Source organism: Nitrosomonas sp. (assembly GCF_019635155.1).
Classification (GTDB): domain Bacteria; phylum Pseudomonadota; class Gammaproteobacteria; order Burkholderiales; family Nitrosomonadaceae; genus Nitrosomonas.
Genome location: NZ_JAHBZY010000012.1, coordinates 1 through 100,134, shown reverse-complemented (window position 1 = coordinate 100,134; position 100,134 = coordinate 1). Strand labels below are relative to the sequence as shown.

General features: G+C 49.3%; 80 protein-coding genes and 1 pseudogene. 40 read left to right on the top strand and 41 right to left on the bottom strand.

Annotation, left to right across the window (positions count from 1 at the left end; genetic code table 11):
* Window positions 1–132: 132 nt before the first annotated feature.
* From KF839_RS09745 to KF839_RS09725, 5 genes are all read right to left on the bottom strand, one after another.
* Window positions 133–885, bottom strand: coding sequence for a hypothetical protein (locus KF839_RS09745; protein ID WP_292917650.1), 753 nt, complete (start codon window positions 883–885; stop codon window positions 133–135).
* A 147-nt stretch (window positions 886–1,032) separates the two neighbouring features.
* A complete protein-coding gene (gene glcF / locus KF839_RS09740; RefSeq protein WP_292917649.1) occupies window positions 1,033–2,274 on the bottom strand; it encodes a glycolate oxidase subunit GlcF in 1,242 nt (413 codons plus the stop codon).
* Complete coding sequence (gene glcE / locus KF839_RS09735; protein WP_292917648.1) at window positions 2,275–3,348, bottom strand: glycolate oxidase subunit GlcE; 1,074 nt, start codon at window positions 3,346–3,348, stop codon at window positions 2,275–2,277.
* Between the two features lie 5 nt (window positions 3,349–3,353).
* A complete protein-coding gene (locus KF839_RS09730) occupies window positions 3,354–4,808 on the bottom strand; it encodes an FAD-linked oxidase C-terminal domain-containing protein (protein ID WP_292917647.1) in 1,455 nt (484 codons plus the stop codon).
* Between the two features lie 4 nt (window positions 4,809–4,812).
* On the bottom strand, window positions 4,813–5,718 hold the full coding sequence (locus KF839_RS09725) for a 2-hydroxy-3-oxopropionate reductase (protein WP_292917646.1): 906 nt from the start codon (window positions 5,716–5,718) through the stop codon (window positions 4,813–4,815).
* Window positions 5,719–6,074: 356 nt separating this feature from the next.
* On the opposite strand from KF839_RS09725, the gene KF839_RS09720 reads away from it, so the two are divergent.
* Entirely contained in the window at window positions 6,075–7,244 is a 1,170-nt protein-coding gene (locus KF839_RS09720) for a L,D-transpeptidase family protein (RefSeq protein WP_292917645.1), read from the top strand.
* A 19-nt stretch (window positions 7,245–7,263) separates the two neighbouring features.
* Here KF839_RS09720 and KF839_RS09715 read toward each other — a convergent pair whose 3' ends face one another.
* The 5 genes from KF839_RS09715 to KF839_RS09695 all read right to left on the bottom strand — a co-directional run bounded on the left by KF839_RS09715 (window position 7,264) and on the right by KF839_RS09695 (window position 11,130).
* Entirely contained in the window at window positions 7,264–8,127 is an 864-nt protein-coding gene (locus KF839_RS09715; protein ID WP_292917644.1) for a sulfite exporter TauE/SafE family protein, read from the bottom strand.
* The gene (locus tag KF839_RS09710; protein WP_292917643.1) at window positions 8,102–9,712 is read right to left on the bottom strand and encodes a bifunctional protein tyrosine phosphatase family protein/NAD(P)/FAD-dependent oxidoreductase; all 1,611 of its coding nucleotides are present in this window, start codon (window positions 9,710–9,712) and stop codon (window positions 8,102–8,104) included. The genes KF839_RS09715 and KF839_RS09710 overlap by 26 nt, the downstream gene beginning before the upstream one ends.
* Window positions 9,713–9,808: 96 nt before the next feature.
* Window positions 9,809–10,144, bottom strand: a complete 336-nt coding sequence (locus KF839_RS09705) for an ArsR/SmtB family transcription factor (protein ID WP_292917642.1) — start codon at window positions 10,142–10,144, stop codon at window positions 9,809–9,811.
* 104 nt (window positions 10,145–10,248) lie between these two features.
* A complete protein-coding gene (locus KF839_RS09700; protein ID WP_292917641.1) occupies window positions 10,249–10,665 on the bottom strand; it encodes a DUF6691 family protein in 417 nt (138 codons plus the stop codon).
* Window positions 10,666–10,698: 33 nt separating this feature from the next.
* Window positions 10,699–11,130, bottom strand: coding sequence for a YeeE/YedE family protein (locus KF839_RS09695; RefSeq protein WP_292917640.1), 432 nt, complete (start codon window positions 11,128–11,130; stop codon window positions 10,699–10,701).
* A gap of 134 nt (window positions 11,131–11,264) precedes the next feature.
* Between KF839_RS09695 and KF839_RS09690 the strand changes: the two genes are divergently transcribed.
* Complete coding sequence (locus KF839_RS09690) at window positions 11,265–12,125, top strand: MBL fold metallo-hydrolase (protein ID WP_292917639.1); 861 nt, start codon at window positions 11,265–11,267, stop codon at window positions 12,123–12,125.
* A 52-nt stretch (window positions 12,126–12,177) separates the two neighbouring features.
* Here KF839_RS09690 and KF839_RS09685 read toward each other — a convergent pair whose 3' ends face one another.
* The gene (locus tag KF839_RS09685) at window positions 12,178–13,197 is read right to left on the bottom strand and encodes a molecular chaperone DnaJ (RefSeq protein WP_292917638.1); all 1,020 of its coding nucleotides are present in this window, start codon (window positions 13,195–13,197) and stop codon (window positions 12,178–12,180) included.
* Window positions 13,198–13,530: 333 nt separating this feature from the next.
* On the opposite strand from KF839_RS09685, the gene KF839_RS09680 reads away from it, so the two are divergent.
* Window positions 13,531–13,749, top strand: a complete 219-nt coding sequence (locus tag KF839_RS09680; protein WP_292917637.1) for a hypothetical protein — start codon at window positions 13,531–13,533, stop codon at window positions 13,747–13,749.
* 14 nt (window positions 13,750–13,763) lie between these two features.
* Here KF839_RS09680 and KF839_RS09675 read toward each other — a convergent pair whose 3' ends face one another.
* On the bottom strand, window positions 13,764–15,503 hold the full coding sequence (locus tag KF839_RS09675; RefSeq protein WP_292917636.1) for a diguanylate cyclase: 1,740 nt from the start codon (window positions 15,501–15,503) through the stop codon (window positions 13,764–13,766).
* 196 nt (window positions 15,504–15,699) lie between these two features.
* Between KF839_RS09675 and KF839_RS09670 the strand changes: the two genes are divergently transcribed.
* The 7 genes from KF839_RS09670 to KF839_RS09640 all read left to right on the top strand — a co-directional run bounded on the left by KF839_RS09670 (window position 15,700) and on the right by KF839_RS09640 (window position 22,518).
* Window positions 15,700–16,491: a DUF1499 domain-containing protein gene (locus tag KF839_RS09670; RefSeq protein WP_292917635.1), complete on the top strand. Its 792-nt coding sequence runs from the start codon at window positions 15,700–15,702 to the stop codon at window positions 16,489–16,491.
* Between the two features lie 256 nt (window positions 16,492–16,747).
* Entirely contained in the window at window positions 16,748–19,552 is a 2,805-nt protein-coding gene (locus tag KF839_RS09665) for a monovalent cation/H+ antiporter subunit A (RefSeq protein ID WP_292917634.1), read from the top strand.
* Entirely contained in the window at window positions 19,552–19,881 is a 330-nt protein-coding gene (locus KF839_RS09660) for a Na+/H+ antiporter subunit C (RefSeq protein ID WP_292917633.1), read from the top strand. The genes KF839_RS09665 and KF839_RS09660 overlap by 1 nt, the downstream gene beginning before the upstream one ends.
* Window positions 19,878–21,413 carry a monovalent cation/H+ antiporter subunit D gene (locus KF839_RS09655; protein WP_292917632.1) on the top strand — a complete coding sequence of 512 codons (1,536 nt, stop codon included), beginning with the start codon at window positions 19,878–19,880 and terminating at the stop codon, window positions 21,411–21,413. The genes KF839_RS09660 and KF839_RS09655 overlap by 4 nt, the downstream gene beginning before the upstream one ends.
* Window positions 21,410–21,910, top strand: a complete 501-nt coding sequence (locus tag KF839_RS09650) for a Na+/H+ antiporter subunit E (protein WP_292917631.1) — start codon at window positions 21,410–21,412, stop codon at window positions 21,908–21,910. The genes KF839_RS09655 and KF839_RS09650 overlap by 4 nt, the downstream gene beginning before the upstream one ends.
* A complete protein-coding gene (locus tag KF839_RS09645; RefSeq protein ID WP_292917630.1) occupies window positions 21,904–22,173 on the top strand; it encodes a K+/H+ antiporter subunit F in 270 nt (89 codons plus the stop codon). Before KF839_RS09650 ends, KF839_RS09645 begins: the two co-directional genes overlap by 7 nt.
* Before the next feature lie 3 nt (window positions 22,174–22,176).
* Entirely contained in the window at window positions 22,177–22,518 is a 342-nt protein-coding gene (locus KF839_RS09640; RefSeq protein ID WP_292917629.1) for a Na+/H+ antiporter subunit G, read from the top strand.
* Between the two features lie 170 nt (window positions 22,519–22,688).
* Here the strand turns inward: KF839_RS09640 and KF839_RS09635 are convergent, their stop codons facing one another.
* The 3 genes from KF839_RS09635 to KF839_RS09625 are packed head-to-tail and all read right to left on the bottom strand — an operon-like array spanning window position 22,689 to window position 28,335.
* Window positions 22,689–25,841 (bottom strand): efflux RND transporter permease subunit, encoded by a 3,153-nt coding sequence (locus tag KF839_RS09635; protein WP_292917628.1) that lies wholly within the window; start codon window positions 25,839–25,841, stop codon window positions 22,689–22,691.
* 5 nt (window positions 25,842–25,846) lie between these two features.
* Window positions 25,847–27,001 (bottom strand): efflux RND transporter periplasmic adaptor subunit, encoded by a 1,155-nt coding sequence (locus tag KF839_RS09630; RefSeq protein WP_292917627.1) that lies wholly within the window; start codon window positions 26,999–27,001, stop codon window positions 25,847–25,849.
* Window positions 26,998–28,335: a TolC family protein gene (locus tag KF839_RS09625; RefSeq protein WP_292917626.1), complete on the bottom strand. Its 1,338-nt coding sequence runs from the start codon at window positions 28,333–28,335 to the stop codon at window positions 26,998–27,000. Before KF839_RS09625 ends, KF839_RS09630 begins: the two co-directional genes overlap by 4 nt.
* A gap of 291 nt (window positions 28,336–28,626) precedes the next feature.
* Between KF839_RS09625 and KF839_RS09620 the strand changes: the two genes are divergently transcribed.
* Window positions 28,627–30,696 (top strand): di-heme-cytochrome C peroxidase, encoded by a 2,070-nt coding sequence (locus KF839_RS09620; RefSeq protein WP_292917625.1) that lies wholly within the window; start codon window positions 28,627–28,629, stop codon window positions 30,694–30,696.
* Window positions 30,697–30,735: 39 nt separating this feature from the next.
* Here KF839_RS09620 and KF839_RS09615 read toward each other — a convergent pair whose 3' ends face one another.
* Window positions 30,736–31,140 carry a DUF3579 domain-containing protein gene (locus KF839_RS09615; RefSeq protein ID WP_292917624.1) on the bottom strand — a complete coding sequence of 135 codons (405 nt, stop codon included), beginning with the start codon at window positions 31,138–31,140 and terminating at the stop codon, window positions 30,736–30,738.
* 276 nt (window positions 31,141–31,416) lie between these two features.
* Here KF839_RS09615 and KF839_RS09610 point away from each other — a divergent pair, with 276 nt between their 5' ends.
* The 4 genes from KF839_RS09610 (at window position 31,417) to KF839_RS09595 (ending at window position 37,693) form a co-directional block, all read left to right on the top strand.
* On the top strand, window positions 31,417–32,514 hold the full coding sequence (locus tag KF839_RS09610) for an aminopeptidase (RefSeq protein WP_292917623.1): 1,098 nt from the start codon (window positions 31,417–31,419) through the stop codon (window positions 32,512–32,514).
* Between the two features lie 59 nt (window positions 32,515–32,573).
* Entirely contained in the window at window positions 32,574–33,932 is a 1,359-nt protein-coding gene (chrA, locus tag KF839_RS09605) for a chromate efflux transporter (protein WP_292917622.1), read from the top strand.
* 197 nt (window positions 33,933–34,129) lie between these two features.
* Window positions 34,130–35,851 (top strand): flagellinolysin, encoded by a 1,722-nt coding sequence (locus tag KF839_RS09600; RefSeq protein ID WP_292917621.1) that lies wholly within the window; start codon window positions 34,130–34,132, stop codon window positions 35,849–35,851.
* 222 nt (window positions 35,852–36,073) lie between these two features.
* The gene (locus tag KF839_RS09595) at window positions 36,074–37,693 is read left to right on the top strand and encodes a multicopper oxidase family protein (RefSeq protein WP_292917620.1); all 1,620 of its coding nucleotides are present in this window, start codon (window positions 36,074–36,076) and stop codon (window positions 37,691–37,693) included.
* Between the two features lie 20 nt (window positions 37,694–37,713).
* Here KF839_RS09595 and KF839_RS09590 read toward each other — a convergent pair whose 3' ends face one another.
* The 5 genes from KF839_RS09590 to KF839_RS09570 all read right to left on the bottom strand — a co-directional run bounded on the left by KF839_RS09590 (window position 37,714) and on the right by KF839_RS09570 (window position 42,162).
* On the bottom strand, window positions 37,714–39,354 hold the full coding sequence (locus KF839_RS09590) for a response regulator (protein WP_292917619.1): 1,641 nt from the start codon (window positions 39,352–39,354) through the stop codon (window positions 37,714–37,716).
* Window positions 39,355–39,375: 21 nt separating this feature from the next.
* Window positions 39,376–40,098 (bottom strand): sensor histidine kinase, encoded by a 723-nt coding sequence (locus KF839_RS09585; protein ID WP_292917618.1) that lies wholly within the window; start codon window positions 40,096–40,098, stop codon window positions 39,376–39,378.
* Between the two features lie 101 nt (window positions 40,099–40,199).
* The gene (locus KF839_RS09580) at window positions 40,200–40,985 is read right to left on the bottom strand and encodes an HvfC family RiPP maturation protein (protein WP_292917617.1); all 786 of its coding nucleotides are present in this window, start codon (window positions 40,983–40,985) and stop codon (window positions 40,200–40,202) included.
* A complete protein-coding gene (locus KF839_RS09575; RefSeq protein ID WP_292917616.1) occupies window positions 40,954–41,811 on the bottom strand; it encodes an HvfB family MNIO-type RiPP peptide maturase in 858 nt (285 codons plus the stop codon). The genes KF839_RS09580 and KF839_RS09575 overlap by 32 nt, the downstream gene beginning before the upstream one ends.
* Before the next feature lie 12 nt (window positions 41,812–41,823).
* A complete protein-coding gene (locus KF839_RS09570; protein WP_292917615.1) occupies window positions 41,824–42,162 on the bottom strand; it encodes an HvfA family oxazolone/thioamide-modified RiPP metallophore in 339 nt (112 codons plus the stop codon).
* 278 nt (window positions 42,163–42,440) lie between these two features.
* Between KF839_RS09570 and KF839_RS09565 the strand changes: the two genes are divergently transcribed.
* From KF839_RS09565 to KF839_RS09545, 5 genes and pseudogenes are all read left to right on the top strand, one after another.
* Window positions 42,441–43,163 carry a hypothetical protein gene (locus KF839_RS09565; RefSeq protein ID WP_292917614.1) on the top strand — a complete coding sequence of 241 codons (723 nt, stop codon included), beginning with the start codon at window positions 42,441–42,443 and terminating at the stop codon, window positions 43,161–43,163.
* Window positions 43,164–43,286: 123 nt separating this feature from the next.
* Window positions 43,287–44,825 (top strand): murein biosynthesis integral membrane protein MurJ, encoded by a 1,539-nt coding sequence (murJ, locus tag KF839_RS09560; protein WP_292917613.1) that lies wholly within the window; start codon window positions 43,287–43,289, stop codon window positions 44,823–44,825.
* A gap of 801 nt (window positions 44,826–45,626) precedes the next feature.
* Window positions 45,627–46,535: pseudogene (locus KF839_RS09555) on the top strand (IS5 family transposase); the annotation flags it as partial.
* An 87-nt stretch (window positions 46,536–46,622) separates the two neighbouring features.
* Window positions 46,623–47,312: a transposase gene (locus KF839_RS09550; protein WP_476739069.1), complete on the top strand. Its 690-nt coding sequence runs from the start codon at window positions 46,623–46,625 to the stop codon at window positions 47,310–47,312.
* Window positions 47,313–47,396: 84 nt separating this feature from the next.
* Window positions 47,397–47,648, top strand: a complete 252-nt coding sequence (locus tag KF839_RS09545) for a transposase (protein ID WP_323802060.1) — start codon at window positions 47,397–47,399, stop codon at window positions 47,646–47,648.
* Between the two features lie 186 nt (window positions 47,649–47,834).
* Here KF839_RS09545 and KF839_RS09540 read toward each other — a convergent pair whose 3' ends face one another.
* Entirely contained in the window at window positions 47,835–48,650 is an 816-nt protein-coding gene (locus tag KF839_RS09540; protein WP_292917609.1) for an SDR family NAD(P)-dependent oxidoreductase, read from the bottom strand.
* A gap of 94 nt (window positions 48,651–48,744) precedes the next feature.
* Here KF839_RS09540 and KF839_RS09535 point away from each other — a divergent pair, with 94 nt between their 5' ends.
* Window positions 48,745–49,053 (top strand): cupin domain-containing protein, encoded by a 309-nt coding sequence (locus KF839_RS09535; RefSeq protein ID WP_292917608.1) that lies wholly within the window; start codon window positions 48,745–48,747, stop codon window positions 49,051–49,053.
* A 57-nt stretch (window positions 49,054–49,110) separates the two neighbouring features.
* Here the strand turns inward: KF839_RS09535 and rpmE are convergent, their stop codons facing one another.
* From rpmE to KF839_RS09490, 9 genes are all read right to left on the bottom strand, one after another.
* Window positions 49,111–49,320, bottom strand: a complete 210-nt coding sequence (gene rpmE / locus KF839_RS09530) for a 50S ribosomal protein L31 (RefSeq protein ID WP_292917607.1) — start codon at window positions 49,318–49,320, stop codon at window positions 49,111–49,113.
* 97 nt (window positions 49,321–49,417) lie between these two features.
* On the bottom strand, window positions 49,418–50,677 hold the full coding sequence (gene rho, locus KF839_RS09525; protein ID WP_292917606.1) for a transcription termination factor Rho: 1,260 nt from the start codon (window positions 50,675–50,677) through the stop codon (window positions 49,418–49,420).
* 143 nt (window positions 50,678–50,820) lie between these two features.
* The gene (gene trxA / locus KF839_RS09520; RefSeq protein ID WP_292917605.1) at window positions 50,821–51,147 is read right to left on the bottom strand and encodes a thioredoxin TrxA; all 327 of its coding nucleotides are present in this window, start codon (window positions 51,145–51,147) and stop codon (window positions 50,821–50,823) included.
* Between the two features lie 226 nt (window positions 51,148–51,373).
* Entirely contained in the window at window positions 51,374–52,429 is a 1,056-nt protein-coding gene (locus tag KF839_RS09515) for an ABC transporter ATP-binding protein (RefSeq protein WP_292917604.1), read from the bottom strand.
* 4 nt (window positions 52,430–52,433) lie between these two features.
* Entirely contained in the window at window positions 52,434–54,056 is a 1,623-nt protein-coding gene (locus tag KF839_RS09510) for an ABC transporter permease (protein ID WP_416362362.1), read from the bottom strand.
* 80 nt (window positions 54,057–54,136) lie between these two features.
* The gene (locus KF839_RS09505; RefSeq protein WP_292917603.1) at window positions 54,137–55,150 is read right to left on the bottom strand and encodes a Fe(3+) ABC transporter substrate-binding protein; all 1,014 of its coding nucleotides are present in this window, start codon (window positions 55,148–55,150) and stop codon (window positions 54,137–54,139) included.
* 77 nt (window positions 55,151–55,227) lie between these two features.
* Window positions 55,228–55,989, bottom strand: coding sequence for a DUF3750 domain-containing protein (locus KF839_RS09500; protein ID WP_292917602.1), 762 nt, complete (start codon window positions 55,987–55,989; stop codon window positions 55,228–55,230).
* A 20-nt stretch (window positions 55,990–56,009) separates the two neighbouring features.
* On the bottom strand, window positions 56,010–57,575 hold the full coding sequence (locus KF839_RS09495; protein ID WP_292917601.1) for a GTPase family protein: 1,566 nt from the start codon (window positions 57,573–57,575) through the stop codon (window positions 56,010–56,012).
* Complete coding sequence (locus KF839_RS09490) at window positions 57,576–58,805, bottom strand: YcjF family protein (RefSeq protein WP_292917600.1); 1,230 nt, start codon at window positions 58,803–58,805, stop codon at window positions 57,576–57,578.
* Window positions 58,806–58,967: 162 nt separating this feature from the next.
* Here KF839_RS09490 and KF839_RS09485 point away from each other — a divergent pair, with 162 nt between their 5' ends.
* The 3 genes from KF839_RS09485 to KF839_RS09475 all read left to right on the top strand — a co-directional run bounded on the left by KF839_RS09485 (window position 58,968) and on the right by KF839_RS09475 (window position 66,935).
* Window positions 58,968–59,693, top strand: a complete 726-nt coding sequence (locus KF839_RS09485) for a phage tail protein (RefSeq protein ID WP_292917599.1) — start codon at window positions 58,968–58,970, stop codon at window positions 59,691–59,693.
* Window positions 59,694–59,799: 106 nt separating this feature from the next.
* Window positions 59,800–60,780, top strand: a complete 981-nt coding sequence (locus KF839_RS09480; RefSeq protein ID WP_292917598.1) for a tetratricopeptide repeat protein — start codon at window positions 59,800–59,802, stop codon at window positions 60,778–60,780.
* Window positions 60,781–60,893: 113 nt separating this feature from the next.
* On the top strand, window positions 60,894–66,935 hold the full coding sequence (locus tag KF839_RS09475; RefSeq protein ID WP_292917597.1) for a DUF4214 domain-containing protein: 6,042 nt from the start codon (window positions 60,894–60,896) through the stop codon (window positions 66,933–66,935).
* A 69-nt stretch (window positions 66,936–67,004) separates the two neighbouring features.
* Here the strand turns inward: KF839_RS09475 and KF839_RS09470 are convergent, their stop codons facing one another.
* The 3 genes from KF839_RS09470 to KF839_RS09460 all read right to left on the bottom strand — a co-directional run bounded on the left by KF839_RS09470 (window position 67,005) and on the right by KF839_RS09460 (window position 72,617).
* On the bottom strand, window positions 67,005–68,564 hold the full coding sequence (locus KF839_RS09470; RefSeq protein WP_292917596.1) for a hypothetical protein: 1,560 nt from the start codon (window positions 68,562–68,564) through the stop codon (window positions 67,005–67,007).
* On the bottom strand, window positions 68,486–71,305 hold the full coding sequence (locus KF839_RS09465) for a hypothetical protein (RefSeq protein ID WP_292917595.1): 2,820 nt from the start codon (window positions 71,303–71,305) through the stop codon (window positions 68,486–68,488). The genes KF839_RS09470 and KF839_RS09465 overlap by 79 nt, the downstream gene beginning before the upstream one ends.
* Window positions 71,306–71,480: 175 nt before the next feature.
* Window positions 71,481–72,617 (bottom strand): helix-turn-helix transcriptional regulator, encoded by a 1,137-nt coding sequence (locus KF839_RS09460; protein WP_292917594.1) that lies wholly within the window; start codon window positions 72,615–72,617, stop codon window positions 71,481–71,483.
* Window positions 72,618–72,807: 190 nt separating this feature from the next.
* Here KF839_RS09460 and KF839_RS09455 point away from each other — a divergent pair, with 190 nt between their 5' ends.
* From KF839_RS09455 to mepK, 5 genes are all read left to right on the top strand, one after another.
* Window positions 72,808–73,137 carry a hypothetical protein gene (locus KF839_RS09455; protein ID WP_292917593.1) on the top strand — a complete coding sequence of 110 codons (330 nt, stop codon included), beginning with the start codon at window positions 72,808–72,810 and terminating at the stop codon, window positions 73,135–73,137.
* A 117-nt stretch (window positions 73,138–73,254) separates the two neighbouring features.
* Window positions 73,255–74,625: a cell envelope integrity TolA family protein gene (locus KF839_RS09450; RefSeq protein WP_292917592.1), complete on the top strand. Its 1,371-nt coding sequence runs from the start codon at window positions 73,255–73,257 to the stop codon at window positions 74,623–74,625.
* Window positions 74,622–75,599 carry an alpha/beta hydrolase gene (locus KF839_RS09445; RefSeq protein WP_292917591.1) on the top strand — a complete coding sequence of 326 codons (978 nt, stop codon included), beginning with the start codon at window positions 74,622–74,624 and terminating at the stop codon, window positions 75,597–75,599. Before KF839_RS09450 ends, KF839_RS09445 begins: the two co-directional genes overlap by 4 nt.
* Window positions 75,600–75,982: 383 nt before the next feature.
* Window positions 75,983–77,647: a L,D-transpeptidase family protein gene (locus KF839_RS09440; RefSeq protein ID WP_292917590.1), complete on the top strand. Its 1,665-nt coding sequence runs from the start codon at window positions 75,983–75,985 to the stop codon at window positions 77,645–77,647.
* A 47-nt stretch (window positions 77,648–77,694) separates the two neighbouring features.
* Window positions 77,695–78,288: a peptidoglycan L,D-endopeptidase MepK gene (gene mepK / locus KF839_RS09435; RefSeq protein ID WP_292917589.1), complete on the top strand. Its 594-nt coding sequence runs from the start codon at window positions 77,695–77,697 to the stop codon at window positions 78,286–78,288.
* Window positions 78,289–78,411: 123 nt separating this feature from the next.
* Here mepK and KF839_RS09430 read toward each other — a convergent pair whose 3' ends face one another.
* The 4 genes from KF839_RS09430 to KF839_RS09415 all read right to left on the bottom strand — a co-directional run bounded on the left by KF839_RS09430 (window position 78,412) and on the right by KF839_RS09415 (window position 84,403).
* Window positions 78,412–81,225 (bottom strand): CHASE domain-containing protein, encoded by a 2,814-nt coding sequence (locus KF839_RS09430; protein WP_292917588.1) that lies wholly within the window; start codon window positions 81,223–81,225, stop codon window positions 78,412–78,414.
* 326 nt (window positions 81,226–81,551) lie between these two features.
* Window positions 81,552–82,019 (bottom strand): bacterioferritin, encoded by a 468-nt coding sequence (gene bfr / locus KF839_RS09425; RefSeq protein WP_292917587.1) that lies wholly within the window; start codon window positions 82,017–82,019, stop codon window positions 81,552–81,554.
* Window positions 82,020–82,204: 185 nt separating this feature from the next.
* Entirely contained in the window at window positions 82,205–83,434 is a 1,230-nt protein-coding gene (locus tag KF839_RS09420; RefSeq protein ID WP_292917586.1) for an aminotransferase class I/II-fold pyridoxal phosphate-dependent enzyme, read from the bottom strand.
* A 12-nt stretch (window positions 83,435–83,446) separates the two neighbouring features.
* Window positions 83,447–84,403 (bottom strand): NAD-dependent epimerase/dehydratase family protein, encoded by a 957-nt coding sequence (locus tag KF839_RS09415; protein WP_292917585.1) that lies wholly within the window; start codon window positions 84,401–84,403, stop codon window positions 83,447–83,449.
* Between the two features lie 170 nt (window positions 84,404–84,573).
* Between KF839_RS09415 and KF839_RS09410 the strand changes: the two genes are divergently transcribed.
* The 3 genes from KF839_RS09410 to KF839_RS09400 all read left to right on the top strand — a co-directional run bounded on the left by KF839_RS09410 (window position 84,574) and on the right by KF839_RS09400 (window position 90,737).
* The gene (locus KF839_RS09410; protein WP_292917584.1) at window positions 84,574–87,372 is read left to right on the top strand and encodes an nSTAND1 domain-containing NTPase; all 2,799 of its coding nucleotides are present in this window, start codon (window positions 84,574–84,576) and stop codon (window positions 87,370–87,372) included.
* Window positions 87,373–87,694: 322 nt separating this feature from the next.
* Complete coding sequence (locus tag KF839_RS09405; RefSeq protein ID WP_292917583.1) at window positions 87,695–90,490, top strand: nSTAND1 domain-containing NTPase; 2,796 nt, start codon at window positions 87,695–87,697, stop codon at window positions 90,488–90,490.
* Between the two features lie 25 nt (window positions 90,491–90,515).
* Window positions 90,516–90,737, top strand: coding sequence for a hypothetical protein (locus KF839_RS09400; RefSeq protein WP_292917582.1), 222 nt, complete (start codon window positions 90,516–90,518; stop codon window positions 90,735–90,737).
* Window positions 90,738–90,805: 68 nt separating this feature from the next.
* Here the strand turns inward: KF839_RS09400 and KF839_RS09395 are convergent, their stop codons facing one another.
* Window positions 90,806–91,684: an AraC family transcriptional regulator gene (locus tag KF839_RS09395; RefSeq protein WP_292917581.1), complete on the bottom strand. Its 879-nt coding sequence runs from the start codon at window positions 91,682–91,684 to the stop codon at window positions 90,806–90,808.
* Window positions 91,685–91,825: 141 nt separating this feature from the next.
* Between KF839_RS09395 and KF839_RS09390 the strand changes: the two genes are divergently transcribed.
* Window positions 91,826–92,446: a flavodoxin family protein gene (locus KF839_RS09390; protein WP_292917580.1), complete on the top strand. Its 621-nt coding sequence runs from the start codon at window positions 91,826–91,828 to the stop codon at window positions 92,444–92,446.
* Window positions 92,447–92,466: 20 nt separating this feature from the next.
* Window positions 92,467–93,438, top strand: coding sequence for an alpha/beta hydrolase family protein (locus tag KF839_RS09385; protein WP_292917579.1), 972 nt, complete (start codon window positions 92,467–92,469; stop codon window positions 93,436–93,438).
* A gap of 116 nt (window positions 93,439–93,554) precedes the next feature.
* On the opposite strand, the gene KF839_RS09380 is transcribed toward KF839_RS09385, so the two are convergent.
* The gene (locus tag KF839_RS09380; RefSeq protein WP_292917578.1) at window positions 93,555–93,725 is read right to left on the bottom strand and encodes a hypothetical protein; all 171 of its coding nucleotides are present in this window, start codon (window positions 93,723–93,725) and stop codon (window positions 93,555–93,557) included.
* Between the two features lie 196 nt (window positions 93,726–93,921).
* Here KF839_RS09380 and KF839_RS09375 point away from each other — a divergent pair, with 196 nt between their 5' ends.
* The 3 genes from KF839_RS09375 to KF839_RS09365 are packed head-to-tail and all read left to right on the top strand — an operon-like array spanning window position 93,922 to window position 99,035.
* Window positions 93,922–95,292 carry a toll/interleukin-1 receptor domain-containing protein gene (locus KF839_RS09375; RefSeq protein ID WP_292917577.1) on the top strand — a complete coding sequence of 457 codons (1,371 nt, stop codon included), beginning with the start codon at window positions 93,922–93,924 and terminating at the stop codon, window positions 95,290–95,292.
* Window positions 95,293–95,316: 24 nt separating this feature from the next.
* Window positions 95,317–96,294: an AAA family ATPase gene (locus KF839_RS09370; RefSeq protein WP_292917576.1), complete on the top strand. Its 978-nt coding sequence runs from the start codon at window positions 95,317–95,319 to the stop codon at window positions 96,292–96,294.
* Window positions 96,295–96,302: 8 nt separating this feature from the next.
* Window positions 96,303–99,035, top strand: coding sequence for a formylglycine-generating enzyme family protein (locus tag KF839_RS09365; protein WP_292917575.1), 2,733 nt, complete (start codon window positions 96,303–96,305; stop codon window positions 99,033–99,035).
* Here the strand turns inward: KF839_RS09365 and KF839_RS09360 are convergent.
* Complete coding sequence (locus KF839_RS09360) at window positions 99,012–99,332, bottom strand: hypothetical protein (protein ID WP_292917574.1); 321 nt, start codon at window positions 99,330–99,332, stop codon at window positions 99,012–99,014. The two genes, KF839_RS09365 and KF839_RS09360, sit on opposite strands and share 24 nt — an antisense overlap.
* A gap of 166 nt (window positions 99,333–99,498) precedes the next feature.
* Between KF839_RS09360 and KF839_RS09355 the strand changes: the two genes are divergently transcribed.
* From KF839_RS09355 to KF839_RS09345, 3 genes are all read left to right on the top strand, one after another.
* Window positions 99,499–99,747: a FitA-like ribbon-helix-helix domain-containing protein gene (locus tag KF839_RS09355; RefSeq protein WP_292917573.1), complete on the top strand. Its 249-nt coding sequence runs from the start codon at window positions 99,499–99,501 to the stop codon at window positions 99,745–99,747.
* The gene (locus tag KF839_RS09350; protein WP_292917572.1) at window positions 99,744–99,884 is read left to right on the top strand and encodes a PIN domain-containing protein; all 141 of its coding nucleotides are present in this window, start codon (window positions 99,744–99,746) and stop codon (window positions 99,882–99,884) included. Before KF839_RS09355 ends, KF839_RS09350 begins: the two co-directional genes overlap by 4 nt.
* Window positions 99,877–100,134 (top strand): PIN domain-containing protein (locus KF839_RS09345; protein WP_476739068.1); only part of this gene is annotated, 258 nt, incomplete at its 3' end. The genes KF839_RS09350 and KF839_RS09345, both read left to right, overlap by 8 nt.

Sequence of the window (100,134 nt, the reverse complement as noted above, 5' to 3'; positions counted from 1 at the left end):
ATTACGTGAATTACTCACAGAAAAGTGTATTTTAAATCTTCCTATTTGACTCAAAAGATTACATTCTTTATGAGAAGAAATCGCATTTACGTTAAAAAAAGACGATACTAAAAAGAAGTATATAAAAACGATCTAGGCTGCAGTTTCAGATGCTTTCTTGCGACTGTAAAAATAATATCCTGCACCACCACCGACAACAATTAGCAACACTAAAATTTCCATCATTCCCAAACCACCACCATGACCGGCATGCCCGCCGCCCATACCGACATTCAGCGGAATACTGACAACTGTTTTCATATTACCGGCGCCATCGTCCTCTTCCAACAGGATATTGTATCTTCCGCGTTCAGTCAGATTCGTCGCGATCACGATAATTCCGGATTTATGCGCCATTGGCGGCAAGTAATAATTGTCATGTTCCATGGCACCATGCGTTGGGTCAGCATGTTTGTCACCCACATGGGAGCCATGATCCATGCCTTCATGATCCGAATGATCCATTTCTTTTTCAGGCGCTTTTTGCTCAGCAGCCGTATGCTTTCCACCATGTCCGCCATGCCCCCCGTGCCCTTCCAGAACGACTCGAACCGCTAGAGGCGTATCGCGCGCACGTTGATCACGCGGCAATTCAATCGTTAAATTCACCTTGCCGGGGCTGGGCAAATTCTCGCAATAAGAATGCATCGGTGGAATGTTGCCTTCCGGGACTTCATATGCACTGAAAGTTACAGGAAATTCCCCGGTTTTAATTGTACAACCACCCGCGTCATGATGCCCTTCGTGCGCAAGCATCAATTGCGCATGAACCGGCAAGGCAAACAAAGAAACCAGCACCGCACCACCTAATTTTGCTACCCAACTTGCTTCAGAACCTGCCTTCATATTTTCTCCAAAAATTTAATAATCCACTATTAATCAATTCATTCTAGCATGCCCAGTTTTTCAGCCCGAACAATAAGCACAGGATTGTATAACAAATAATTCAGAATATTAAATGAAACGATCATTATTCAATCCGTAAAGCATCCGCTAAGCGGACAGCCATTGATCAATCAGTTCGATCCAATGCTTCACAGGTGTATCCGTACCATTTTGCAGGTGCATCAAACAACCGATATTCGCGGTTGCAATTTGATCCGGTTGACCGGATTCGAGCGCCTCCACTTTATTTTTTAGCAGTTGTTGCGAAAGCTCGGGTTGCAAAATGGAATAAGTTCCTGCTGATCCGCAGCAAAGATGCCCATTGGGTACGCTAGTCAAATCAAAACCGGCTGCAAACAGTATTTGCTCGACCACGCCGCGAATTTTCATGCCATGCTGCAACGTGCAGGGTGAATGAAATGCTAATTTCGTTTGATTGCGATTGATCATTGATTTGACTAATTCCTGCAGCCTGTCTTTTTCGGCGAACAATACTTCGCTAATGTCTTTGGTCATCGCCGATATTTTAGCGGCTTTCTCCGCATATTCCCGATCGTGATTTAACAAATGACCGTAATCCTTCACTGTAACCCCACAACCACTGGCAGTCATGACAATCGCCTCAACTTGCTGTTGCTCGACATAAGACCACCAGGCATCGATATTGCGCCGCATATAATCCAAGCCATCCGCTTGCGCATTCAAATGAAAAGTCACCGCGCCGCAGCATCCTGCTTTTTCAGCTTTGATCAGCGATATTCCCAGACGATCCAAAACCCGTGCGCAAGCCGCGTTGATATTCGGTGCCAAGGTTGGTTGTACGCATCCATCGAGCACCAGCATGGCGCGAGCATGTCGCGCCGCCGGCCAGGCTTGAGCAGCGCCAAGTTTTACCGGTATTTTTTTCTTCAGATTGGATGGCAACATGGGACGCACCAACTGCCCCGCCTTAAACAAGGTATTGAATAGCAATGCATTTGGCAGAATCTTGCGCAACGAATAGCGCACCACCTCTGCCTGCAGATTGCGTTTTACTTGTTTCTCGATGATGCCCCGGCCAATATCGACCAACGCACCATAACGCACACCCGACGGACAAGTGGTTTCGCACGCTCGGCAAGTCAGACAACGGTCCAAGTGCAATTGGGTTTTCTCGGTTACCGGTTGTCCTTCGAACAGTTGCTTCATCAAGTAGATGCGCCCGCGCGGACTATCCAATTCGTCGCCCAGCAGTTGGTACGTCGGGCATGTCGCTAAGCAGAAACCGCAGTGCACGCAACTGCGCAGAATTTCGTCGGCTTCCTGGCCTTCCGCAGAATATTTGATGAAATCGGCAAGCTTGGTTTGCATTTATAAATCCGGATAAAGTCTTCCACGGTTAAAAATTCCCGAGGGATCAAATTGTTGTTTCAACGAACGATGAATGGTCATCAGTGCGGAATCGAGTGGATGAAACACCGGCAGCGGCGATCCATGATTGCGAAACAATGTCGCATGTCCACCCACGTCTTTCGCCAATTGGCGAATCGTTTCCGCATCCAAACCGTCATCACCCGATAACCAACGCAAGCCGCCATTCCATTCGAATAATTGTTTCCCCGGCAACACCAATGGCGCGGCGGTAGATCGAACCGACAAACGCCACAGCGGCTGGCCGGGTTGAAAAAAACCATACGATTGCTCGCGTATCGATTGCCAAAATGCTTCGCTCTCCGGCAACACTTCACCACCCAGCTTGATTTGAGCGGTTCGAACCGTCGATTCCGCACCGGACAAGCGCACAAACAATTCACCGTCAACATAGCAGGTTGCGGAAACCGGCAACGGCTTACCGGCCCATTGATTCATTCGCTCGATAGCAACCGCTTCGTTCATTGAAAATTGCAGTGTCGTTTCAGCCGGCGGTTTCGGCAGCACTTTGAGTGACACTTCGAGTATCACGCCCAAAGTACCCAAAGCACCGGCCATCAGTCGCGAAACATCGTAGCCGGCTACATTCTTCATCACTTGTCCGCCAAACCGCAAGTCCTTGCCGGTTCCGTCGAGCAGGCGCAAACCCAGCACAAAATCGCGCACCGCTCCTGCAACTGCACGACGCGGACCCGACAAACCGGCGGCAATGCAACCACCCAAGGTCGCAGCCATACCGAAATGCGGTGGCTCGAATGCCAGCATTTGGCCATGCTCGGTCAATAACACTTCGACATCCGCTAATCGAGTACCGGCACGCGCAGTCATCACCAATTCGGTCGGTTCGTAATCGACAATGCCGTGGTATGCCGTGGTATCGAGGAACGCAGCCGGCTGTTCGGCTGGCGCGTTGCCATAAAAATGCTTGGTGCCACCGCCGCGTATTTGCAGCGGGGTTTTGTTGTCCGCTGCGGCACGAATAAGGGCTTGATACTGCTCAATGATCACTTGCATGATAGCTAGAATCGCGGCAAATCCGCGAATTTCAGCTCACCGTGGTGCACGTGCATCGCACCCAACTCTGCGCAACGATGCAAAGTCGGCACCGCCTTGCCGGGATTGAGCAACCCCAAAGGATCGAACGCCGCTTTCACCGCATGAAAAATTTGCAGCTCATCGGTTTTAAATTGAATGCACATTTGATTGATCTTTTCCATGCCGACGCCATGCTCGCCGGTAATCGTGCCACCGGCATGAATACACATTTCCAGGATTTTGCCGCCAAATTCTTCCGCCTTTTCCAGTTCACCGGGTCGGTTGGCGTCGTACAAAATCAGCGGATGCAAATTGCCATCGCCGGCATGAAACACATTCATGCACCGCAAACCATACTGCTGCGACAACTGATCAATGCCGTGCAACACCTCCGCCAGACGCTTGCGCGGAATCGTGCCGTCCATGCAGTAATAATCGGGTGACACCCGGCCCGCCGCGGGAAACGCTGCTTTGCGTCCGGCCCAGAGTTTGAGCCGCTCGGCTTCGTCGCGCGAGGTGCGGATGCCGGTCGCACCGCTTTGCTGCATGATGGCTTGAATGCGTTCGATTTCATCGGCGACTTCCTCGGCGCTGCCATCGGATTCGCACAGCAAAATCGCTGCCGCGTTCAGGTCGTAACCGGCGTGCAGAAATTCCTCGACCGCATGAATGGTGATTTTATCCATCATTTCCATGCCGGCGGGAATAATCCCGGCGGCAATGACATTCGCCACTGCGTTGCCCGCTTTCAGCACGTCGTCGAACGCCGTCATCACCAGTTGCGCCTTCTCCGGTTTCGGAAGCAGTTTCACGGTAATCTCGATGACGATGCCAAGCATGCCCTCAGAGCCGGTCATCAACGCCAGCAAATCGTAACCGGCGCTGTCCAGGCTATCGCCGCCGATTTCCAGGCATTCGCCTTCGATTGTCAATACGCGCAATTTGAGAATATTGTGCACCGTCAGTCCATATTTCAGGCAATGCACGCCGCCGGAATTTTCCGCAACGTTACCGCCGATCGAGCAAGCAATTTGCGACGAAGGATCGGGCGCATAATACAAGCCATAAAGCGCCGCCGCTTCGCTGATCGCCAGATTGCGCACACCGGGCTGCACCCGCGCAGTGCGCGCCAGCGGATCAATGGCGATAATTTTATTCAGCTTGGCGAGCGACATCAGCACGCCTTGCGCATGCGGCAATGCACCGCCCGATAAACCGGTACCCGCGCCGCGCGCTACCAGTGGCGTGCGGGTCGCGTGGCAAAGCTGCAAAATCTTGACGATCTGTTCCTCGGTTTGCGGCAACACCACCGCTCCCGGCAGTTGCCGGTACGCCGACAAACCGTCGCATTCGTACGGCCTCAGATCCTCGGCTTCGAATAATATTGCCTCGCGCGGTAGAAACGAGCGGAATTGATCAACCAAAGTTTGAACAGACATGCAATTATTCCGGATACTTGTGAATTTCGTGATTGGCTAGTTTTTCCAGCATTTTGACAATAGCGGAATTATCCCATGTTGCACCGCCGTGCGCGAGACAGGCGGAAAATAATTCGCGCACCGCCGCCGTAGTCGGCAAACTTACGCCCAATTCGGCAGCACTTTGCAGCGCGATATTCAAATCCTTATGGTGCAGTTCGATGCGAAAACCCGGCTCGAAACGCCGCTCGATCATGCGCTGCCCGTGCACTTCCAATGCTTTCGACGCAGCAAAACCGCCGAGCAATGCCTGCCGTACTTTGGACGGATCGACACCGGCCTTGGACGCGAACAACAATGCTTCGCCCACCGCTTCGATCGCTGACGACACTACGATCTGGTTGGCGACTTTGCACACCTGCCCGGCACCGATGTCGCCGATATGCGTCACACTTTTGCCCATCAACGCCAGGATCGGCTGAATCCGGTCAAACACCGCTTGACTGGCTCCGACCATGATCGTCAACGTCGCATCCCGCGCGCCGATATCGCCGCCCGACACCGGCGCATCGGCGTAATCGTGCCCGAGCGCGTTCAGTCGCGCAGCAAATTCGCGCGTCGCCAACGGCGAAATCGAACTCATGTCGACGATCACTTTGCGTCCGCCTGCTGAAGCGTGCAAACCGCTGACAACGCCATTGTCGCCGAACAATACCTTCTCCACATCCGGCGTATCCGGCAACATGGTGATAATAATATCCGCCCGATGTGCCACTTCCTCGGGCGAAGATGCAACGCTGCCACCCAATGCAACCAATTTATCCGGCACACCGCTACGCGTCTGCAACCACAAACGGTGCCCGCCCTTAATCAAATGCCCGGCCATGGGTTTACCCATAATGCCCAAGCCGATAAAACCGATATTTGCCATAAACTGTTTACTGTGAAACCGAAGAGTCGAATGATAAGTCGAGCGCGGTAATAACGAAAGAAAAAACTAGCATTGGGATGGCTGAATCCGCTCCGATATTCGGCAAGAAGGAGCACGCAAATAATAGAGCGCGGCGCTGCCCGCCTGGATGTGAAGAACGGGATGTTTTTCCAAAGCGCTCATGATACTGGCAATCGATTTTGCCGGTCAAAAAATGCGTGGTGATCTTTCAACTTTTACATCAACTAATGAGGAAAATGCCTTGATTTGTTTCAATGAATGGTTGTGTCATCGTTTAAAACCTTGTAAATTGATTGCCGTGGGTCACGCCACTTTTTTATAATCTTACTGATTTTATGGATAAAAATAAATTCTCATACTTGCGTGACGGCCTTGCATACGGTTTTTGCGCCAGTGTTTTTCTATTGAGCGGTTGCCAGACTTTCAACACCAATCCGGTACCACCGCCCGCTCCGCGAGTTCAATCGCTACCAATGCCGGTTGCCAGTCATGAATTCAGTTTCGATGCGGCGCGCGACGATGTCGTCGGCGCGTTGCAAATCGTCACCGCACAGCCGGACGATACGCTATCCGATATCGCGCGGCGTTTTAATGTCGGCTATGAGGAAATCGTCAGCGCCAATCCCGATGTCGATCCGTGGCTGCCAAAAGCCGGTACCCGCGTCGTGGTGCCGACGCAGTTCGTGCTGCCCGATGCGCCGCGTCAGGGGATTGTGATCAACCTCGCGGCGATGCGGCTGTTTTATTTCCCGAAAGCCAAGCCCGGCGAATTGCAGCGCGTGATTACGCATCCGGTCGGCATCGGCCGGGTGGAGTGGAAAACACCGGTGGGTGTAACTCGCATCGCGTCGAAAAAAGAAAATCCGGCGTGGATTCCGACACCTTCGATCCGCAGGGAACACGCCAAGAATGGCAATCCGTTACCCGCCATCGTACCGCCCGGACCGGATAATCCGATGGGTACGCATGTGTTGAAACTCGACTGGCCGAACTACGCCATCCACGGTACCGACAAACCGCCGAGCATCGGCTTGCGCGGCAGTCACGGTTGCGTACGCATGTATCCGGAAGATATCGTCGGTATTTTCAATAACGTGCCGGTCGGCACGCCGGTTCGCGTGGTGAATCAGCCACGCTTGCTCGGCTGGCGCGGCGAGGATTTGTACTTGCAAGCTTATCCGGTTCTGGAGGACGACAAGCGCGACCACGGTCAATTGCTAAAAAAATCACTGCGCGCCGTGCGCACGACCGCGAAAGCAAAACGTATCCCCCGGCCGCAAGCAAAAATCAATCAGGCTTTACTGACAGAAACCGCAACCAATCCGCGTGCTGTCGCAATGCCGATCACGCAACCTGAAATATCGATGCAAGCTTATCTCCGTCACGCCAAGCATGTGCAAAACACGCTGCCGTTTAACGCCACATGGGACGGCAATATGGAAGGACAGCTGACGGCAAGTCGGATATTGGAAATGGCCAACGAGGAGCCGCGGCAGATCCGCTGAATCCGCTGATATTGTCTGCTTATATCAAAGACAGGATCGCTTTACCCGCCATTCCAAGCGCTACCAGAATAGCGATCACTGCAAAGCCTTGCTGCAGCCGGGGCCCTTCTAAGCGTCTGGCAAACAGCCGCCCGGTCAGCATGCCGCCCAAAGCGCCTGCCGCAAACGGCAATGCCACCGGCCAATTCATCCCGCCCAGCGAACTGGCGGTGATCACGCCCATCGCCGAAACCAGCGCAATCACCGCCAGAGAAGTCGCAAGGATGGATTGCATCGGCAGGTTAGTGGCTTTTCGCAATGCCGGCACCACCACAAAACCACCCCCTACACCCAGCAATCCCGACAAGAAACCGGTAGTCGCGCCGAATAAAGCCAATATTCGCGCACACGGCCAGTTCCAAACCAATCGACCTTGGTCGTATTCCAAACGGCATGGCACCGAAACCGATTCGCAGGGTTGCTCTGCAGATGTATGGGGCGGCTGATTCGGGGCTTCACCGCGTAACAACATCCTGATCGCGACAAAAAACAGAACCGCGGCAAACAACATGGTGAGCGGCGTATTCGGCAAATGTTGCGCTCCCCAAATGCCGAGCGGCGCAGTGATGATACCGGTGACAGCGATAAACCCGGCAGCCCGGTAGCGCACTAACCGCTGGCGGTGCGCAATCAACGCACCAATCCCGGCAGACAAACTGACTGCAAGCAACGCAACCGGCGCCGCTTGCGCCACCGTGAAATGCAGACCGAAGATGAGCAATGGCACCGCGATGATGGTGCCCCCCGCGCCAGTCAGCGCCAGCACCAAACCGGTTAACGCGCCCAGAACAATACTGACGAGCGTAATAGTCACGGCTTCAACGGGGCCGGCTTGACCGGGCAAGCCATTCCTTGCCCTTTAACATGCCATTCCAATAAACCCATGGAAAAACAGTCTGCTTGAAAAACCAGTAAAGCTTGCTCGGTACGGTCGGATTCAATGGGAATGTGGGTAACAGCTTTCCACCAAAACCGAATTCAGCAAGGATTACCTTGCCGTTTTCCACCGTCAGCGGACATGCGCCATAACCATCGTAAAAGGCCGTAAATTCGCGATCTTCTTTTTCCGCCAGAAGATTCTCGGCTACCACTACAATTTGCTTTCTGGCAGCCGCTGCGGTTTTTGCATTGGGCGACGAGCAGGCATCTCCCAGCGAAAAGATATTCGGGTAATCGGTGTGCTGCAGCGTTTTTTCATTTACCTTGCAAAAACCGCCGACGTCCGCCAGAGCGCTGTTCCGCAGAAAATCCGGCGCCATCTGGGGCGGTGTCACATGCAGCATATCAAAAGGCTTTGCCGCGAGAGCCACGGTTCCATCAGTCCCCTTAATTTCAAAATAGGCGATTTTTTGCGCTCCATCCACTTTAACCAGATTGGAATTGAATACCAACTTTGCATGATAGCGTTTGACGTATTCCATCAAGGACGGAACAAAATCGGCTACGCCAAATAGCACGGCGCCCGCGGTGTCAAACTCAACTTCGATGTTATCCAAGCATTGCGAACGCATCCAGTGATCGCAGGAAAGATACATGGCTTTCTGTGGCGCACCGGCACATTTGATCGGCATCGGCGGCTGGGTAAAAATCGCTTTCCCGGTTTTGAGTCCTCGCACCAGTTCCCAGGTATAGGGCGCCAGATCGAACCGGTAATTGGAAGTAACGCCGTTTTTACCCAAGGTTTCTTCCAGTCCTTCGATCTTTTCCCATGCGGTCCGAATACCGGGACAAACGATCAGTTGCCGGTAACCTATTATGCGGCCATCTTCCAGACGCACCTTGTTGTGTTCCGGTTCAAATCCGGCTGCGGCTGCCTGAATCCACTGCGCATTTCCGGGAATCACCTCCGTCATCGGTTTCACGGTCTCGGCAATATCGTAAGCACCACCGCCCACCAGTGTCCAGGCCGGTTGATAATAATGTTTATCGCTGGGTTCGATAATTGCAATGCGCAGAGCTGGCCGCCGTTTGAGCAAACTGGCGGTGACGCCGATTCCGGCCGAGCCGCCGCCGATCACAACCACATCAAAAGCGTCCCCCCAATTACAAGCATCGACGACTGATTCCTGTGCTTTTGCTTCGCCGCTGGCACGCTGTTGGGTCATTTCATATAAAGCGGTCGCGCGTCTGCCGGAATTGCAAAACGCCAAAACCGGTTTCGGCAACTCCGCCAACAGCTTCTGAAAAGCCTCCACACGCTCGGCAGATATCACCCCCATATTGACCGGTAAATAAATGAACGTCACTCCCACCGATTTCGCCATCGCTTCCAGTTCTTCACTGGACGGCTGGCTCCCGCCGCCTTCGAAATCCGGGCGATTGCAAATAATGGATCGATAACCGGTTGCGGCAATTTCACCGATGTCATCGATACTGATTTGACCGCATACCGATAGCTTGTGATCCAACTTCGTAATGTTGACGGTCATACCCTCTCCCGATAGAAACGATCGTACGGTGACGCAACGTTAATCACTGTACGATTAATGTTGCACGATGATAGGGCGGAAAGCTGAATCTCCGGATCAGCTAGCCTCTTTACACGTTGAGTTACAGTACAGATCAACTAGAGTCTCCATGATCTTGATAGCTTCCTTACTCGCCAAACTGTAATAGATATATTTGCCTTTACGTTCTGTCGCCACCAAACTTTCTTCGCGTAACACGGTTAATTGCTGTGATAAAGTCGGCTGATGAATCTCCAATATCTCTTCCAGCTCCCCTACATTCCGGGTCCCTCGACTGAGTTCACATAAAATAAGCAATCGATCTTCATTAGCGAGAATTTTCAGCAAAGCACATGCATCCGAGGCTGACGCATGCAATGCCGCCATATCGTTTAATACCGGTTGTGTTTTCATATTGATTTATCATTATTGATGTAATTTTTAACGAGACCAAGAATCCTACAACGACTGCAAGGGTATTTATGCTAATTTATTTTGGAGTGATTGTCAGTAGAATCTTACCGATGTTTCTTCTCCGCAATTTCAAAAATACCCATCCCCAGTAGCATCGCCGCTAAAAAAACAAAAATTTCCGTTTCTCCGGAACCGGCCAGCACCAGCGCCGGGCCAGGACAAATACCGGCAATTCCCCAACCGATACCGAATAGGAAGCTACCTAATAACAAGCGCTTATCTATTTTTGTAGTAGTAGGCATCTGCATCGGTACCCCCAGAAAACTGACTTTCCGCCTCTTTGCCAAGGCGAACGCAATGGAGCCGATAGTAACAGCCCCCCCCATCACCCATAACAATGAAGAATCCCAATTACCCGCCACATCTAAAAAGGCCAAAACAATGGCCGGATTGACCATGCCGGACAAAATCAACCCCGCACCGAACACGAGACCTGCCAGCAATGCGATGATCATAATCATATCTGTTCTCCCCGGATTCAACCTTACCTCGTCTCAAATGCTCCATACGTGACGTATCAAATAAACCGTCACGAAACCCATGCCCATAAAAACGATAGTCGCCGCAATTGAGCGCGGCGATCGGCGCGACATCCCGCAAACACCATGCCCGCTGGTGCAACCCGAGCCAAGCCGCGTACCGTAGCCGACCAGCAGGCCTGCCAGCGCCAACATGCCGTAACTGGATTCGATTCTTATTTCCGGCAAAATCCAAAAGAATTTCCAAGCCGCTATAGACAAAATCAGTCCGGCTATAAAAGCAATCCGCCAACTGATATCGCCTTTTTGCATCCGAAACAATCCGCCTACAATTCCTGAGATACCGGCTATCCGGCCATTGAATAACAATAACACCGCCACTGCCAGGCCTATCACCGCGCCGCCGGCAGCGGCATGCCATGGCATCGATTCCAATGAAATATTCATAATCAGCCCTCAAATAATTTATAGTAAGTAATAATTTGTACCATTCTCATCAATTATAGTTGAGAATGATATATTAATAAATATATCATAAATTAGTAGTAATTTGATACTAACTACTTTAACAGGAGTCCCCTATGAAACCAAATATCCATGCAATCTTCGATCCCGCAACCTGGACCGTCAGTTACATTGTTTTCGATGAAGCCGGCGGAAACTGTGCCATTATTGATCCCGTACTCGATTATGATCCAAAAGCCAGCAGAACCCGCACACGCACAGCCGATCAATTGATCGAGTTTATCCGCACACAACGGTTGACCGTTCAATGGATACTCGAAACCCATGCGCATGCAGACCATTTATCAGCCGCCGAATACCTTAAAACCCAACTCGGGGGAAAAACAGCAATCGGCTTTAACATCCCGGCGGTGCAACAAACCTTCAAAAAAATCTTTAATCTCGGTGACGAATTCATTCCGGATGGCCGCCATTTCGATCATTTGTTTGCCGACAACGAAGTGTTTCAAGTTGGAAATCTAACAGCCAAAGCGATTTCAGTATCAGGTCACACACCCGCTGATATGGCTTACCAGTTTGACGATGCTATTTTTATAGGCGATACCCTGTTCATGCCGGATGTCGGTACGGCGCGTGCGGATTTTCCTGGCGGCGACGCTCATCAATTATTCCATTCCATTCAGAAATTATTATCTTTTCCACCAACGACACGATTGTTCATGTGCCACGATTATCCACCCGATAATCGCTCTCCCGCTTGGGAAAGCACCGTTGCTCAACAACGCGCCGAGAACATTCATGTGCATGAGGGTATTAGCAAAGAAGCTTTTGTAGCGATGCGCAACAAGCGGGATGCTACTCTGGAAATGCCTAATTTGTTGTTGCCGTCCATCCAGGTCAATATCAGAGCCGGCAGAATGCCTGAAGTCGAATCAAACGGCGTCGCTTATTTTAAACTTCCAGTTAACTTGATTTGAAACATGGCTACGCACTGAGGCCCGGAGAAATAATCATTTCAAAATATACAAATCAAACTTGCAGGGACACAAAATTACCGTGGCGTTGATCGAATTTTGCAGCTAAAAACCGTGTACCTATCGAAAACCCACCACCTTCTTGGCGGGTATGTGTGACTTCCGCCACCGCTTGGAAATTGGGTGCGTCGATTTTGATAATGTCGCTTCGATCCAGCATCACATTTGTCAAAAAACGAATACCGGCGGGGGATAAATCCTGGAAGATTCCTTGACATGGCCGCCCCGGCCAAAACAAATAATATGTCAATTGCCCGCGCACATTGATGCGGGTAAGCGTGCGAAAAGGAGATTCCAGATGACCTTGTTCGAAAGCCGCCAAAGGACTGCCGCACTCCAGGCAATTTTCATTTTGATAAAAACCAATCCGCGATACATACGGTGTTTTACAAAAAGAACAATAATGTGTAATGACAGCCCGATAGGGTTCGATTGAAGATCGTGCGGAACTGGCGATGGTTTCGAATAAAGCGGGAAATTGCTCTTTTTTGGCTCTCACATCTTCTTTAGCCGCTTGCCACAAGTCGCTAACCAATAAAGCATCATAATGCTTACGCGAGGCTGGATTGGATAAAATCCGGTAAGCTTCATCCAACAATGCGTGATTATTCGGAGAATTTTTTCTTAATGCCCAGTAGCTTGCCGTAATTGTCGTAATTGGCGCATCCGCTTGCACCTGCAAAATCCGGTAATAGTTGCGTTGCTTAAAATCCACGGCACCTTCGGCATGCTGATTATCCACGCCGGGGTTTACCGTAGGCGCACCCAGCGCGCCTTGGCTCAGTACTTTAATATGGTAGCGCTTCAATAATTCACGATCATATTCGATCCGCTTATAGGGATCCCGTAAGGTATTAAAAGCGAGATTCAATAGATCCGCATTCCAGTCCGCATTTTCCAATTCTGGATACGTTTTAAGTTTTTGCATCCAAATCCGGTAACTCTCGTCAATAACCGTCATTGGCGCATCGGGTTGAACATGCAGAATACGATAATAATTGCGCCGTTCAATCATGATCACTGGAAATAAAAGGTGCCTGGTTTATCCAAGAGTTGCTATTTTCATTCTATCTCAATGGCTTGCAATCATAATCGAAAGCTTGTTATCCGTACATAGGAATCGACGCTCTATTTATGAAATCAGCCTTCTTTTTTGCTTACAGAACAAGATCCAAACGAGTTCAAATCCGATAAGCCCCTGGAAAATTGGATTCTACAGGCTGTTGTAACACGCTTCCTTTCCTCAATATTTAAATACCGGCAAAAACCGTTGTTACTCCTTGATTTAGTTTGATTCCCGGCATGTTTTACTATAACCGTCACTACCCCTGAAGTAAGGAGATTTGTTATGTTCAGCAAAAAACTTTCTGCCGGAAAATCTGATGGTATCCACAGCAACAATAGCGATATTGACGATGAAGGTGTTTTAGCCGATGGCATGATCCCGGATAGCCGGATTATCAAATTAATCGATGAACTGGAAATTAACAACGATGACTTTGGTAGAAAAACAGCATCCGATGCCGTACAAGAAAACTTAAAACCGGATCCTCACAACGGAAAATAGCCTACTCAAAGCAACTACCTATCAAGCCCTTCACTCGCGCCACTGCCGCCAGCTGCTGAAAAATCCGAGCATACGCAATTACGGCCTTGTTTTTTAGCGCGATATAATTGCTGATCCGCACTCGCAATCAATTCGTCCAATGAAATATGATTGTTTTGATTGCTTACAACACCAAAACTAGCAGAAATTGTAAGTTTCTCACCTTTCTCGGACGACACTTGCAGCAAACTGATTTTATTACGCACTCTTTCCGCGATGGTTATTGCGTCTTGCAGCCGCGTTTCCGGTAAAAAAATTAAAAATTCCTCACCTCCCCAACGCGCCAGAATGTCACCGCTTCGCGCCTCTCTTTGTAATGTTTCCGCTAATTGCACTAAAACCTGATCGCCCAGCGCATGACCGTAATTGTCATTCAGCAACTTAAAGTTATCGAGGTCGAGCATGATTACAGAAGTGCTGCTTTTGCTTCGTAAGCTTATAGACCAGATCGGTTTTACATATTTATAAAAAGAGCGGCGATTATTCAAGTTTGTCAGTAAATCAATACCGGCCATTTTCTCGGCAGCCAATTTTTCCCTTTGATTCATTTCAAAGCGCGCGGCAAGCGCCAATGCCAGCAAGATCGCATCCAACGTCATGCCAATATCCACAGCGCGGTAAGTCAACCAGTTAAATGGAATAAAACCCCACACGGCATTGGCCGTGATGACGCCCCCGCATATCGTCAGGATTGACGCAATCAGAAAGTATTTCGCAAATTTATTCCCGATTTTCAGTGAAATAATTCCTAAAATCACAGCCGCCACATAGAAGCAGAAGATAAAAACAAACGATATCGCTAATGCAACGACCAGCTCATCCAGGAACATCGCCGCCAGCACTAGTGTACAAAAAAATAGGCAACCTAGAATGATGAAGCGATATACGCGCGGCCAGGTTTTTTTGACATCCAGGAACTGCAACGTGAATGCAAATCCGCTGGTAGTACCCGCCGCAATCAATACTGCGCTGGCCCAGCGCTGCCAATGGGGGGAATCCGGCCACAACCACTGATAACCGTGGCCCGTGTAAGCTAGATTTAATGCGATAAAGAACAACAAGAAGATGGAATACAACAGATAGGAACCGATCCGCAAACCGATATACAGGACCAAATTGTAAGCGACCAAGGCCACAATTGCACCATACATCAGACCGTAACTATAAGCATTCAGTAAATCCTTGCGCTCCAATTGTTCGGCATTCATGAAGTAAATGGGAAGAACCATGGCATCATCCGCTTCCACCCGAATTAGAATCAGCGTATCGCCGTGATTGAAAGTATGTTCAATTACAAAGAAACGATGATTGATCGGGCGTTGCGAGAATGGCAGACTATCCCCGGTATGAAAGCTGCTGACTAATTGGTTCTCTCGGAAAAAGAAAACATCGATTTTATCTAACCAAGCATTCTCCAGTAACAACTGACGTACAATCGGTTCATGATGCGCATTAGTGACATCCAAGGCTAACCACACCGGTTTTGCGCCGATACCGAAATTCATCACAGCGGACTGTGAGGGTGTGAATTTACCGCTTTTGAATGCCTGAAGCGCGTCATATACGCCCAAATCGCTGTTTTCAGCTCGCATGAACTGAAAATATTGACCAATCACCGCGGGATATTCTTCGGTCGCATGAATGGCAGCCCTAGCGTTCAAACTTGAAATAATTGACACGAGCACCAGGCTCAGCAGTATAAATGTACGTTTCATGAAAAAATTGAATAGCGCCGAAGCAATGAGAAACTATCAAATCGATGAGTCAACGGATACATCACACAAATTTACAGGGTAAAGCTCCGCAATAGATCATTCGAAAAACTATTCGAAAAAAATTTTCTAATACAATTGCACATCTTTACTAAGGCAAGTGAAAATTGCAACCATCATTCATTTTTTCTCATTCATTATGAAACCAACCACAAACAAAAGAAAAAGTATTCCCGCACAACCGGCTCCGGCCATCAACAAACAACGATCTGATTTTACCGCCCGGAGCATGAAAACGGCGGTATTTGCCGCCATCCTTGCTGCGCTAGCGATTATTTGTCACCGTCTGGTTTTGATCGATTACCGTATGGCTTTGTTAGGGCTCTTCCTAAGCGCCGTCAGCGGATTGCTCGCGATTTTTTTCGGAGCGGTCGGGACCTGGCGCGCCAGACAAGCCAAGGAACCGGAGCTTGCCGCTACGCTTGGCGGCTCGATACTTGCGCTGCTAATCGTCGTTCCGCTGTTCACAGCCGCACTGAGTGGCTTAGGGAAACCGCCTATTCACGATATAACAACCGACTTGCGGAATCCTCCCGACTTCATTGCCATTTCATCCATCCGATCGGTTACTGATAATCCGTTGAACCGGTCCGAACCGGAAGATCTAGCCAGTCTACAGCAAGAAAGTTATCCGGATTTGAGTTCATTAGTCATTGACCGGCCTTTCGAACAAGTTTTCGAGCAAGCGATCACGCTGGTAAAAAAACAAGACTGGGAAATCGCTTTGGCATCCGCCGCCAATGGCCGGATCGAGGCGACCGCTTCCACTTTCGTCATGGGTTTTAAAGATGATGTGGTCATTCGAATTCAAGCCGAAGGTCACCAAACCCGTGTCGATATGCGTTCAGTTTCCAGAGTCGGGAGAGGCGATCTTGGCGCTAATGCCCAACGTATCCGATCTTTCCTTTCAGCGCTGAAGCAACAACGATAATCTTGGATAGCGCCATGAATCAATAGAATAGCCGAATGCGCAATCGGTTTGAACAATAATGGTATCATTAGGCTTATTACGTTTCCGGTCTGGCTCGGTTGCAAATGACACCTGAAGAATTAATGCAATTCCGATCAAATACGCAATCAAAATAAGATTCAAACCGACTCATGCAGTCATCGTTAAATTGTAGCTATTGAATGAAATTTCATCTATTGAATAGACTTGCTTCCAGCAAGCCGATCTATCCGTTTTTATGAATTTACTGTTTGTCGCTCTGATACCCTTTGCCGGAGCCATTTTTGTAGCCTCCATCTCTCGCCTTGGCCGACTATATTCGGCATGGGGAGCCGGTACCGTCACTTTACTTGCACTGGCTTTCTTATATCCAACCATCGCTGATGTTTTTGCAGAACAAACGGTCATACAACGCCTGCGTTGGATACCCACGCTCGGACTGGATCTTACGTTTCGTCTGGATGGACTGGGTTTACTGTTTTCGTTGCTAATCCTCGGTATCGGCATACTGATTATTCTCTACGCGCGATATTATTTATCCGAGCGGGATGACATGGGCCGGTTTTATGCCTATCTGATGATGTTCATGGGCTCCATGCTGGGAATCGTTTTATCGGAAAACGTCATCCAACTGCTGATTTTCTGGGAGTTAACCAGCTTGTCGTCGTTCCTGCTTATCAGTTACTGGCAACAGCGGCATGAATCCCGTAGCGGCGCACGTATGGCGCTCGCTGTCACAGGCGGCGGCGGACTGGCATTGCTGGGTGGTTTTTTGTTGCTGGGTGAAATTTGCGGTAGTTATGACCTGTCCGTGATTCTGGCTTCCGGCGACATCATCTCTAATCATCCCTGGCATCTGCCGATGCTGTTATTGGTTCTATTAGGCGCATTCACCAAATCCGCGCAATTCCCGTTTCATTTCTGGTTGCCGAACGCGATGGCTGCTCCCACGCCGGTATCGGCTTACCTGCATTCAGCCACCATGGTAAAAGCCGGTGTATTTCTGCTGGCTCGCTTGTTTCCCGCTTTGTCGGGCACACCCGAATGGTTCTGGCTGGTTAGCATGACAGGCTTGGCAACCCTGCTCATTGCCGCCTACATTGCCATGTTCGAACACGACTTGAAAGGATTGCTCGCTTACTCGACGATCAGTCATTTGGGTTTAATTACTTTGCTATTTGGCATGGATACGCCTCTTGCAGCGGTTGCGGCGGTTTTTCATATTATCAATCATGCCATTTTCAAAGCATCTTTATTCATGGCGGCAGGGATTATCGATCACGAAGCAGGTACACGCGACATGCGCCGTCTGCGCGGGCTGTGGCAATTTATGCCGCATACGGCATCATTGGCGATGGTGGCCGCGGCTTCCATGGCTGGGGTTCCGCTATTCAACGGCTTTCTATCCAAAGAAATGTTTTTTGCTGAAACGTTGTACCACACCAATCAACCGTGGGGTTGGCTGATGCCCATTGCGGCTACCCTTGCCGGTGTTTTCGCCGTGGCTTATTCGTTACGCTTCATCCACACGGTCTTTTTCAATGGCAAGCCGGTCGATTTGCCCAAAACACCTCATGAGCCACCGCGTTGGATGAAAGTACCGGTGGAATTACTGGTTGCCTTATGCTTACTGGTCGGCATGCTGCCGACGCTTACCGTTGAACCCATCTTGAACATAGCGGCTATGGGTGTACTTCAAGGGCCGGTTCCCGATCATGATCTCGCAATCTGGCATGGATTTAACCCGGCATTATGGATGAGTATTATTGCCCTTACCGGTGGCATTATCGTCTATCTGGGGCGCAGGCCGCTATCCGTATTGCATGATCAAATAGGAAATCTTTTTGAATTCAAGTCGCTCTACAATAACCTCATTGATTTTTTGTTCCGAACCGCCAGTCAATTAACCCGGTTACTCAATGCCAACTCTTTGCAGCGAATGGTACTGGTATTCATGCTCTTCACCATGGTACTCGGAGTGACCAGCTTTATCGACAGTCCATCCGCTTTAACCGGTGATCGCGGATTGCTACCCATCGATGCCGTCAGTTTGTTGATAACCATCATTTTGATGATGGCGGCGCTCGGGACTGTCATCATGCATCGGCAACGTTTGGTGTCACTCATTTTATTGGGTGCAGTGGGTTTGGGTGTATCCCTGGTTTTTGTCAAATTTTCCGCGCCGGACCTGGCTTTAACGCAATTATCCGTCGAAGTGGTAACCATTGTCCTCATGCTGTTAGCATTATATTTCTTACCGCAACAATCTCCTAAGGAATCCAGTCATTCGGCGCGCAGCCGTGACGCGCTCATCGCGGTTGCAGCCGGCACGGGTGTCAGTTTGCTGGTATGGGCGGTATTGACGCGCCCTTATGAGACGATCGCGGATTACTTCCTGAGCAACAGCGTTCCTGGCGGTGGCGGCACCAATGTCGTCAATGTCATACTGGTCGATTTCAGGGGTTATGACACGTTGGGTGAAATCACTGTGCTGGCATTAGCCGGACTCGGTATATACGCAATGTTGCACCGGCTGAAACTACCCGGTTCCGCAGCAGATCAGCAAGGGCGCCCTTGGGACAGCGATTTGCATCCGCTCATCATGGCATCGTTTGTGCGATTATTGTTGCCTCTGGCGCTACTGGTATCGGTGTACATTTTGTTACGCGGTCACAATCTGCCCGGCGGCGGATTTATCGCCGGGCTGATAACCGCCGTAGCGTTGATTATGCAATACCTGGCCAATGGTGTTAATTGGGCGCAAACACGTTTGACCATCAACATGCACACCGTGATTAGCGCTGGATTATTGATTGCAGCGCTGACAGGCATGGCAAGTTGGGCATTTGACCATCCCTTCCTGACATCCACTTTCGGTCATCTGAATTGGCCGGTAATTGGAGAATTCGAGCTGGCTTCCGCCATGGCTTTTGACTTGGGCGTTTATCTGGTAGTTGTCGGCACTACGCTGCTGATACTGACTTATTTGGGTTTTGTTCACAAAGAAAGTCATACGACTCGCGTGAGAAAGAGAAGCCGCTAATGGAAGCACTGGTATCAATATTAATTGGAACACTCACCGGTTGCGGTGTTTATTTGATTTTGCGGAATCGCACGTTCCCGGTTGTTCTGGGTTTAACTTTTTTATCTTATGCAGTCAATCTATTTTTACTGGTGATGGGCCGGCTCACGATCGGCAAGCCACCCATCATCATGGAGCATATGACGGAATACGCGGATCCGTTACCCCAAGCATTGGTACTAACCGCCATCGTAATCAGTTTTGCCATGACCGCTTTTGTCATCGTGTTATCCCTCAAGGCGTATCTTGAAATGGGAAACGATCACGTCGATGGAAAACATAAATCATGATCAGCCATATCGCGATACTCCCCGTTATCTGCCCATTATTGACAGGCACTCTATTATTGCTGTTGCAAAAACGAAGCTTGCAAACGGTACGTCTCATCAGCATCGCATCGGTAAGTGTTTTGGTTGTTCTAGCAGGATATTTGCTCAATATCGTCAGCGATGGCGAGATTCTGGTTTACGAACTTGGAAACTGGCCGCCGCCTTTTGGCATTGTTCTGGTTGCAGACCGCTTGGCAGTGTGGATGTTGTTTATCACTGCATTGGTTTCCATGTTCGCACTGCTTTACGCAACCCAGGGTACGGATAGTGATGGGCCGCATTTTCATGCGTTGTTTCAATTGCAGTTATTCGGTTTGAATGGCGCATTTCTGACAGGCGATTTGTTTAATCTGTTTGTATTCTTTGAAATTCTCCTGCTCGCCTCTTATGGTCTATTGTTGCATGGCGGCGGGCGGCTTCGCACAATGGCCGGCTTGCATTTTGTCATCATTAATCTGGTGGGTTCAACGCTGTTTTTATTTGCTGTAGGAACACTATACGGCTTGCTGGGAACACTGAACATGGCGGATCTCGCCGTAAAAGCCGCTAGAGCCGCTGATGAGGATATCGCATTAATCCGTACGGCAGGTTTATTGCTTTTTGCAGTATTCGCACTTAAGGCTGCGTTGTTGCCGCTTTACTTGTGGCTGCCAGCCGCCTATGCACACACCACGGCGCCGGTTGCCGCCTTATTTGCTATCATGACCAAGGTTGGAGCGTACAGTATTCTGCGGGTTTATACTCTGATCTTCGGTTCACAAGCGGGAAACGTTTCCGATTTGATCGATCCCTGGTTACTGCCGTTGGCTCTGGCGACACTGATCGCAGGCGTACTCGGCGTTCTGGCAAGTACATATCTACGGCAGCAAATCGCCTATTTGGTCATTGCATCCATCGGTACGCTGCTGATCGCTTTTGGTATCAATACCCATACCAGTATCGCTGCCGGATTGTTTTATCTGCCTCATTCGACTTTTGCAGCGGCAGCATTCTTTTTGCTCGCTGATATTATCGCTACGCGCCGGTTAGAGATCAACGACCGGTTCGAGCCAGGTCCGGTAATCCCGCATCAACGGTTAACCGGCGCTCTCTTTTTTATTGCGGCAATCTTGATTGCAGGACTTCCTCCGTTATCAGGCTTCATCGGAAAACTATTAATTCTGCAAGCAGCCTTACCACATACCGCATTGCCATGGATCATGGGCGCAATGCTGATTACCAGCTTATTCACAATTATCGCTCTGGCACGGAGCGGCAGTATGCTGTTTTACCGCGCGCAATTACAACAAGCATCCCATACCGCAACCGGTATCAATTCCCAACAAGCATTAACACCCGGCTTTAGCGGCCTGGCGATTGTGGTTTGCTTGCTGGCGTTATGCGCGGCCTTAACGATCGGAGCCGGCATCATCAGCGAATTTACACTGGCCACAGCAAATCAGTTGTTGCAGCCGGAAAACTACATATATTCCGTGTTAGGTACTGCAAAATGACAACACGTCCCCGTTTTCTGCCTCATCCAATCTTGTCGCCCCTATTGACCGGCCTTTGGTTGCTACTGACAAATAGCGTCTCGCCCGGGCAGATTCTTCTCGGATTATTGTTGGGCTGGGTGATACCTTTACTGACTCTGCGTTTCTGGCCTGAAGCTATTACCATCCGCAGACCATTTACTTTAATCCGGTATATTGGTTTACTGTTGTACGATATCATCATTGCTAATTTCACCGTTGCACGATTGATCCTTGGCAATCCGGATCGGCTTAAGCCGGTTTTTATCGAATTGCCATTGGACCTGACTTCCAGTCTGGCCATCGGCTTATTGACTAACAGCATCACACTGACACCCGGAACCGTGTCGGCGCGTTTGTCTGAGGATGGCCGCTATTTATTGGTTCATGCGCTCAATGAAAACGACCCGGATAATCTGATCGCAACGATCAAGGATCGCTATGAGCGCCCATTAAGGGAGATTTTCGAACAATGCTAGATTTCGCAATTACAGTGGCATTTGGATTGGTCGTATTGGCTATCGGTATGTGTTGCTGGCGCCTGTTGCTCGGTCCCAGCGCGCCAGACCGGATTCTGGCGCTGGATACTTTATATGTGAATGCCATCGCGTTACTGATGCTGCTGGGTATACATCTGGGTAACGCGCTGTTTTTTGAAGCAGCTTTGTTGATCGCCTTAATGGGCTTTATCGGCACGGTTGCACTGTGCAAGTATTTATTGCGCGGTGATATTATCGAGTAAGTCATGCTGGAATATTTACTATCATTTTTGATTCTGACCGGCGCCGCCTTCACTTTCATAGGCTCTCTAGGGCTATTGCGATTAAAGGATTTTTATATGCGTCTGCACGGTCCGACCAAAGCGACAACCCTGGGAGTCGGCAGCCTTTTAATTGCATCAGCGATATTTTTCAGCAGCCGCGATACCGGTATCAGCCTGCACGAAGTTTTGATCACACTATTTCTGTTTATTACCGCACCGGTCAGTGCACATTTACTCGCTAAAGCAGCGCTTCATCTGGATTTGCATTCGCGCGCGAAAACGCCTGTTAAATCAACGCAGCAAGAAAAGGGAAACAGGCTCTGAAACCAACGCCTACCCGGCACTCGTAGAAGACAACAGTTCGTCGAATATTCATCCAACCTCATAAACCCGTCTAGCCCAAACAAACACTACCCGGATAAACCGTCATCAGCAAATCGGCAAGCAACCCGTTATTACGGGGTGCAAATAAGATTATGCGACGGGCTTTTCGATCAGGATGGAGAGATTTCTTCTGTTTGATCGGATGGTAATGACTTAGGCTCGTCATCAAACCAGCGATAGAGCATTGGCATCACCACCATCGTCATCATGGTTGCGGTCGTCAAACCGCAAATAACCACGATGGCAAGCGGTTTCTGTACTTCTGACCCCAATCCGGTCGCTGCCAGAAATGGCGCCAGACCAAGCACTGTCGTAGCGGCAGTCATCATGACCGGACGAAAACGTTGTGCGCAGGCTTTTCTTACAGCCTCTTCCACGCCAAAACCTTTCTCACGCAACTCACGCACAAACGAAATCAGCACCACACCATTCAGAATGGACGTGCCCCACACGGCAATAAAACCTACCGAAGCCGGAACGGACAAGTACTGCCCGGTAACAAACAAACCAACCACACCACCAACCGACGCAAACGGCAATACCAAATAAATGAGCACTGCCAGCTTGATCGAATTGAACAGCATGAATAACAAGAAGAATATAGCTGCCAACGTGATCGGCACAATCACACCAAGCGTTGCCATCGCGCGTTCCATATTCTCAAATTGCCCGCCCCAGACGAAATAATAACCGGATGGCAATTTGATTTCTTTTGCAGTCCGCCGCTGCAATTCTTCGACAAAACCTCCCATATCACGACCGTGGACGTTAGCACCGACGACCACGCGCCGCTTGGCGAATTCTCGCGAGATGATCGCAGGCCCGTCAACCACTTTAATATCAGCTACCGCACTGAGCGGCACCAACATGCCGCCTTGCGCCATACCGTTCTGCACCGTCGTATTAACCGGTCTCAATAACAAATCTTTGATCGCTTCAACGTCATTCCGGAAACGCTCAGGGAAACGCAACAGCAGCGTGAAACGGCGCTCACCCTCAAAAACCTGCGTCACGGCTTTACCGCCGACTGCGGTGGAAATCAATTCGTTGACGTCGGAAACGTTAATACCATGGCGCGCAATAGCGTGCCGGTCGATATTGATAGTCAATTCATGTTGCCCGGATAAACGTTCGATGCGAATATCCCTAGCGCCCGGTGTTGATTTCACGATGCGCGCAACCTGTTCGGAAAGCTTGCGTAGTTTTTCCAAATCGTCGCCAAAAATCTTGATTGCCACTTGCGAGCGCACACCAGTAACCATTTCATCGACACGCTGCGCAATCGGCTGTGATAACACGATATTCACACCCGGTAACGCATCAAGTGCCTTGCGAATATCTTCTTCGATCTCTTCCTGGGTACGCCCGGAACCTTCCAAGTCCAAGTCAGCGATCGGATCGGATTCATTCTGCGAAGCGGGATCAGCAGGCGTATCGCCGCGTCCGAGTTTGGAAACCACGGATTTCACACCTGGCACGGCAGCAATCAGTTTCATCGCTTCGGTTTCCAGTTTGATGGCTTCTTCCAAAGAAATAGAAGGCGCGCGAATGATCACGGGTGTTGTGGCGCCCTCTTTCATGATGGGAATGAAAGACTTTCCCAAAAACGGAAATAATACAAAAGCGCCCATCAAACAGGAAATGGCAATAATCATGGTCTTTTTCTGATTCCCCATGGCCAGGTTGAACACGCGCAAGTAAGCGCCTTTGAGCACGGCCACGATTTTGGTATCCTGTTCGCTGCCGCCTCTGAGCAGATAATCGCTCAACACCGGGGATATCAGCAATGAAACGAAGAGCGCCACCAACAATGCAATCGCGATTGTCACCGCTAACGGACTGAAAGTTTTTCCTTCCATGCCTTCCAGCGTCATCAGCGGCAAGAATACCAATATGGTCACAAAAACACCGAAAATAACCGGTGTACCCACTTCTGAAACCGCATCGACGATCACCTGAAATTTGGATTTACCGGTATCCTTCGCTTCGCCAAGGCGTTGATAGATGTTCTCCACCACCACCACGGTCGGATCGACCATCATGCCCAAAGCAATGGTTAATCCGCCCAATGACATCAAGTTGGCGGGCATGCCATAGTAATTCATCACCATAAAAGTGACCAGTGGCGTGATAATCAGCGTAAAACACACGACGATACTGGTGCGGACAGTACCCAGAAAAATTGATAGCACTACGATCACCAGAATCAATGATTCCATTAACGTACTTTGCACTGTCGCCAATGCACCATCCACCAAATCCGTGCGATCATAGAACGGTACGATTTGTAAGCCGTTCGGCAACAGGCCGCGCTCGTTAATTTCGGCTACTTTTTCTTTGACACGCCCAACAATTTCCTTAGCGTTACCGCCTCGCAGCATCATTACAATCGCAGCAACCGATTCGGTATCACCGTTTTTAATACTCGCGCCTTGCCGCACCTCGCCGCCAAAATTGACCTCGGCAACATCGCGCACGTAAATCGGGACACCGTCCATTTCACGTAATACGATATTGCGGATATCGTCCAAGGTCGCGATGAGACCGACACCACGAATTAGATATTGCTCGTAATGCAAAGCCAAAATATTACCGCTGGCATTGGCGTTATTACTGGCCAAAGCGCGATCCACATCGGCTAGCGTCAAATCATAATGCCGTAATTTATTGGGGTCGGCATAGACCTGGTATTCCTTAACATAACCGCCAATCGAGTTGATTTCCGCTACACCGCGAATCGAGCGCAGCATCGGGCGCACCACCCAATCTTGTACGGTGCGCCGCTCCATCAATTCTTCGAATGTCAATGGGCGTTTACCGTCGTCAGGATGTTCAATCGTATACTGATACACCTCGCCCAGCCCTGTTGAAACCGCCCCCAATACGGGTGTAATGCCGGGAATCAGACGCGGCGTCACATCGATGATACGTTCCATCACTAATTGCCGGGCAAAATAGATATCCGTCTGATCAGTGAAAACCAATGTGATCAGCGACAATCCGCTTTTATTCATCGACCGCATTTCAACCAACCCCGGCAAGCCGGTCATGGCAATCTCGACCGGAACCGTCACCAATCTTTCCATTTCTTCGGGGCTACGGCCGATCGCCACCGTAGCGACTTGTACCTGAATATTAGTGACATCCGGAAACGCATCGACCGATAGACTCTTTACGGCAAATCCGCCAGCCACGCAAAGCATGATCCCAATAACCAAAACCAGCAGGCGCTGGTTTAACATCGCACGTACAATAACGGACATGGCAATTATTCCAATTCAGCAAGCTTGCGCTCGCTATCCAGATGAAAAGCACCTTCCATAACAATTCTCTGATCGATGGTAAGCCCGCTCAATATCGGACGAAAATCCGCTACCTCATGTCCCAGTTCAACAGGTGTCCGCTGAAAATGATTATTATCGGTCACGACAAAAACATAATCCTGGTTTAACTCACGAACCACGGCAGCTTCCGGTACCACCAAAGTTTTATGTTGCGAGTCGGTTATGTGCATGTTGGCCAGCATATCCGGCTTCAATTTACGCTCAGGATTTTCCACCATTACACGCGTCATCACCGTGCGTGTCAGCCGGTTAACCGTATCGGAAACAAAAATGATGATACCGTCAAAATCGGTATCACCGATTGCCGGCACATTGATTTCCACATGCTGACCCAGCCGCACGTCTCGCGCAATCTGCTCCGGCACATCGCCAACCACCCATACATGAGAAAGATCTGCGATTTGAAAAAGCGCATCGGCTGGCTGCACCACTTTGCCGACAATCACCTCACGTGAAATCACATAACCTTCCCGTGTTGCTTTGATATCCAGCCACGGCAACACTTTTCCTTTGCGCCGCAATTCCTTCAACTCCGTTTCACCCATACCGAACAATCGAAGTTGATCAGTCGCCGCAGCGAGTTCGGCTTGCGCAATTTCCGCGTCAGATTGGCGGCGTTCCACCTCGGCCAGCGGAATCGCATCGGCGACAAGCAAATGTTGTGCGCGTTCCAATGCCTTCGTGGTGACAACCACTCGTGATAAAGCACGCAAAAAAGCCAATTGAGAATTCGTTAAATCCGGGCTGGTAATCCGTGCCAGCGGCTGACCAGGTTTGACATAATCGCCTAGAATAACAAATAGTTCGATAATCCGTCCGGTCACATAAGAACCAATCTGCGCAGTTCTTTCTTCATCGATCTGAACTCGGCTAGGCACCAATATTTTGTCGGTAAGATCGACCAAAAGCGGGTTGCCGATTTTTAGCCGGCTGAGCAATTCCGGGCGAACTTCAATGCTGTTGATATCCCGCTCTTCATCGAATTGCCGGGAAGCTTGTTCATCGCTTCTTCCACCGCAGGCGGATAATAACAACGCCGCTAATAACAACGAGCCAATAATTATCGGGGTGATTTTCATTCTGAAATTAACTCCTTAGGATAATGCGCACGCAAGCGATCAATTTCAGCGGCAGCTGCGTGAAGATCGAAACGGGTTTGCAAGGCATCGGCCAGAATTCCGCGCAGTATCCGTTGTGCATCCAAAAATTCGATTAAATTACGCTCGCCGAATTTATAGGCTGCTTCAGCAACTCTGACCGCATTTTCCGCTTCTTTAATCAAACCACCGTCAAACATGGCAACTCGTTGCACAGCGATCTGATAAGCTTGCCAGGCTGCTTCGAATATTTGTTCAATTTCATAACGGCGATACTCCAAGGATTCACGGATTCGCGCAGAATCGTGAATAGCCGTATCAATCTCGCCTTTGCGCCGGTACCAAATCGGAATTCTGACGCTTAAACCTGCGCTATTGGATTGGAATTGCTGATCCTGATAATTGGAATACATCACATTCACCGACGGCAAAATCGAAGCACGTTCTTGGCTGATGCGTTGATTGGCACGCTCTTGTTCCGCTTCCAAGCGCACCACATCGGGATTAATTTTGACGACTTGCTGGCGTAATTCATCCAGCGATGGTAATTCAATCGGGTCTTTTAATGAACCTTTCACCTGGAAATTGACGGGTAAAACTCCGGCTGTAAGCTGCATTAAAAACACTTTGGCGCGCTCCGCGTTCAATCGCGCAGCTTCCTTGCGATTAGCCGCGCTCTGCAATTCCGTATCGGCACGAATCAGTTCGAAACGCGCTGCTTCGCCATGCTCCACATTGGCCGCAATACGCTGACGTACATTTTCCAATAAATCGTATATCGATTGCTCCAGCGCTGCCTGATCTTGCCGCAATAACAACTCGTAAGCACGGACACGCAGCAACGCTGCAAGATCGGTGTTAACTTGATCAAGACTTGCGCGACTGGCGTCAACGGCAGCTTCTGATGCGGCAATACGTGCGCTACGCATGAAAGGATTTTCGATCGGTTGAATGACGGTAACAGATTGCTGATAATTCGATGGCCCTGTCAATCTCTCTGGCAAACGCCTGTCCATCGGCCCCACCATAAACATAACTTCCGGATTGAGATAAGCCGTGGCTGCAATCACACCGCCTTTTGCCATACCCACTTGCGAACGCGCTGCAAGAACCAAGCCATTCGCTTGCAAACCCAATCGCTGTATCTCCTCGATGGTATAGAGCACAACCGGCCCATGCGACGTTCCCGTCGGCACTGGCACGCTCGGTCTAGGTAATTCATTTCTGAACGGCGCCATGGATGGTGCCATTTCCCGTATAGCAGGTGACGATGCGGGTTGTCTGAATGAATCCGCTCCTAAAGGTAACGGAGCCACCGGTTGCGCGAAAGTGATTTTTGATGCGATTATGACGATTAAGCTGAAAAACAGATGCCTAAATAGAAAAGTATGCATAAAATCCTTTGAAAAAACTGTGATGCTCTTCACATCCTTTTCACACAAAATAGGCTGACCATCATATATGAAATCGGCAATTTCATAGTATCAATATCAGCTGAAATAGGGGTTTTTATCGTTGCTAAAGAACAACATCAATATTCGACAATAGAATCGCACTGGATTTAAACAAATAAAACCTGAACACTTGCTGAACAGTATTACTTCCATATGACCTTTAAGCATAGAAGCAATCATTGGTTAAAAAGATTCTTATTAACAACCATTTTATTAACGATAACCTGGCTGATCATCGGTGTCTCTTGGCGATCCTATGAATTACGTGATACCGATGCGGAACGAGGGGCGCTTACTGGCGGCGCGGATAAATTCGGCGATCACTTTTCACGAACCGTTTATCTTGATCAGGGCTGGTCGGCTGCGGATAGCCTATGGTTCTACAATGTTCCGCAAGGTTCCAATTTATTACCGTATAGCTTTTTTCTAGCACTAGAACAATCGAACTCCAATGACTTGTTCCGCAGCGATAACAACATGGATCGCTACGGTTATCTGCCGCAACGCCCTACTGCCAGCAATCCGGATGGGTTACCCGTCGGCATGGTGCGTGATGAGTATCATGGCAAAACTTATATGGGATTCACTTGCGCAGCTTGTCATACTACTCAGATCAACTACCAAGGCACCGGAATTCGTATCGACGGCGGTCCGGCCAATTCCGATATGGAAACCTTCATGGTTGACTTGGCAGCCGCTCTGCACACTACCCTGGAGAATCCGGAAAAGCGAGATCGTTTTGTTACAAATGTATTGAAACACGGTGACTATAGCAAAATCAGCGACATCTTGGCCGATCTCACGAAATATACCCAACGCATCAAAACTTACACCATCATTAACTCACCACGAGATAGCAAGCGCCCGTTGACGCGCTATGGTTACGCCAGATTGGATGCATTTGGCCGTATTTATAATCGTGTGTTGGAACATGTCATGAGTGCACAGCAATTACGCGAATTACTGGCTGACATCTTATCCCAAGATGAGCTGACAGTCGTCATGTCAAATGTCGAGCCGGTTCTTAGTAGCCATGATCGCGATCATATTATTGAGAAAATTCAGAATTATTTAAGCGACAAGCAATTAATCCGGTTACGCAACAAGATCTATAACCCGGCCGATGCTCCTGTCAGCTATCCATTTCTCTGGGATATTCCGCAGCACGATTATATTCAATGGAATGGCAGAGTCGATAATAGCGGATTGGGGCCAATGGCTCGAAACGCCGGACAAGTCATTGGTGTTTTCGCGACTTTGGATTGGCAAGAAAAAGACGGCTTCACATTATCTTCGATATTAGGTGGGCAAGGATTCGATTCCAAACATATCGATTTTCAATCCTCAATCGACATCCGCAATTTGCGTCGCGTGGAAAATCATTTGCGCAAATTAACATCGCCGCCGTGGCCCGAGCATATCCTACCCAAAATCGATAAAGAACGTATGGCAAGAGGCGCTGAGATTTTTTCTCGATATTGCGCGATTTGTCACGGTCACATCAAGCGCACTGACCCGGAACGACGCATTGTCGCTAACATGATTTCAATTTCTTCCGTCGGGACTGATTCAAAAATGGCCACCAATGCGATTGATTTTCTTGGCTATAGCGGTATCCTCAGGAATCAGTATGTGGGTGTTAGTACTGGAAATATTTTAATACAGCAACAGGCACCTGCGGTAACACTGCTAACCGCAGCAACCCGCAATGTCGTCACGACTCCTGACAGCGATAAATGGTTTATCCGCAGATGGCTCGAACGGTCATTCGATTTTGCCTATACTTTTTTTGATAACGAAGTGCGATCATCTTTAAAAAATGGCAACTATTCCCCTGATACCACCGAGTCACCCTTCGCGTCCATAATGGCTTATAAAGCCCGTCCACTCAATGGGATTTGGGCAACCGCGCCTTACCTGCATAATGGCTCTGTTCCAACATTGTATGATTTGCTCTTGCCTAAACGACGGCCCGATGATCCTATCGACGGTGAGTATCGGCCGGATGAATTTATGGTCGGCGCACGTGCATTCGATCCCGAAAAAGTCGGCTTCAGAACAACGGGATACCAAGGATTTCTATTCCGCACGCATATTTGGGGCAATTATAACGAGGGTCATGAGTATGCTTCCGGTCGAACGCCACTACCCGACGGCTCCATTCTGCCGGCACTTAATAAAGAACAACGATTGGATTTGGTTGAGTTTCTTAAATCGCTTTGAAGAATTTACGACACGAACATTCTGCCCGTTTCAGCGAGGCTAATAATTTTTAAACGGTATTCGCGCTTTCCATTGATGCAGCAACAACGCTAATATCCAGCTTTTTACAGACCATACTACTTCCGCTTCTTCAACGGTTTCTACAACAGTTTCTTCAAGAGAGATGCTTTCTCCAGTCGGGATTACTTGGAGCCGGTTATTAACCGCGAAATCCATAATGAATTGATAATGTGTCGCATGAATGTCACTTAATGATGTGCGTACTCGGACAGCCACTTTCCCTTCATAGATGACGGGCTGAACATAGTCAGAATACTCCCATCGCCCCTTAGCGTTATAGTTTGCAAGCGCTCCGCAAAGCCGTTCCGACCAATCACTCGGTCGAAATGTTCGACCTTCAGAAGTGACTCCTAGTATTAGCCATTCTTCAGTCAATATTTTCATAAAAAAATACGCATAGCACCCATAAAAACTAACAGAAAATTAAACGAATAAATTTTTCCTTTTAAATACGAACATTTATTTCGGCAGCATCCAAAGAAAATTTATAGCCCCAAAAATACGGCAATAAATTTGGAATTAATGAGAAAAAATAAAATCTGATAGTTTCTTTGCTAATAACTTGAATAAAAAAGATCAAACCTTATTGAGAAGAAATCTTGGAAAATAGTTAGAATATCCAATTAAAGCGCCATTCTTTTAACTTCATTGCTTTCATGAATGAACGTGATATTTCGAGCCTTCACAATTCTCAGATTTGTCATTACCTTGACCTCCGTCAGCTTGCTCAGTGCATGTGCGAATCTTCCTTATTATGCACAAGCGATCAATGGTCATCTTGAAGTTCTTCATCGAGCTCAACCAATCAGTTCTGTCATTGAAAATCCGGATGTTGATCCGGGTTTAAAAAATTCACTTACTAAAATTGTTCAATTGCGGAAATTCGCAAGCCGTGAACTAAAATTACCCGATAACCGAAGTTACACAAGTTATGCGAATTTAGAGCGCCCCTTCGTTGTTTGGAATGTATTTGCATCCCCGGAGTTGTCTTTTGAGCTCAAAGAATGGTGCTTTCTGAAAGTTGGTTGTGTTAATTATCGTGGTTTCTTTTCTCAAGCTAACGCAGAACGTTACGCCGAAGAACTCAGAAATGAAGGTTATGATGTTCAGGTCGGTGGAGTCCGCGCCTATTCCACGTTGGGCTGGTTCAGTGACCCGGTGCTCAATACTTTCATTAGCTACTCCGAAATAAATCTTGCACGGTTGATTTTTCATGAACTGGCGCATCAAGTCGTCTATGTGCCAGGAGACACCGTTTTTAACGAATCCTTTGCAACAGCCGTCGAGCAGGAGGGAATTAAACGCTGGTTTGCTCATAACGGCACTGTTCTCGAACAATCCGCATTAAATGCCCGGCAAGAAAGGGAAGCAATTTTTACCAATCTGATTTTCAAGCATCGCAAATACCTGCAGGAATTATTTCAATCCGATATCACCGATACGGAGAAGCGTGCTCAGAAAGCGCGTATATTTGATCAATTGCGGGCAGAGTTCTCTGACTTAAAAATTGAAAACCCCGAACTTAATCACTATGATCCGTGGTTCTCCCAACCTATGAATAACGCATTACTGGCGACGGTCTCGATTTATTCTCAATTGGTCCCCGCATTCCATGCAATTCTTACGCAAAATGCCCGCGATATGAAAAAATTTTTTGATGTGGTCACTGAAATAAGCAAACTTCCCAAGCAAGAAAGAAATTCAGTATTACAAAAAGCTACAGAAGATCACTCTCGGTGGAGTATAGTTGAGCGCTGATTTTCAACCGATCTGTACAGAGTCTTATTTTTATCACTTGATTCATTAAATCGATCTCAATGTCTGAAGCAACCGAACATGGCTCCGCGCAACCTGAACCAGTATCGTTTTGGCAAGCATTCCAATATTGGCTTAAGTTAGGCTTCATCAGTTTTGGCGGACCCGCCGGTCAAATCAGCATGATGCACCAAGAACTGGTCGAGCAGCGGCGTTGGATTTCCGAACAACGCTTTATGCATGCACTAAATTATACGATGGTATTACCCGGCCCAGAGGCTCAGCAGTTAGCGATATATATTGGCTGGCTGATGCACGGCACTTGGGGTGGAATTATTGCCGGTACGTTATTCGTATTGCCATCCTTCTTCATCTTAATAGCTCTGACATGGATATACTTAATTTATAGCGAAATTCCAGCAGTTGCCGGAATTTTGTACGGTATCAAACCTGCAGTTGTCGCCATTGTTGTTTTTGCAGCTTATCGTATCGGCTGCAAAGCTCTGAGAAACAATCTGCTGCGCGCCATCTCGATCATAGCCTTTGTCGCGATCTTTGTTTTTAATCTCCCTTTTCCTTATATCGTGGTATCGGCCGGCCTAGTTGGTTATATTGGTTCTTATTTCATGCCTGACAAATTTCAGATTGGCAAACACTCAATAAACTCAAAGCATACCTATGGTCCCGCCATAATTGATCATGACACGCCGCTCGCTGAACACACTCGTTTTAAATGGAGCCGTTTCATCATCTTTGCAGTAATCGGACTCTCTATCTGGGCCGCTATAATGACTTTGCTTTCCATGCAATTTGGTTGGAACGGCACCTTGACACAGATGGGCTGGTTTTTCACAAAAGCCGCTCTAATAACTTTTGGAGGCGCCTATGCAGTCCTTCCCTATGTTTTTCAGGGAGGCGTCGAGCACTATGCATGGTTGAATGCCACGCAAATGATTGATGGATTGGCGTTGGGAGAAACCACACCTGGTCCGCTTATTATGATCGTCGCCTTTGTAGGATTTGTCGGCGGCTGGACAAAAACGCTTTTTGGAGCTGACTTGCTATTTTTAGCAGGTATTGCTGGCGCATTCATTGCTACGCTGTTTACGTTTTTACCTTCTTTTCTTTTTATCTTACTAGGTGCTCCGGCAGTTGAAGCTACCCGCCACAACGTCAAATTTTCTGGACCATTGACAGGTGTAACGGCAGCCGTGGTCGGTGTTATTGCAAATTTAGCGGTATTTTTTACTTACCATGTACTTTGGCCACAGGGCTTTGAAGGATCTTTTGAATGGTTTTCGGCTTTGCTTGGCATCATCACATTTTACGCTTTGTTCAAATATAAAATAGGAATCGTAACGGCCATCTGCATTTGCGCAAGCATGGGACTGGGCTACTCCATTTTGACCGCTATCGGCTGAAGCCAAAGCGTCCAATTCTTTTACATTCCCCATGTCGGAGACTTCCGCCAGTATTTTGCATATTGCTCGCAAAAAGCATGGTCTGATCGAAATTCTTTGTGTATTAAGATACTCTGCGGTTAAGTATAGCTTCCAATACTAAAGAAAAATAACTTCAAATCGTTAATAGACAGTAACTAAATTGCTATCAAAAGAAAATGACTTTGTCTATTAATACAAACTTGGGAGCATTGAATACTTCACGGTATTTAACAGCCTCCACCACGGATCTTAGTCGTTCATTAGAACGGCTATCGTCGGGTATGCGGATTAATAGCGCGAAAGACGATGCAGCTGGTCTCGCTATTTCTGAACGAATGACCTCTCAAATAAGAGGCCTAAATCAGGCCACTAGAAATGCCAATGATGGCGTTTCAATGTTACAAACAGCCGATGGTGCATTGTCTTCAATGACGACTTCATTGCAACGTATCCGTGAATTATCCATCCAGGCTGCGAATTCAACGAACAGCCTTACCGACAAAAAAGCACTCCAGGAAGAAACCAATCAACTCATCCAGGAAATGGAAAAAGTTGCAACCACCAGCACTTTTAATGGAGATAAAATTTTTGATTTCTCTGGAAGCAGTGTCCTAGGCGATACCAATCAATTAGCAGTTGTCTACGGCTTGCAGTATGGTTGGCTCGAAGACGCAGAGAATATGATACAACAGTATTTTGGAATCTCTGCGGATGGTGCTGATATGAATATCGAATTGACAACATTCACCGATGGCGCCGGAGGCACTGCTGCCCGGGTTGTTGGTGCCGTACCTGGAAGCTACACAGGCAAAGCAACGGATGTCAAGCTGCAGATCGATATGAGTGATTTCACACCGGCCAATCTACCAAATGGCGGCAATGCACCATTCTACAACGACCGTATTATAGCGCATGAAATGGTACATGCCGTTATGTATCGAAGTATGAACATCGGCTCTATGTTCAATCCGACTACCGATCAAACCTGGTTTATGGAAGGCGCGGCCGAGTTTATCCATGGCGCCGATGAACGCTTGCAGGCCTCGATCAATAGTGTCGGCATTGGCGGTGTTATGGCCAGAGCCGCAACTTTTGGTTCAGCAGGTGCATCGTGGGGAGGATCATCGGATGATTATTCCGCCGCTTATTCCGCAGTGCGCTACTTACACCAAGTAATCAAAGATCATGGCGGATCAGGTATTAAAGACGTTATGGTTTATTTGAATCAAAACCAAAGCGCTACTTTAAGCGATGCAATTAGTGCTGCTACCGGAGGCTTATATGCAAACGCTGATGCTTTTAATGCGGATTTTGTTGCAAATGGCGCCGCTTATATTGCGAGTATGAATCTTACCGACAGCGACACCGGAGCAATCGGAGGCTTAAACGCTGATGGCGGCCCGGCCAGAACCGCTGAAAGCGTTATCTCCGATACTGGCTCGAGAGGTGGAACCAATCCTACAAGCGGATTCAATGAAATTTGGGAAGATATAGGAACAGCAGCTGTAGGCAATAACAAGCGCCTTCAAGTGGGCGCCAACAAAACAGATACATTGGATATCAGCTTGGGAGCAGTCAACACAAGCGCATTGAGCATTCAAGATCTGGATCTTATCAACAATGCCGGATTTACTACTTATAAGGTAGATTTGGCTCTCAATCAGATTAATGAGGAAAGATCCAAAATCGGCGCACAATTAAACCGTCTTCAATCAGTTATCACCAATAATCAAACAAGCGTGGAAGCTACAACTGCCAGCCAGTCACGAATTCAAGACGTCGATTACGCAGTAGAAACAACCTCACTCACAAAAAAACAAATCATGCAACAAGCAGCTACCGCAGTACTGGCACAAGCAAATTCTTCCCCGCAAATGTTATTGGCGCTCCTTTCCTAATTTCATCAGCATCGCACTCCCTGTTCCCTGGTTTCTCAAATTTCGGAAGCTCTTCATCATTCAAGTATAAAATGGATTACTTGTTATACTTGAACTGGTAGACTGCTTTTAATGCTACGGATAAGTTTTAAATTTATCTAAGAGAGATCCTGACTAATGATTGAGTTGAATTATTCACTATGCACACACAGACTTTCTCGCTGAAATTCTAAGAGTTAAATCATGCCAAACTTTAATTATAAAAGACGCCAATTCATACAATACGCAACGCTAGGTGCGCTGACCGCGGCAATTCCCGGTTTGAGTTTTGCAAAAGGACAGGAAGGTAACAGGACACCCAATCCTTCGTTCAAGGCCGATGTAGAAATCGCACTGGATGCTCAAACTGCCGATGTTCCCATTTTGCCCGGCCCGCATACACATGTTTTTAAATACATTGGCAAACTGCTTAAAGGCCCCTCATCAACGCTTAAAGAGTTGCCGGGTTATTTAGGCCCTATCCTCAATTTTGAGCGAGGTCAGAAAGTCCGAATCTATTTCAATAATCAATTGCCAGAGCCTTGCATCACACATTGGCATGGCATGCATGTTCCCCAACCGATGGATGGACATCCGATGTATGCCATTTCTCGGGGCGAGCAGTACTTATATGAATTCGAAGTAACCAATCCCGCCGGAACCAACTGGTACCATGCGCATACCCACGAATTAACCGCACCGCAAGTCTATCAGGGCTTGGCGGGCCTTATCACGGTATCCGATGAATTTGAACGGAAATTAGACCTACCCAGCGGCGAGTTCGATCTCCCATTGATCATTCAGGATCGCAGTTTTTCCAGCAGCAATCAACTTCGCTACATTCTTGGCATGCACCAAAGAATGAGGGGATTCCTTGGTGATGTCATTCTAGCGAACGGTCAAAAAGACTATACCATCCCGGTGAAAACCAGGGCCTATCGCTTGCGCATCTTGAACGGATCGAATGCACGAATTTATAAGCTCGGATGGAGCGATGGCACTCCGATCACCGCAATCGGAACCGATGGCGGACTGCTGGAAAGACCGCAAGACTTACCTTACGTCATGCTTGCTCCCGCGGAGCGCATTGAATTGTGGATTGATTTTAGCGGCCGTAAGCCAGGTTCTGACGTCACATTACAAAGCTTGGCTTACGGCACAACTTCGCATGGAGGAGATGCCATGCGTGGCGGAATGCGTCGCGGTATGGGGGGTGGTATGGGAATGATGGGCACCGCCTTTGGTCAGGATGGAGAAATCACCATCGCAAAATTCCAAATTACCGAGCATATCAGTGATTCCCCAAAATTACCGGATACGCTAGTGCCTATGTCGCGTTTAACGCTTCAGAATGTTACGCACCCTGACAAAGTTGTTCCAATCGCCATCGGCATGCGACACATGTCTTTCCAGTTAAACGGCAGGACATTCGATATGTATGATTACACAGAAGCTGAGCAAATCCCGGTAAATACCATTCAGAGAATCAAGATATTTCACCACAATCCGGGAATGAGCGGTGGCATGCGCCGCGGCGGACGCGGTGGTGGTATGGGAATGATGATGTCGGTACCGCACCCCATCCATTTACATGGTCAACAGTTTCAAATCTTATCGCGAACGCAAGTTCATCAGGATAACGGATACGATACTGTCAAACATGGCTTTATTAACAGCGGCTGGAAGGATACTGTATTAGTTATGCCGGGGGAAGAAATAGAAATCATAAAACCATTCAATGACTTCAAAGGATTATTTCTCTATCATTGCCATAATCTTGAACATGAAGATATGGGCATGATGCGTAACTTCTTTGTTAGTTGAGAACTAACCGCGAAAAAAACTCAAACAAGCTCATTCAATGTTGTCATCAATCGTTTAAAACGCGGTTCTCCAGGCGACAGCTCGTTTGCCGCTAGCAGACTGTTACGAGCTTCATCTATCAGACCGGGCACTGAGCCTTTTTTCTGTATATACGCAATAAACACATGCGCCAGGTTCAATAACACCCGAACATTCGTTGGCATGGCGGCGCGAGCTTCGCGCATTGCGCAGACTGCCTCTTCATATTGTCCTTTACTAACCAGCAACACACCGCGATTCATCATAAGAATCGCTTCCTGGCGCGTAGCCTCGATCAAGCGATTGCCTTCCTCACGCATTCCAGCTTGTTCAAAAATATCTGCAACAACTTTATGCAACATAGGACTCTCAGGATTATTCTTGATTTCGCTTTGCAGCAAGCAAATCGCTTTCTCCTTATCTCCTGCGACTAGCAGCAAGTGTGCTATTTCCAATGATTCTTCGCTGGTTAAAGACCGTTCATCTTTTTTGCTCAATGACTGATCCAGTTCAATAGCAAGTTGTGCGGCTTTCTCCGCCTCACCACGCTGATGATGAACCAATCCCGTTGCGGCTAAAACCCTGAGACGCACGTCATCACCGTTAAAATTTTTGGTAAGTTGACCTAACACTTTCATTGCTTCATCAGAATTATTTCTTGCACTGCATACTTTGACGAGCCCTAGATAAGTATCCGCTTTTTTTAACACTGAATTCTCGCTCAATGCAATACTCTTCCGGAAAGCTCGCTCGGCGTTCTCCAGCTTACCAATTTTTAGAGATAAACTACCGAGTGTCTGCTGCCGCATAGCAGAATTGGGCGACAGTTTCACCGCACGCTCCAGCACATCACCGGCTCCTGCTAAATCATCCATAACTTGCAGAGTCTGAGCCAATAAGTCATGCGTTTCTATATACGTCGCATTCACCGCAATTGTCTCCTCAAGCAACGTTTTCACCAACTTAAAATCGTTTTTCTTGAAAAATATTCTAGCCAACGCAACTTTGGCCCACGGCAACTCACGTTTTGAAAGAATATCTTTCAATAAATCTTGTGCTCGATCAAGTTCTCCCGTTATCCATAATAGATTGCATTTCGTACGAAGCAAATCGGACATATTGGTCTTATCGGATGCTAACCTTTGATCGCATAAATTCAATGCTTCGCTATAATCCGACCGCTTAATCGCTTGATGAATCTCAGCAAACGCTTTCTTTTTTAACCAGATCTTTTCCAGCCGTGTGCATAAGCTTACCTCTGTAACCGGTTTTATCAAATAAGCATCGGGCTGATATTCTGCGGTACCTGAAACAGACTCTGCGGCTTTTTCAGCGGAAATCATTATCCACAAACAGGAAGGCCCAACAAGCGAAAGATACTTTGCTTCTTCAAGCACTTGTTGACCACTTTTCCCCGTACCTAAAACGAGATCACATAAAACAACATCAAATTCCACTTTCTTCAGGATTGCAATCGCGTCTTCTCCCGTTGCAACCATGTGCATTTTCTTAACATCCGCACCTAGCGCGCGTAACATATCACGCAAAATTGTACGCATTTCTTGGTAATCATCGATAATCAGGATATTTTTCCCTGAAAGGTTGATGCTAACCGGAGAAAATTTAGTCGGGTTCGTTATCATGGCGTTAAATCTTGAAATTTATTATGGAAGAGATACGACAAAACAAGCACCATTCATAAAACCGCCGTTTTCCAGCGCCAACTTTCCGCAATCTCCACGGTTTTGATGCATCCGGACAACCATGGTTGAAAAATAAAAACCCAATCCAGTGTTATCGCTTAAGGGATCGATACGGTACATAAAATCATTGTTATTCCGAAGCATAGCAGCCGGATAACCGCATCCGTTATCTTCCACACGCAATAGCAATAGATTTTCCTTCTCTTCGGCGAAAATGCAAATACGATCTCGCGTATAACGAATTGCATTATTGATTGCATTACCGATAACCGCATTGATCAGATCTTCGTCAAAATACCAATGCAGCTCCGGGCTTACGTGGGTTTCTAGCGTAATCTTACGAAATCTCAGTAATTCGGAATATTGCGCAGCGATTCCGGATAGAAAATCACTCAGACAAATATATTGCGCATCAAAAGGATATATTCTTTGCCCTAATTTATAGAGAGTTAATAGCTGAGCTAAGTGATTGTTAATACGCCTTGCCTCTTCATTGACTCGCACGAGCTCAGTATGCGTAGAGAGTTTTTCAACATCGGTATTGGTCAGTGTTTTATCCAAGCTACTCAATAACATACACAACGAATTCTTCGTATCATGAACCGAAGAAATCAGGAAATTTACCAGATTTGGCTCAACGGAAGAGTGACCGGTAGTCGGATTGTGGTTCTCAGATATTCCCATTGTGGATATGCCGTATAGCCTACGTTCTCATCATTTTCATTACGCCTCTTAACGGCAACGCATAATGAATCTGTAGTTTTTACGATCATAATCAGAGAGTTCTAAGACAATCGATAAACCACTCCGCGTTTTCTCAGATCGTTCAAAATTTGAACTCCGCCGTGCATAACGGCATCGGGCTGCGGATGCCCCATTTCCGCGGCTATTTGTCGCAACAAGGCAAATCCGGATTTCAAACTATTTTCACCCACCAGATGCACTAATCGCGCTGTTATCTTGTTGACTTCAATAAACTGCACGTTGAAATGCTTATCCCGGTAAACGATCAGATTCGTTTCCAGGCCTCCGGGCACTTCGGGCTGGAAACTCTCACTGATTTTATGAACGGGAAACGAGTAACTGAGCAACCACGCTAACGGTGAAATGGCCGGAATTCCATCAAACAAATCACCTTCAGTATCAACTGCCATCTCTGTCTGGCTCTCATCAAAAATCGAGAGCGCCAGTTCCACCCATTCATAATGAGCCAATTCAAACAGAAAAGGTGGATCATAGGCACACGATTTTCGTTCAGACTCGATGTATCTTAGAAACTCTCTGGGTATCTCGGGAAACAACGGAGTATGCGACAAATGATCGGCAAAATAATCCCGGATTAACGCATGCCAATGACTATCCGGCATAATTTTCCGCAATACTGGAAAAGTATTGGCAATTAAATCCTCCACATTGTTATAAAACAGCTCGCAATAGATATTCATGCGCCGTTTTTCGATTGTTGACGGATGGGGGTTCTTTTCAGGATTACGGATATGCGCCGCAAACTCATATTGTTGCCGTACAAAACCCGGGCGATCAGGCGTGTTGTAGGTAACCACCTGTTTCATCTCGCCATTTGGTTTGAAGCGAATGGATTGTTTTCACTTCATGTAGCAATTCAGCAAACGGGGGAAAATTGAAATCCCGCTCAAGCAATGTCGGAATAACACCAAATTGTTGATAGGTTTTATCAAGCAATTGCCACACCGGATCGATAACATCGGTGCCGTGCGTATCGACAATCAAATCGACCGCTTCCTGATAATGCCCGGCCACATGAATATACCGGATGCGTTCAGCCGGTAAATGCTGCAAAAATATCCCGGCATCGTAGCGATGGTTGATACTATTGACGTAAATATTATTGACGTCCAGAAGCAAATCACAATCAGCTTCCAGTAATACAGCGTTAATAAAATCAATTTCTTCCAGCTGTTTCCCGGGTGCGGCATAGTAGGAAACATTTTCAACTGCGATTCGTTGTTCGAGAATTTCCTGAACTCTGCGAATACGGTCCGCTACATAGTGCACAGCTTCTTCGGTAAACGGGATTGGCAGTAAATCGTACAAATGACCGTCATCGCTGCAATAACTCAAATGTTCACTGTAATAGCGGATATGATGATCTTTCAGGAAACGCTTAAGCTTGTGCAAAAACGCCTCATCGAGCGGTGATGGACCGCCAATCGATAAGGATAGTCCGTGGCAGATAAAGGGAAATTGTTCAGTCAGCTCTCGAAATCTGTGACCGTACCGGCCACCCACGCCAATCCAATTTTCGGGTGCAACTTCCCAGAAATCGACGCATTGCGTGGCCTGACCCGTCAGCGAACTCAACATCGGGCGCCGCAGGCCCAGACCCGCGCCATGAACAGGGAATGATTGACTGCTCATGGTTTACATCACTTATTTTTTAGAGGAACCGCATTTGCCTTCGCCGCATTTACCTTCTTTTTCGGCCTTCTTACCGCCGCATTTGCCTTCCATATTCTGCTTCATCTCAGTTTTACCGCCACACTTGCCTTCACCGCATTTACCTTCCATATTTTGTTTGGACTCTTTACCGCCTTCTTGCGCTGGTTTATTGGCGCTGCTGGCATCGGCCAATTGCATATAGCCGCCGGATAATTCATTCATCGCAAACGGATTGTCGCCGCTATCTGCTAACAAATCGCCGGCACCGAGAGTGGTAACCAGCGCGGCACTCACAGCAAGTGAAACAGGCTTAACTAATTTTTTCGACATCTTAAGATCTCCATAAAATTAATAAAACATCAAACTGATATGATAACGCCGGATCAAAACGAACTGTGTTATTTCTTCTGTAACTGTACCATTCCTGCGCTAACACAGTATTGTATCAATCTGCGACAGCGAAGCCACAGTCTTTTAAGCTCCGAGCAATTTTTCCCTGCTGATTGACAGCTTTCTAAACTATCTTCCTTTTTTTGACTGCGCCTCTCTGATAAACTCAGTGCTTCGAAAATATTATAAAAATATGCCTGTTAACTAAGGAGTTCCGAATGTTTGACAAACCTAACCAGATTATTTTTTACCTCAATGTCGTCATGCTCGTCTTTGGCGTGTTAGTCGCGTTACTGACCGATTTCATAGTGATCGGAGCGATCTTTGCTATCTGCGCCGCACTGCTGATTGCCGATCAAATCAGACAAAACAGGTTTGAATTTTCCATCCCGGATTTAAGAAAACTATTGACCGTGCATGACACCTGCGGAAAAAAAGCGACGGTAACACAAACACAAATGACTACCGCATGTCATAGCGATAATTCAAAATACTGGTTCAAAAATATCCGTGCAATCGGCGGTATCAGCAATTTCCGCATCAATAACAACGAACCTGCTGAACAAAGAAAAGAAGGCGAAAATTATCAGATTTGCGTACAGTTTCCTCCTGAGCTAAAAGCCACTGATGGCACCGACTTAACGCTTACATACGAATATGAAGGTGCCTTCACCCAAAATGAAGGCATTCTCACCCATGTCATCGATGATGACACACGCCGACTCCATCTATCCGTCGTGCTGCCTGCAGGACGCGCACTATCGACCGCCCGCTTTTTTTGCATCCACAATGGCAAAGAAGAAGCACTACTGCCTCCGGTCATCTCCGGAAACACAAAAATCGATGCCGAAATCGATAATCCAAGAAGAGGAGCGGAATACTGTCTGCAATGGAATTGGGAGGAAGAAGGCCTGCTTAAGAAAGTCAGCTGTCTTTTTTAGGCTGTGATGCTGCTCACGCATAATATCGTGGCAAAATTAAACCAAACGCATCAGACTGGATTGAAAAATCCAGTCTGCACCATCTCACACCGCTGCCATTCATCGCATTAATATCTCAAACCATTGAATCTACTTAAAGCCCTCGCTGCAGTCAGCAGCATGACTTTTGTGTCGCGCATTCTCGGTTTCTTGCGTGACATCATGATCGCGCGAATTTTTGGTGCAGGAATGGCAACCGATGCTTTTTTTGTCGCATTTCGCATCCCCAATCTGTTGCGGCGGCTATTCGCCGAAGGTGCATTTTCACAGGCTTTTGTTCCGATCCTTGCTGAATATAAGAATACTCGCACACATGAAGAAACTCGCAATTTGATCGATCACATCGCGACGCTGCTTGGTGTCGTGCTGTTCTTCGTAACTGCCCTCGGCATTATCGCGGCGCCGTTCATCATTTACGCCAGCGCCCCGGGATTCACCACAGAACCGGAAAAATTCGATTTAACTGTGCAACTGCTGCAAATCACGTTCCCTTATATTTTGTTTATTTCGTTGGTAGCGTTAGCCGGCGGCATCCTTAACACATATGGAAAATTCAACGTGCCGGCCATCACACCGGCGTTTTTGAACTTATCGTTTATCGGTTGCGCATTATGGCTAACCCCCTTAATAGATCCACCGGTTCTGGCACTAGCCTGGGCGGTTTTTATCGGCGGCATTTTGCAACTGGTGTTTCAAATTCCATTTCTGTTGAAACTCAAATTAATGCCGCGGCTCCATTTTCGCAACCCGGACACCGGCGCCTGGCGCGTAATCAAATTGATGGGACCGGCGATTTTTGGCGTCTCGGTCAGCCAGCTCAGTTTGCTGATCAACACGATATTCGCTTCGTTGCTGGTTACCGGCAGCGTATCCTGGATGTACTATGCCGACCGGTTGATGGAATTCCCCGCCGGTCTGCTCGGCGTCGCGCTTGGCACCATTTTGTTGCCGTCGCTGGCAAAACACTACAGCACCAATAGCACCGAGGAATATTCCCGCCTGCTCGACTGGGGCCTGCGCATGACCATACTGCTGACGCTTCCGGCCGCACTCGCACTCGCCCTATTATCAGTGCCTCTGATCACCACGCTGTTTCATCACGGCGCATTCACGGAACACGACGTCTGGATGACACGCGAAGCGTTGGTTGCATATAGCGTCGGCTTGCTCGGTATCATTTTGGTGAAAGTACTCGCGCCGGGATTCTACGCCCGTCAGAACATCAAAACACCGGTTAAAATCGCCATCATCACGTTGATTGCCACACAACTGATGAACCTCGCCTTCATTTTTCCGCTCCAGCACGCAGGGTTGGCGTTGGCGATCGGGCTCGGCGCTTGCTTGAATGCCGGATTATTGTTTTACCAACTGCGCAAGCAAGCAATTTACCAGCCGCAACCCGGTTGGCTGATTTTCTTTTCCAAAATACTACTGGCATTAGCGGCAATGGGCGTTGTTCTATGGTTTACAGCAGGAAGCGATGCCTCGTGGTTAAACGGCTCAGCACTGTCCCGCGCCACGCAACTCAGCGGCGTAGTCTTAGCCGGCGCAATCAGCTATTTCGCCGCACTCTGGCTGCTCGGATTCCGCCTGAAAGATTTCATCCAACGGCAAACGTTGTAATTCATCCGTCCGATAGCCAATTCAATACGTGAATACTAGATTTTGGGTAATTTAATGCGAAGAAAAGCGCATGAGCAACCCAATACCCGCTACTAACCTTATCCCGTAATAACATATTTCTTAACTAAAGCCACACCACACCTGGTGACGGATGTGCTCAAGATGACTCCACCCAAACAGTGACCAGAATTGAAACTTATTTTCCATTATTCCATTAGGATCGCGGCAATCATTATTGCAGTCACGTATTTCAGAACATATTGGCAGCTAGAAGGGGTAAAGTCAATGAAAAAACCCTTTGAATGCAAATAGCAAATTGATTGAAGTTGCTCGTGAACAAGTTTTTAAGATAGCAGGTATTGATGACTTTAAAGGTATATGAGAATTATTCGAGATCACATAATATGATTTATTAAAATTACATTGCTAAAGCCGTCTTTGGCGATAATATCAAAGATATCCGTATCCAAAACAATGATTGATAACGAAATCGAATGCGACTTCGACAGCAGCGCAGAGACGTCGTTGCCGGGGCAACATGCATCAGTTGATTCTTCATCCAAGTCGGAAAAATCACCGAGTAGCTTAGACAAACAAGAATTTACTGCAGCTCAAACGACAAGCATTGCAGTATGAAATAGCAGCAACCCGACTGTCTGAATCCATTCTGTTTAAATAGTCGCCCTTGAAAAACAACACAACTAATTGATAGTTAATAAATATACTGTTATACAAGCTGATCGCATCGACCAGGGGGTAGTGAAATTACAGTTAATCTCCTGGCCGAAATGGTGATTACAGATGCTCACGCCAAGTAAAACTTTCCATCAACCGAGTTTGTTTGAAACGGATCTTTTATTGCAGCTCGACGCTACTGATCCATTATTGCGTCTTGCGGCGGAAATGCCGTGGCATGAGTTTGATGACGCATTTTCGGTTCATTATACGAAGGGGATTGGCGCTCCCAGCAAACCGATCCGGTTGATGGTTGAATTGTTAATTCTCAAACAAATGGAGAATCTGAGCGATGAAGCGATAGTGTTGCAATGGAAAAATCCTTACTACTATCAAGCTTTTTGCGGCATGAAAGGGTTTCAGCACCAATTGCCATGCCATAGTACAGAATTAGTACATTTTCACGATCGTATTGGCGCTGAAGGTGTTGATCGGATTTTCCGAGTGAGTGTTGATTTACACGGAAAAGCTGCACTGGAAGATACGGTACACATTGATACGACAGTGCAAGAGAAAAACATCACCTATCCGACTGACAGCAAATTGGCGATCAAAATCATCAATCGGCTTAACAAGCTGGCGGAAGTGCATGACATTCAGCAGCGACACACGTTCATCAAAGAAGTCAAATCGTTGCGCTTGGGCATCCGGCATTTTCGTCACGTTACCAAAAGAGCAAAGGCCAAACGTGCACTCAAGCGACTGAGAACTATTGCGGGTATCTTAATACGGGAATTGCCACAACACTGCTTGTTCGAATGCTTCCAACAGAATTTTCTGCTGCATGAGCGCATGCTAAAGCAATCGCCTAAAGATGCCAACAAGATCTATTTATTGCACGAGGCGCAAGTATACTGTATTGCCAAAGGGAAAGACCGCAAACAATACAAATACGGCAGTAAGGCATCAATTACCAGTACCGCGAAAAGCAATTTAATCGTCGATGTGGTCAGCCGTGATCAAAACATGCATGACAAACCGAGACCTTTGCACGACCAAAAGCAGACTTAGCTGAACGAGATGATATAATTTGTTTTTGAATCATGGTGTTGAACCAATCTAATGAGTTTCTCTGAACATGATGTAACCCGCCGAACCCGGAAAGGGAATTTCTTGAAGCAAATCGATGAATTGATAGACTGGGATTCGATAGAGAAGGCGATGTCAGTTCATTATGCATCGACATCGAACGTAACAGGGTGTCCTGCCTATCCTGGGTTGCTGCTTTTCAAAATGCTGTTGGAAGGAATCTGGAATGGTGGTTTAAGTGATGAAGCGGTTGAAGACATGGCTAATTCTAATTTGTACGTGATGCGATTTCTAGGATTGTCACTGGAAGATGAAGTACCGGATCATTCTGTGCTGTCACGTTTCAGAACCCATTTGACGGCAACGCATACGTGGAATGGCTTATTGGAGCGAATCAATCACCAAATTCAGCTGCTCAATGTTACTGTAGCCACTGGATGTCACGTTGACGCCAGCATCACGCATAGCCCACGTAAGCCCAAGACCCGGTCTGCCTATGAAGTAGTTAGTGATCGCGAAGAGCGAATGACGAAACAAGACGCACAAACATCCACGCGGGTCATTACAGTGACTCAACCTGGTGTCGATATTGAGGCACGTTGGGTTAAGAAAGGCAGCCAGTCGGTTTTTGGTTATAAACAGCATACGCTGGTTGATCACAATGGTTTGGTGATGGCCGTTGAAACAACAGCCGCTAATTGCCATGACGCAAGTTGCTGCTAACGCTGCTCGATAAAGCCTGTTGTAGTCAGAAACATCGTGAAGCCTTGAGATCGCGCGGCATCAAAAATGGCTCAGGATAAGTCCTTGAAGAACAAACCGCTGACTGCGCAGCAAATACAGCGTAATCGTTTGATTACCCAAGCCCGGTATGTCGTGGAACGTACCTTTGGCAATCAGGCACGCTGGTTTGGTAGCAAGATCCTACGTTACTACGGTCGAGCCAAAGTACATGCCTGGCATATCCTGCAGGCTATGGCGTATAACCTGAAAAGGTTACCAAGATTGTATGTTGAGAGGTTTCTACCACGACAACCACAAGCTAGTTGTGTCTTCTAATAAAGAAATGGCGTAATAATGTCTTTATCTCTTGGTTTTTGCAAAAAAATTCACCGAAATTCCCCAGAATTTCAACATTGAGCCGGATTTTTAAGAATCTGCAGCAGAAGTGGATAGTTTTGCAAAGGTCTCATGGAATATTGCAATCTTTCTCATTCAGTTCTTCGATTGTCCATTGGAAAAACTCTAAATCTTCATCTGTTTCCGTACCGCCCAGGCGAATAGCCGTCCGCCCAGCAACCAGCGGAAAATCACGGCGGTTTTTGAGTCCCAAGGTAATGCATGCCGAACAGGCGGGATTGATCGGGTCACTGCTTTCAGAATCGCCTTAGCGATGATCTCCGGGCTGGGGGCCTGCGGTTCTCCGGCCAAAAGCAGATGCAGGCCATCGACGATTTTGCGGTACACTGGCGGGTGCTTAACGGTCTCGAGCAGCGCAAATTCCTTCTCGGCAAATTCCGTTTTAATCAGGCCGGGAGCGATAACAACGACATCGATTCCTAGTGCTTTGACTTCGCCGCGCAGCGATTCCGATAATGCTTCAACTGCATGTTTCGATGCAGCATACCAACCGAAACCGGGCAATGATACTTTTCCAAGGATCGAGGAGATATTGACGATGCACCCCGAGCGCTGTTTGCGCATGTGTGGCAGGACAGCCTGGATGAAATAGGCGTAGCCGAATACATTCACTTCGAATTGGCGATGTGCGGCCTCCATCGAAACACATTCGAGCGCACCCAGTTGACCGTAACCGGCATTATTCACCAGCACATCGATACGGCCTCTGGTTGCGATTGCATGCGCCACTGCCGCATTGACCGCCGCGATATCGGTAACATCCAACGGGAGCGGTTCGATACGGTCGGACCGAATCTGTTCCAGCTGCTCTTCCCGGCGCGCCATCGCAAACACGTAATAGCCATGCTGCGCTAACAATTCCGCAGTCGCTTTACCGATTCCGCTCGAGGCGCCGGTCACCAATGCAATTCGCTGTATCATTTGTTTTTTTCAATATGAGTTGTTCATCTTTCCGGAAAAAACCGGGATACAATACGCCGATGCCTTTTAATTCAGCAATTCGGGTAAATATTTTATGGCACTGCAAAACATTTTTTCAGCGATTCCGAGCGACTTATCCGGTGAAGCTTTTGAGACATTGATCGAAAATGATTCGATCAAAATTGAGCGCATCGTTTCAAAAGGTCAGCAGACGCCTTGGTATGATCAGGCGCAAAACGAGTGGGTTATGATTCTGAAAGGACAAGCTGTATTATCGTTTGACGATCAAACATCGGTACAGCTCAAAGAGGGAGACTTCATCAACATCCCCTCTCATAAAAAACACCGGGTTTCTTGGACAAACCCCGATCAGGAAACAATTTGGCTGGCCATCCATTATTAAACGGGAAGTCAACCTCTGTTTCCGCTGATTTAATTCAGCGGTGATTAAAAATAGAAATTACTTGCGCGCCTGGCCATATTTTTGGCGGAATTTCTCAACCCTGCCGGCTGTATCCACAATTTTCTGTTTTCCAGTATAAAACGGATGACATTGTGAACATACCTCGATACTTAAAGGTTTGTTCATGGTAGAGCGCGTTTTAAACACATTTCCACAACTGCAAGTAACAGTAATCTCTTGATAGTCTGGATGAATTTCTGCTTTCATTTACTACTTCCTCAATGATTAATCCCCAAAAGGGAAGATTAAAAAATCGTGCATTATCCTTTATTGCGGAGACTGGTGCAACTATAGCAATCCAAACTCACACCCGCCGCATGGAGTCAAAGAAATCCGAATTGTTCTTCGTCGCCTTGATCTTATCAAGCAAGAACGACATTGCATCCATATCATCCATCGGATGCAGTAATTTACGCAATACCCATATTTTTTGTAATACCTCGGGGGAAATCAATAACTCTTCACGGCGAGTACCGGAACGGTTGACATTGATCGCCGGATAAATGCGTTTCTCAGCCATGCGCCGGTCAAGATGGATCTCCATATTGCCGGTGCCTTTGAATTCTTCATAAATCACATCGTCCATGCGCGAGCCGGTATCGATTAGCGCAGTAGCGATGATGGTCAGTGAACCGCCTTCTTCAACATTACGGGCCGCACCGAAAAAACGCTTAGGCCGCTGCAAGGCGTTGGCATCGACACCACCGGTTAATACTTTGCCCGAAGCCGGCACTACGGTGTTATAGGCGCGTGCCAAGCGGGTAATCGAATCCAGCAAAATCACCACATCCTTTTTATGCTCAACCAGGCGCTTGGCTTTCTCGATGACCATCTCAGCGACCTGCACATGCCGTGTCGCAGCCTCATCAAACGTCGAAGAAATCACTTCGCCCCTGACAGAGCGAATCATATCGGTCACCTCTTCGGGCCGCTCATCGATCAGCAATACGATCAGGATCACATCCGGATAATTGGCCGCAATGGCATGCGCAATATGCTGCAGCATGACGGTTTTACCGGACTTGGGGCTGGCAACCAGCAAACCGCGCTGACCTTTGCCGATGGGCGCAATCAAATCAATGATCCGGCCGGTAATATTTTCTTCCGCTTTAATATCGCGTTCCAGCAACAACCGTTCATCCGGAAAAAGCGGCGTCAGATTTTCAAAAAGAATTTTCTGTTTGGAATTTTCCGGCGGCTCGTTATTGACTTTATCCACCTTGACCAATGCGAAATAGCGTTCGCCGTCTTTCGGCGGACGAATCTCACCGTCGATCGAATCTCCGGTATGCAAATTAAATCGCCGGATCTGGCTTGGAGAAATATAAATATCATCAGGGCCGGCTAAATAAGAAGTATCCGGGGAACGTAAAAAACCGAAGCCATCCTGGAGCACTTCCAAAGTTCCATGTCCGTAGATATTCTCGCCTTTTTTAGCTTGATTCTTCAGCAACGCGAAAATCAAATCCTGCTTTCGCATTCGATTGGCCCCGTCAATTTCGTTTTCGATGGCCATTTTTACTAATTCGGTGACATGTAAGTTTTTAAGATCAGATAAGCGCATGAAAAAGCTCGTAAAAAAAGGGGGATTTACGTATCAAAAGATAAAAGTACTGGAAGAAAAACTATTACAGACGGGAGAGAATCATTTATGATCGTGGCCTACATCGAGCCCACAAAACTCATTGTTGCGTTCCGTTCAATGAACTAAATATGGCTATCAATAAACGCGGTTAACTGCGATTTAGAGAGTGCTCCCACCTTTGTCGCCTCGATATTACCGTTCTTGAATAACATCAAAGTCGGAATTCCACGAATGCCATATTTGGGTGGCGTCAATTGATTCTCATCTATATTAAGCTTGGCAACCTTCAAGCGTTCACCGTATTCATTCGCAATCTCGTCAAGAATCGGCGCTATCATCTTGCAAGGACCGCACCACTCCGCCCAGTAATCCACTAATACAGGAGTTGTCGATTGCAAAACTTCCACTTCAAAATTCGCATCGGTTACATAATGAATATGCTGACTCATAAAAATCCTCTTTTAAATTATTAGTTTCAGGAATAGCTAACTCAGCCATTATCGCTGAGATGGGTTTACTTGATTGCTTGGAAAAAAGCTATAAAAGAAAGGTATTAACACGAATTGGCAATGCTATAGAAAAATTTGCAAAAAGGGAAGCGATTCCCCTTAAAAATTCAATCTGGTGATCAAATATGCCAAAATTGTCGATATTTCTGACGAAACCGACTGATAATCACAATATCGGCTGCGGAAAAACCACCAGATGATGCGTTTCAAGTCTGATACCGATTTTCTCACCAACTTGATGATTATGATGACTGGGAACCAACGCCAGAATCCATGCGCCTCCGGCAAGACGTAAGGTATACAAAATCTCCGCACCTCGGAATGTCTTGCTGATAATGATTGCCTGTAACGGACTGGCATCATCGTGGATAATATCATCCGGTCTTAACAAGACCTCGACGATATCACCCGCTGCGCAGCGGAACGGAATTTCACCGTCAATCACCCCGAGTTCGATTTCAATTTGCCGTGAATTCCGCACCTTGCCGGTAATAAAGGCTCCTTGACCAATAAAATCAGCGACAAACCGATTGGCCGGACGGTGGTATAAATTAAAAGCCGTATCCCATTGTTGCATTGCGCCGTGGCTCATCACGCCGATCTCATCCGCGATCGCAAACGCTTCGGCTTGGTCATGCGTTACCAAAATTGCGGTTATCTTCTGATGCTTCAGAATTTCACGAACTTCCATGCTCAGGCGTTCACGCAAGCTGACATCCAGATTGGAAAAAGGCTCGTCCAGTAGCAATAACTCCGGCTTGGGCGCTAACGCTCGCGCCAGCGCCACGCGTTGTTGCTGGCCACCCGATAGCTCATGAGGATATTTTTTCGCGACCGTGGCGAGATGAACAACATGCAGCAACTCTTCAACACGCTGTTCGCGTTCGTTTTTGGTTAACTGATGCAGGCCAAAACCGATATTTGCCGCGACATCGAGATGCGGAAACAACGCATAATCTTGAAAAACCATGCCGATTCGCCTGCGTTCCGGCGGCACTAAGACTTTCGGATTACTGACACACACGCCATTCAGCAAAATCTCGCCATCAGAAACCGGTTCAAATCCGGCAATACAGCGCAACGCCGTGGTTTTTCCGCACCCGCTCGGACCCAGCAGGCAACCGATTTGCCCCTGTTGCAAGGTCAGCGACAAATCCTGAATCACAGCCTGCGACCCATAGGCCTGGTGCACATGATTCAACTGCAACAGAACGTTACCCATACGATTACTTTTCAGTTTGGCGCATCAATAAGAAAATCGGTATTAAACCCGCCAATACCAAAGTAACAGCCGGAAAAGCCGCTTGCTCCCACTGGCCTTCGGATGTCATTTCGTAAATACGGACCGCCAGCGTATCCCACCCGAACGGCCGGGTCATCAGCGTGATCGGCATCTCTTTCATGACATCGACAAACACCAGAGCAGCCGCGGTAAAAATACCCGGTTTCAAGATCGGCACGTGTACTTTCTTGATCATAGCCCAACCGTGCACGCTCAGACTCATCGCCGCTTCATCAATGCTCGGTGTTATCCGCTGCATCGCGCTATCTATCGGATAGTGACTGACCGCCATGAAGCGGATGATATAGGCTACCAGCATGGCGATCAGCGTGCCCTGTAAAATCTGACCGGTATCGATCTGAAACCAGTTCAACGCCAATTCACTCAATTGCGCATCCAGCCAGGTTAGCGGCAGATAAACACCGATCGCCAGAACCGCACCGGGTAATGCATAGCCGATGGTAGCAACGCGCACGGCATTTCTTGTCGCAGCGTTCGGATAGCGCCGCGCCGCGTAGACCATGGCAGTCACCAGTGTACAAATCAACAATGCCGCCATGCCGGACAACGACAGCGAGCGCCACAGAAAATCCAGATAGCGGGAAAAATCATAATCATGCGTCAACGAATCGACCGCCCAATAGCTTAACTGCAAGACTGGTAACAAAAAAGCCAAGAACAGCACGCTGAACATAAACCCACTCACCAATCCTCCGCGCCATCCGCTGAGCGTGATGCGTTGCCCGCGCGCGCTTCGTTTGGATTCTGCATAACGCATGCGTGAACGAAATTGCTGCTCCAGCACAATCACCACAAAGACGATAATAATCAACAGAGAAGCAAGTTGCGAAGCTGCTTGCAAGGAAAACATGCTAAACCATGCTTTGTAAATAGCCGTGGTGAAAGTATTGTAATTAAACACCGCCACCGTGCCAAAATCCGCCAGTGTTTCCATTAACACCAGCATCAAACCACCGGCTATCCAAGGGCGCGCCATCGGCAACGCCACTTTGAAAAAGCCTTGTATTTTGTTTAAACCCAGAGATTGCGCGACTTCCAACGAACGCTTGCCCTGACTTAAAAAAGCATTTTTTGCCAGCAAATAGACATAGGGATAAAAAGCCAATGTCATCACCAGGATCACACCCGCTCTACCGCGGATATCCGGAAACCACGACAAATCCGAATCCAACCATGCGCGCAACGCCGTTTGCACCGGCCCGGTAAAATCAAACAAACCCAATGCGACGAAGGCTGTCACGTAGGCCGGCATTGCCATTGGTAACAACAATGCCCAAGCGAAGAATCGCCGCCCGGGAAATTCATAAACCGAAATAAACCAAGCCAAACCGATACCAATCACCGCGGTACCGCTGATCACACCTGCGGCGAGCCAAAAGGTGTTGACCAGTAAATCGGGTAGCGTGGTTTCAAGCAGATGCCGCCAGATATCACCGGCAGGCGCCAGCAATGACGACACAACCACAGCAACCGGCGCCAAAACCAACGCGGCTGCAATAAAAGGCACCAAGCGCCAAAAAGTTAAAAAACGATAGCGAGGAGACAGTGCGGCCAGCTTCTCACCGGAAAAAACATTATGATTGAACACGCTACAACTGGCTGATAACGCGGTGAATTGCCGATTGTTTAGCGATAACCTGCGCGATCCATCAGTTTTACGGCAGTTGTTTGCAATTCACCCGCTTTCGCCAGATTCATCGGATTCTGCTTAAATTCGCCCCATGATGCAACAAACGGATCCGCTGCAATCCTTGGATTGACCGGATATTCCATGTTCACATCAGCAAAAAGATTTTGCGCTTTGTCCGACGATAAAAATTCCAGCAGCTTAATCGCAGCAGCTTCGTTACGGCCGTAACGCGTCACACCGGCACCGGAAATGTTGACATGCACACCACCGTTATTCTGATTAGGCCAGAAAACCGCCAGCGGTAACTTGGGATCCTTACTCATCAACCGGCCAAAGTAATAGGTATTGACGATCGTGACATCGCATTTACCGGCGGCCACGAATTCCAAAGCGCGCGTGTCGTCGGATAAAGGATCGGTTGCCAGATTCGCCACCCAGCCTTTTACAATTTCTTCAGTCTTGGCTTCGCCGTGTTCGGCAATCATCATCGCAACCAGCGATTGGTTATAGACTTTTTTAGACGTGCGCAAACATAAGCGCTTGCGCCATTTCGGATTCGCCAAATCTTCGTAAGTCGATAACTCCTCAGGTTTCACTTTCTTGGTGTTATAAATCAAAGTCCGCGCCCGGATCGACAAGCCGAACCATTCGTTAGCGGGATCACGCAAATGCGCCGGAATATTGCTCTCCAGCACATCCGATTTAACCGGTTTCAACAGTCCCGCCTGCGCTGCCGCCCAAAGATTACCGGCATCGGCGGTAATCAACATATCAGCCGGCGTATTTTTCCCCTCAGCTTCGAGCCGAGCCAGCAATGCGCCTTCATTATCAGTCGTATATTTGACTTTAATGCCGGTTTCCTTGGTAAAAGCATCGAACATCGGTTTAATCAACTGCTCGATACGCGCGGAATAAACGACCACTTCCTCCGCATGAGCCGAATGAATAGCAACGAGTGTAAACAGAGAAAAAAACGCAGCCAAGAAACGGCATTTAATAGAACGGGACATGAGAAGCTTCCAAGCAAAAAATGTTGAGATACCGGATTAACCTACGAACGGTACTATAGTACGAATAAGAATAATTATCAATTATCCGTTACCGGCTGAAACCAGGTATTGAAATTCTTGCGCCCGATCAGCGGCAACTTCACTGCCAACGGATCCCAGTCGACGCCGAAAGACAGACCAAGAAAATTAAACTCGATACCTTCGACTTCACTGATCAATATCCCCATCAAACCAAATAAGGAAATTTGGAAACCGCTGCCGCTGGGCGCTTGCCCGAAAATCCGGTAGCCGAGGTAATCTTTGCCGATCGCCGTCGGCGGCAAATCCAACCGTAATTCCGGCACCGCGCGGGAAACCCAGGCGGTAAAGGTATTGGAGTTCGGCCCCGGCCAGATCGTATAATTCTTTGCATAAGGATAGTGACGCGCGGCTTCGTCAATTTTCGCAATCAACGCATCCACCCCTTCACCCCGCTTCTCCAACAATATTTCCGGTATATTGCCGTACCAGCGGCGGTCCGGTACGTTGTCATAAATCACCAGAACCGGCAATTTGCGGCGTTGCATCCAGCCGATGACTTCATAAATCGTGTACGACGGCGCTGCAGTGGGTTTCACCGCAATCCAGGTATGAATCCCAAAATAGCCGCGCCAGCTAAATGCACGCGCGCCGTAAACCTGTATGATCGCTTCCGGCGTTGTGGCCGGATCCGGCGCAATGCCGGCCGGTTCGCGGCTGGCATTCCACCAATATTGCGCCTGCGCTTGATGCGGCGTCGCGGCAATCAGCACTAATCCTAATGCCAGTAGTATAGAAAAAAAGATAACGATCCGTTTCATTCAATTATTGTTGAACTGTTTTACAGTCCGGTATGCTTCCCCAATATCTCCGGTAAATTGCGCAAAAACCGGCCGGCATCCAGCATCTGCCGCCGCAGCAGTTCCCAGTCCTCGGCGCGTTTCCTGGCATCCATGCAACGCATCATGCGCACCCGCAGGGCTTCATTCTGATGATTCAGGATCGCCGCCCACAAGGTGTCGTCGACATTATAAACTTTACCTTTCAATAAACAGACCGGGATCACCTTTTCAACCGGCACTGCCAGATCACCGGCGATCGCCTGCACTGCCGCTTTGATATTCAATGCCTTAGTATTTTCCGGTTGCGTCAAATCATACGGCGGCTGCCATTCATTCACCGGACGCAAGCGGTCGATAAAACTGGCGGCAACCAGCAGTGGCGGTGAATGCCGGTCGGTCCACGCCGCTTGCGCGGATCGCAATTGATCCAGACACTCGCGTTCGCTCTGCCGGTCCGGACGATTGGCCGCGCTGACCCATAAGATCAAGTCGGCGTTCTTTGCAGCCGCCAGCATTTTCGCCTGATCGAATCCGGCGCTATCGCATCCCGGACTATCGAAAATCAGAGCCTGGGTGAATCCCTCGCGCGTCAGCACAGACGGTTTAAAGGTCTGCTTGCCGTCCGGTAATTGCTCGGTAGTGGCTGCTAGATTGCCAAACAACGCGTTGATCAGGCTCGATTTGCCCGCATTCGTTCTGCCGAGCACCAAAATCCGCAACGGTTCCGCCGCCGCTGCGGCCGTTTCCTGAGCCGCTTCTTGAGCCTGTTCCAAATCCGTTTTGGATTCCGGCGTGGTCGATTCCATCAATGCTTCATCCGTCAACGTCAAGCGGCCGCTATACAAATCGACTGCGTAATAACCGACCTTGCACACATATGCCCGCAATAGCCAGCGATGCAGCTCATCCCTGGCTTGATCGAAACTGCGCTCGCGCATATGCCGCCACGCCTCACCCAGCAACGCATTGAGCGGATTGATGAGCATACTGCCGGCGCGATAGATGTCGACAATTCGCTCCGCTTTCGCCTTCCAGCGTTGAATCCGGAAAAAATCACCGATGGTCAGGCGCGTGCTGAACGGTATTTTCTCGGCGAAATCGCGGCGCAGATCACGGCTCGCGCGCTCGATGATCAATAAGGTATGCGGGAACGTCAGTTCCAACAGCGGTTTTTCGACATCCGGGTGATAGCAATGCGCGACCGTCTCCAAAGTCTTCTGTCCCAATGCCAGCATCCAAGTACCGTCTTCGAGTGGCCAATCCTGCGGATCACAAGTCTCGGCGAGCGCCTCCACCCGCTGCCATACCGCATCCGCACTCGGCGGCCACTGCGGATTCGGCTCCGTCACGGGTGCGTTCAGCAGTTGCCGCTGTTGCCGCACCAACCACTGCTGTAAGCCATAGCCCAAACCACCGCATAGTACCAAGGCAATCAGCCAATATTGCAGGTTGCCGCTTTGCCACAACCAGAAAAAGCCAAAACCGAATAAAACCAGCACCGGCAACAGCATCAAAACGAATACCAGCAACCATAATGCATTGATTCGCGCGAGCGCCGGCTTCATCTAGACTTGTTCCCGTAACCGGCTTTTCAGCACGGCAGCGCCACGTTTCAGTTCCTCGGCATAAATATGGCGCAAGGTATCGGCATCGACGTTCAAGCCATCTTTACGCCGCTCGAAAAAATAAATCGCGATTTTACCCAATGCATAGGTGGTCGCACCGCTGGAGCTCGCGCCCCACACCGCGCCTGCCGTTTGCCCCCAAAATGGAATCACCTTGATCACCGCCCGGCTGAGCCATCGCGCCACATAACCGGAAGCGATCCCGGCGCCCGCCAGACCGAGAAACTCGGTAACCGTGCTGCGATCCCAGCGCTGCCCATAGAGCGAAGCCAGGCTATGCAATAATTTCGCCTGCACCGCTGATACCGCGACCAAATCGACCACCGGCAAAGCACCCAGGCCAGCCGCCGCCAATGCAAAACCGACGATATGCGAATGCGCGGTACGCGCGTATAAATCCTGCACATCCTGATCACCGCCCAATTGGTGCTGCAAACCGAGCGATGTCATCGACTCGATCGCTTGCCATAAGGCTTCCAAACCGTAATCCGGCGGCTCGAAACCATCCTCTGGCAAGGTCAGATCGACCGCCACCCAGTTCACGGTGCCGAAACCCGGCAGCGGCTTCAAGATTGCGCGTTGCGCCTGGATCGCACGGCGCAAATCCAGCGGTATCGTTTCCGGCAGCGGTTCAGAACCGTAAGGCCATGGCTGCAGATGTTCACAACCATCCGGATAAAGATCGTGCAGACCGGTTTGCACCAGCAACACCGGCCATTCCGGCTGACGCTTACGGATCGCATGCAGCACGTCGAATATCACAGCTTGATCGAAATCCGCCACCTTCATTACCGCCACCAGCAAATGCGCCTGTGCTTCGCAATATTGCATATCGTCGCCCGGATCGTACGACACCACGCCCAAACCCGGCGTATCGAGAAATTTAACAATGGGCGTTTCCGCAGGAAAATCATAAAACCGTGAACTGCGCGTGCACGGCTGAAAACCGTTGCCGATCTCGGCGGTTTCGCTACCGGTCAATGCGCGAATGATCGAAGTCTTGCCCGATTGGGTTTTACCCAACAACCATATCACCGGCACCGGCATCTTCGCGCGCGCATCGCGCAGCGAAGCTTCCAGCAACGTCGGATCGACTTTGGGTTCGAGCAATGCCGTCCTGAGCTGCTCCCAGTACCCCGTCCAGTTTTTCACATCGCTCAGTTTTATCATTCTGTCATCTTACCATCAGTACACCGTGGATTTATGAATAGAAGGCATAAAGCATCTTATTCCAACGCTATGAATAGATGGGCGGACTGCTACGATAGTAGTCAGTAAAGGAAGGCTACACGAAAAATCAATCACTTCATTTGAGTACAAAGGAAATTATTTATGCGATGCACAAAAAAAGCACAGAACATTTTATCGGTTACCGCTGCTCTGGCACTCTGGACTGCAGCACCGGACAGTGTCACCGCCGGCGCGGATCCGTTTATAGGGGAAATAAGCTACGTAGCATTTAATTTTGCACCGGAAGGATGGTTTCAATGTAACGGGCAAACGCTACCCGTTAATCAGTATGCCGCTCTCTTTTCCTTGATCGGCACTACATACGGCGGAGATGGCGTGACTAACTTCAAATTGCCTGACATGCGCGGAAGAGTACCTGTTCATCAAGGACAACATCCGGGCGGTTCAGTCTTCACCATGGGACAAAGCAGCGGCTCGGAAAACATGACCCTGACCATTAATAATATGCCTGTCCATAATCACTCCGCGACAGCCGTATCGGTATCGACCTCTACCGTTGCACCGGGCGCCACCGCCACGTCGACACTAAAGGCGGTCAATAGTGACGCCGATAAAAAAACCGCGGAAGGCAATTCATTGGCCAATGCAAAAGGGTTAAACAGCGCGTATTCCGCTGCTGCACCCAATGTCAGCATGAGCCCGGCTTCCATCGAAACAACCCTCAACGGTGTGAATGTAAATACCGCGACAACCACCACGGTCACGGTGGGTAATGCCGGAGGATCCCAGCCATTTTCAATCATGCAACCCTACACCACGGTTAACTGCATCATTGCATGGCAAGGCATCTTTCCGTCACGACCTTAAACTGCGGGGATATTTTAAACATGAAATACGGAAGCGCCGGATTAACGGGCAATCGGTGAATACACGCATCATTGACGGTCACTCCGCGTGATTCCTATCAACAAAGATGAGAAGAGCGTTACTGATATTTTTATCTGCTGTACTGTTGTCCGAAAGCAGCCCGGGCAGCGCAAATACGCAACCGAATAACAACCAGGTTATCAAGGATGCGCAAGTAGCGCTGGCAGCCGGGGAATACGAAAAAGCCTTTGCCGGATATGATAGCGCCGTCAGGAATGATCAAAATACGCTGGCGCAATTTTCCCTGGGTCTTTTTCATCAGAATGGTTGGGGACGGCCCATCGACAAGATGATTGCCTGCCAATGGTTTGAAAAAGCCGCGCAAGGCGGCATTCCTGCTGCGCAACATTTGACCGGAATTTGCTATGAGGAAGGCACGCACCGCCCGGCCGATCCAACCGCGGCAGCCAGTTGGTTCCAAAAAGCGGGGCAAGCAGGACATTTTCATTCCTACTGCCATCTCGGCAATCTGCTAATGACCGGTAAGGGCATTCCCAAAGACCCTATAAAAGCACTCGAACTTTGCCGCCCCGCCGCACAGCAAGGTTCGATTCCGGCACAGCTATGGCTGGGAAAGTTTTATCTGCAAGGCGATCCATCCATTCGGGATAAACAGGAAGCTTATCGCTGGTTTACAGCCGCCGCGGAAAAACAAGTCCCTGAGGGCTTCTATTATTTAGGTATGCTCATGCAACAAGAGCCGCCGAATGAACAGACGGCGGAAAAAACCCGGCAAATGTTTGAGCAGGCCGCTGCGTTACATTATGTGCCAGCCTATTTTCAAGCGGGCAAACATTTCTTCGCGGCAGAACCCGATCCGGAAACCAACCGACTCCCGGCAGAACACCTGGCCAAAGCATATTTGTGGCTATCCACGGCAATACAACGATCCGAAGATGCTGAAGAAATTCTTGCCGCCCGATCAATTCGGCAGCAAATACTCGCCATTATGCCGGAAACCTGGTTAGTCGAACTCGACCAGAAAATTGCACAGCATCTACAGCGAAAGCAAGCGGAAAACCGCTGATGAAATCCGGTCACAGCAGCAAAACGATTTTCCCGGCAGCGGTTACGCTTACGTGAAGTATTTCCCGAAGCAACGACTGACCTGAGTTCTAAAGCACTTACAGGAGTTACACAATGACGACTACAAATTTCGACAGCGGTTCGCTCGTCACTTACAATGGTGTTACCTCAGCCACCTACAGCGGATGGGAATTTGGCGCCAACAGCGCAGTTGATTTCGCAAATCCCAACAGCATAGAGTTTACCGTGCTTCTGAATCAATTCAGCGGACGATCCATTGTTTCCAATTATAATGGCGCCAATGTCACTGATTTCTATTTCAAATCTTCGGATGGCTCCGATTTCAAGCTCAATTCATTCAGAATTGACAACGGTCCGAATGGTAATTCAAGTTCTTTATCCATCACCGGTTACCGGGATGGCGTTCTGGTCGTTTCGGCGGAATCAGTCGATTTAAGCATCAACGATACGGCTGGAAATATCAGCTATACGCAGGAAGGCGTCCTCGGACTACTCTATAGCGGACTGCTGACGTTTAACTCCGCATTCAACAATGTTGACGAAATACGTTTTTCTTTTAGCAGTGCGGTAGAACTGACCATCGATGATATCGACACCTCGGCAGCGGTCGTTCCCACCACGATCACCTCGGCCACTTACGACGCCGGCACGAATTCACTGGTAGTCACTGGCACTAATATGGTCGCTACTGGCGGCGCAACCAACGATATTAATGTATCCAAACTGACGTTGACCGGACAGGGCGGTGCAACCTATACATTGACCTCGTCAAATGTTGAAATTGATTCAGCAACGCAATTTACCGTTTCCCTGAATACCGCCGATCAGATCAATATTGAAGGATTGCTAAATAAAAACGGTACTTCCTCAGTTGATTCGACTACTTATAACATCGCTGCAGCGGCTGACTGGAATCCGGCACAAAGCGGCAATGCCGACACGACCGGCAACGCAATCACTGTCAGCAATGTGCAAACACCCACTATTACGTCGGCCACTTACGATGCCAGCACTGGCACATTGACCGTCACCGGATCAAACTTTGTTAAAGCCAGCGGTGCGGCCAATGATATTGATGCTTCCAAGCTCACGTTCACCGGTGAAGGCGGCGCCACCTATACACTGACCGATTCCGCCGACGTTGAGATTACTTCCGGCACCGCGTTCACCGTCACTTTGAGCAGCACCGACACAGCCGCTGTCAGTCAAATCATCAACAAAAACGGCACCAGTTCCACCGGCAGCACCACCTATAACCTAGCCGCCGCCGATGATTGGAACACCGTCATCGGTAATACCGATATCTCGGATACGACCGGCAACGGCATTACCGTCAGTAACGTAGCCATACCCGCAATCACATCCGCCACGTACGATGCCAGCACCGGTGCATTGGTGGTAACCGGTACCGGTTTCTTGAAGTTAAGCGGCGCAACCAACGATATCGACGCCTCCAAATTCACGTTCACCGGCGAAGGCGGCACCACCTACACGTTGACCGATTCCGCCGATGTCGAAATTACTTCCGGTACCGCGTTCACCGTCACTTTGAGCAGTACCGATAAAACCGCCGTCAATCAAATCATCAACAAGAATGGCACCAGTTCGACCGGCGCCACTACTTATAATTTAGCGGCTGCGGAAGATTGGGCCGCCGGTGCCGATGCGGCCGTTGTTGTGGCGGACACCACCGGTAACGGCATTACGGTTTCCAATGTCGCGGTACCAACCATAACATCCGCCACGTACGATGCCAGCACCGGTGCATTGGTGGTCACCGGCACCGGTTTCTTGAAGTTAAGCGGCGCAACCAACGATATCGACGCCTCCAAATTCACGTTCACCGGCGAAGGTGGTAGCACCTACACGCTCACCGATTCCGCCGATGTCGAAATCACTTCCGGTACCGCGTTCACCGTCACCTTGAGCAGCACCGACAAAGCCGCCGTCAATCAAATCATCAACAAGAACGGTACGTCTTCAACCAGCGGCACCACCTACAATCTAGCCGCAGCGGAAGATTGGGCCGCCGGTGCCGATGCGGCCGTTGTTGTGGCGGACACCACCGGTAACGGCATTACGGTTTCCAATGTCGCGGTACCAACCATAACATCCGCCACGTATGACTACAACAGCAATGTGCTAACGGTTACCGGAACCGGCTTCCTGCAAAAAAGCGGCGCCAGCAATGACATCGATCTTTCCAAACTGACCATCACCGGAGAAAGTGGCGCAACCTACACGCTGACCAGCGCTACGGATGTAGAAATCACCTCGGGAGCCTCTTTCTCGGTGACGCTGACCGGCGCAGATTTAACCAATGTCGAAGCATTACTCAATAAAAACGGCACATCATCGGTCAATAGTACGACCTATAACCTGGCCGGCGCAGAAGATTGGGCAGCCGGCGCCGATGCCGCTGTAGCCGTTGCCGATTTGACCGGCAATGGTATTACGGTCAGTAACTATGCGGCACCCACCATTACTTCCGCTACTTTTGACGCCAGCACTAACGTACTGACGGTTACCGGGACCGACCTCGTTTCCAATAGCGGCGGCGCCAACGATGTTGCTGTTTCTTTGTTGACGATCACAGGTGAAGGCGGCAGTTACACATTAACATCATCAAACGTGGATATCACCTCGGCAACTTCCTTCAGCGTCACGCTGAACGCCGCCGACCAGTTAGTGGTGCACGGATTGCTGAACAAGAACGGCACGACTTCTTCCGGCGCAACCACCTACAATATCGCGGCGGCGGAAGACTGGATGGCTGGCAGCGCCACTTCGACCGCTGTCGCCGATCTGACAGGCAACGCAATCACGGTAAGTAATGTTCAAACCTCGACCATCACTTCAGCCACTTACGATTCCGATACCGGTATATTGGTTGTCACGGGCACCAATTTATTCAACAAGGTCGGCACCAATAACGATATTGACATCTCAACGCTGACATTCACCGGCGGAACCGCAAACGCAACCTATACCATTACCAGTTCCTCCGATGTGGAAATCACTTCGGCGACGTCTTTCAGCGTCACGCTATCCGGCGCTGACAAAACCAATATCGATGCTTTGCTGGACCAAACCGGCACCGTCTCTTCCGGTGGCTCTACGTACAATCTGGCTGCCGCAGATAACTGGCTATCGGGCGCCGATTCAACCCCCGATATCAGCGATACAACCAATGCGATCACGGTTTCAATCAATCCGCGCATTACTTCAGCGACCTACGATGCGTCATCCGGCACCCTCGTCGTTACCGGCACCAATCTGCAAGCTAATGGCGGTGGTTTTGACATCGACGCATCCAAACTAACTCTCACCGGCGAAGGCGGCACAACCTATACGTTGACCGACTCCGCCGATGTCGAAATCACCTCCAGCACAGCATTCACTGTCACGCTCAGCGCGACCGACAAAGCGGCCATCAATCAGATCGTCAACAAAAACGGCACGGCATCCACCGGCGGCACCACCTATAATCTGGCCGCTGCGGATGATTGGAACACCAATGTCACTACCGGCGACACCTCGGATACCAGCGGCAACGGTATCACCGCTTCCAATGTTGCCGTACCCGCGATCACATCCGCCACGTACGATGCCAGCACCGGTGCATTGGTGGTCACCGGCAGCGATTTCCTGAAGTTAAGCGGCGCAACCAACGATATCGACGTTTCCAAATTCACGTTCACCGGCGAGGGCGGCGCCACCTACACACTCACCGACTCCGCCGATGTCGAGATTACCTCCGGCACCGCATTTACAGTTACACTCAGCACGACCGACAAAGCGGCGATTAATCAGATCGCCAACAAAAACGGCACCAGCTCGACCGGTGCCACTACTTATAATCTAGCGGCGGCGGAAGATTGGGCCACCGGCGCCGATGCGGCGGTCAGCGTAGCCGATTTGAGTGGAAACGGCATCACCGTCTCCAACGTAGCGCCCCCTGCCATTACATCGGCTACCTACAATGCCGGCACGGGAATACTGGTAGTCACCGGGTCCAACTTGCTCAAGCTGAGCGGCGCAACCAATGACATTGTCGCCAATAAATTTACGTTTACCGGTGAAGGTGGCGCAACGTATACGTTGACCGATTCCGCCAATGTCGAGATCACTTCCGGCACAGCGTTTACATTAACATTAAGCTCGACCGACAAAACCGCTGTGAATGCTCTTTTGAACAAGAACGGTACGGCATCGAACGATGCCACAACCTATAACCTGGCCGCTGCGGAAGATTGGGCGGCGGGCGCCGATCCGGCCGTGACCGTCGTTGACGCCAGCGGCAATGGTATTACGGTTACGCTTCCCACCACTTCAACAGGAAGCGGAGGCGGCGGTAACAATAGTGAAGGTAATACCACTACCACAACCACCGATGGCGCGACGACCACCACCACAACGCAATCCGACGGCACTGTCGTTACGATCGTCTCAACGATCGAATCGTCAAGAAAAGATGATCCGAATTCATTATTCGGCAATTATGCAGATATACCCGTCATCACCAATTCGCAAGGCAATGCCCTACTGACAGTCAGTTTACCGGTTGGAGCCGGATTGACGGTTACAGGCCAAACACGGGAATTGAATCCGGAAGACGCCAAATCGAACATGCTGGCGGCAATTAAACAAATAACCGGGGAAAATAACAATGCTGCAACGCCGTTGAACGCTCAAGCGCAGCTTTTCTTAACGCAACTGAACGCGGGCGATCGAATCGGCATTCGCACAATAACCCCGGTTATCGCAAGCGATCAGGCGCCTGCGGCACCAATTATCATCAGCGGCCCGGAAATCGCAGGCGATACCAGGGTCATGCTGGTCATTGATGCCACACACCTGCCGTCCGGTACGATCATTCAGATGGACAACATAGCTTTTGCCTCCATTATCGGCGCCATCCGCGTAGTAGGCGGCGCCGGCGACAATTTCGCCGCGGGAGACGATCAGAATCAGTTTATCGTACTGGGACCCGGTGACGACACCTTGTCCGGCGGCGGCGGCAACGATACGATCGGCAGTCTTGGCGGCGACGATCAAACTTCCGGTGATGCCGGCAATGACATCGTTTTCGGCGGTGCCGGTGACGACCGGTTAAGCGGTGGGAGCGGAAATGATCGCCTGAATGGCGGATTGGGTTTTGATACTGCCGTACAGGAAGGACAACTGACGGATTATCGCATCACCATTGCAGGCAACGAAATCACCTTGACACGTGACGACGGCGAAACCGATACGCTCACGGATATCGAGCTGATCCAATTCGCCACAGGCCCCGCAATCGCTATTGCTTACTCCGAGCGTGAAGCGGTTGCGCATCATCTGGTAAAAAACTGGCTGGGGCGCGACTTGACGGCTGCTGAAGGCAATGCCGTGCAAAACTGGGCGGGTGCGACAACCGATGATATTTTAGCGGCTTTTCGCAACTTGCCCGAAGCCGCAGCGTTTCAGGATAAAACCAGTGAAGAATTACTGGCCGGGCTGGATACCAATCCCTACATTATCCGGCTGGATACATTACGCGACATAACCGGTACTGTCGGCAATGACATCGGTTCCGTGCCCTTGGGATTGGCTTTGAATGTCGATGGCGGCGCGGGTCATGATACTCTGCGCATGCCGGGCCAGCGTGACAATTTTCATTTGGAGTTTGTCAACGACCGGCTGGAATTGACGCGCCTGGATGACGGCGCCATGCTGAGTCTAAAAAACGCCGAAACCATTGCTTTTGATAGCGCCAAAACGGTGGTGATCGCGCATAACCAAACCGAAGCGATCGTGGCGCGCCTGGTGCACAGCTTCTTTGACCGCGACGCCACGGCCGATGAGTGGCAATTGGGACAGGAGGTATTACAGGCTGAAACCGGTCTTGATACGATCCTCGCTTGGTTTCAGCAAAATACCGACCTGAGCGCCGCATCCGATAGCGATTATGTGCAAGCGATTTATACCCGCACACTAGGACGCTCCGCCACGGACGATGAGCTCAATTTGCAACTATCCCGGCTGGAAAACAATCAAGTGGATCGCAGTGAACTCTCGGTTGAAATTGCAAGTAGCACCGAAGCTGCGGTCCATTTAATTGGTAGCGTCCTGTTACAGGAAGGCTGGGTATAATCGCGCAACGAAAGTTCCGAAAAGCTCCGGCGCAGCTTCATACTGACAGAGGTCGCTTGCAAGAAACAATCAATGCGGCGCCTGAAACGGCACGCCGAGAAAATGGCGCCGGGTGAATTCGGATTCGTTCAATGCTTTGTCGTAGCGAGCAAATGCAGCGACCTCATCAGCCGGTGAACCATTACTGCCGGAAAACGTAATCAGTCCGGTGCGGAAACGGCGCAAATCGGCACAACGACTCACCGCTTGATCTACGGTCATGTGACCGCTTTTCATGCCAAAATCCTTCAAGCTTTCCATTTTGATTCCAAGCTGCACGATGGAAGGATGAATACCCGCGCTGGTGATCGATTTCAGAATTTGCACATGCCGTTTCGTCAACGAATCCTGCGCTGTGGATGGCTTTCCGCTTTTTTCTCCGCCACCGGCTTGGAATCCTTCGTCGTAAGCCATAATCCGGGCGATCATGTTGGCACGCCCGGCAGCCAAACCGATCGGCTGCACCCGGGTATGCCCGAAAATATAAACACCGTCGTCGAAATTACCGGATTTAGCATCGACAAAAGCAGCGGTCGCATACGATACGAAACGCCCCTTGGTGATCAGCAGTTGCGCCAGCGTTTGATACAGTTTCTGCAGATTATCCGCAGCGGCCTGCTCTTTTTTTGCAACCGGATCGGATGAAGTTGGCCTTGCGGTCACCCAATCCTTGATGGTTTTTCCCTGCTTGAACCAAGCTTTCATGGTATCGCTTTGATCGCTCGGCCCGATACCGTTCACTTCGATATCGAAGCCGACACCATCAAAACTCCAGTTATCGAGCACATCGCGGATTCGCGTGGCATGGTCGGTCATATCGGAATTTCGCGAGGTAATGAACGAGACAAAATCACCTTGCGTCTGTTTATCGTAGTCGTCGCGCACTTCGTAGCCCGCAGTAACCTGAATACCTTGCGAATGGCACGCGCTGATCAAATTCTTCAGCACTTGCTCGACAAAAGCCCGGTCCTTGCTTGCCGACTTACCGACTCTGTGACCGAACACCGCCAGTTCCGGCGACAGATCCACCGAACCATCCGCTCGCCGGCTGATTGTCGCGATCAGCGAAAGATCGTCCATGCCGCCGCAAAATTTGCTCATGAATGCTTCGAATTGCTGCGCCGATGGGATCTTTCCGTCGATTTTGTGGAAAACCGCAACGCGCTTGGTGAAGTTCGCCAGACCGGTCCACAACGACAACCGGGCGCGCGCCGATACGACGGCACGCAGCGGCGCACCGGCTTCGACCTTGGGAATCAGCGCCGATTGACCATCCATGCGCCATGCATACGGTACATTCTGCACACGCCGGCGGATATCGGAGATGCTCCAGGAATCGGCTTTATCGCTCGACCATTTGCAGGAACCACTCGAATCCGGTTGTAAAACCTGGGATTCATCGGCGCCGCGAAACACCACGACTTCGCTGTTCTTCCAGCCGAACGCCGATTCCTTTGCCGACGGTTCAATAAATGACGGATCGGTAAATTGAACCTCGAAATCCGCCATGCCTACAACTGCCGTCCGGTTTTCGGATCGTAAGCAACCGGTACCGGCACGACTTGATCGGTCGGCAGTACTTCCACCCATTGATCGAATACTTCAAAATCCTCGCCGCCCTGCAACGCACGGAAACCACCCTGCAGCGGATAAAAACCGTGTTCGTACACCTTGTCGACCGGTGTCGCCGACACACGGTTATCGTCGTTGATTTCGTCGCCGGGATAACGCCCGACTTGCATCGACTTGGCATGTTTGTCCGCGACCATATCGCACAAATGATTGATGGCGTCGCGAATCGTTACGTTCGGACCGCCGTGCGGAATTCCGGCGAGCTCTTCCGCCGGCGCGACGTAATCATCGTCCAGACCGTCGGTACCCTCGACGTGCAAGCGTTGCAGCCAATTCATCGCCGCGTGTTCCTGACCGGGCCGGATCGGAATCACCGCTTTGACCCACGGCGCGTTCAAAAAGGCATTGCGCATGTTGTCGCCGTCAAGTTGCATCAACCAGCCGAGCGACGCGCCGAGCTTGGCGGGGGCGGATTCCTCGGTGATGTAATAATTATCGACGCGATTATCGTGCAAGCCGCCCCAAGTGACGGTATCGGTTACCGCAATCTGTGTATCCTCGGTTTTGATCGCAGCGGACGTCACCAGATTTTTGTTCAGTTTGCCTTTGATTTGCGAAAAAACCGAAACGCTGACAGCCGTCGTGTTTACCGGCGCGGGCTCAACGGTAGAAGGTTTGCGGATACCACCCAATCCTTGGTGGCTTTTATGCAAGCGCGGACGCCACCATTCCGGCGCGACGAAATACAGCATTTTGTCGATATCGAAAATCGTGCTGAGCAATTCCGACACCACATGCCGCGTGCGATCGTCCGGCATCGGCAAACCCTTGGTCAGCATGTCCTGAATCAGGCAGCGGTAAACCACGATGCGTTCTTCCTCGCGCAAATCCTCGTACTTACGCGACTCGATGCGCGACATTTTGTTGATGCGATCGCGCGCCGCTTCGACGAAGGCCTGCTCGAATTCCATTCGCGTTTTCTCGTTGAATTCGGCAATTTTCTGATCGTTCTGCGCGGTGATATCGTCGCGCAGTTTCTTGGTCGGCTGCCAGGTGATCTTGGCGATCACGCGCAACGGTGACACGTTGCGGAAATTGACGTGCTTGACCTTGACCGAGAAGCGGATCGAACCGGCTGAGACCTCCTCCACGCCATCGATCTGCAAGCGAATGTCATTGCCGCCATAATCGAAGGTAATAAAACCGTCCTCGCCGTATTCGTAACCCGGTTGATCGCACTGCGCCTTGAAACCGCCGAAATGCCATTGAATTTTCTCCGGTTCGCCTTCGTTGGTGTCCAGATTCACTTCTTTGCCTTCGGCGTAGACTTCATCCATATCGTCTTCCGGCAACGTGTCTTCGGTTCTGGGCACGAACGGAATATCCATGTTCAACTCGGTCGTGACCGCTTGCGGCATCGGAATCGCTTCCGGAGGCGGTGTTTCGCCGACTTCCGGTCCTTTGGCCAAATGCACCAGCTTGGAAATGCCTAATTGCCGGCCCGGATCGTCGACATACGTCTGCCAGCATAAATACGTGCCGATATCCTGCACTTGCACGCCGACCTGGCGCATCTTGCGGCGCATCTCGTAATTGAGCAGATCGGCGGTGGTATTGTTCAATACATAACGCTTACTCGACGTATCGGTGGTTTCGGTGACGGTGCGAAAGGTGGATTTGTAATTTTTGCGGATTTCGGTGGAAATTTTCTCGGTCTGCTGGCGCATGTGCTTGTGCGACACTTCGCGCGCCTTCGATTGCGTATTGGCCATATCGATACTGCTGGACGCGCTAGCGCTGCCGCCGATCCAGCTTTGGTTGGCGGTGGCGTTCATGCCGAATTTGGTATCGGATTTGTTGTCCTCCTTTACCGCTTGCGACAATTCGTCTTCCTCGGTCAACGATTTCTCGGTTTTGATCGTCGTTTCCAGCGAGGTCTCCAACGTGCGCTCAACCAAGGTGCGGCGCGTACTGACTTCGACCAATTCGACGCTGCTGCCGGGACTCAACCACACATGTCCGACCGCCGGACCGAGAAAGGTATCGAACTCGAAAAAATACTGACGGAACAAATGCACGATACCGATCGGCGACAACCCGGCGCGGCCAAGGTCCTTAAACGGGTCGATGTAATCGAGCGGGTCCTTGAAACTCAGCAGCTTTTGCAAATTGGCCCAGTGATTATCCGGTTTATAGAACAACTGTTTCAACGCGTCAAACTGTTTGGTTTGCTTCAGGTGCAGCACATAACCCGCCACCGCCGATTCGCGCTGTAACTGCTCGGCCGCCAGTGCGTTGGTCTGCTCCGCGCGGCTATCCGCACGCGCATCTTGCGCGCCGCGATACCACTCCATCACGTTCGGAATCACCTCGCGATCCAATGCGGTCTTAATGCGCTCCTCATCGATCAACCGGTCCCAAATGCGTTCGTCGTAATTTTCCAGCGGCGGCAACCCGCGCGCCAGATTCTCGATCACGAAACTCCCCATCGCCCCCTTGCGCGGCACCTCGTTGCTACCGATGTTCAACTGCGAAATCTTGTCGAGCATGCCGCGTTCGTTCAGCACCATCTCAAAATTGCCGCGATAACCCTTGAACAATTGATCGCGCACCTTGCTTAAATCCGCACTGAAACCTTTAGCGATGCGTTGCTGAATGCGCTTCGATTTCCACCCGATCATCGGCTGATAAACGCCAAAAATCTCGCTGTCGTAGGGAAGGATATTCTGATACTTGGAATAGTCGCTGATTTTTTTCATAACCGGCACTCCTTATGGTTGACGATTGTCATTGCGATGGAGAGAAATCTCTGCGGGTGACTATAGGGAAATGTAATGGAGACGTCAAACAGTAACCACCATATCTCCTTCATCCTATCAAAAGGCTAAGTGCCCGGGTTGCCACCAGGATGATGTTTCAAAGAAACTTTCTTTCCTATAGAGAGCGGGTAGCTATCAGCGCCATTCGCACCAACTCGGTAATGCGGCGAACTCCTGATTTCTGCCGGATATGCTGGATGTGGGACCGTATTGTTGTGAGACTCACATTCAACGTTAATGCAATTTCTTCCGGCGTGGCATCTTGCATCAAACCAAGTAAAACCTGTTGCTCGGACGCCGTCATGTTAAACAATGCACAAAATGCACGGAGGGTCTCTTGTTTGATTTCACCGTTTTTTTCAATCAATAGTAAATAATGCGCCTGATTCGCTAATGGCCAAACTACCACTTCATTAAGTGGTGTCAACCGTGCATGGTGCGTTTCTCTAATTGCACCAAGATGATTGGAGGTAAACACTATTTCTGCGTGATGCCCGCGATCGACCAACGCAATGGCTTCATCAATGCTGGGATTGGCTTGATACCCAAGCGCCACAAGCCGTTCATGCCTGATCTTGATTAACCCCGGAAAGCCACTCAAAAGCCGCGTTGCGGCAGCGTTGTGTTTGATAATTTTTCGATCTTCATTCAGAACGAACAGGGCATGACCAATTGAGTCGAAAATAGATTCTTCCAGTACGTTTTTCTGCTCCGAAAGCTTGAGCTGAGAAGTGATGCTAAACGCGCGATTAAGATGTTGCGCAAGATAGTGTAAATTCAACCGGTCGCTTTCATGGAAACTATCCTGACCGACACCACGGAAAAAACAAAGTATGACTTTCGGTGTATTGGGATTGTCATCCCATAGATTGGTGGAAAGCACATCGCTGATGTTCTGTTCCGCTAACCATTCATTATAAAAAGTGCTTTTCAGAAAACTGCGCCGATCCACCAGCATGTCGCCGGTAAGCGTCTTGCCGCCCCCATTCAAACCTTTATCGATACCCGCTTGGACCCAAATATCATGCTCCCGCCAGTAACTTTGATAATCTTTGCCGTAGTCACTTGGAATATTTTGACTGAGCAAAAAAGGATTATCGTAATTTTGCACCTGCAAACCGATCAGATTAATCGCACTGGCATTGAGATAAGTACTCAACTGATTGAGCGTGTCTTTCCATTTGACCGGATCAAGCGCTGAATCATAAATAGCATCAACCAGTGCATCATGCGTAGGCTTGTTGTTATTCATCGTGACTCCCCGTATCACAAATCTTCCCGCAGCACAACATCAGAATTGATGATGCCAAGCATATCATAGTATTGAGAGAATGGTTTTGCTGTGGGATAAATCACTTAAGTTTTCCGAATCATTAATCTGTGAAATTCCATACGCTGTTTTTACTTGTCAATTTGTTCGCAACCAACAAAGGAGGATATAAATGATGATCACTCAATGTAAAGACTGGCAGGCTTGGTTAGACAAAATGCCGCCGAAACCCGATGAGCTTAATGTGGTTGGAGATGTCATGGTTGGCAACCCAGGAGTACGGCCGATGCTAACCATGCGCAATCCACAAGGATCTAACCCGGTAGCTCTGATACTCGATCTTTTCTTGATTCAGCAACCGGGAATATGGCCTGATGTAAGAGTGTGCGCCCCTGCGCGGTTTGACAGAGTTATGCCGCCGAGTGCTCCAGATTACACCTCAGTTGAAATTTACTCGGATGGAAAGCAGATTGCGCAGATTGATGTTTCTATCGTCGAGTAACAATATTGCCAGCAGGATATAAGATCAACAGGTACCGGATTCATCAAATAAATACAACAAATTATGCAGCAAGTAAATCAACTTGCTGCGATTAAATTTATTTAAGGGGGAAACAAAATGAAAAAGCTTCTTCTTGTCCTGCTTGTCACGGCAAGCACGTTAACCGGTTGTGCAAGTTTTATACAAACTAAGCATGCAAGTTACGATAGCATCAACACGGGTATTTCATATTATCTCCCTAAAAGGATGCATCGCCTGATAGTAACTGCTGAGAATCTTAATGCCGAAGAAGAACTTAAGAAATTTAAAGAAGCAGAAGAAAATTTTGTTACAGCCAATAAAGAGGCAAAGCAGCTAGAAACTAAAATGAAAAATCTTAAATCTATTGCTGCCAATACGCCCGGAGATGAAAAAGCCAAAAAGACAGCAGTGGAAGCGGCACAAAAAGCCGAAGGTATTTATTTAGCGGCTAAAGAGATCGCCGATAAAGCAAAGAATGATATGGATACATCGAAGAACCGATACGATCAAGTCAAAGCTAAAAAAGATTCAAAACACTGCAATTACTTTATTGCGATGAGTATTACCCCCCAGGCACTCGAACCGGACACACAATATCCATTTCTATTGAAGTTCAATAACTCCCCTTTAAGAGACGATGAGCTCAAAATAAAAACCACTCAGTCCGGATTATTGACGAGTACCGATGCCATCAGTTCGGACAGAACCGGAGACATAGCAGTGGAAATCGCCAAAGCAGTAGCCATGTTTGGAATCGGCGGATTTCCAGCTCCAGTTAAATCCCCAGTAAGTCCTTTCATTGGAATAGATAAAAAAACCACCGGCGAGTCGACGAATTTAATGAAAGAATGCTATCCATCCACTATGAAGCATGATGCAATTGTTGATTTTGGCTCAGCTGATGATATGCCGATTGTCTTTAGGGATAGCAGCGGTTTTGCAGTTAAAGCAGATCAGTATGTCTTACCACCAAATCTGAAAATGAAGATAGTTACTCCCAAAAATGCTAAAAACTTAAAATCTATCTTTGAGACCGATGAAGGATTGAAAGAGGCTTCCTATCCACTAAAAGGCCATTATGGAATTCTTTACAGAAGGGATACAACGTATTTAACCAATCTTTGGGCTACTATAGATGGAGTAGACACAATAATCACAAGCAAGCAAATTTCCATGCCGAATTTGAGTCCTGTGACACTAGTTCCGTTTGAGTATCTCTCATTGGTAACTACAAAAAACAATGCAGCGTTTGAAAACGGTATGCTGGTTTCTTACGATACAAACCAACCGAGTTCTGCGTTAGCGCTTGCCAATCTGCCTGCTAGAGTTGCCGAAGGTTATATCAATGCACTAACCAATTTCTTGCAGCTAAAATTCAATTATTCCTCGAAAGCAATTGACGCTGTAAACAAAGAAAAAGAACTGGCCGATCTACTGAATACCATCAAAAAACAGGTAACTCCATGATGCTTAAAATAATCGTATTATTAACACTGATTCTATCCGGATGCAGCGCAAACCCTGCCAAATCTCAAAAGGATGAGAGCTTGGTTACCGGTGAACAAAAAATTGACGTGCTTTTTGTACCAGGCATGGGTATGGGGTTTCAAGCATTTATGAGACCCAAAACACCCCAAGCCAAGAATTATACGGAATGGGAAGAATTCAATCAATTATTCGAGGAAAAAGGATTTAATCTCAAGGTAGCGGAAATTCCTGCCCTGGCATCTATAGAGAAGTTATCGACTGCGCTTGAGAAATTTATTCGACGTGAATTTCCTGCTGATCAAGGCAGGAAATTTCATATAGTTGCAAAAAGCATGGGAGGGCTCGCTGTTCGCAAAGCTTTGTCAGATTCTTTCAGAGAAAGTGAGTGGAATTCGGAAATTAAGCCACTATCCGATCAAATCATCACTTTCACAACCATCTCGACGCCCCATAAAGGTTCGCCGGTGGCCGATATGCTTATGCGGGGGGAAGCTTGCACATTTGCAGGAAAACTATTGATGTTTTTCTCTCCTCTTGGGAAATTCTTTAATAATGAAGATGGTTTTGGATTTGATGCAGCTGGCAATGACATAACAACCTACTCCAGTGCGCTAAGAATTAAAGACGATCCAAAAATGACTGGACGCATCTTTAGTTTCGGTGCGAATTTGGATTGCGATGCTGCGTGCAGATCAGAATTCCACGATAGAAAAGAAAATTTTTCTGAGGTTTTGATGTGCTGGCACGATATGATGGTTAATAAATACGGAGAAAATGACGGTTTAGTACCAATAGAATCTGCAACTTATGGTCAATATGTCGAAACTTTTGATGGAGATCACATAGCAATCTCTGAGGACGATCCTTGGTATAAAGGTAAGCCAATCTGGAAAAAAGTTTTCTATCGGGTTTTAGACAACATTAAAGAATTTGAAGCATCATCTTCAAAATGAAGTCACTTAACTTTAAGTATTTGCACTCCCTAATAAGCATCAACAACGCCTGATTCAATCAGGTGTTGTTGCGTCTAGTAGACAATCTAGGCGCGTAAAGCCGCAATAAAGTCATCCGGCGATATTTCAGCTTACTTGCGTATTCCGGTCAGAACTCCGGTTTCGGAGTTGAAATCGCCATAACCACCTCCCGGCGCTGGCACCGATACTGCGCCATAGTTCCTTCATTCCATTCCCTTTCAGTTTCTCCAGGATTATACCGTAGTGAAACAGAATCCATTTTGCGTAGCAAGACGAGGAGTCGTGTACCGACGTTGATCGTTTGAGAAGCCGCTACTAGCCTGGTATTCAGTCATTAATGTTAAAATCCCGACCGAAACAATATGAAAACCAATCAATCAAGGAATTTCCGCGTGACCTGTTATCGACCGAGCGTTTCTTTATGGTTTATCCAGCTATTTTGTTGCACTTTTTTGTTACTTGATGCATCGGTCAGCCGTGCTGCGCGGGTGGATATCAAAACCATCGAACAGCAGCTCTCGAATCCCGCTACGCTCGGATTGAACAAAACCGAAGCCGCCGATTTGCAAAAATTCTATGCGCAGCGCGGTTATCAGCCGGTTTGGCTGACGGATGATCCCGGGCTGTCGTTGTTCGAATCCGCGATGACGTTTATTGCCAGCGCCGATGCCGAGGGATTGGATAGCCGCGATTACGGTTTGCCGGAGTTGCAGCAATTGCGGCAGCAGGCGGATCCATCGGATGCTGCGGCGGTGGCATTGGAGCTGCGCACCACGCTGGCGGTGCTGAATTTGGCACGGGATGTGTCGCGCGGACGGTTGACCGCGACCGCAGCCGACCCGGATTGGCATATCGCGCAACCGGATTTTGACGCGGTGGCATTTTTGCAGGCCGCGGTGCAATCCGGCCGGTTGCCGCAGGCGTTCGACGAATTGCCGCCAACCAAGCTGCATTACCGGCTGTTGAAGCAAACTTTGGCGCGCTACCGCAAGCTGGCGGACGAACCGGTGGAATGGCTGAAAATTCCGGATGCACCGTCGATCCATCCGGGCGATACGCATCCGCATATACCATTGATTCGTCAACGCATCGCGCAAGCGTTTGATGCCGACGGCATCGCCGAATTCCAGGCTGGGCCTTCTCAAAGCGAGCATTACGACGCGGAATTGGTCAGCGCGGTCAAAGCATTTCAAGCGCAGCATAATCTCAATACCGACGGCGTGATCGGCAAAAACACTTTGCGTGCATTGAACAGGACGCTGGCGTGGAAAATCCGCCAGTTACGCATCAACATGGAGCGTTTGCGCTGGTTACCGAAGAAGCTGGGGGATCGCTATTTGCTGGTGAATACCGCCGGATTCATGCTGACCGCCGCCGAACAGGATCAGGAAGTCTTGTCGATGCGCATTATTGTCGGGCGCGATTACCGCTCGACGCCGACCTTCAACAGCGCGATGTCGCACATGGTGCTGAATCCCTACTGGAATGTGCCGCACAGCATCGCCACCAAGGATTTACTGCCGAAGCAGAAAAGCGATCCTGATTTTTTTTCCAGCGGCGGTTTCAAGATTTTTCCCGGCAACAACCGCAATGCCGAACCGATTGATCCGGACGAAATTGACTGGCATGATCTGAAAGGCGGATTCCCCTATTTCCTGCGCCAGGACCCCGGCAAACACAATGCGCTGGGCCGGATCAAGTTCATGTTTCCGAATTCTTTCAGCATTTATCTGCACGATACGCCGTCGAAATCGCTATTCCGGAGAGACATCCGCACCTTCAGCTCGGGTTGCATCCGCTTGGAAAAACCATTGGAATTGGCGGCCTTTGCGCTTAAAGAACAAAGCCTTCCGGAAAAATTCATAACCGATTTGGATAGTGACAATACTAAAACCATACATTTACCCAAGCCATTACCTATTTTCTTAGTGTATATTACCGCCTGGGCCGATGAGCACGAAATGGTGCATTTTTCACCCGATATTTATGACCGTGATTTACGCGCATTGCGCTATGCTCGCTGGTAAATTATTTTTTTCGCACACAATCGGAGATTTTCAGGAGAAAGAATACGATGATACGAAAACTATTAGGGCAACACTATTTATCAGAAACAGAACCTGTGCCAAGCCGCCGCCGGTTGATACAAGCAGGACTCGGTGCTTGCGCCATGCTGGCGTTGCCGATGACGGCCACTTCGGTACATGCCGCGATCAGAAAACCCTATGAGAAAAAATTAAGCTTCTTGAATTTGCATACCGGTGAACGCACCCGTGCGACATACTGGGCGAACGGCCGCTATATTCCTGAAGGTTTACGCGCGATTAATCATGTACTGCGCGACCATCGCACCAATGAACGTTCGACGATCGATCCTTATTTATTCGATTTTCTGCATCAATTGCAGTACCGCCTCAGAATCAACCAGGAATTCCACGTCATTTCCGCTTACCGTTCCCCTGCGACCAACGCAAAACTAGCCGAACAAAGCAGCGGTGTTGCCAAAAACAGTTTGCATACTCTGGGAAAAGCCATCGACATTCGTTTGCCGGGCCGCAAGTTATCCGATCTACGGACTGCCGCATTGTCCTTGCAAATGGGCGGCGTCGGCTATTACCCCTCCTCCAACTTTATCCATATCGATTCCGGACGCGTGCGCTTTTGGTAGCAGATTAGCCGGCTTTTCCGGCAGGTTATCGAAGAACGTTTTTGAGAAAGCCGGTGCACGGCAAACACAGGTAAAAAAGATACGCAACAATACCGGTAAAACCCGGATCATTTCCCAACGACCTTAGCGATTGGAGCCGATATGCCGATTGGCCCATTTGTTGAGCGCCGCCACCAGAATATTCATATTGACGGGTTTGGAAATAAAATCATCCATGCCCGCTGCAAAGCAGCGCTGACGATTGTCCTCAAAGGCGTTCGCAGTCAAGGCGATGATCGGCAGGTGCGCGTTTCCGGTTTCCCGTTCCCATTGACGAATGGTTTCTGTCGCTTGATAACCATTCATCACCGGCATCTCGCAATCCATCAGCACAAGCGCCGGCCGCATTCCCTGCATGATCGCAGTTACCGCTTCCTGGCCATTCTCAACCACTTCGCAGCGGAATCCCTGTTTTTCCAGCAAAGCGATGATTACCGCGCGACTGATTGCATTATCCTCGACCACCAAAATCAATCCGGCATCCAGAGAAGCTTTCCTGATCGCTATTTCACCGGTAATGGCATCGTCCGTGATTAAATTACCCGCACTATCGACACTGACGGGGTTCGCGCGAATCTGAAACCATATTCTCGTGCCTTTGCCCTCGTGGCTTTCGATGCCGACACGCCCTCCCAACAGCTTAGCCAAATTGTGCACGATGGATAAACCAAGGCCGGTACCGCCGTATCGGCGAGTTGTCGAGGCATCCACTTGGGAAAAAGGTTTAAACAGCCTGTCGCGCTTGTCTGCGGGAATGCCAATACCGCTATCGGTGACCGTAAACTCCAGCAAAGTTTCCGCAGGCGGATTTTCAATTGCGCGCGCCTCGATCCGTATGAAACCTTGCGGCGTAAACTTAATGGCATTATTAACCAGATTAGCCAACATTTGACTCACTCTGACCGAATCCGAGCAATACCGCATTCGCGGCTTTCCATGCCACGATACATCAAGCACCAACCCTTTCGCATTCGCGCTTTCGGCAAAGAGCTCCGCCGTTTCCAGCATTAGTTGTTCGGGATCAAAAACATGACTCTCCAATTTGATCTGCCCCGCTTCAATTTTGGACAAATCAAGGATATCGTTGAGGATAACCAGCAGGTTGTTGCCGGAAGTGATGATCACCCGGGCATAATCCAGCCGTTCGCTATCTTTGATGTCCGGCGTCTGGAGCAGGTAAGCCATACCCAGAATGCCATTCAGCGGCGTTCGAATTTCATGAGACATGGTCGCCAGAAACTGACTCTTGGCCAGATTCGCCGATTCCGCCGCATGCTTGGCAAGCTGAAGCGCTTCACTGTTTGCGCGCAATTGCGCCGTCTGTTCATCGACAGTTTCCTGAATCAGCATGGTTCGGCCCGTCGTAACCAACATCAGCATCTGCAACATGCTTGCCACGAGCAGCCCGGCAAAACTAAGCGCCCAGGCATGCCATGGCCGATGCGCATTCAACCATGCCGTATCCGGAAAAATGATTAACTCCCAACTACGATCGGCCATCACCAGTTTTGTCCACCAATCGAAATGGGGTTGTCCGGAAAATTCCGGCGCTGAACTGAACAACAGTTGTCCGTCACCCTGAACTATAGAATCCCGTAATTGGAAAACGATACCCGGTGCAGCAAAATTCCCAACGGCCGAATTAACCATATCAGGAATTTTCAATGCGCCTACCACAAAACCGATAAATTCCGGATGTTTCGGACCACTTTGATCAAAATTCTGGCGATGAACAGGATGTAATACCAAGATGCCCGTTTTATTATGCTGATCCTGCACCAGATTGATCAAACCCGTCGCAGCCGGCTGGCCGGAATGCCGAGCGCGGTCAATGGCCTCAGCTCGAACGGGATTGGAGTAAATATCGTAACCGATTGCTCTTTGATTGCTTCCAAGCGGCGTAATATAGGTTACGACCATATACTCCGGCCGCTTGCTTGCAACCGTCAACTCACCCTGCGCGTCCATTTCGGTTATCCGGAACGGCTTCCCGGAGATACCTTCCGATTGGGTCCGCTCGAATAACGCACGATCCCTATCGCGGACAAGATAGTTGTAGCTTAGCCCTGCGATACCCTCGAATTCCTGCAATATTTCCTGAGTAAAGTAATCGAATTGCCAGTAGCTCATATCCGGATTCAACTCTACCAGACGCCGCAATGCCGATAGCATTTCATTGTAGGCGTTGAAACGTTCTTGTAACAGAAAAGCAATGCTTTGTCCGATACTTTGAATTTCGGTTTGCTGTTGCTTGCTTTCGAGTCTCGATGTGTTGACGAATCCCGCAACGATCAATACCACCAGAATCAACGTAATCGGTGCAATAATGGTTTTTCGCGTTTTCCAGCAGGATTGTTTACCGAAGAAAGCCAGCAGCAGCGGCGCAAAGACCAGCACGCCGAAGGTATCGCCGGCCCACCAATTCCACCAGGACCATGAGATATCATTCGCATTAATGGCTCCGGAAAAAAAGAGCGTCAGATGCGCGACACTGGCTGAAATCACGCAGGATACCGGACCGCCCAGCAGAAAAAAAATGAAGATCTCTTGTTCCCGCATCAACGTCTGCCAGCGATCTTTGATGAATCTACGAACAAGCCAAGCACCGATGGCCGCTTGCAGTATCGCACCCATACCTAAGAACACCGCAATCAGGATACTCTCCTGCGTGAGATCGTTTAGGTTCCAAGCAACCCAACTATTGAGCCCCAATGACCCGATCCAGATGCCCGGTAATAAGCGATACCCCGATACCAGAACCAGTGTAAGCGCCAAGCCCGCCGCAGGAAACACCGGACTCGCGTACCCCGGCGGGATTGCAAGCAATAATCCGAGGAAACCTAGCAGGAAATAACCGGCAGCCGCATAAGCATTGTGTTGTATGATTCTAAAAGTCATTCCAATGAATGTTTGGGTCTGATCCAATATGAAAATAACAAACTGTTATAAAAAGGAATTTTCGCAACCAATAGCGGACTAGGCTGTGCAGATGCTGTGATTATATTCGGAAACATAGCCTTGAAGTGATGGCTATGGATTTTTCTGATGCCGGAAGCAATGATAGATTCAGCGGATGCGCTTTAAAACAACAAGTACGGCGGTTAATTGGGGGTTATTTCTCAGACCATTTGGCGAATCCGGATTGATCGTAATTTCATGAATGCGAGATCGGTTTGAAGCGATCGCTCATGACTATCCTTGCTTCATGAGCGATGCATTCCCAATCACATCTGCGATTGCAGATAATTTTGCAGTCCGACCCTGTTAATCAACCCCAATTGCTGTTCCAGCCAATGCGCGTGATCTTCTTCGGTTTCTGCCAACATACCTTCAAGAATCTCCCGCGTTTGATAATCGCGTTCCTGTTCACAAATCGCGATGGCATCGCGTAGCGCGGTAACAACGGAACGCTCCAGCGCCAAGTCGTTTTGCAGCATTTCCGGCACGTCCCGGCCAATTCGCAATGGACTGCGGTTACCGATCACCGGTACGCCTTCAAGCAGCAGAATCCGTTTGATCAAATGATCGGCATGCTGCTTTTCATCGTCCATTTCGTGATTGATACGTTCGTACAGTTTGTTGAAACCCCAATCCTCGTACATACGCGAATGCGCGAAATATTGATCCATGGCGGTCAGTTCTTCGGCTAGCAGTTTGTTCAGCAAATCGATAATTTTTGGATTGCCTTTCATGATGGTGCTCCTCTAATCTATAGGATGACAGGCAGCCCTTGATGTTGCCTATCCAGGCACACAAGAGCCGTAAAGTATTGTGCAGACATCCGGCATTATACGAGCCAGAAATGATAAAAACAACAACAAATTATTGATTACAAACGATAATAGTTCTTGATACCGTTATCATTATTACCTTAACCTCAATTACCGGGGTTAAAACTTCCCAGCACCTCCAGCAAATAATCCAAATCTTTCTCGGTATGCTCGGCGGAAACTTGCAAGCGAATTTCCTGCTCGCCTTGCGGCACGACCGGATAATTCAGACCGGTGGCGAGAATGTTGTGATCGAATAAATGCATAACCAGCGCGGCGGTTTTGGCGGTGTCGCGGATAAAAACCGGCACAATCGGATGTTCGCCGGTTAATGTTTCGAAGCCGAGTTGTTGCAAACCGGTTCGCAGTTTGTGGCTGAAATGACGTAATCGTTCGAGCAGGCGCAAGCCTTCGGCGCTTTCCAGAATATCCAACGCCGCCAGTGCCGCAGCCGCTTCGGCGGGTGTGATCGGATTCGAATAAATATACAGCGGCGCGTTCTCGCGTAAGTAGGCAATGGCCGTCGCGCTGGCTACGGCATAACCGCCGTTGACGCCGAACGCTTTGCCGAGCGTGGCAACCATCACATCCGCCTGAACACCGGCCACTTCCTCGGTGCCGCGCCCGGTTTTGCCAAATGCGCCGATGCCGTGCGAATCGTCGACCAGAGTTACGATCCCTTCCGGATAATCGCTCTGATGATTGGCGCAGCAAGCTTCGAGCTCGGCAAGCGGCGCATGATCGCCACGCATGCTAAAAATCCCGTCAGTCACGACACACACACGCTGATAGCGATCGCGATTGGCGCTCAAGAGAATTTCCAGTTCGCGCATATCGCCATGCTTATAAATCGCTTTACCGGCGGGGTGCGCGAGCCGGATCGCGTTGATGATGCAGTTGTGATTGAGCGCATCGCTGACCACCAAAGTCTGCTCGGAAATCAACTGCGGCAACACTCCGGCCATCGTGGCATACGCGGCGCTAAACAACATCGCCGCTTCGCGCCCATGAAACGCCGCCAGCCGCCGCTCCAATTCGACATGCGGCGCATACGTACCGCTGATAAAGCGCACTGCGCCGGGCCCGGCGCCAAACTCTTCGGCTGCCCGCGTTTCCGCTTCGATCACCGCCGGGTGCCGCGCCAATCCCAGATAAGAATTCGAATTCATGCGCAAAAACGCGCGATTCTCATAGCCTTGCAGCCGGTAACGCGACCCGAGACCTTCGGATGGTGGCAGCACGCCGCTGATAATCTTCTCGTCCCCCTTGCGCACACCTTGTTGCTGCAATTGATTGAGTCTTGCTTGAAACAGCGGTTCTATTTTTGCAAGTGTCATGACACCCTCCGGTTATTCATTACGCAATTTCGCCGCAATATGCTGCAGCATATCGTCCACCATCGCCGCCAAATCGTAGCGCGGCTGCCAACCCCATTCGGCGCGGGCGGCACTGTCATCCATGTGGCGCGGCCAGGAATCGGCGATCGCCTGCCGCAGCGGATCGATCGTATAACCGATAGTGAAATCCGGCCAGTGCTGCTGAATCGCTGCCGCCAATTGCGCCGGGGTAAAACTCATCGCAGTGACGTTAAAACCGTTGCGGTGCGTCAACCGGCCGGCATCGGCTGCCATCAATTGCATCGCCGCCGCAATGGCATCGGGCATGTACATCATGTCGAGTTGCGTATCCGCGCGCAAAAAACAATCGTAATGCCGCAGCTTCACCGCTGCATAAAAAATATCGACGGCATAGTCGGTGGTGCCACCGCCCGGCAGCACCTGGTTCGAAATTAATCCCGGATAGCGCACACCACGCGCATCAACGCCATAGCGATGGTAGTAATAATCACATAATAATTCACCGGTCACTTTGGTAATACCATAGATCGTCGACGGATGCTGCACGGTATCTTGCGGCGTATCGAACGGCGGCGTGCCGGGACCGAATGCAGCGATCGAGCTCGGGAAAAACACTTGGCAGCCGTGCTGCCGCGCACATTCGAGCACATTGAGCAAACCATTCATATTGATATCCCAAGCGCGCAACGGCTGTTCTTCCGCCACCGCCGAAAGCAACGCCGCCAGATGATAAATCGCTGTAATGCCATGCCCGGCCACCACTGCTTCGAGCGCCGCAGCATCGCGCACATCGAGGCTGCAATACGATCCGGTCTGCGCCAGAACGCCGGACGGTTCGCGGCGATGCCCGGCAGCGATCACGTTGTCAGCTCCATAGCGCTCACGCAGCGCCAGCGTCAACTCGGTGCCAATCTGACCGGTCGCGCCGGTCACCAAAATCTTTGACATTCCCACCTCCCGATCTCGTATCATACCGGCTTCCCCGGACAATGTGCGTCAAACAATCAAGCAACAATGCCGAAGTCTAAGTAAGCGCTAAAAAAACTGTCATTCCGAATGCAGCGGGAAATTTATGATCGACTTATAATCGCAAGATCAAGACATCGCAAGCATTCATTATGCCGCCAGAAATCCAATCCTCCTCTCAGGTATTTATCAGTTACAACCACAGCGACCGTGCAGCCTGTGTGCAATTACGCACCGAGCTGGAAAAAGCCGGTTTGAGTGTATTTCAAGATGAAAAAAACATTCATCGAAGCGATCGGTGGCTTACCGAATTACAAAATGCATTGCAACAGTGCAGTGCATTCGTGCTGCTGATTGGAAAAGACGGCATCCGGCGCTGGGTCGGCGCGGAAGTGGAAGTCGCCTTGACAAGGCACTTGGCGCCACATGACGATGCCGAACGTTTACCGATCTTTCCGATTTTGCTGGACGATGCACAGCCGGAATCGCTGCCGCCGTTTTTAGCACTGTTTCAAGTGGATCGCTGGAAACCTTCCGATCCGCTGGCGGATGCACTAATCGAAGCAATTAAAACGCGTACGATCCGCTCCGACAGCAAAACAGTTTTCGAAGGTTGTCCATACCTCGGACTAAGCGCTTTTAGCCGGGATGATGCACGATTGTTTTTCGGGCGGCGACGGGAAACACTGGAAGCATTGACTTACCTCGGCAATCAGCAACAATCCGATCCTGAACAATTGCACCAGCACAAGGCAACGGCTTACACCCGCTGGCTGCAAATCGAAGGCAACAGCGGTTCCGGCAAATCGTCGCTGGTCAATGCCGGAATGCTGCCGTTGATCGAGCGCGATGCTTTATGGGCGCGCACCGGTTTTGAGCACTGGCACATTCTGGGGTCAATGATGCCCGGTAAGACGCCATTGGAAAAACTCGCGGAAACACTGGAGCAAGGATTGATCGAAGATCCCACCCGGCGCAATGCGCTGGGCCGATTGAAACGGCTCAAAGAAGATGCGCGCGCGTTGGCGTTTACCCTCAAGGATTTCAAGCGAGACAACACCGCTTTTCTGCTGATCATTGATCAATTCGAGGAACTGTTCACATTCGCCGATGAATCCGAGCGCAAGCAATTCGACGTATTGCTGACGGCTGCGCTGGCCGATCCGGAATGTCCGTTATTCTTAATCAACACCGTGCGCGCGGATTTTCTCGACCGTTTTGAATACCTGCCGCACCTGCAGTCGATTTACAACACGCAATGCAAACGCTATTTCCTGCCGCTGATTTCCGCGCAAGGCTTACAAGACTGCATCGAACAGCCCGCCAAGCTGGCAGATCTGGATGTCAGCGAAATCACCACCGCGATCCTGAAGGATGCTCAAGACGAAATCGGCGCATTGCCGCTGGTGGAAAATGCATTGTTACTGCTGTGGCAGCAGCGGCAAGACCACAAACTCAGCGGTCAATTGTATCAACAACAAGGCGGCATCGCCGGTATGCTGAGCAGCCAGGCCGATGCATTACTGGCGCGTATCGATCAGGCCGTGCCGCAAGGCAAATTGGCCGCGCTCGAATTGCTGTTACGCCTGACGCGAATCAACGACGAAGGCCGCCATACCCGCCAACGTGTTACCTTGGACGAAGCGATCTTTGTCGCAGGCAATGGCGACGACAAGACCGGACGTAAAGTTGTCGGCATGCTTTCCGGAGAACGCGACAATGCAGCCATGCATACCGAACATCACAATGTGCTGCGACTGATTACAATCAACCGGGAACAAGACCGGCACTATGCCGACCTGATCCATGAAACATTGATCCGCGTGCGCGGCAAAGACATTGCAACGGGAAAATTAATCGGTTATTGGCCGACACTATTCGATTACATCGACAACAACCACGATCGCGATCAATACCGCCAATTATTAGCGCATGAAAGCAAGCAATGGCAGCACAGCGAAGGTCTCGGGCGCATCTGGAACTTGCGTTGGTTCGGACTCAGTAAATTTCGCCAATTACGCACCCCCAAGCATTCGATCGAAGGGCGTTTTCTAGCGTGGAGCAAGCGCATGCAAGCCGGACTTCTATTGATGCTGGCGATACTTGTGCTGTATGGTACGGAATCCATCGTCTGGGTGCAGCGACATGATCTATCCCCGGATATGATCTGGACATTGCAACGTTTCCGTTTTGGAGGTCCCATACTGCCCGCTTTAACCGTTATTCCTTCCGGTTCTTTCAATATGGGCGAGCAAGATGCAGCATTTATCGCGGGACTTGGCGAAGCTAAAAAATACTTCGGAGTACCTGGTAAAACAATTCAAATAGCACAACCTTTTTACATGAGCACCACCGAAATTACCTATGAACAATACGATTATTACGTTTGGCAGCAACATCGCGCAGGTAATAAGGTGGAGTTTCCCAGCACTGCCAAAGGCGGGCGCGGTGACCAGCCGGTGGTCAATGTCAATTGGTTTGAAGCAGTAGCTTATGCACACTGGTTAAGTGAACAAACAGGCCAGCAATGCCGCCTGCCGACCGAAGCGGAATGGGAATACGCCGCCCGGGCCGGCACCACAACCGCTTATCATTGGGGCGACAAACCCGGCAGCAACAATGCCAACTGCGACGGCTGCGGCAGCCGTTGGGATAACCAGGAGGCGGCACCGGCGGGCAGTTTCTCCGCCAACCAATACGGCTTATACGATATGTCGGGTAACGTTTGGGAATGGACCTGCTCGAATTGGCGCGAGCGGTTTGATGGCAGTGAACAGCACTGCAACAATGATGACACTGACTCGCAATACCGCGTAGTGCGCGGCGGTTCCTGGAATCATAGCCCGGACCGCGTGCGCTCGGCGGTGCGCGGCCACCACCTCGACCTCCGCCCGGACCTTGGTAACTTCGATGTCGGTTTCCGGGTGTTATGCGAATCCTCCATCCAATAGCGGCATATCGTGGCCGGGCTTTGTGGTTTACCCCGCACTTCGCAAAGTGAAATCACGCAAAGTCACTCACGCGGTCACGCGGCTCGCCATTTGCGGCAGCATCAACCCCGCGCCAATCTGACCGGTCGCGCCGATCACCAAAACCTTTGACATTCCCACCTCCCGATCTCGTATCATACCGGCTTCCCCGGACAACGTGCGTCAAACAATCAAACAACGACACCGAAGTCTAAGTAAGCGCTAAGAAACTGTCATTCCGAGTATAGTGAGAAATTTATGATCGACTTATAATCGCGAGATCAAGACATCGCAAACTTCCATTATGCCGCCTGAAACACAAACTACCTCTCAGGTATTCATCAGCTACAGCCGAGCCGATCGTGCAGCTTGCGTGCAATTACGCACCGAATTGGAAAAAGCCGGTTTAAGCGCGTTTCGCGATGAAGACAACATTCAACCCGGCGATGAATGGATTACCGAATTGGAGAAAGCACTGGAACAATGCGCAGCGTTCGTGTTGCTGATCGGCAAAGACGGCGTGCAGCGTTGGGTAGGTGCGGAATATCATGTGGCGCTGCGGCGGCATTACGCCAAGGCTGGAGAATCGGAATCACTACCGATTTTTCCGGTTCTGCTGGAGGATACGCAATCGATACCATTGCCCGCATTTCTGTCGTCGTTCCAATCGGTTCGTTGGGATATATCCGAACCACTGCCACCTCAGTTAATTGCAGCGATCCAAAGCCGCGCCACCCGCAACGGAAATGCCATAACATTTGAAGGTCGCCCTTTTCTGGGTTTGAGCGCTTTTGGCAGGCAACATGCACCTTTATTTTTCGGGCGCCGCCAGGAAACGCTGAGAGCCTTGGAAGGTTTGGGCGATCAACATCGCATCGATCCGCAAAGAACGCAGCGTAGCCACGGCGAGAAATACTTTCGCTGGCTGCAGATCGAAGGCAACAGCGGTTCCGGCAAATCGTCGCTGGTGAACGCCGGCATGCTACCGCTGATCGAGCAAGGTTTCTTGCTGGAGCGCACCGGTTTTGCGAAATGGCGCATCCTTAGGCCGATGATGCCCGGTAAAAATCCAGTGAAAAGCCTGCGGGATGCGCTCATCTTTGGGCTGACCGATGAACCGTTAGAACGCCTTAAGCTGGCGGAAATGATTCAGCTCGAAAAACCGGCCTCTCTCGCTGATGCGATCAAAGCCTATCGCACTTCATCGACGCAAACCGCTTATCTTCTGATCGTCGACCAATTCGAAGAACTGTTCACTTTCGCCGATGAAACCGAACGCAAACAGTTCGATGCATTGCTCGCCCATGCGCTGGCCGATCCGGAATGCCCCTTGTTTCTGATCAACACCGTGCGCGCGGACTTTCTCGACCGGTTCGAATATCTGCCGAAACTACAAACGGTTTATAACGACTGCTGCAAGCGCTATTTCCTGCCGTTGATTTCCGCGCAAGGCTTGCAAGACTGTATTGAACAACCCGCCAAGCTGGCAGGTCTCGATGTCAGCGAAATCACCACCGCGATCCTGAAGGACACCCAAGACGAAATCGGCGCGTTGCCGCTGGTGGAAAATGCGTTGTTGTTGCTGTGGCAGCAGCGGCAAGACCACAAGCTCAGTGGTAAGTTGTATCAACAACAAGGCGGCATCGCCGGCATGCTGAGCAACCAAGCCGATGCATTGCTGGCCCGCATCGATCAGGCGGTGCCGCAAGGAAAATTGGCCGCGTTGGAATTACTGCTGCGCCTGACGCGAATCAACGACGAAGGCCGCCATACCCGTCAACGTGTTGCCTTGGAAGAAGCAGTCTTTGTCGCAGGCAATGGCGACGATAAAACCGGCCGCAAAGTCGTCGGCATGCTTTCCGGTCAACGCGACCACGCAGTCATGCATACCGAACATCACGATGTACTACGTTTGATTACGATCAATCAAGAACAAGACCGGCAGTATGCCGATCTGATCCACGAAACATTGATCCGCGCACGTAGCAAAGATACCGCAACCGGGAAATGGGTTGGTTATTGGCCGACGCTATTCGATTACATCGACAATAACCGCGATCGTGACCACTACCGTCAGCTATTGATTCATGAAAGCCAACAATGGCAGCACAGCAAAGGCTTTGGGCGCATCTGGAACTTGCGCTGGTTCGGACTCAATAAATTTCGCCAATTACGCATTCCCAAACATTCGATCGAGGGGCGTTTTCTGGCTTGGAGCCGGCGAGTGCAGCTTGGATTGATCTCCATGCTCGCGATGATAGCTGGATATGCCATGGAATCGATTGCCTGGGTGCAGCGGCATGACCTATCCCCGGATATGATCTGGACGTTGCAGCGCTTCCGTTTTGGAGACCCCATACTGCCAGCTTTAACCACCGTTCCTTCCGGTTCCTTCAACATGGGCGAACAAGATGCGGCATTTATCGCTCAACTCGACGAAGCTGAAAAACACTTTGGGGTGCCCGGTAAATCAGTTTCCATTGAGCAACCTTTTTACCTGGGTATAACCGAAATCACCTACGAGCAATACGATTATTACGTTTGGCAGCAACATCGCTCGGGTAATACGGCGATTACTTTTCCGAATACCGCCAAAGGCGGGCGTGGCGACCGGCCGGTCGTCAATGTCAATTGGTTTGACGCAATGGCCTATACACGCTGGTTAAGTGAACAAACAGGCAAGCAATGCCGCTTGCCGACCGAAGCGGAATGGGAATTTGCGGCACGCGCCGGTACCACGAGCGCTTACCATTGGGGTGACGAACCCGGCAGCAACAATGCCAATTGTGACGGCTGCGGCAGTTCCTGGGATAACCAAGAAGCGGCACCGGTGGGCAGTTTCTCCGCCAACAAATACGGTTTGCACGATATGTCAGGTAACGTTTGGGAATGGACCTGTTCGAACTGGCGTGATCGGTTTGACGAAAATGAGCAGCATTGCAACAGTGAAGTAACCGATACTCAGGCCCGCGTGGTGCGCGGCGGTTCCTGGTACTTTAATCCGGTCAACGTGCGCTCGTCGGTGCGCGACCTCATCCATCCGGTCAATCGTAGCAACCTTCTCGGCTTCCGGGTGTTATGTGAGTCCCCTATCGAATAACGGTTCGCTGGCGCGCTGAACGCTGATGCGCTGCAATGCTGTTCACTGTGCGCCGCGAAGCGGCGCCGCGCGATTTTTGCTTTATTTTCGTGTACGCCATATTTTGCAGAAAGCATCGCTTGCCAACGAATTCACGTCCGCCGATATTGCACAAATCGCGGAAAAGTATTTCGGCTCGGAGCATGGTGTATCGCTTGACTTGCCGAGGCGCGGCACGAAACGTCAGGCCGTTGATTTTGGCGTATGATCGCCCTGGATGCCAGCGTTATCTCGGAACTGATGCGCGAACAATCCGACGCAAAAGTCTTGGAAGCGCTAATGTTTTTTTAATAAGCGCTCTTCATTCGGCGAGATACCAAACTTTCTGGAATATTCCCTGCTGAATTGCGAGGGGCTTTCATAGCCCACACTGAACGCAATATCGGAAATGCCTTTTGAGTTGGACAATATTAATCCTCTGGCTTCTATCAGTCTTATTTTTTTCTGAAACTGGATGGGGCTAAAGCCCGTGACTTCTTTAAAAAATTTATGAAATGATGCCGTGCTCATGCCAGCCGCATGCGCCAATTCATCGACATTGAGTTTATCTTTGAAATTATTGGTGATAAAAGAAATCGAGTTTTTAATTCTTTGAAATTGACTACCCATCAATCCTAACTGTGCCAACGTTTGTCCGCTATCTATCTGTAGCAGCCGAAATAATATCTCCTTGATGTAGAGTTTGGAAAGAATAGGGATTTCATCTTTTGCATTGAGAGTCAGCAATAAACGTTTCGTGGCATCGAAGATTTTATTGTCAGCCGTGTTGACGACCAATGCCCGCTTTGGCGTCGATTTGTCCTTTTTATAAAAAGGCATGTCTTTTAAAACATCGATGATCAAGAGCGGATCGATTTCAATGATTATTCCGTAGAATGGATTCTTCTTGCTGACGTTTGTTACTCGACCCGTCAAGGCAAGCTCAGCCGATACTAGAATGAATTGTCCGGGGCCATAAAAATAATGTTCATCGCCTAAATCGATTTCTTTGTTACCCTGCAAATTAAGACAGAATAACGGTGTGAAGATGCTGTGCGCAGTGATTGACTCCGAATGTTTGCGAATCGTTAAGATAGGAATCGCTGTTTCATTGATTCCCTCGGACAGATTCAGTTTATCTACGATTTCAATAAGCTCTTTCAGGTTTTCTTTCATAGATAAAGTGTAACCGGATATTGCACAAAAGAATGCACTCTTCCTGATTCATAGACTTTTAGGCAAGAATCTCAGAGTTTTATGATAGGAGAGTTTTGATAAACGAAATAAGCTACTCAAAATCAGGAACCTGAAGGAAAAATGAAAAAAGTGCTGTTTTATACGATCTCCATTCTGATTCTGGCTGCAATCATTGCACCTGTAATCATTACTTCGATAGAAAGAAGCCAGTTTGATAAGAACAGCGATTTGCTTGCGAAATCACAATCATCGAAGCAATCGGATGTCGCCGTCATTTATTTTTCACGCTCGGGCAATACCGCGATTATGGCGAACAAGATCGCTGAAATGTTCGATGCGGAGCTCATCGCTATAGAAGCGCCCAAATATGAAATCGGCTTGACAGGATTAGCAAACGCCGCCATGTCTTTTCAGGATCATGAAGTTGAAATTACGCCACAAACTATCGATCTTTCCAAATACAACAAAATCTATCTGGGTTCGCCGATATGGTTCTATCGGCCTTCCCCTCCTATCTGGAAATTTGCAGAAAATAATCGCTTCGATGGCAAGGATGTGGTGTTTTTCAATTCTTACAACAGCAATTACGGGCAGGACTACATTGATGAATTCAAATCCCTCGTCATGAGAAATGGCGCCAAATCATTTGAGCATAAAGCAGTCATTCGAGGACGTATGGGCAGTCAACTATCGACCGAAGAATTTTTGAGCGAAGTTGCAGCATTGTTTGCAGAAAACTAACCCCTAACAAGGAGAAAGCCATGAGTAGAATGTCAGAAGAAAGAATGTCCAACGCCTTGGCGCAATTAAAGACAATCTCCGACGCGGATTATGCGAAGATCAAAGGCATGGTCAATGTAGTGAAGCCTTTCAGAAGCGTTCTTCATAAAACGCCGGACGATTATGGCATGACGGGATGGGAAGATATTTTCTTCCCTGCCGAAGACGGCGTACCATTGGAAGGCTGGTATATTCCTGCCAAAGGCGGTGAAAGCGATAAATTGGTTATTTTTAACCATGCCCTTCCGATGTGCCGCGCAGGCTTCCAAGGCCACTTCGGAGAACCTTGGAGCACATACGATGCCGTGGAAATTGATTTCGTCATCCAGATGAAACACCTGACCGATGCTGGGTATAACGTGCTTGCGTACGATATCCGGAATCACGGACGAAGCGGCGCTTCCAATAATGGCGTGAGCGGTATCGGACAGATCGAATGGCGCGACTGCGTGGGGGTAAAGAGGTATGTCGATCACCATCCGAGATTGGGCAAAATGAAGGTCGGCTTATACAGCCAATGCATGGGTGGCAATTCACAGTATGAAGCTATCAACAGGCATCCGGAGTTATTCGAAAATGTACGGTGTTTATGCAGTCCGATGGTGGTGTCCATGAGAGCCATTTATCAGGCATTTTCCGAACTGCAAGGTGTTGACCAGTATCTGGACTTACTGGATTTCGAATTGCTGAAAGCAGGCGCTTTTCTGATGGATGAAATGACACCGCATTTATCGGCTCATGGCGTAAAAATGCCGGTATTGATGGTTCAAGTCAAAGACGATGCGTGGACGAAAAATCCTGAGGACGCGCAAAAAACCTTCGATCTTTTAGGAAGCAAAAAGAAGGAGCTGCTCTGGATTGAAGGAACCACCCGGCGATTTAAGGATGGATACAATTATTTCGGAAAACACCCTGAAAAAATAATCCCGTTTTTTGATAAACATATGAAATAAAAACGGTTAATCAATTTTCATCAGCGTTTCAGATGGAGTACAGAAAACCAGGAATATCAATAGGATAAGAGATTTTCTGAGCACCGCCCGACGCAGCAAATCGTTTGCGCATGCATTCACGCCATACCGGTCCCGGTACTGTTGCACCGCATGCAAATGTTGCGACAGTTCCGGGTGATGGTGCAAATAGGCGACCAAATCATCGGCGTAACCGTCAAACCGTGCATCTGTTGCACTTCCTGCACCGCCGAGCGCTCACCGGTGCGGCTATGCGGATGCCCAATCATAGGTATATCCCAATCCCATTCACAGCAAGTCAGGATGATTGCAGAAATTTTTGAAGTAGAGATTCTTGTAGAAAATACGCTAAAATCCGAGCAATAGCTATCGTTTGTAAGCATTGATATTAACGACGATCATGCAGTTTTTTGTGCCGTATTTGATAACAAAAGAATATTCCCTGATTATGATTTTCAAATTTGAATGGCACTACCGATTCTGACAACTCAACAAACGGCCGATTCAGTTAAACCGGAAAACAAGAGTTGCCGGATTTTTGTGTCGTATTCGCATAAAGATTCTGATGATGCCCGGCAGTTTATGGATCATTTTAAGTTGCAACTGCAAGGTTTGCCAGAATTGTTTATCTCACCGGATCAAGTGTTTTTTGACCGCAATAAACTACGCGCCGGTAAAGATTGGGACGAATCAATTCAATCTGCACTTGATCAAGCGGAATATTTTATTTTTCTGGTGAGCGTTAATTCACTTAATTCAGAATTTTGCTATTTACGTGAGCTCGCCTTTGCAGTTAGTCGATCGTTACCCATCATCCAAGTAATACTAAATCCTTGCCCTTGGGAAAAATTGCCAATCCCGGGAGATCGCCAAAAGCGAAATCTTGGCAAACTGGGAGCTTTGCCCAAGGATATCGAATTTTCACTCAAACCGGTTTCCGACTGGATTGGAAAAGATCGTGCTCATGTATGGAACGAGGTCGCCAAACAAATTACCGCGGAAATTACCGCGGCAATATCCGCACAACCCACGCAACCGGAACAATCACAAACTATAAAAGCGGTGACATCCGCAGCTTCTCAGCACAAATTCGTTCCACTACTACCCTATTTTTGTAATCAAACCGCTGCGGTCAATGAATTCAACAAACGAGTCAAACTTTGGAGCAATACGGCGCTGCTGGTGTTGACAAAGGGTATCCACGATGATGATTTGCCAAATTTCTGGAAGCGTTTACACCACAAAAACCTTAGCGATTATTTAACCGTGCGCAATGCGCAATTGCTGGAGACAAAGCGCTTTATTTGGCCATTCAACAAAGAAGAAAAATCGAACGCTCAAGAAATGATGGCCACTATGATGAGCGCTTTGTCGGATGCATTGACGGGAAATCCCTATCAACTAACGGACGAAGCTACACTGAGTCGCTGGCTTTCCGCGTCGTCAGGCGTTATTACGCTGGTGACCGATCTACCTAAAGAACCGAAAAAAAATACTGCTGCAGGTATTCGTGTATTGCTGGATTTGCTTGAGCATTGCTCGGCGGAAGCACAGCTAAACCGGTTGGTCATTGCAATGATGCTGGAAGACAGCGAACTGATAACTGAAAAAGACCTTCAAAAAACATTGAAGATATCAGGTTATCAACGGACGCATCTTGTCGACATCATGCCACTCAGAGACATTGGCAAAGAAGATATCATCCAATGGTATCGTGTTCATGTCGAGAAATTACAACGTATCAGTGAAGAAGATTTGCTGCGGAATTTTGCGAATTTGCTGATCCAGCCGCTACGCATGCGCAAATTTGCCTCTAAAATTAACGAAATTTTGTAATCGATTAACAAGAAAAGGGCACATATGACATTCCATCAATTCCGGGGACAAGGACCGATCGAAGGCGCATCAAACAATCCGCTGGTAAGTGAAGTCGACTCCTTTCATGACCCACGCGGGTATCGGGCCGGTACTGATCTGGTCAATGCGGTCAATGTCGCTCTGGCGCTGAAAATGCCATTACTGCTAACCGGCGAGCCTGGGACCGGCAAAACGCAACTCGCTTACCGGCTGGCGACAGAGCTGAAAAAGACGGAAGTATTGCGTTTTGATACCAAGTCGTCCAGTCAGGCAAACGATCTCTTTTATCACTTCGACAACATCCGTCAATTCGGCCAATCGCAACTGAATGCAGCCGCCGGTAAACCATTGCCGCAAAACAAGGAATTCGTGCGAATTGCCGCAATGGGGCTGGCGATTTTGCGTACACTCGATCCGCATGTTGTGGAAGCACGTCTTGGTCCTGAATGGCAGCATGAGAAACCCACCGCCTCGATCGTCGTCATTGATGAAATCGACAAAGCCCCTCGGGATTTCCCTAATGATTTACTCAATCAGATCGAAAATTTGGAATTTTCCATCCCGGAGTTGAGTGTCAGCTTCAAAGCAGATCGAGAATTCAATCCGATTGTAATCATCACCAGTAATTCCGAGAAGCAATTGCCCGAACCTTTCTTGCGTCGCTGCGTATACCACCATATCGAATTCCCCGAGAGTCAAACAGAAATTGAAGAAATTCTCGGCAGCCGATTGCAGCAACTGCAACTCGACGAACTGGCGTACCGTGACGCATTGGCACTTTTCTTCGCATTGCGGAATCAGGCCGCATTGGCAAAAAAGCCTTCCACATCCGAATTGCTCGACTGGTTGTTAGCATTGTCCAAAGCGAAGCTAGAGTGGGATAAGCCGCTAGCGCAGCAACAGGAAATATTGACGATGTGTTTGGGTGCGCTGGTCAAAACCAGCGATGACATCAAGATTGCAAAATCACTGCTTACCTGACAAGCGATATGTCGTTTAATGATCCCAGCTTGGGCGCCATGCTCGATGCCTGGCTAAGCTATTTGGATCAAGCAGGATTCAAAATAGGTGTGCGCGAACGCTTGCAAGTGCAAAGACTTCTGGTACAGCTTTCCGTGCGTGGCGAGCTGGTGCAACACCGCTCAGCAACGGAGGTTCTGGCATTCATCAGGCCATTACTTTGTACCAAGCCGGAACAACAACGCCAATATGCGTCATTACTGGCGCAATTCACCACACAACAGCGCGCCGATGATCATTCGAGTGATCCAAATCCGGCGAATCGGAATTCCCCTCAGACTGACCCAGAATCACGCAAATTCAAGCGCTGGCATGCAGTCTTGCTTATAGGAGCGCTGGTATTGCTGACAATCATCGCACTGGGGATTTGGAACCCCTTTCAACCACCTATCGACCCCAGTAAAGGAGGATTCAGTGCAACAAACGGTGATTCAGCGCAATCCCTGCCTTCGCCGCCATTAACACCAGAACCGCCTCCACCCGAACTAACTTTTGAATTTGCGCAACCCTCAATTCCTGTTGCACCTGCAATACCCGAATGGTTTTCCGCAGCCCGACCCACTCTGTTGACGGTTGGCGGTGCTTCGCTGCTGATGCTGCTATGGCTGCTCTGGGCGCATTGGCGGCGTCAACTTTACCTACAAAACACCCGCACCGATCGGGAAATAGAACAGTTTTTCCTCACCGACCCCAATCCCGTACCGCTAGAACCAGCACCAACTATTATCCGAAGTGCTGCGCGGTTAATGCGTCAGCCTTATGCCGGACAACGTACTGCGCTGGATTCGCTAACCACCATCCGGGCTACCCTGCAGGCTGGCGGCGTATTGTCGCTCCGTTATCGGCTGTTGAAACAGACACCCGAATATCTGGTGCTGATCGATCAACGGCACCCGGCCGATCATCATGCCGCTTATAGCGATGCATTGATCGCCGCTTTGATGCAAAACGGCGTTGCCGCGGACGTACTGTACTTCGAAGGCGCTCCTCAGACCGGTTGCTGGCGCATGCGCACAGGTGCGCAAGGACGCGAACGTTTTGGACAAACCACCTTCGCCGAGCTGGCTGCACGTTACGCCGGGCACCGTTTGCTGATGTTTGCCGAAGCATTGGCGTTAGTGGATGAAGTTACCGGTTTGCCGCGTCATTGGGTCACGTTCTTGAATGCTTTTCCGCAGCGCGCCTGGCTGACACCCATGCCATTGAACGCTTGGAGTTGGGCGGAACAGGCTGCAGACGAGCAGGGTTTTCTGGTGCTGCCGATGCAACCCGAATCGCTCGCTACCGCAGCGGGTTGGTTCTCAGCAGGGCAACTCGGCTTGGCGGTCGGCGCCGATTGGCCGCTGAATTACCCATCTCTGTTGCGCGACAATGCGCTGGCCTGGGTGATTCAACGTAACGCACCGCCTGACACGGTTCAGGAAGAATTGCTGTTTCAATTGCGCGATTATCTCGGTGCACAGCGCTTTCAATGGCTGTGTGCCTGCTCGATTTTTCCGGCAATTTCGCCTGCGATGACGCTGGTGCTCGGCCGTGAAATAAATGCTGATTCCCGCGATTTAATGCTGGGTATGGCCGCGATCGGCGCTTTGCCTTGGTTCCGTCATGCATTCATGCCCGCCTGGCTGCGGCTGCAATTGGTTCATCGCCTCAATTCCACCAGCGAAGCGCATTTCCGCCAAATCATCGAAAAACGATTGATACATGCGATTGACAAAGGCAAAGGCGCGCCATTGCTGACACTAGCCCGCCACAAGCGATTGCTGGCGGCATGGTTACACCGCCGCCGCGGTCCGGCGCGCGATGTGGTACTGGTGGATTTTCTGCACCGTGGCCCGTTGGTGCGGCTTGCGCAGCGGTTGCCGGAAGTTTTGCGCAAACGGTTGTTTCATCAAGGCATGCCTGCCTACGGAATAGCCAAAGGGCTACTGTGGCTACTGCCTGCGGGTCTGTTGTTCGGGTTGTTGGGATGGAAAGGCGAATCGATCCTGATTGATCCGGTCAGTGCGCCTCCAGGCGATCCTGCGATACCGGTCACGCTGGTACTGATTCCCTCCGGCTCCTTCAACTTCGGCGACCCTCCCGGTAAATCCGTGCAAATTGCAAAACCTTTCTACCTGGGGAAATATGAAGTAACTTACGCGCAATACGATGACTATATCCAAGCGCAGCAACAAAAAGGGATACAGGTAAAAAGTCCCGATACGGCAACCGGCGGCCGTGGCAATCAGCCGGTCGTTTATGTGGATTACAAAGACGCAGTGGACTATGCCGCGTGGTTGAGTGAACGTACGAAGTTAAGCTGTCGCCTGCCGACCGAATTTGAATGGGAATACGCCGCGCGAGCCGGAACTCCCACAAAATATTATTGGGGCGGTGATGTGGGCAAAAATAACGCCAATTGCGATGGTTGCGGCAGCCGCTGGGATAATCAGCAGGCTGCGCCGGTCGGTCAATTCAAAGCCAATCCCTGGAAACTGCACGATATGTCAGGCAATGTCTGGGAATGGACTTGTTCTGATTATTCCAATGATTCACAGAATAATGCTCCGCAACAATGTGCTTCCGATAGTTTTGCCCGCGTGGTGCGCGGCGGTTCCTGGGGCAGTAATCCGGACATCGTGCGCTCGTCGGTGCGCTACGACTACCATCCGGACTTCCGTCTCGGCTTCCGGGTGTTATGTGAGTCCCCCATCGAATAACGGTTCGCTGGCGCGCTGAACGCTGATGCGCTGAGGTACTGCCCACTGTGCGCCGCGAAGCGGCGCCGCGCGCAAATTTTGCTTTATTTTTGCGGTTCCTATTGGCATACTGACAACGCAGAGTGCTGTTCTGCAGGATTCTCTGAGATGAGGCCCGCGTGGTGCGCGGCGGTTCCTGGAACAATAATCCGGTACACCATCTGCGGTCTTGTAGGCGCCGTTAAGCGCAGTACAACACAATGCACCAAGCGGCATCGCATGAAACTGTATCACGGTGGATGACGCTTTCTGATTCACTCTACAAAAAACAAACCCTCTCAGCAACCAACATCAGATACGCCGACTCCAGCCGAGCAAACCAGGTTTAATGCAAAAACTTGTAATACTTCCGCCCTGCCATTGATTTTATCGCTTGAGTTTGACATCATTGATTGCACTTATAGGCACTCAATAAGAGAAAAGCATGGCGAGCATCACGATCCGGGATTTACCCAAAAAAACCAAAGAACTGCTGTGCATGCGTGCGGCGCAAGCGGGCGTTTCACTGGAAGCTTATGTACGCCATATTTTGCAGAAAGCATCGCTTGCCAACGAATTCACGTCCGCCGATATTGCACAAATCGCGGAAAAGTATTTCGGCTCGGAGCATGGTGTATCGCTTGACTTGCCGAAGCGCGGCACGAAACGTCAGGTCGTTGATTTTGACGTATGATCGTCCTGGATACCAACGTTATTTCGGAGCTGATGCGCGAACAATCCGATGCGAATGTTAGAAAATGGATCAAAGCGCAAAAACCGATACATCTTGCTATCACCGCAATCACCATCGCAGAGATCCAGCGTGGGTAAGCGCCGGATCCAATTAACTGCGAGCTTTTCGGATTTTATCGCCGAAGCTTTCAGCGGCAGAATTTTCCCCTTCGACGAAGAAGCCGCTTATCGTTACGGCGAAATTGCCGCGGCGTGCGAAATCGATGGAATCAATACCGATGCCGTGGATCTGATGATTGCCGCCATCGCCAGCAGCAGGCGAGCAGCGATTGCCACACGAAATGTCAAGGATTTTACCGGTTGCGGCATTGCAATTATTAATCCTTGG

Bases quoted from the DNA above. Each gene is read 5' to 3' on its own strand.
- KF839_RS09745 (WP_292917650.1), bottom strand. From the start codon at position 885: ATGAAGGCAGGTTCTGAAGCAAGTTGGGTAGCAAAATTAGGTGGTGCG.
- glcF (WP_292917649.1), bottom strand. From the start codon at position 2,274: ATGCAAACCAAGCTTGCCGATTTCATCAAATATTCTGCGGAAGGCCAG.
- glcE (WP_292917648.1), bottom strand. From the start codon at position 3,348: ATGCAAGTGATCATTGAGCAGTATCAAGCCCTTATTCGTGCCGCAGCG.
- KF839_RS09730 (WP_292917647.1), bottom strand. From the start codon at position 4,808: ATGTCTGTTCAAACTTTGGTTGATCAATTCCGCTCGTTTCTACCGCGC.
- KF839_RS09725 (WP_292917646.1), bottom strand. From the start codon at position 5,718: ATGGCAAATATCGGTTTTATCGGCTTGGGCATTATGGGTAAACCCATG.
- KF839_RS09720 (WP_292917645.1), top strand. From the start codon at position 6,075: ATGGATAAAAATAAATTCTCATACTTGCGTGACGGCCTTGCATACGGT.
- KF839_RS09710 (WP_292917643.1), bottom strand. From the start codon at position 9,712: ATGACCGTCAACATTACGAAGTTGGATCACAAGCTATCGGTATGCGGT.
- KF839_RS09705 (WP_292917642.1), bottom strand. From the start codon at position 10,144: ATGAAAACACAACCGGTATTAAACGATATGGCGGCATTGCATGCGTCA.
- KF839_RS09700 (WP_292917641.1), bottom strand. From the start codon at position 10,665: ATGATTATGATCATCGCATTGCTGGCAGGTCTCGTGTTCGGTGCGGGG.
- KF839_RS09695 (WP_292917640.1), bottom strand. From the start codon at position 11,130: ATGAATATTTCATTGGAATCGATGCCATGGCATGCCGCTGCCGGCGGC.
- KF839_RS09690 (WP_292917639.1), top strand. From the start codon at position 11,265: ATGAAACCAAATATCCATGCAATCTTCGATCCCGCAACCTGGACCGTC.
- KF839_RS09685 (WP_292917638.1), bottom strand. From the start codon at position 13,197: ATGATTGAACGGCGCAATTATTATCGTATTCTGCATGTTCAACCCGAT.
- KF839_RS09680 (WP_292917637.1), top strand. From the start codon at position 13,531: ATGTTCAGCAAAAAACTTTCTGCCGGAAAATCTGATGGTATCCACAGC.
- KF839_RS09675 (WP_292917636.1), bottom strand. From the start codon at position 15,503: ATGAAACGTACATTTATACTGCTGAGCCTGGTGCTCGTGTCAATTATT.
- KF839_RS09670 (WP_292917635.1), top strand. From the start codon at position 15,700: ATGAAACCAACCACAAACAAAAGAAAAAGTATTCCCGCACAACCGGCT.
- KF839_RS09665 (WP_292917634.1), top strand. From the start codon at position 16,748: ATGAATTTACTGTTTGTCGCTCTGATACCCTTTGCCGGAGCCATTTTT.
- KF839_RS09660 (WP_292917633.1), top strand. From the start codon at position 19,552: ATGGAAGCACTGGTATCAATATTAATTGGAACACTCACCGGTTGCGGT.
- KF839_RS09655 (WP_292917632.1), top strand. From the start codon at position 19,878: ATGATCAGCCATATCGCGATACTCCCCGTTATCTGCCCATTATTGACA.
- KF839_RS09650 (WP_292917631.1), top strand. From the start codon at position 21,410: ATGACAACACGTCCCCGTTTTCTGCCTCATCCAATCTTGTCGCCCCTA.
- KF839_RS09645 (WP_292917630.1), top strand. From the start codon at position 21,904: ATGCTAGATTTCGCAATTACAGTGGCATTTGGATTGGTCGTATTGGCT.
- KF839_RS09640 (WP_292917629.1), top strand. From the start codon at position 22,177: ATGCTGGAATATTTACTATCATTTTTGATTCTGACCGGCGCCGCCTTC.
- KF839_RS09635 (WP_292917628.1), bottom strand. From the start codon at position 25,841: ATGTCCGTTATTGTACGTGCGATGTTAAACCAGCGCCTGCTGGTTTTG.
- KF839_RS09630 (WP_292917627.1), bottom strand. From the start codon at position 27,001: ATGAAAATCACCCCGATAATTATTGGCTCGTTGTTATTAGCGGCGTTG.
- KF839_RS09620 (WP_292917625.1), top strand. From the start codon at position 28,627: ATGACCTTTAAGCATAGAAGCAATCATTGGTTAAAAAGATTCTTATTA.
- KF839_RS09615 (WP_292917624.1), bottom strand. From the start codon at position 31,140: ATGAAAATATTGACTGAAGAATGGCTAATACTAGGAGTCACTTCTGAA.
- KF839_RS09610 (WP_292917623.1), top strand. From the start codon at position 31,417: ATGAACGTGATATTTCGAGCCTTCACAATTCTCAGATTTGTCATTACC.
- chrA (WP_292917622.1), top strand. From the start codon at position 32,574: ATGTCTGAAGCAACCGAACATGGCTCCGCGCAACCTGAACCAGTATCG.
- KF839_RS09600 (WP_292917621.1), top strand. From the start codon at position 34,130: ATGACTTTGTCTATTAATACAAACTTGGGAGCATTGAATACTTCACGG.
- KF839_RS09595 (WP_292917620.1), top strand. From the start codon at position 36,074: ATGCCAAACTTTAATTATAAAAGACGCCAATTCATACAATACGCAACG.
- KF839_RS09590 (WP_292917619.1), bottom strand. From the start codon at position 39,354: ATGATAACGAACCCGACTAAATTTTCTCCGGTTAGCATCAACCTTTCA.
- KF839_RS09585 (WP_292917618.1), bottom strand. From the start codon at position 40,098: ATGGGAATATCTGAGAACCACAATCCGACTACCGGTCACTCTTCCGTT.
- KF839_RS09580 (WP_292917617.1), bottom strand. From the start codon at position 40,985: ATGAAACAGGTGGTTACCTACAACACGCCTGATCGCCCGGGTTTTGTA.
- KF839_RS09575 (WP_292917616.1), bottom strand. From the start codon at position 41,811: ATGAGCAGTCAATCATTCCCTGTTCATGGCGCGGGTCTGGGCCTGCGG.
- KF839_RS09570 (WP_292917615.1), bottom strand. From the start codon at position 42,162: ATGTCGAAAAAATTAGTTAAGCCTGTTTCACTTGCTGTGAGTGCCGCG.
- KF839_RS09565 (WP_292917614.1), top strand. From the start codon at position 42,441: ATGTTTGACAAACCTAACCAGATTATTTTTTACCTCAATGTCGTCATG.
- KF839_RS09550 (WP_476739069.1), top strand. From the start codon at position 46,623: ATGAGTTTCTCTGAACATGATGTAACCCGCCGAACCCGGAAAGGGAAT.
- KF839_RS09540 (WP_292917609.1), bottom strand. From the start codon at position 48,650: ATGATACAGCGAATTGCATTGGTGACCGGCGCCTCGAGCGGAATCGGT.
- KF839_RS09535 (WP_292917608.1), top strand. From the start codon at position 48,745: ATGGCACTGCAAAACATTTTTTCAGCGATTCCGAGCGACTTATCCGGT.
- rpmE (WP_292917607.1), bottom strand. From the start codon at position 49,320: ATGAAAGCAGAAATTCATCCAGACTATCAAGAGATTACTGTTACTTGC.
- rho (WP_292917606.1), bottom strand. From the start codon at position 50,677: ATGCGCTTATCTGATCTTAAAAACTTACATGTCACCGAATTAGTAAAA.
- trxA (WP_292917605.1), bottom strand. From the start codon at position 51,147: ATGAGTCAGCATATTCATTATGTAACCGATGCGAATTTTGAAGTGGAA.
- KF839_RS09515 (WP_292917604.1), bottom strand. From the start codon at position 52,429: ATGGGTAACGTTCTGTTGCAGTTGAATCATGTGCACCAGGCCTATGGG.
- KF839_RS09505 (WP_292917603.1), bottom strand. From the start codon at position 55,150: ATGTCCCGTTCTATTAAATGCCGTTTCTTGGCTGCGTTTTTTTCTCTG.
- KF839_RS09500 (WP_292917602.1), bottom strand. From the start codon at position 55,989: ATGAAACGGATCGTTATCTTTTTTTCTATACTACTGGCATTAGGATTA.
- KF839_RS09495 (WP_292917601.1), bottom strand. From the start codon at position 57,575: ATGAAGCCGGCGCTCGCGCGAATCAATGCATTATGGTTGCTGGTATTC.
- KF839_RS09490 (WP_292917600.1), bottom strand. From the start codon at position 58,805: ATGATAAAACTGAGCGATGTGAAAAACTGGACGGGGTACTGGGAGCAG.
- KF839_RS09485 (WP_292917599.1), top strand. From the start codon at position 58,968: ATGCGATGCACAAAAAAAGCACAGAACATTTTATCGGTTACCGCTGCT.
- KF839_RS09480 (WP_292917598.1), top strand. From the start codon at position 59,800: ATGAGAAGAGCGTTACTGATATTTTTATCTGCTGTACTGTTGTCCGAA.
- KF839_RS09475 (WP_292917597.1), top strand. From the start codon at position 60,894: ATGACGACTACAAATTTCGACAGCGGTTCGCTCGTCACTTACAATGGT.
- KF839_RS09470 (WP_292917596.1), bottom strand. From the start codon at position 68,564: ATGGGTGGAAGTACTGCCGACCGATCAAGTCGTGCCGGTACCGGTTGC.
- KF839_RS09465 (WP_292917595.1), bottom strand. From the start codon at position 71,305: ATGAAAAAAATCAGCGACTATTCCAAGTATCAGAATATCCTTCCCTAC.
- KF839_RS09460 (WP_292917594.1), bottom strand. From the start codon at position 72,617: ATGAATAACAACAAGCCTACGCATGATGCACTGGTTGATGCTATTTAT.
- KF839_RS09455 (WP_292917593.1), top strand. From the start codon at position 72,808: ATGATGATCACTCAATGTAAAGACTGGCAGGCTTGGTTAGACAAAATG.
- KF839_RS09450 (WP_292917592.1), top strand. From the start codon at position 73,255: ATGAAAAAGCTTCTTCTTGTCCTGCTTGTCACGGCAAGCACGTTAACC.
- KF839_RS09445 (WP_292917591.1), top strand. From the start codon at position 74,622: ATGATGCTTAAAATAATCGTATTATTAACACTGATTCTATCCGGATGC.
- KF839_RS09440 (WP_292917590.1), top strand. From the start codon at position 75,983: ATGAAAACCAATCAATCAAGGAATTTCCGCGTGACCTGTTATCGACCG.
- mepK (WP_292917589.1), top strand. From the start codon at position 77,695: ATGATACGAAAACTATTAGGGCAACACTATTTATCAGAAACAGAACCT.
- KF839_RS09430 (WP_292917588.1), bottom strand. From the start codon at position 81,225: ATGACTTTTAGAATCATACAACACAATGCTTATGCGGCTGCCGGTTAT.
- bfr (WP_292917587.1), bottom strand. From the start codon at position 82,019: ATGAAAGGCAATCCAAAAATTATCGATTTGCTGAACAAACTGCTAGCC.
- KF839_RS09420 (WP_292917586.1), bottom strand. From the start codon at position 83,434: ATGACACTTGCAAAAATAGAACCGCTGTTTCAAGCAAGACTCAATCAA.
- KF839_RS09415 (WP_292917585.1), bottom strand. From the start codon at position 84,403: ATGTCAAAGATTTTGGTGACCGGCGCGACCGGTCAGATTGGCACCGAG.
- KF839_RS09410 (WP_292917584.1), top strand. From the start codon at position 84,574: ATGCCGCCAGAAATCCAATCCTCCTCTCAGGTATTTATCAGTTACAAC.
- KF839_RS09405 (WP_292917583.1), top strand. From the start codon at position 87,695: ATGCCGCCTGAAACACAAACTACCTCTCAGGTATTCATCAGCTACAGC.
- KF839_RS09400 (WP_292917582.1), top strand. From the start codon at position 90,516: ATGCGCTGCAATGCTGTTCACTGTGCGCCGCGAAGCGGCGCCGCGCGA.
- KF839_RS09395 (WP_292917581.1), bottom strand. From the start codon at position 91,684: ATGAAAGAAAACCTGAAAGAGCTTATTGAAATCGTAGATAAACTGAAT.
- KF839_RS09390 (WP_292917580.1), top strand. From the start codon at position 91,826: ATGAAAAAAGTGCTGTTTTATACGATCTCCATTCTGATTCTGGCTGCA.
- KF839_RS09385 (WP_292917579.1), top strand. From the start codon at position 92,467: ATGAGTAGAATGTCAGAAGAAAGAATGTCCAACGCCTTGGCGCAATTA.
- KF839_RS09380 (WP_292917578.1), bottom strand. From the start codon at position 93,725: ATGATTGGGCATCCGCATAGCCGCACCGGTGAGCGCTCGGCGGTGCAG.
- KF839_RS09375 (WP_292917577.1), top strand. From the start codon at position 93,922: ATGGCACTACCGATTCTGACAACTCAACAAACGGCCGATTCAGTTAAA.
- KF839_RS09370 (WP_292917576.1), top strand. From the start codon at position 95,317: ATGACATTCCATCAATTCCGGGGACAAGGACCGATCGAAGGCGCATCA.
- KF839_RS09365 (WP_292917575.1), top strand. From the start codon at position 96,303: ATGTCGTTTAATGATCCCAGCTTGGGCGCCATGCTCGATGCCTGGCTA.
- KF839_RS09355 (WP_292917573.1), top strand. From the start codon at position 99,499: ATGGCGAGCATCACGATCCGGGATTTACCCAAAAAAACCAAAGAACTG.
- KF839_RS09350 (WP_292917572.1), top strand. From the start codon at position 99,744: ATGATCGTCCTGGATACCAACGTTATTTCGGAGCTGATGCGCGAACAA.